The organism is Micromonospora sp. bgisy143 (assembly GCF_057708145.1).
This window is the reverse complement of sequence record NZ_JBYIRN010000011.1, coordinates 57672-170996: the sequence shown is the minus strand read 5'-3', so window position 1 is coordinate 170996 and position 113325 is coordinate 57672. Positions and strand designations below refer to the sequence as shown.

Here is a 113325-nt window from a genome sequence, read left to right as displayed (position 1 = left end):
TCCGCGACGCCATGGACCTCAGCGACTCGGCCCTGTCCAAGCGGATCTCGAACCTGAGCGACGGCGGTTACGTCGAGGTGCGCAAGGGCTACGTGGGCAAGCGTCCCCGGACCTGGATCAACCTCTCCACGACCGGCCGGGCGGCCCTGAGCGGCCACATCGCCGCCCTGCGGGACATCGCCGCCCGCGTCGACGGGCCCTAACGGTTGTCGTTGTCCCGTCGCTGGGTCATGTGGACCTGTTCGAGGTCGAGGCCGTCCTGGACCCGGCGCAGCACCTCGTCGTCGATCTCGCCCGCGTCGCGCATCCGCACGACGGTCTCGTGGCGGTGGCCGATGACCGCGAGGTGCAGGTCGGCGTACTGCTTCTCGTAGTCGGCCGCTGCCTCGTCCGGGCCGGAGGTGGCGTCGCCGTCGCGCAGGACGCGCAGGCGGCGGTCGTACTCGGCGCGCAACTGCTCGTGCACGTCGTCGCTCGTACCCAACTCGGCCGCCATCGTGGGCAGCGACTCCAGCGCCCGGTCCATGGACGTGATCTCGGCCTGCCGGCGTTCCCGCTCGGCCTCGGAGTCCGCGCCCAGCCCGGCCCACCGCGTCACCCGGGGCATCAGCGGCGCCTGCACCAGCAGGGTCACGGCGATCACGACGGCCGTGACGAAGACGATGAGGTCCCGGTCCGGGAACTCCGAACCGGACGGAAGCGTGTGGGGTACGGCCAGCGCCGCCGCCATCGACACCGCGCCCCGGAAACCGGCCGCCGACATGAGCGCCCGGGGTCGCCCGCTGAGCCGCCGTTCCCGCTGTTGCGGTCGGCGGTCGATCGCCCGGATCACGTACGGGCTGGTGAAGAGCCAGCCGAACCGCACCGCGACGATGACCGCGCAGACCACGAGCGCGACCAGCATGCCGTGTGCCAGACCGCTGCTGTCGAGCCCGCGCACGGCCGACTGCGCCTCCAGCCCGACCAGGACGAACAGCGCCGCGTTCGCCAGCATGGTCAGGAACTCCATGACGGTGTGGACGTGTCGGCGGGCGTTACCCGGGAACAGGCGCGGCGAGGCGCGGCCCACCCACAGTCCGCTGACCACGGCCGCGAGGACGCCGGACACCTCGGCCGCCTCGGCGATCAGGTACGCGGTCAGGGGCGTCAGCAGCGCGAGGAGGTTGTGCTGGAACGGGTCGGTCAACCGGCGACGGATCTGCAGGACGAGGAACGTCACGACCGCGCCGGACGCGATGCCACCGAGGTAGGAGAAGGCGAACAGCCCGGCGACCCGACCGACGCTCAGGTGTTCCTCGCCGAGCGTGATGCCGACCGCGAGGGTGTAGATCACCAACGCCGTACCGTCGTTGACCAGGCTCTCCGCGCGCAGGGTGGTCGCGATTCGACGCGGCAGCATCCGACCCAGGACGCCGACCGCCGTGGCGTCGGTCGGCGCGACGGCGGCACCCAGCACCCACGCCGCTCCCCAGCCGAGCCCGAGCGCGTGCCCGGCGACCGCGACACCGGCGGCCGTCGCCACCACGAGCAGGGTGCTCAGCAGCACGATGACCCGCAGGTTCCGGCGCATCTCGCGCAACGAGGAGGAGAACGCCTCCCAGTAGAGCAGCACCGGAAGGAACACCAGGAGGACGGCCTCGGGCGGCAGGTGCACCGCGCGCAGCGCGGGCGCGAAGCCGAGGAGGACACCGGCGACCAGGAGCAGCACCGGTGGGGCGATCCGGAGCCGACGGGCCGCGCCCGCACCGACCAGGATCGCGACACCTACCGCTACGACCAGGACGAGGCTGGACACCGGGCTCCTTCAGTTGTGGTTCTGGGCAACGCTCGGGCCCGACAAGGATGCGACGGCCCAGTGGACAGCTACTTGACGCGCCCGGGGGCCGTGCCGGACCACTGCCGCCCGGCCGGCGGAATCACGACGACGGAGGGCTCGACGGTTTGGCCTTCTGCGGGTAGGGGGTCTCGTGGCGGGCCAGCATGGCGACGAACTCGCCGATCTTCCGCGCCCGGGTCTCGGCCCGCTTGACCGCGTTGACGCGGTGGATGAGGGAGAACCGGTTGGTCTTGGTGAGCACGTCGAACATGGCCTGCGCCGCGGGGACGGCGGCGATGGCGGCGAGCAGGTCGGCCGGCACCTCGGCCTCCGACGGCGGGGCGTACGCGGCCGCCCACCGCCCGTCGGCCTTGGCGGCCTCCACCGCAGCCCTGCCCGCGGGCGTCATCCGCCCCTGCGCCTCCAGCCGCTCCACGTGCGCGACGTTCCGCTGCGACCAGATGCTGCGCGGGCGGCGGGGGGTGTACCGGATCCAGGAGGACTCCTCGTCCCGCTTGCGGGCCTGCCCGTCGATCCAGCCGAAACAGAGCGCCTCGTCGACGGCCTGCTGCCAGGTCAGCGTCGTGACCGTGCCGCCCTTCTTGGTCAGGGCCAGCCAGACGCCCGGCGACGTGGTGTGGTTGGCCGACAGCCACGCGCGCAGCGCGTCGGCGTCCGCAACGATCAACTCCTGGAGTTCGGCGCTCGCCATGACAGCAGGCTATCGCCGCGCCGCCCGGCCGGCCGCCACCAGGTAGGCCGCTGCGGCACCGACCCGACGGCGGACGCACGGGCGGCCGGGAGCGCGGCACGTCGACCGTGCCACACCCCCGGTCGCCCGTCCGATGGTCAGCAGCCGATCCGGCTGGCCCCCACGGCGACGTCGTCGTACCAGAGGGTGTCGGAGCCGTTGCCGTAGCTCTCCCAGCCCAGCTTCAGGTCGGTGAGCTGCGGTCGCCAGGTGCGGTTGTACCACTGCCCGTCGATGTCGTGCGTGGGTACGCCGTCCGCGGTCAACCCCGCGACGGCGGTGCCGTCCAGCCAGGTACGGAGCTGACCGGACGAGCCGTCCACCATGAACTCCAGGCAGGTCCACCGGTTGGTGGGCAGCGGCACGCTCTGTGCCACCCCGGCCGGGCTCTGCTCGGGCAGCGTCGCGTCGTCGGAGGCGCGGTTCCACTGCAGGGCGCCGTTCTGGCCGCCCATCCGCAGGTCCCGGTTGCCGTCGGCGGCGTCGGTCATCGCCATCATCGTGGTGTGGTCGGTGGGCTGGGCCGTGGTGTGCCGGACCCAGATCCGGCCGTACCGGACGCTGCCCACGCTGCCGAGGTTCTTCGTGGACCGGATGAAGACGTGGTTGCAGTACCCCGCCGCGCCGTTGATCCGGACCGCCCGGTTGCCGCTGTGCGTGGTGGTCGTGTCGATGGTGGCGGTTCCGGCGCCGGAACAGTCCGGACTCACCACGGTCCAGTCGCCGGACGGCGTCGAACCGGTCTGGCTCTCGAAGCCGTCACAGAGCACCGCGCCGGCACAGCCCACCGGCGGCGGCGTGGTGGGCGGTGGCGTCGTGGGCGGTGGGGTGGTGGGTGGCGGCGTCGTGGGTGGCGGAGTGGTCGGTGGAGGCGTCGTCGGGGGTGGAGTGGTCGGGGGCGGCGTGGTCGGGGGCGGCGTGGTCGGCGGGGGCGTGGTCGGCGCGACGCCGTTGCACGGCACGCCGTTCAGGCTGAAGCCGGTCGGCGCTGCACCGCTGGTGCTGTACGTGCCCTGCACGCCGAACTCGGTGGCGCCGCCGGCCGGGATGCTCCCGTTGTACGACATGTTGCGGGCGGTCACCGTCGATCCGGACTGACTGACCGTCGCGTTCCAGCCGCTCGTGATGCGCTCGTTCCCGGCGTAGGTCCAGGTGACGGTCCAGCTGGAGACAGCGGTGTCGCCGGGGCTGACCTTGACGCTGGCGGTGAAGCCGCCGGGCCACTGGTTGGGCGTGTAGTCGACCCGGCAGCCCTGGGCGGCCGCCGCCGGGACGACGAGCAGGGCTGTGCCGGTCGCGGTCACGGCGGTGGCCAGCGCGGCGACGACCGCGAGGGTCGGGGCGGGGCGGGCACGGAGAATGGTCATGGGAAGTCCTTCTGCCATCGAGCGGGAGAAACCGGCGCGGCAGCGCGCGTCCGGAGCGGACGTGGCGACCCGCCGGGTACGGCGCGGCGATGCGCCACAGCGAGAGGTCGATGCGTACGACCGACGTGCCCGGCTCGAGGTGAAGCTGTCAGTCACCGTTCCGGACCGTTGCCCGGAACCGGTGACGCCCACCCTCAATCTATTGACCAATCCCTATCTAATCAAGCGCGCGTAAATCGGTGGCCCGCCGCCACCGGCCGTGCCAGCCTGGCCGGAGAAGAGCCTGGCCCGCACGGCCCGGCGCCACCAGCAGACGGGAGCACGGCGATGCGAGGACTCGAAAACCCGCCCATCCGGACGCGAGCTTTCGAGGACCTGATCGCCTGTGCAGACCGTCAACCTTGGCATCGTCGCCCACGTCGACGCCGGTAAGACCAGCCTGACCGAACGCCTGCTGCACGCCACCGGGGTCATCGACCGGCTCGGCAGCGTCGACGCGGGCACCACCCAGACCGACACCGGTGAGATCGAGCGTCGGCGGGGCATCACCATCCGCAGCGCGGTCGTCTCGTTCACCGTGCGCGACCGCCAGGTCAACCTGCTCGACACCCCCGGGCACAGCGACTTCGTGGCCGAGGTCGAACGCGCGCTCGGGGTACTCGACGCGGCCGTGCTGGTGCTGTCGGCCGTCGAGGGCGTCCAGCCGCACAGCCGCCGGATCATGCGGGTCCTGCGATCGCTCGGACTGCCCACCCTGATCTTCGTCAACAAGATCGACCGGGCCGGCGCCCGGGTCGACGAGCTGGTCGCGGACGTGCGCCGGCTCCTCACCCCGACCGTCGTCCCGCTGGGCACGGTCCGCGCGCCCGGCACCCCCGGGGCCAGCTACCGGCCACACCCTCGGGGGTACGACCAGCGGCTCGCCGAGGTCCTCGCCGAGCACGACGACGACGTGCTGGCCGCCCTGGTGGACGACCTGCCCCTGGACGGCGACCGCGTCGACGAGGCACTGCGGGCGCAGGTCGCCGCCGGGCAGGTACACCCGCTGCTGTTCGGCTCGGCGTTGTCCGGCGCCGGAGTGCCGGAGCTGCTGGACGCCGTCGCGGCCCTGCTCCCGCCGTCGCCCCCGGCCGAGTCCGACCCACGGGCGCGGGTGTTCGCCATCGAGCGCGACCCCTCCGGCGAACGGGTGGCCTACCTGCGCGCGTACGGCGGTCAGTTCCGGACGCGGGAGCGGGTCACCGCGTACCGCCGGGAGCCGGACGGCCGGACCACCGCGACGCGCGGGCGGATCACGCGGCTCGACGTGGTCGGCGCGGCCACCGACCGGGCCGCGCTGACCGCCGGCCACATCGCCCGGGTGGTCGGCCTCACCGGGGTACGCCTCGGCGACCAGCTCGGCAGCCCGGCCGGCCTCGACGGGCGGTCCCACTTTCCCGCGCCGACCCTGGAGGCGGTGGTGCGCCCCCGCGAGGCGTCCCGGACGCTGGCGCTGCACGCCGCGCTGCTGGACATCGCGGACACCGACCCGTTCCTGCGGACCCGGGTGGCCCCCGACGGCGGCACGAGCGTGCTCCTCTACGGCGAGGTACAGCGCGAGGTGCTGAGCAGCACGTTGGTCGAGACGTACGGGATCGAGGCGGAGTTCGGGCCGGGACGGCTCATGCACGTCGAGCGGCCGACCGGCACGGGCACCGCCGTGGAGATCATCGGGCACGGCTTCTTCGGGACGGTCGGGTTCCGGGTCGAGCCCGGCGACGGCGTGGACTACCGACGGGAGGTCGAACTCGGCTCGCTGCCGCTGTCGTTCCACACGGCCATCGAGGAGGCCGCCCGTGCCGCCCTCGACCAGGGCTGTCACGGCTGGCCGGTGACCGACATCCGGATCACCCTCACCCACAGCGGTTACTGGTCGCCGATCACGACGGCCGGGCACTTCCGGGACCTCGCGCCGTACGTCCTCATGCAGGCGCTCGCCGAGGCCGGCACCCGGGTCTTCGAGCCGTGCCGCCGGTTCGACGTGGAGGTACCGGCCGACCGGCTCGGCCCGGTCACGTCGTACCTGAGCCGGCTCGGCGCCCGGCTCGACGGCACCGCCGCCGTCCCCGCCGGCTGGCGGATCGCCGGCGTGCTGCCGGCGCGGCTCGAACTCGAGGCGCAGCGGCGGCTGCCCGACCTGTCCAGCGGGGAAGGGCTGTGGTCGTCGACGCCCGGCGGCGACCGACCGGTGTCCGGCGAGCCGCCGCGCCGCGCCCGCACCGACGGCAACCCGTTCGACCGGGTGGCGTACCTGCGCTTCCTCGCCCAGCCGCCGAGCCGGCCCGTCGCCGTCAGGGACGCGGGCCCAGAAAGAGGCCACCGCTCGCCTCGATGACCTGACCGGTGACCCAGCGGGCCGCGTCGGAGGCCAGGAATGCGACCACGTCGGCGACGTCCTCGGGGCTGCCGAGGCGGTCGAGCGCCGTCATCGCGGTGATCAGGTCGACGAGGCCCGGCGCGTCGAAGACGTGCGCGTTCGTCGCGGACCGAGTGGCGCCGGGCGCGACGGCGTTCACCGTGATGCCCCGGGCACCGAGCTGGTTGGCCAGCGTGCGGGTCATCGTCTCGATCGCGCCCTTGGTCATGGCGAACGACGTCTGGGTGGCGTTGGCCATCCGGGTCGCCGCGGACGAGATCATGATGATCCGACCGCCGTCGCTGAGCAGGGGCAGCGTCTGCTCGATGAGAAAGTACGGCGCTCGCACGTTGACCGCGAACAGGTGGTCGAAGGCGGCCCGGGTGGTGACGCCGAGCGCACCGGCGGGTGGCGCCGCCGCGTTGTTCACGAGGATGTCCAATGGCTGCCCCGCCAGACTGGCCCGGACACCGTCGACAAGCGTCTCGACATCTCCGTCCACCCCCAGCTCAGCGCCGACGGCGTACGCCCGTCCGCCCGCCCGGGCTATCTGCTCGACGGTGGCCGTCGCGCCGTCCCGGTCCGTGCCGAAGTGCGCGACGACCGTCGCTCCCCGCGCTGCCAACCGATGCGCGATCGCCTGCCCGATACCCCGCGACGCGCCGGTGACCAGCGCTGCCCGCCCGATCAGATCCTGCATTGTTAGCTACTCCCAAAGTGGTAGTGACTATCACTGAGGTAGTGTCTAACACATGGCCGAGCGACACTCAACGCTGCGCGAACAACGGCGGCTCGCGACGCAGCGCACGCTGCAGACAGTCGCCGTGCGGTTGTTCGTCGACCGTGGGTACGACCGCACGGCCGTGACCGACGTCGCGGCGGCGGCAGGCGTGTCGCCGATGACGGTGTACCGGCACTTCCCGACCAAAGAGGACCTGGTGCTGGTCGACCAGAACGGCCCGCTGGTCGCCGAACGCATCGCCGCGACGGCGGCGGGGCAGCCCCTCGTACACCGCATCGGCAGCGCGCTGATCGACTCCGCGCGGACGTTGACCGCCGGCGACGACCGACTCCTGCTGGCCCGCCTACGGCTGATGATCTCGACGCCGGCACTGCGCGCCCGCCATCTGGACAGCCAGTACGTGCTTCAGCAGGCCATCGTGGAAGCCCTCGGCGCCGACGCCGCCGACCCGGACACGGCCTTCGAGGCCGCCGCCGCGGCCAGCGCCTGCCTGGCCGCCATGCACACCGCGCTGGTGCGGTGGGCACAGGACGACGGGCGCAGCGACCTACCCGACCTCATCGCGAAGGCGCTCGCGGCGGCCTTCGGCGCCGACGCGCCCGGCACGGGGTGACACGGTCACCGGGCGCGGAGCAGCCCTCGGCCGGCCATGAAGGCGCGCAGGGTCTCGGCGTCCTCGGCGGACATCAGCCACCGGGGGATCACGGTCGCCGGCATCCGGCCGACGTACACGATCCAGAACTCCGGGTCGTCCTGCACCCGGGCAACTCCGTCCCAGGCGATACCGCCGGACTCCGAGCCGCTGCGCATCATGATGTTGTCGTCGGTGATCTCGTAGCCGCCCTCGACGGCGTAGTCACCCGAGCGGCGGCGGGCCCGCGCCCGCACCCACGGCAGGTACAGCATCGACAGCACGCCGGCCACCACCAACGTCAGCCACAGCGGGGACACCCGCTCGCCCCAGCCCAGGCCGCGCGAGAGGACCAGGCCGACCGCTCCGACCGCCACCAGCACGGCGCCGATGTAGCTGAACCGCCGCAGCCGGACACCGGCGAGGGTGGCCGCCACGCGGGCGGGGTAGGCGGGATCGGCGGGTACGTCGAAACGGATGCGCACCCCCGCACGATAGTGCCTCGTCGTTCAGGGTCGCGGCGGATGCGGGAGCGCGGACGTTTCGCCGGCGGTGGCACGCGGGTAGCGCAGGGCGTATGAACCGCGATCTCCTGAAGGCTCTCCAGGTGGCGTGGGGGCTGCCGGAGTTCCGCGACGGGCTGCGACACCTCATCGACCTCGACGAGGTGTCGGTGCTGCTGGCCACGCTGACCGTGCCGGACCACGACGGTGAGGTCGACCGCAGCCTGGTGGCCCTGCTGCGCTCCGGCCTGGAGACGGTCGAGATCCGGGAGGCGGTGTTGCTGCTGCTGGAACGGGACGAGGTACGCCGGCCCCTGGTGGCGGCGGCGGTGGAACCGCTCGCGCACCGACCGGGCCTGGCCGCCGCCGTCACCTCGGCCGCCGAAGACCCAGGGGTACGGCGTGAGGTGCGGTCGGCGCTGGACAGCGCTCCGGTGCGCGAGCTGATCTGGCAGGCGCTGGAGAACCAGGTCAGCGACAACCGGTTCGGCCTGGTCCGTCGGGCGGCGGCGCTGTTCGTACGGCATCCGAGCGTCCGACGTCTGGTGTGGGCCGTGCGCCGGCACGGTGTGCTGCGCGAACTGCGACGCCGACCGCCCGTCGACTAGCGTGGCCGGGTGGCAGCCCGCTCGGAGCTGAGCCGCCCGCTGACGTTCCTGTTCGCGGTGGCGGCCGGCGCGGCCATCGCCAATCTGTACTGGGCACAGCCGCTGCTCGGCACCATCGCCGACGACCTGGACGCGCCGACCGCGACGGCCGGCTGGCTCGTCACCGCGACACAGATCGGGTACGCCGTCGGGGTCCTGCTGCTCGTACCGCTCGGCGACATCCTGGACCGCCGCCGCTTCGTCCCGGTGTTGTTCCTGGCCTCGGCCGCCGCGCTTCTGCTGTGCGCGCTCGCGCCGTCGATCGGCGTGCTTCTCGTCGCGCTCGGCGTGCTCGGTGTCACGACCGTCTCCGGGCAGATCCTCACCCCGCTCGCCGGGGACCTGGCCGGTGACGCCCACCGTGGACGGATCGTCGGTGTCGTCGGGTCGGGAACCCTCACCGGCATCCTGGCCGCCCGCACGATCAGCGGATTCGTCGCCGGCGCCGCCACGTGGCGTGCCACCTTCGCCCTCGCCGCCGTCATCGCCGTGCTGCTCGCGGTCCTGCTCCGCCGCGCGACACCACCGCTGCCACCACGGACGCGCATCGCGTACCCGAGGCTCCTGCTCTCGGTCGCGGCGGTGGTCCGGCGGGAGCGGGCGGCCCGGTGGACGCTGGCCCTTGCCGCCACCGGATTCGCCGCCTTCTCGCTCTTCTGGACGGCGCTCACGTTCCTGCTCAGCGGTCCACCGTTCCGCTACCCGGCGGCGGTGATCGGGATGTTCGGGCTGGTCGGGCTCGCCGGCGTGCTCTCCGGGCTGCGCGGCGGGCGTCTGCACGACCGCGGCTGGTCGCTCCCGGCCACCGGGTTGGCCTGGGCGTTGGCCCTGGGGGCGTTCGTCGTCGTGACGATCGGCGGCCGCTCCCTTGTCCTCCTGATCAGCGTGACCGTCGTGCTCGACGTCGCCCTACAGACCCAGGCCCTGCTCAACCGAGCGCGGTTGTTCGCCCTCACCCACGAGGCCCGCAGCCGGCTCAACACGGCGCTGGCGACCAGCAACTTCGTCGGCGCCGCGGCCGGCTCCGCCGCCGCGAGCACCCTCTGGTCCGTGGGTGGCTGGTCAGCGGTCTCGATCGCGGGCGCGGGTCTGAGCTGTCTGGCGCTCACCGTATGGGCGCTGGGACGCCGTGGCCCTCTCGTCGTCGGCCGTGCCGAACCAGGTCCCCTTACCTGAGGACGAGCGGGTCACCGCGCGTCCGCTCGGTCGACGATCGGGAAGGCCCCCCGTACGGCCGCCAGGAACTCGTTCCGCCGGGAGGCGTAGGTGCTGACCGCCGCCCACAGCGCCTCCAGCGCAGCCTGCAACGGATCCGACTCCCCGGCGGCCACGAGGGCCGGCAGGGCCATCGCGACCGGGTCCACCGGACTGTCGAGCGCCGCGCGCAGCAGGTCGGCCGGCGCGGCATTCCTGCGCAGCCCGGCGACGGCGAACATGACGGTCGGCGTCGGCCCACCCTGGATGCGCGTCCTGACCGCCGTCATGTCGGTGAATTCGGCGGGCAGCGGCTCACCCCGGTCGAGCGCCGTCCACGCGGATGTCATCCAGTCCAGATCCGCGATACCCGCGAGGGCGCACGCCTGCCGCGCCGCCCAGACCGCGATCTCCCGCTGGACGGTGGCGTCGGCGTCGGCCACCGCGTCGACCAGATCCCGGTCCAGCAGCAGCATGCCGTGGATGTTGCCCTGTACCCGGCGGAGTCGCTCGCTCGGCAGACGCCCGCCCCAGCGCCGCAGCTCCGCACGCTGCCGGTACTCCTCGTTGCGGCGTTCCTCCTCCGCCCGCCTGCGCAGCTCGGCCTCGACCCGCTCCCAGAGCGTGGGCGGGGCCGGCAAGCCACGAGCCCAACCATGCCAGTACGCGGCGCTACCGCTGCTCTGGCGCAGCACCGCGTCGGCGCGGACGGCTCCGTCGCTCGCCTCGCCGTCAGCGCGTACGGCCCCGTCGCTCGCCTCGCCGTCGGCGTCGTCCTGCGGCCAGAAGCAGAGCAGATAGCGGTCCGGTCGTCGGTCCAGGTAGCTGACGTCGTGCTCGTCGAGCTCGTCGGGGTCGAGCCCGCCGAACGGATCGCTCCCCTCGTCCATGCCCGCCGCGCAGTACCGCACGCGGTAGACCGGCAACCGACCGCCGTCGCGCCCATCGGGAGTCAACGGCATCCGGGCCAGGGATCCCTCGCCCCACGGCACCAGATCGACCACCGCGGCCCTGGGCACGAACGACACCTCCACCACCTCCTCCCACTCGGGGGGCGCGGCCGGCGGCTCGGCGTCGTGCACCTCGATCCGGAACCGGACCCGCCCGTAGCGGGTACCGGTCATCAGGAAGAGCGCACCCGGGTGGCCGCCACCGCACAGGCCGTTCACCTGACCGGCGAACGCCCCGCTCATGTCCGGCAACTCGCGGCTCGTCACGTAGATCTGTCCGTAGTCGACCGGCGCGGGGCCGTCGAAGAGAACGCGCACCGAGCGATCCTGTCATCGACCGACGACCGTCCGCTGCCCCGAGCGGACCGCACCTCGACCCGCGTGCGCGTACGCACCGTGTGTGGTCGGCCGGTGACGCTCGTCCGGGTCCGGCCGACCTGCCACGCACAGCCGTCTCATCAGCGAGCGCCATCGATGCCTTGACACTCCACATGCGATCGCTAACACTTGGCTGCAACACGCGCTTAACAAGCAGAAAACACGCCGTCCGCCCCGGCGTGGGGTGCCCAGATCTGCCTGCGCGGCCAGCCGAACGCGCCGCAGTTCGATCACTCATGCCCGAGCGTCGTGTTAGCGCTAACACGCTCCCCACCGCCTCGGAGGCATCATGATCACTTCACCCGCCGGTCGGGCACCCGGATCGGCCCGCAATCCGCGTCTGTTACGACGGGCGCTGGTCGCTCTGGTGGCCGCGACGACGGCGCTGATCGGCGGCGTCGCGGTGCTGCCCGGGCCGGCCGCCGCCGCCACCAGCCAGTTCCGGGGCATGAACTGGGCGGTGCTGGGTGACAACTTCAGCACCGCTCCCCTCGTGGTGCAGGGCCTGAGCATGTCCGACAGCAACGCGACCGTGCGGGCCAAGGCGAACGCCCTCTACGACGACATGGCGTCCACCCTGGGCGTGAACACCGTCCGGCTGCCCATCAACACGCACACGGTCGGGACGGCCTGGTGGGAGGCGTACCGCGGGGCCATCGACGCGGCCACCGCCCGCGGCTTCAAGGTGATCCTGGCCTACTGGGAGGACGGCGCCGCCTCCGGCGGCAGGATCACGAACCTCGCCGCGTGGAACGCCATGTGGTCCACGGTGACCAACACCTACGGCTCGAACCCCAACGTCTACTTCGAGCCGATGAACGAGCCGCACGGCTACAGCTCGACCGAGTGGCGCAACGTCGCGGCCAACTGGCTCAGCTACCACTACTCGGCCCCGCCCGGCCGGGTGCTCATCGGTGGCACCGGCTTCAGCCAGGACCTGCGCGACATCTGCAACGACAGCCGCTTCAACGCGACGCTGCTCTCCTTTCACTACTACGCCTTCTTCTACGGCGCGATGACCTACGACGCCTTCCGCAGCCACATCCAGGCCCGCCTGGGCAACTGCGCCTCCCGGGCGGTCGCCACCGAGTTCGGCGCGCCCATGAACGACGGCCGCAACTACGCCGATGCGAACAGCACCGACAACTTCGTGCGCTACATCCGGGCAATGGCCCAGGTCATGCGGGACAACCAGATGGGTGGCACCTACTGGCCCGCCCTCGGCGGCAAGCCCGGCAGCATCGGCTACGACTGGTACTCGATGTACTCGCTCAGCGGCGGCGGCACCGACCTCAACCTCACCGTGCGCAACAACTCCGGGGCGGACCGGATCCGCTACGGCTGGGGCGACACCATCGGCGGCGGCGACCCCACGACGCCTCCCCCGAGCACCGCAAACTTCTACCGGATCGACGTGCGGCACAGTGGCAAGGCGATGGACGTCCAGTCACCGAACACGAGCAACGGCGCCCGCGTCGGCCAGTACACGTACGGCGGCAACGCCTGGCAGCAGTGGCAGTTCCAGGACGCCGGCAGCGGCTACTGGCGGATCATCAGCCGCAACAGCGGGAAGTGCCTGGACGTGACGAGCGCCTCCACCGCCGACGGCGCCGAACTCATCCAGTACACCTGCGGCAGCGGCACCAACCAGCAGTTCCAGATGGTCACCAACGGCAGTTACTTCCAGCTCCGGGCCCGACACAGCGGCAAGTGCGTCGACGTGCCGGCCTCGTCGACCGCGGACGGCGTGGTCCTCAAGCAGTACACGTGCAACAGCGGCGCCAACCAGCAGTGGTCCCGTACGCCCGTCTGAGGGTTCGCCCGACAGCGCCCCCGCTCATCGCCGCGACGACGATGGGCGGGGGCGCGTCCCGCAAGGTCAGGGCGTCCAGCGTACGTTCGGGTTCACCCGCCCGAACCAGTCGAAGACAGCCATGTTGTCCCACTGGTTTCCGGTGCCGTTGATGTTGGCCGGGTCCCAGCCGTTGCCGTTGACGGCGTACCAGGTCGGTTCCCAGTAGAAGACACCGATGGCCCCGGCGTTACGGGCGGTGTTCTGCACCCAGTCGAACTCCTGGGCCTGCCCGGACCAGGTCGCGCCGATGCCGTCGCAGGTCGCGTCGCCGATCGCGTTCGGCTCGCTGTCCGCGTTGCTGCGGGTGAACGGGTACGCCGTCTCCGCGATGACCACCGGCTTCCCGTAGCGGTTCCGCAGGTCGACGATGTTGTTGTAGAGGTTCGCCAGGCTGCCGTGCCACATGCAGTAGTAGGACAGGGCCGTGATGTCCCACTGCACGCCCTGCGCGCGGATGCCGTCGTAGAACCACCTGGCGTTGGCGTTGCTGTCGGCGTTAGCGGTATGGATCATCACCGGGATGCCGCCGCCGCACGCCTTGGTCGCGTTGTAGCCCTGCTTCAGCAGGCCGGCCAGCGGGCCGAAGTCGTTGTTGACGACCCTGCCCTCGTTCCACAGCATCCCGACGTTGATCTCGTTGCCGATCTGGACGCTGTCCGGCAGGGTGCCCTGCCCCCGTAGGCTGGCGCAGACGTCGTAGGTGAACGCGTACACGTCGGCGCCCAACTGGGCCAGGCTGTGCCCGGCCCAGGCGGCCGGCTTGTACTGCTTGCCGGGGTCGGCCCAGGTGTCGGAGTAGTGGAAGTCGACGAGCACCTTGAGGCCCTTCGCCTTGGCCGCCCGGGCCTGGACCAACACCTTGCTCTTGTTGTTGTAGCCGCTGACCGGGTTGTTCCAGACGCGCAATCGGACGTAGTTCACGCCGACGGACTTCAAAATGTCCAGGGGGTCACGGGCGACTCCGCCGGCGTCGTAGTACCGGGCGCCCAGATCGAGACTGCGCTGCAACGAGGAGACGTCGGCGCCCCGCATGCTGAGCGTGTTCGCGGCGGAGACGGGCGCGGTCGGGCCGCTGAGGGTGGTGGCGACGAGGACGCCGGCCAGGGCAGCCCCGGCCAGGGTCCGGCGGCGGTGGGTGGTGTTCACGAGACTCCTTGGCAGAGGGACGCGCTCAGCCCGTGGTGCACGCGGCGCCGTTCAGCGCGAAGGCGGTCGGTGGTGCGTCACTGGCGCTCCACCGCCCCTGGATGCCGAAGGTCGCGGTGCCGTTCGGTGCCAGGACGCGGTTCCAGTCGACGTTTCGGGCGGTCACGGCGGTGCCGGTCTGGCCGACCGTGGCGTTCCACGCGGAGGCCACCGCCTGGTCACCCGGGAACGCGAAGGTGACGATCCAGCCGTCGACCGGCGCGGAACCGAGATTCTGCACCGTCACCGTCGCCACGAACCCGCCCGCCCACTCGGACTGGTTGCGGTAGGTCACCCGGCAGGTCGAGGGCGGCGGGGGCGACGGCGTGGACGTCGTGGGCAGGGTGACCGTGTTGGACGCGATCGACACGTTGCCCGCCGCGTCCCGGGCCCGTACGTAGTAGAGGGTCCGCAGCGGCGTGGTCGCGGGCAACGACGTCGTGTACGTCGTCCCCGGCACAGTGGCGACCAGCGTCGAGCTGAACCAGCCGTCGAACCGGTAGACGTTGTACCCGAGGACGCCGACGTTGTCGGTCGACGGCGACCAGGACAGCGTCCCCGTGGAGGCGGTCACCTCCCCCACGGTCAGATTCTGCGGGGCGCTCGGCGGGCTGGTGTCCGGGCCGGTGTCGGTCACCGGCGTGACCACGGTCAGCGTGTCGGTGGAGGCCGACAGGTGCCCGAGGGTGTCCCGGGCCGCCACCCGGAAGAAATACTGCCGGCCCGGCCCGATGTACGAGGTGATCGTGGTGCTGGTGACCGCGCCCACGCTGGCGCTGTAGATGACGTCGTCGAACGCCTGGTAGTACGTGATGTCGTACCCGACGATGGCGCAGCAGCCGGGTTTGGCGGCCGTCCAGGTGAGGGTGACCGACCCGGTCCGTACCTCGCTCGCGATCAGGTTCGTGGGCGGGGTCGGCGGGAAGGGCGAGGTGCCCGGCGTGCCGGGCGGAGGAGTCGGTGGCGGCGGGGTGTCGGTCGGATCGGCGGCGGGCGGCGCGGCCCGGCCCGGCGCCGGGGCGACCCCGGGATACCCGGCGGGGGCGACAGTGCCGGCGTCTGCCGCCGGCGCGGTGCCCGGAGCCGTCGCGACCACCGCCGTCGAGAGCATGGCGGCGACCAGCAGACCCGGCCCCAGCCGGCGGAACAGCGAGGACGACGAGACGCCTGTCATACCTCGACGATGCGGCCAGCATATCGATGATCGCCAACGCGTCTCATTACTCGGTCGCCACCCGTTCGGCGCGCCACCCGACGAGCGCCCTGGTGCAGAGACGATTCACTGGGAGCGATACCGGCCGGGGCGGAATTCCGCCCGTCCGATCGCTACACTCGCCGCAACGCCGGCACCGTCCACAGTCCTCAGCCTGCGCTGATTCGCATCGAATGGAGACGCCTGTGACCCGCGACAAGGCGGCACCCCCGGGCATCGACCCCCGCGTTCCCAGCGTGGCCCGGGTCTATGACTTCTTCCTGGGCGGCAAGGACAACTTCGAGGCGGATCGGCAGGTCGCCCAGCACGCCCTGCGGATCACCCCGGACGGGCCGGCGGCCGGTCAGGCGAACCGGGCGTTCCTGCGCCGGGTGATCCGCTTCCTCGTCTCCGAGGCCGGCATCGACCAGTTCCTCGACATCGGGTCCGGACTGCCCACCCAGGGCAACGTGCACGAGGTCGCCACCGAGCAGAACCCGAAGGCTCAGGTGGTCTACGTCGACAACGACCCGATCGTCCTGACGCACGGCCGGGCACTGCTCGCCGCGGACGGCACCGCGACGGTCATCCAGGCGGACGTCCGGACGCCGCAGGAGATCCTGCACCACCCGGACGTACAACGGTTCCTCGACTTCGACCGACCGGTCGGGCTGCTCCTCTTCGCGATCCTGCACCACCTCGGCGACGACGAGGATCCGCGCGCGGTGGCGGCGGAGCTGATCGACGCGCTGCCCTCGGGCAGCTACGTGGCGATCTCGCACTTCCGGGACCCGGGTGAGCGGGACCCGGAGGGCTCCCGCAAGGCACGCGAGGTGGAGCGGGTCTTCAACGAGTCACTGGGCACCGGTCGCTGGCGGACGGACGAAGAGATCCTCTCGTTCGTCGACGGGCTGGAGGTGCTGGAGCCGGGGCTGGTGCCGCTGGCCGAGTGGCGCCCGGAGCCGGGCGCGTCCGCGCCGCAGCAGACCGACACCTATCACACCTTCGTCGGGCTGCTCGCCCGCAAGCCGTAGCTCCACCCGCACGGCGCGTCCGTCGGCGAGAACGTTCGCCGACGGGCGCGCCTTGCTGGGGCAGGCCCGGCGCTTCCGGCCCCGGAGACGACTCACCCCTAGTCATTGACGACGCAAATTTCCACCGGTAGCTTAAAAATCTATTGATAGTCGTCTATCAAAGGGGTCAGCCGTGCACTGGAAATCCGTCGCCGTTGCCGCGTCCGTCGCAGGCGTCCTGGCCACCGTCCCCGCCGCTCCCGCCGCGGCCTCCGGCGTCTGGGGGCCCGGGAACTGCCCGCAGGGCGCGTTCTGCGCGTGGCCCAACTGGGACCACCCGGCCGAGGGCCCGACGGCGCCTCCGTCCCTGGTGACCACCACCGAGTGGTCGGGCAGCGTCCCGGTCTTCAACTATTACAACCACACCTCCCGGAACGCCGAGATCACCTGGTCCTACACGTACCTCGGCCAGATCTACACCGGCACCGAGTGCGCGCGCCCCGGCGACGGGAACTTCTACGTACCGCTGTACGTGACCAAGGTGACCTGGCAGCCGCGCACCTGCTGACCTGCCACCGGTGCGGCGGATGCCCCGGCATCCGCCCCGGCGGCCTGCCGCCGCGCATCGATCCCGGCAGGGACAGCGGCGAACGGACGCCCCTGCCAGGATCGTGCGGTGGGAATCCTCTGTGACTACTTCCCGGCCGCCTCCGATGACGCCGCCGCCGCCGTGATCGACGTCCTCGGCGGCCCGCGCGCCGTCACCGACCCCGAACTCGACGTGCTCGAGTTGAAGGGTCTTGAGCCCTCCGTGCTGATCGGAAAGCTGGAGGGCCTGCTGCGCGGCCTCGACTACGACACGGTGACGGAGAACCCGAGGTGGAGTCACATCGTCGCCGGTCGCGACGACGGCGGCCAGCTCGTGATCGCGTTGACCGACGAGGTGCAGGCGGCGCTGGCCGACTCCTCCGAGGCCGACCTGCGTCGGGTGGCGGTGCCCTGGTCGCAGGTCGAGGAGATCCGGGGGCAGTGCGAGCCTTCCGACATAGCGGAGATCCTGATCGAGCTGGCGACGCTGGCGCGCTCCGCGACAGCGCGCCGCGAACGCGTGTACTGCTGGGTCTCCGTCTGACACCGAGGCTTCGACCACCTCCCCGCGCGGTCGAAGGCTCGGCGTTTGCGCCGTCGCCGCGACCAGCATGGGGAAGAGTGTCGGGGTGAGCCAGTTCCGTGCGGCGACGATGCCGCGTTCCGGCAGGAGACCCCGATGACCGATGGGCCCCAGGGCGCGCCCGCCCGCAATGTCGTTCTGGTGCACGGCGCGTACGCCGACGGCTCATCCTGGTCCGACGTCATCCCACTCCTGCAACGGGCCGGCCTGACCGTCACCGCCGTGCAGAATCCACTGACCTCCCTGTCCGACGACGTCGCCGCCACCCGTCGGGCCCTGGACCGCCAGGACGGGCCGACGGTGCTCGTCGGCCACTCCTGGGCCGGCACGGTCATCACCGAGGCCGGGGGCCATCCGTCGGTCACCGCCCTGGTGTACGTGGCCGCCCGCGCGCCCGACGCCGGCGAGGACTTCACCGCGCTGGCGGCGAAATTCCCCACGCCGCCGGCGAACGCGGGTCTGGTCCACAACGACGGGTACGCGCAGCTCAGCGAGCGCGCCTTCCTCGACGACTTCGCCGGCGGCGTCGACGAGGCCCGGGCGCGCGCCCTCTACGCCGTCCAGGGACCGATCGCCGGCGATCTCTTCGCTTCCCGGACGACGACGGCGGCTTGGCGGGACAAACCCTGCTACTACTCGATCTCGCGGCAGGACCGTACGACCGCACCCGAGCTCGAGCAGTTCCTGGCCAGCCGGATGAACGCGACGACGATCGAGGTCGACTCGTCGCACCTCGCCATGGTCACCCACCCGGAGGCGATCGCCGACCTGATCATCATGGCCACCCGCGGCACCCGGAGTCCGGCTCCGACCAGCAGCACCGGGTGACGCACCCGGCGTCCCGCAGGTTATCTGTAAACAACCCTTGATATTAAACGTCACGAACGTCAATATGTGGAGGTCGCGGGTCGTCGAAGCCTGGGGAGTGAGCCATGAGAAGCCGTCGCATCGTCGCAGTGCTGGCCGGGGCGGCGATGTCCGTCACGGCCGCCGTCGCCTTCGTCCCCAGCAGCATGGCCGCCGTGCCCTCGACCAACGCCGTCGCGCTGGTCGCCTGCACCGCACCCGCCTGGGCCGAGGGCACCACCTACCAGGTGGGCACCCAGGTCACCTACGGCGGCCGGCTCTACCAGGCGCTGGTCACCCACACCGCGTACCCGGGCGCCGGCTGGAACCCCGCCTCGACCCCGTCGCTCTGGCGTGACCTGGGGGCCTGCTCCGGCAGCACTCCCCCGCCCACCACGGCACCGCCGACGACCGCGCCGCCCACCACAGCACCACCGACCACCGCGCCCCCGACCACCGCTCCCCCCACCACGCCACCGCCGACCGGCGGGACCTGCGCGGTGAAGTCGCGGCCGACCGGCAAGGTGTTGCAGGGCTACTGGGAGAACTGGGACGGCGCGTCCAACGGCGTGCACCCCGGGCTCGGCTGGATCCCGATCACGGACAGCCGGCTCCCCCAACACGGCTACAACGTGATCAACGCGGCCTTCCCGGTGATCCGCGCGGACGGCACGGTGCTCTGGGAGAACGGCATGGACGCCGGCGTGAAGGTCCCGACCCCGACCGAGATGTGCCAGGCCAAGGCTGCCGGCGCCACCATCCTGATGTCGATCGGCGGTGCCGCCGCCGGCATCGACCTGAGCTCCACGGCGGTCGCCGACCGGTTCGTCGCGACGATCGTGCCGATCCTGACGGCCTACCACTTCGACGGCATCGACATCGACATCGAGACCGGCCTCACCGGCAGCGGCAACATCAACACCCTGTCGACGTCACAGGCGAACCTGATCCGGATCATCGACGGCGTGCTGGCCCGGATGCCGGCCAACTTCGGCCTCACCATGGCGCCGGAGACGGCGTACGTCACCGGCGGCAGCGTCACCTACGGCTCGATCTGGGGCTCGTACCTGCCGATCATCAAGAAGTACGTCGACAACGGCCGGCTCTGGTGGCTCAACATGCAGTACTACAACGGCAGCATGTACGGCTGCTCCGGCGACTCCTACCCGGCCGGCACGGTGCAGGGCTTCACCGTGCAGACGCAGTGCCTGAACAACGGCCTCACCATCCAGGGCACCACCATCCGGGTGCCGTACGACAAGCAGGTCCCCGGCCTTCCCGCGCAGGTCGGGGCGGGCGGTGGCTACCTGTCGACGTCGCTGGTCACGCAGGCCTGGAACTCCGTGCCCGGCCTCAAGGGCCTGATGACCTGGTCGGCGAACTGGGACGGGTCGAAGGGGTGGACCTTCGGCGACAACGTGAAGCGCCTCCAGGGCCGCTGAGGCCCGCCGCGGACGCTCACCGTGCCTGCAACTTGGCGCGGACGGCCTCGGCGTCCGGGTGGTCCAGGGCGGTGAAGATGTCCACCGCCCGCTGCCAGTCGGCGCGGGCGGCGACGGCGTCGCCGAGTGCGAGGCGGGTGTCGCCCAGCCGGCTGAGGGTGTCCGCCTCGCCCCAGCGGTCGCCGAGCTCCCGGGTCAGGTCGAGCGTGCGTTCGTAACACTCCACCGCGCGACCGAACTGCCCGAGGTGGTGGTGTGCGTAACCGAGGCTGTCCCAGGTGGCGGCCTCCCCCGCCCGGTCGTCGAGTTGCTGGAGCAGGTCGAGTGCCTGCTCGCAGTAGGTCAGCGCGGCGAGATGTTCGCCGAGCTGGGCGTGGCACCAGCCGACGGCGTTGAGGGCGTCGGCCTGGGCCCTGCGGTGGCCGGCGGCCCGGGCCAGGGTGAGGGTCCGCTGCGAGTGCGCCAGGGCCTTGCGGGGCTCGCCCTGCCGGTCCCACAGCGAGGCGAGATTCTGGTGCGTACGCGCCTCGCCCTCGGTGTCACCGCCGGCGACGTACAGGTCGAGGGCGCGTTCGAGGTGGCCGTGGGCGTCGGCGTACTGGTTGACCACGGTGTGGGCACCGGCGAGGAAGCGGTGCGCGACCGCCTGGGCGACCGGGTCGCCGAGCCGTTCGGCGGCGAGCAGGGCCGCCCGGCAGGTCTCGACGCGGTCGTGCCAGTGCCCCTGCCGGTCCAGGAACGTGTCCAGGGCCCGCCCCAGCCGCCAGGTGTGTGCGTCGAGGCCGGTGCTCGCGGCCAGGCGTTGGGCGGCGAGCAGGACCGGGTGTTCGGCGGTCAACCACTGCAGCGCCTCCGCGTGCGAGGTGGGCCGCTCCGGGCGTACGCCGGCCGCCGCCGGGGCCATCAGGTGGTCGACCGGGTCACTGTGCGGGCGCAACAGGGCGTCGGCGGCGTGGGTGGTGTGGGTGTAGTGGTCGAGGAGCCGGATCGTGGCGGCCCTGCGGTCGGACACGGGATCGGTGCCGTCGCTGAGTTCGGCAGCGTACGCACGCAGGAGGTCGTGCGCGGTGAACCGGCCGGGCCGGTACTCGGCCAGCAGGTTCGCGCGGGTCAGTTCGATCAGCAGCCGGAGGGTGTCGTCCACCGGCCGACCGGACAGGCTGGCCGCGGCGGCCACCGTGATGTCCGGGCCGGGGTGCAGGCCCACCAGCCGGAACAGCCGGGCGGTCGGCGCGTCGAGCGAGGTGTACGACCAGGAGAACACCGCCCGCACCTCACCGACCGCGTCACCCGCGTCCAGTACGCCGAACCGTCGACCGGCCGTGCCCAGCTCGGCCGCGAGGGTGGCCAGCCCGAAGCCGGACTGCTGGACCCGGGCGGCGGCGATGCTCAACGCCAGCGGCAGCCGGGCGCACGCGGTGATGATCGCCTCGGCGGCCTCCGGCTCGGCGGCCACCCGTTCCACACCGAGCCGATTGGTGAGCAGGTGAGCGGCCGCGTCGCGGCTGAGCAGACCGAGCGGGAGCGGGTACGCGCCGTCCAGGCTGACCAGCGAGGTGAGCTGGCTGCGGCTGGTCACCAGGACCATGGTGGTGGGCGTGCCGGGCAGCAGCGGGCGGACCTGTTCGGCGTCCCGGGCGTTGTCCAGCACGACGAGGATCCGCTTGCCGGCCAGCGCGCTGCGGTACAGGGCGGCCTGGGCGTCGAGGTCGGCGGGCACCCGGGTGGCCGGAACGCCGAGCGCGTCCAGGAAGCCGTGCAGCGCCTTCGCCGGGCTCACCGCCTGCCCGCGCGGGTCGAAGCCGCGCAGGTTGACGTAGAGCTGGCCGTCGTCGAAGCGATCGGCGACACGATGTGCCCAGTGCACGGCCAGCGCCGTCTTGCCGACCCCGGCGGTGCCCGAGATGGCGGCCACCACGACGGAGGTGGGCGCGGCGGCCAGCTTGTCGAGGATGGCCACCTCGTCGTCGCGGCCGGCGAGGCTGGCCACGTCGGCGGGTAGTTGCCGGGGTACCAGCCGACCCGGCGTGCGCGGCGCCCGGCGGCGGCTCTCCTCGATGCGGTCCCGGGCGGTGGCCAACGCGCCCTGCTCGGCCGGCGTGGCACCGAGGAGCCGGACCAGGGCGTCGAGTCGGTCGGTGGGTGGCAGCGTCTTTCCGGTCAGGTACTCCGCGATGGCGGTGTGCGACCATCCGGTGCGGGCGGCCAGCTCCCGATAGGTCAGCTCGCCGTCGCCCCGTTGGCGTGCGTGCCTGCGTCGCAACGCCCGCAACAGGCCGGCGAGGTCGTCAGACGTCTGCGCCCCCGCGGCATCCAGTGCCCAGCCCCCCACCGTCGACAATAGACGTTCGTCAGTGTACGGCGGTGTACGGAATCCCGGCCAGAGTCCGATCCGATCCGCGATCCTGCTCCTGCGCAGAGCGCACCGATCCGATCGATGGAGGTCATGTGTCCGTACATCTCAAGCCTCTGGTCCTGGCCCTGACCGTGCTCGCGGCGACGCTCGCGGTTCCGGCGGCGGCCGCGTCGGCGGCGACGCCCGGCCCGGCCGTCTGCACGACGAAGAAGGCCTGCGTCGACGGCGGTCTCGCCGTGGCGTCGACGCACCGGGCGGCCCGCGCCATCGGCGGCGTCGGGACCAACGTGATTCAGGTTCCCCCGCCGCCCGCCTTCCCGCCGGGCACCCCCTGCTACCGGGAGGAGGTCTCCGAGCAGGTCTACGAGACCGCCACCTACACCACCATCTACGAGCTGTACTTCCAGGCAAGCGTCTGCGTGTTCCCCAACGAGATCGTGCTGTACGGCCTGGACACGTCCCTGTCCTTCCCCAACGACGTGCAGGACCCCCGACTGACCTCGATGCAGTTCGTGACGCGGGACGAGGTGTACGCCCACAGCCCGACCGAGAAGGACGGGTACTCCGAGCTGTGGGTGACCTTCTGCACCAACCCCGCGCAGCCGAACACCTGCCAGCGGTACCTGCACCGACTGGGGCTGATCTTCACCCAGGCCTGGGTCTACCCGTTCTCGGTGTTCGAGCGCCTGAGCTGACCGTTCCGCACTGACCCGATCGGGGCGCCGTCCGGGTGGAGTCACGACCCGGGGCGCCCTGACCGGCGGGTGGCGGCACCGGTTGCCAGTGGATTTCCGCGCCGTTACGGTGGGGTGCCATCGACGTTTGTCTACAAACGGGGGGCCGTATGTCCACGCCTGTCACTCGCCGTACCGTGCTGGCCGGTGGTGCCGGGGCCGCTCTCGGTCTCACCCTGCCGGGCGTCGCCGCCCAGGCCGACGACCGTCACCACGAGACCGGCGTGGGCTTCACCCTCGACGCGCGGACGCTCGACGGCGGTGAGCAGGTCACCTCGGTCACCCTCGACACCCGTCGGTTGGGCCCGATCGATCCCGCCGGGCTCACCCCCGGCACGTTCACCGTGCACGCCAAGGCCACCAGCCCGATCCCGATCGCCCCCGGCGACCTGATCTTCAGCGAGTACGACCTGGACCGCACGGTGACCGCGGCCCGACTCGACCGACACGGGAACATCGTGCTGGAGCTGAGCCACGCCGAGGGTCAACCCGGCGGCGGCACCCTCGGCTACATCCTGAGCAGGGGCCGCAACGTCCGGCTGGACCTCGTCTACACCATCACGCAGAACACCCCGCTCGTCCGCCGCCACGGCGCACCGCTCACCATCACGCGCTTCGTACAGGGGCGACTGTCGAACCCGGAGGTGGACGCCTTCACCCACCACGTCTCGGCGTCGGGGATGAAGTACCGGCTGTACTCCCCGGAGCGTCCGCCCCGGCACGGCCGGCGGCCGCTGATCCTCTGGCTGCACGGCGCCGGCGAGGGCGCCTCACTGCCCGACGACTACTACGACAACGAGACCACGCTGCGCGCCAACCGTGGCGCGCTGGGTTTCGCCACCCCGGAGGCGCAGCGCGTCTTCTCCGGCGCGTACGTCGTGGCGCCGCAGAGCACCTCATACTGGATGGAGGACGGGCCCCGGTTCGCCCCGCTGATCCGCGAGATCGTCCAGGACCTCGTCCGGCGCGAGCGCGTCGACCCCGATCGGATCCACGTCGTCGGTTGCAGCAACGGCGGCTACATGTCGCTGAAGATGACCGTCGCGTATCCCGACCTGTTCGCCGCGTCGGTGCCGATCTGCGGCGTCGTCGAGCCGCTCGGCGGGGAGGGCCCGCCGCTGATCACCGACGCGGAGCTGGCGGCGATCCGGACGCCCACCTGGCTGGTCACCTCGCTCGACGACGACACCGTGCCGCCCGAGAGCAACACGGTCCACGCCCACGACCTCATCCGCGGCTCACTGGTCACCCTGTACGACCACGTCGTCTGGAACGGCTACCAGTTCCCCGGTCACTGGTCCTGGATCTACGTGGCCCGCAACGACCCCAGCCACCACGGCACGCACCTCTGGCAGTGGATGGCCCGCCGGCACCGGTGACCCGCCCCTGACGTCAGACCACCCGAACACCTGCGCGGTACACGGCGAGCGGCTGGCGCAGCACCCGGATGTCGCTCGTCGGATCACCGTCGACGACCAACAGGTCGGCCGCGAATCCGGGCCGGACGCGGCCCTTCACGCCGCCCACGCCACACACCTCGGCGCCGACCACGGTGGCCGCGATGAGGGCGGCGGTGGCGGAAATGCCGCAGGTCACGTACTCGACGAGGGTCTCCGGCAGGATCCCGTGCGGTTTCGCGGGGCCGAGGCCCGCGTCCGAACCGGCCACCAGACGGACCCCGGCCCGGTACAGGGTGGCAGCGCCGGCCCGCAGCGCGGCGGCGCTGAGCCCGGCGCGCTCCGCCATCGCCACCACCTCCGGCGGCGTGACCACGGCCGGATCGCTGCCGAGCGTGGCGCAGACCGCCGGTCCGGACGCGGCCAGCCGGTCCGCGAGTTCGTCGGGTACGCGGGCCCCGGCCGGGGTCACACAGGTGCAGTGCTCGATGCCGTCCACACCGACGCGCAGCGCCTGCTCGACCGCACTCAGGGCGTGCGCGTGCGCGGTCAGCGGCAGGTCCAGCTCGTGCGCCTGCTCGACGGCGGCGGTCATCTCCTGATCGGTGAACTGCACCCCGCTGGTGTCCGTGCCAGGGGTGAAGACCCCACCGCTGGCCATTATCTTGATCAGGTCCGCGCCGGCCGCCGCCCGCAGCCGCACGGCCTCCCGCACACCGTCGACACCGCTCGCCTCGCCCCCCAGCGCCCAGCAGTGTCCGCCGACGCTGGTGATGGGCGTGCCCGATCCCACCACCGTCGGCAGGTCGTCGCGCACTCCCCGAGCCCGCCATCGGAGCACCGCGTCACGTCGATCGCCCAGGTCCCGTACGGTGGTGACACCGGCCGTCAGGTGCGCGCGCAGTGACGCCTCGATGACCGCGTCGAGCTCCGCCTCGGCGCGCTCGGCGAGTCGACCGAGCGCGTCGGGGCCGGCGTCGGCGCAGAGGTGCACGTGTGCGTCGACCAGGCCGGGCAGCAGGGTGCCGTCCGGCGCCTCCCGCACCGGCCAGCCCTCCGGCGCGTCGGTCCAACCCCGCCGCACGTCCGCGATCCGCCCGTCCTCGATGAGGACCAGCACCCCACCATCGGTGAGCCGCTCGCCGTCGAACATCCGGGCCGCCCGGACAACCTGCTTTGTCATCGTCACCCCACCACCCACACCCGCGACGCCTCGTCTGTCCCGGCACACCGCCGGCCGTGACCCGACCATCGCACCGGTCGCGGGTGTCCGGCTTCCCTCCGCGGGGTGATTCGGCATCCCTCCGCCGGGGCGGTCACGGATCAGCGCAGCTGGTCGTCCACACAGGACCTGCGACGCCGCCTCCCGAATCACCACGCCGCTTCCCAGGGCGCTCAAATTCTGCGGACCGCTGCTCCCAGTAACGGCGAGATCACCTGTAAGGTCATCGAGTCCCGTCCCTGACCTATCGCCTAGAACCTGGGGAGGTTCAGTTATGGTCACGCCTTCGGTGACCCCCCTGACGGTGTCCGCCGAGCGGGGACTGGCACGCAAAACTCTGCGAACGAGTTCGTTGGTGACATTCGGGGCGACCGCATCGTCGCCGATGGCGGTTCTCGTCGGCGGTATCGTCGCCACCTATGCGGCGACCGGCAATACCGCTGTGGCCTCCAGTTTCCTGCTGTTGACGGCCGTCATGCTGCTGTGGGCGCCGGGGTACATCGCCATTGCCCGTTACGTGCAGCCCAGTGGAATCTTCTACACCGCCCTCGCCGCCGGCCTGTCCCGACTCGTCGGAGTCGCGGGCGCGCCGGTCGTCCTATTGGCCTACAACACCATTCAGATATCGCTGTACGGACTACTCGGTTCGGTGGTCAGCGGCCTGGTCGGCGGACCATGGTGGCTCGGCGCGCTCCTCGCCTGGGCCATCGTCGCGGCGTTCGGTCTGCAACGCACCGGTGTCAGCACCGCCATGTTCGGGACCATCCTGATCGTCGAGGTCACGCTGCTGCTGGTGTTCGTGCTGGTCGGGCTGGCCCACCCGGCGGGCGGTCAACTGACGCTCGCGGCGCTCAACCCGACGCAACTGTTCGACGCCGGGGTGGTGGCCGGCCTCGCGGTGCTTCCGCTCGGCTTCGCCGCGTTCTTCGGCACCGAGACCATCGCCGCGTACGGCGCGGAGGCGCGCTCGGCACGGGCGGTGTCGCGCAGCATCATCTACGTGATTCTGGGTCTGGGCCTGCTCTACGCCCTCTGCGCCTGGGCGATGGTGGCGACGGTCGGCGCCGACCGGGTCGTCGACCTGGCCCGCGATCCGGCGGCGCCGCTGCCGTTCGAGGTCTTCTCGGGTTCCCGCGCCGGTAGCGCCGGTGTGCTGCTGGTGGCGCTCGGCGGCCTGCTGCTGGTCAGCAGCGTCCTCGCGGCGATGATCAGCTTCCACAACAGCGTGGCGCGATACCTGTTCGCTCTCGGCAAGGACCGGTTGCTGCCCGCTCGGCTGGCCACGATCCGCGAGGGTGGGTCGGGGGCGCCGCTGGGCGGCTCGATCACCCAGTCGATCACCGCCCTGATCGTCATCCTGCTGTTCGTGGTGAGCGGCGCCGAGGCGTTGACCATGTTCACCTGGCTGAGCAACATCGCCGCGGTCAGTCTGATGCTGTTGATGGCGGTGAGCTCACTCGCCACCGTCCGCTACTTCGCCCGTGGCGGCGGCCGCAGCGAATCGCTGTGGGCGCGGGCGATCGCCCCCACGCTCGGCGGTATCGCGATCGCGGTGATCCTGCTGGTCACGCTGGTCAACATCAGCGCGGCGCTCGGCACGCCACCCGGCTCCCACCGCGCCTGGTTGGTGCCCGGGACGGTCGGCCTCTTCGTGCTCGTCGGCGTGCTCTGGGCGATCAGCGTCCGGGCCCGACGGCCCGACCTGCTCAGCGGCATCGGCGAGCGCGAGACCAACCCGACGCGGCAGGTCGACGAGGACCTGGGTCACCTCACGCTCTGAGTCGCGGATCGAGGCAGGCGGCGCCGCGTACGGGGTGCCGCCTGCCCGTCGTTCCCGCTAGGAGCCGGCGCCCCTGGCCGAGGTGATCCGCTGCGCACCGAGGTGCACCAGCGTCGCCAACTGGGCGATCCCCGTCCAGATGGGAGCGTCGCCCGAGTAGCTCTGCAACGGTCGCCACGCCTCGTGGAGCGGCGTCGTGGACTGGATCAGCGGCCTCTCCCACGGATCCGTGGGCCGGTCGACGACGATCCGCGTCTCCTCGGGATCCATCAGCTGGATGTAGAAGCGGCCGGGGATGCGGTCCTCACCCTCCACCCGGCGCATCGTCTGCTCCCAGGTGCCGAGCGGGCCGTCGAGCGAGCTGACCGCGAGCCCGATGAAGGTCGACTCGGCGGTGATCCGCTCGTCGACACGGTTGCACATCTGCGGGGGCTGACGCGGGTCCAGTCCCCCGTTGTCGAGGTAGTGCCGTGCCGTCTGCGCGAGGTCGTACAGCAACCTGGGCAGGTACGACACGTCCTCACCGGCCTTGTCGAGACGCGTCGCCGCGCCCACCTCGAAGACCGGACGATCCGATGTGGAGCCCACGACGGGCATCGCGTAGAGGAAGGCGAATCCGTAGGGGCACAGCGGGTTGCGTCGCCGCTGCGCCCACGCGTGCCGGCCGTGCATCGTGTTCATCAGCCCGACCCGGCTCAACGCCGAGGACCGCAACGACGCCCAGATCCGCCGCGTCTCCGGATCGCTGATCGGGGGCGCGGGCGGCGACTCACGAGCGGCCGGCGACGGATCCACCGGTGGCGGCGCGTACGCCGAGGGCGCGGACTGCCAGGGAATCGGTGGCTGCTGCTCGACCGGCGGAGACGGCATCGCGTTCGGGGGCGCCACCCAACCATGGCGGCCGACCGTCGCCGACGGCTCCGGAGGGAGGGACGATTGGCTGCTCGGCTGCTGGTCCCAGGGGACCGCCGTCGTCCTTCCGGCACTCGCCGCCGCTCTCCAATCCTCGGCGTTCCCCGCAAAAGGACCCGAGCGAGTTCCTGGCCTGTCGTACGCCACGGTGTTTAGTCCCTCCAAAGACGTCACCACAGCCTCTCATCGCACACACACCGCGATCAACCATGCACCGCGAGTCGGCTTGATCGCGATTCGGAGACGGTTGCCTGGACGTCGACGTCATGGTCCACTCATCGCTGAGTCGCCTATCAACGGAGAGCCCGTGACCTCCCCCACCAGCGTTCCCGACGACCTTTCCCTCAACGCTGAAATCGAGCATCTACGCGCCGCTCTGTCAGCACGCAGGTCGATCGGCTTCCCGGCCGCAGTGGATATCGACTATGGACCCGTGACCTCGCTGTTCGGATTGTTGATCAACAATGTCGGTGATCCGGAAACCGACCCCGACACCGGTCACACCAAGGCTTACGAACGGGAGGTCATCGACTGGCACGCGAACCTCTTCCGCGCCCCCTCCGACGATCGGTGGGGATATCTGACCAGTGGTGGCACGGAGGCCAACCAGGCGGCCATTCTGCTCGCCCGGGACCGGTTCGCGGGTGCGAACCCGGTGCTCTACTACAGCCAGGCGACCCACGACTGGATCCGCAAGACCGCCAGCATGCTCAACCTCCCCGAGGTGGTCATCCGCACCGACGTGACCGGCGAGATCGACTACGACGATCTGCGGGGCGAGTTGGCCCGGCGTCGGGACCGACCGGCCATCGTGGTGGCGAACGCCGGCACCACGGTGACCGAGGCGGTGGACGACCCGGCCCGGGTGCGTCGCGCCCTGTCCGAACTGGCGATCCGCAACGCCCACCTGCACGTCGACGGTGCGCTCGCCGGCGTGCCGTTGGCCCTGCTGCCGGACCGGCCGGTGGCCATCGATCTCGGCGGCGTGGTCGACTCCGTGGCCATCTCCAGCCACAAGTTCTACGGCACCACCGTGCCCGGCGGGCTGGTGGTGACCCGCCGATCGCTGCAACGGGCAGCACGCCGGATCTCCTACACCGCCACGACCGACAGCACCATCAGCGGCTCCCGCTGCGGCCAACTGGCGGTCCAGATGTGGTACGCGCTGCGACTGCTCGGCGAGGACGGGCACCGCGAACGCGCCGAGCGGGCCCGCGAGACGGCCCGGTTCGCCCACTCCCTGCTGGCCAGCGTCGGCTGGCCCGCCTGGCGCAACGTCCACGCGTTCACGGTGTACTTCACCACGCCCCCACCGCCGATCTCCCGCCGCTACGGCCTCTCCAACGCCGACGGCGGCATCAGCCACCTGATCTGCATGCCGGGTGTCACCCGCCAGCAGATCGAGGCGCTCGCGGCCGACATCGCGACCGTACGGGGCACCGAGCAGCCCAGCCCGAGCCGCGGCGTCCGCCGACTCGTGCCGGTCGCACAACTGCCCCTGGCCGCCGATCGCACCTGAACCGGCGACCACACCGACCGGTGACACGCGCCCCGGGGCGACGGCCTACTCCTGCGCTGGGCCGTCGCCCGCCGTGGCGGCGCGCATCTCCTTGAGGACGAACGTGGCGGCCTTCTCCACCACCTTGATGCCCGCCTCCTGGCTGACGTGATGGTCGGAGAGCACGGCGATCAACCAGTCATGACGGTCCTCGACGATCCGCCCGATGCTGTTGACGATCCAGCGGCCGCCGTCGACGTCCGCGGTGTCCCAGCCGTTCTTGACGTACACGGAGGTGTTGCCCGGCTCCCGCGCGACGGTGACGCCCCAGCGCTGCTCGGGGATCACCTTCTTCATCAGGCCCATCACGAAGGAACGGTCCTGCGGTGTCAGCGGTCCCTTCGCGGACGTCAACGCCGTCAGCAGACGGAGCTGGTCGGCGGCCGTGGTCGTGGTCATTCCCCAGTGCTGGTTCGGCTTGGTCTCGCGCAGACCGAGTGTGCGGTTCGCGGCGGTGAGGCCGCGCGAGCGGTCGATCTTCTGCCACAGGGCCACCGCCGCGTCGTTGTCACTGGACACGATCATGGCTTCGGCCAACCGTCTGGTCTCCGACCCCAGGGCCTTGCCGGGCGGCGTCTGGCGCAGCAGAAGCGCGGCGAGAATATTGACCTTGACGATGCTGGCGGTCTGGAAGCGCGTGTCGCCGGCCGTCACCGTGGCCGTGCCCTGGCGATCCAGCGCCGCCACCGCGAGGTGGCCGTCGTACCGGTCGACGAACGCCTCGATCCGCGCCCGCACCGGCTTCATCAGGTCGACGGCCGGCGTGGTGGGGACCGGACCGGACGGCGAACGGCCGGGTGACGCGTCAGCTCCGCCACCCTCGTGGACGCGCGTGGCGCCGAACGCGGCCGTCGCGATGCCGGCGAGCGACACGGTGGCGGCGCCGACGATCCAACGGCGCGGCAGCTTACGACCTCCCCGCTCAGCCAAGACGGGCCACCGCCTTCGCCGCGATCGAATCCACCGCAGCCTGGTTGCCCAGATCGGGCAGGCTGATCGTCGAGACCGTCTCGTCCCGTTTCACCATGACGAAGTACCTAGCGGTAGTAGTGGGGGTGGCGGTGTGGGCGATGCGGCCCCGGACGAGCAGACCGGCATCGCCCAGATAGTGCGGGTCGATGATCTCGAACGAGACCCGCGATCCGTGCACCAGGTAGCTGGCGCATCGCCGCAGGACCTGACGGACGTCGTCGACGTTCCGCTCGGCCCAGCCGGGCTCGTACGTCTCCACGATGTGGTGGGCCGGCGACGAGCCGTCCGGCAGCCGGTAGTAGCGCTCCACGGCAGCGCGCCGGTGGGACTTCGCGGGGTAGTCGGCGCTCCGGTAGTCGGGGCAGTCGTCCTGCTCCCACGGCCAGGGTGGCAGCCCGGGGCGCGCGTCGTCGGCATGCCAGCCGGTACCGAGGTCACCCGCTCCCAGCAGCATGCTCAGACCGCTGGGCTCGACGCGCACGACGGGTGACCCCTCGGGCCGGTCGCCCGGATCCCCCCGCTGACACCCCGCGACCAGCAGTACCAACGTCGACAGGGCCAGCGGCACGACCACGGCCGGGACTCGGCCCCGACCGCGAACCGGGCCTCGACCCGTCCTGCTGCTCGATACGGACACCGAACCTCCCACACACAGATGACTGCCCCCGCGTGCCGCGTCGTCGCGGACGATGCGTGTTGGCATCCGCCCCGCCTGCACGGGACAGGCGCGGCCGGTCAATGGCGCTCCTCGGCGAACAACTCGGAACGGCTCTCGCCGAGCAGCTCGCGCAGCCGGCTGAGCGAGCGCATGCTCTGACTCTTGACGACGGCGGTGGAGACGCCCACGACCTCGGCGGTCGTCTCCACGCTCAGGTCGTCCCAGTAGCGCAGCACGACGATCGCCCGATCGCGCAACGGCAGGGTGGCGACCGCGTCGAGCAACGTCATGCGCAGCTCAGCCGGGTGTTCCTCGCCCCGGTCCGGTGGGGTCGACATGGCCAACTCGCTGCTGGAGCGACGCCGCTGCTGATCAATCACACAGCGCAGCAGCACCTTGCGGGCGTACGCGTAGGGGTCGTCCGCCCGACGCACCCGCCCCCAGTTGGCGTACACCTTGGCCAGCGCGGTCTGGGTGAGGTCCTGGGCGAGATGCCAGTCGCGGCACATCAGGAACGCGGCGTCGCGCAGGCGACCCACGGCCGCCTGCGCGAATTCCACGAAGTCCTCGTCAGCCATCCGACCTGGCCAGATCCGAGAACTTCTTGGCGCCCATGGCGACGATCTCGACCGGCAGTCTCGTCCCCCAGGTCGGGTTGGCGGCGATCGCGATCGCCTCGTCCACCGAGAGGACCGCCGGCGCGGGCGAGTTCCCCTTGCCCGCCCAGGCCAAGCAGGTGGAGATCAGCACGTCAACCTGGAGGCCGTCGCGGTGGTAGACCGTGATCATCTTGTCCTGGATGCAGTTGCCGGGCACCTCGGTCAGCTCCACCGTCCCCGGTGCCGGATCACCACCGAGGCGGTCCTGGTAGATGGAGAGCCGCACCATGCCCGGTCCGTCGCCCCGATCCAGGTAGATCTGGACGAACGGCATGCCGGGGCCCGCCCCGCCGCTGCCCAAGCTCGCCGCACCGCTCGTCGTCCCCTTGGGCAGGAGCCGCGTCAACAGTTCCAGGGCGGCCTGCGGTGTGGTCGTCTGCAACTCACCGTCCGGCCCGGCCCCGATCCGCACCGTGTCGATCACCGTCGTCGTGGGGGTCGGCGACGTGCCCACCCCCGGCGCCTGGGGTTCGTCCGGCTCGAAGCCGCCTCCCGGGGTGCTGTCGAGGGTCTGCGCCGGGGACGGCGTGGGGCTCTCGACCGCCCCACCCGGCGCACCGATGTCCCACGTTCCGGGCTGACCGACCTGGGCGTCACCGCCGAGGCGGGGCCCGATCACCAGGCCGATCAGGAGCAGCACCACCAACGCCGATCCGCCCGCGCCGAACTGCGCCAGTCGACGCCGGCGGCGCAGCCGTCGACCCTGCACCATCGACTGCTGGACCAGATCACCCAGTGGCGGGGCGACGTGTCGGGCCAGTTCGTCCCGCATACGCCCACGCACGTCCCCCACGTCCCTTACCCCTCCTTGGCCGCCCGCCGGCCGTGACCATCCGTCACCTAAGAGACGTGCGAGGGGGCCATTTTGGTCGCAGTTATCCGGCACGAATTTCGGTCGCCCGCCGCGCCTGCGAACCACGGTTTCAGCTTGTGATCGGCCACTTCCGGAGCGTTACGTCAGATGCCGGGATAATGCAGATTGACGGCAAGCCCGACCTCACGAAGCCGCGAGATTATTACCGGGAGTAATCCTTTCGCCGTCGGATCGTCGACACCATCAGCACGCGGCCAGGGTTGACATTGCTGCAGGCTATGTCTCATGGTGTTGAGACAATGGTTGCGACGTATGAGGGAGGGCGGCATGCGCGAGGCGGATCACACGGAAGCCGGACGGTGGCTCACCCGGCACGGTCTGACCGATGCCGAGCCCACGCCTCTGCTCGCGGCGCGACTGGCGGTACGGCGGCGCGCGAAGCTCGTCGACAGCGTCCTGCTCGCCACGTTCCTGATCGTTGCCGCACTGACGCACGCGCTGGGACGACTCGACCACGACGAGTTCTCCTGGCCGCCGCTGCTGGTGCTCTCGGCACTGGTGCTCGGACTGCTGATCGGGCAGTGGCTGCTCGGCGGGTGGGTACGTCGCGTCGACCGGGCGGCCGGCGCGCGACTGTCCCGGCGGGTCGCCCATCCGGTCGCGCTCGGCTGGCCGGTGGTGCTCGGTCGGCCGCACGCCGCCTTCGCGGTCGCCACGCTCACCGGTGCGGTGCTGCTGGCGGTGAGCGTGCTGCCCGTTCCGGACCCCGGCCTGCGGTACGGAGCGGCAGTCGTCCTGATCGGCCTGACCGGCGTCGCGGTCGGCATCGTCATGCAACTCCGCCAGATCCTGACGACCCCCGCGGTGGCCGAGGACGAGGCGTCGCTCACCGCCGACGTCATCATGCGGGTCGAGGACGCCCGCCACCTCGTCACACCGAGCCTCGTGTGGTCGCTGCCGGCCATCTTCCTGTACGGCGACTCGCTCGGCTGGTGGAACGCCGTCGCACTGGCGCTCGTGCTGGCGGGCGTCTGCGCGTTGGGCCTGATCGAGGGGCGGACCACGGACGTCGGGACGACTGCGCGGCGCGCCATGGCGGTCCGATGATCGTCATCGACGCGGCCGCACCGACGCCGCCGTACGAGCAGCTCCGGGCCCAACTCGCCAGGCAGATCCAGGACCGAACGCTCGCCGTCGGCACGCGACTGCCGACGATCCGCCGGCTCGCGGCCGACCTCGGTCTCGCCGTGAACACCGTCGGACGGGCGTACCGCGAGCTGGAGGAGGCCGGGCTCGTCGAGACGCACGGCCGGGCGGGCTCGTTCGTCTCGGCCGGCGGTGAGCACTCCCTCGAACAGGCCCGCCGCGCCGCCCGCGACTACGCGGCGGTCATCGCCCGCGTCGGCATCGACGCCACCGAGGCGATCCGGATCGTCAAGGCGGCCCTGGGCCAGGCCTCGACGCCATGACCGTCCCGACGCCGACCTGAGGGGAGGCCGCGTCGAGGGGAACCGGGCGCGTTCAGCCCTCGGCGGCGGGTCGGCGGTGCACCACCAGCTCGCCGATCTCCAACCGGCCGACGCGCAACTCCCGCACCACCGCCCGGCGGATCGCCAGCCGCCCGATCACCAGCGCCCCGACGGCCACCGCTCCGACCGCCAGCGCCCCCAGGGCCAGCGCACCGAGCGACGCCGCCCCCGCCGCCCGCGCGCCGGTGGCCACCGCGCCCGTCGCCACCGCGCCGTCCACGCGCGCCCCGGTCAACCGTCCCAGCCGAACCTGTCGTCTCATCGCTCCATTGTCCGCACACCATCGACCGAACACCGCCCCCACTACCCGGGTGTCACCCACGGCAGTGGTCGTCCGCCGCCAGGGTCGGCGACTTCCGGAACCCGCGCCGCACCCTCGACGACGTGCGCCAGGACCTCGCCGCCATCGGTTACCCGAGCCGTGCCGCGTAGGGGCCGGCGAAGGATCCGCCGACCCCTACCGGGTGGGTCACCGTCCGTACAGCTCGAATTCGTAGAGCGAGAATCCGTACGAGGTGGCCCGCTTGACGCCGTACACCCGCACGTAGCGGGCCGTGACCGGGGCGAAGGTGACGTTGTCGACGCCGCCGTTGCCGCCGGTGGTGGTGAACACCGGGGTCCAGGAGCTGCCGTCGCCGGAGACCTCGATCCGGTACGAGGTGCCGTAGGCGGACTCCCAGCGCAGCACCGCCCGGCTGACGCTGCGGGCCGCGCCGAGGTCGACGCGGAGCCACTGGTTGTCGTTGTAACTGCTGGCCCACCGGCTGCTCAGGCTGCCGTCGACCGCCTTGTCCGGCGTGTAGCTGGTCAGGAACTGGGTGCTCGACGCGGTCGCAGGGCGCCCCTGGGCCAGGTTGGTGACGTCGTCGCCCCGGCGGGCCGGGAACGAGACGACCTGCTGGTAGGTGGGACGGTTCTGCCAGGCGATCACCGGGTGGGTGATGCCGCCGAGCCCGGACTGGGCGATCGAGTCGGCGCACCACTGGTCACCGGCGCCGCAGGACTTGTCGCCGGGATAGACCGTGCCGGCCGGCACCGCGGCGGCCTGACCGAGGGCGTCCAGGAGAGACTGTCGGCAGGCGCCGAGGTTGCCGTTGCCGCAGTAAGCGCGGCCCAGTCCGCCGGCCACCGGGTCGCCGAGGACGGTGCGCACGTCCTTGTCGACGTAGCCCCACCAGCCGTACTGGAACGACGAGCCCTTGTGCGCCTGGCCCTGCAACGCCCAGTTGGCTGCGCCGTCCCGCCCGCCGTTCTGTCCGCCCGACGGCGCCTCGTTGACCTCGATGGCGTCCACCAGCGCGGCGTAGAGGTCCGGCCCGAGGCCGGGCCGGAACTCGGCCGACGCCAGCAGCGGCCACCACGCGTCGAAGATCCGGATGGCGTCGGCGTGCTGGTAGACCTTCGAACCCGGGGACGTCTCCACCCGGCGGGCACCCGCCTGCTGCCAGGCACGCAGCTTGCCCACCGCGTCGGCCAGCGCCGGGTCGGTGACCGGCGCGCTGTCCAGCACGCGCAGCAGGTCCCCGAGGACCTGCTGGCCGCGCAGGTCGGTCACCGCCGCGTCCGCCATGATCTTGACGACGTCCGCGCGGCCGAGCTTGCGCTGGGCGATCGCCGCCCGCACCGGGCCGTCGAGAAGCTGACCCCGGTGTACGGAGCCGAAGCTGAAGTTGCCGTCCGCCGCCCCGAAGTCCCGCGCCTGCTTGTTGTTCCAGCTCACGTAGTAGTCCTGGTTGACCGACTGGGGGTGGGCCGACGTCGGGGCGTACGTGGCGTCATTGGTGTCCGGGTTCCAGCCGGCCCACTCGTACGCCGGCTCGGCCTTGGCCGGCAGGTTCGGGTCGGTCACCGACGACCGGACCGGGTTCGAGCCGGAGTTGTAGTACGCCGCCTCGGTCGAGTTGACGTAGAACCAGTTGAACGCGTACCCGACGCTGGCGGCGGACGCCTGGAAGGCCGCCGCGCTGCCCATCGCCGTCGGGTCGTTGAACGCCTGGAAGCCGATCGCCGAGTCGGCCTCGTGCCGGTAGGTGGAGCGCAGCTTGGTGAACGCGGTCGGCTGCCCGTTCACCAGTCCCCGGTAGGAGACCAGCCCGTACTTGGTGCGCAGCGCGCGCAGCGTGTACGAGCCGGCGGGGGTGGAGTCGGCCAGCGTGGGCGACCAGGAGTTGCGCTGTTCCAACGCCTCCATGGCGAGGCACTGCCCGTGGTAGAGGTAGCGGTTGGACCGCAGCGTCGGCGCGGTGCCGTCGGTGGTGCACAGCGGCACCGCGTACGTGTCGGTGAGGTCCTGCGAGGCGGAGGTGGCGCTCCACGCGTAGTCCTGGCCCCGGCCGAGCAGCACGTAGAGGTTGAGCCCGGCGAACGCCGCGCCGCGTGCGCTGATGCCCGGGCCCTGCAACTCCTGGAGCATGAGCAGTTGCGGCGCGAAGTAGCCGGTCTGCGGGCCGAACACGGCGACCGGGTTACCGGTGGTGGTGTGCCGCCCGGAGACCACGACCGCGTTGGACATGCCGTGCGCGCGCAGGTTGGCCAGGCCGCCGATCAGCTCCTTGGTGGCGGTGCTGGCGCCGGTGCGGGAGGCGGCCCCGCCGCTGGCGTCGTAGGCGAGCGGTTCGGCGACCACCGTCCCGGCGTCGGGCAGCACCGCGCTGGTCGCGCCGGGCGGCGTCGCCCCGTACGGGAAGCTCTGCCCGTCGTGCAGGGTGAGCACGGTCTCCGGGTCGTTCTGCGACCGGAACGCCGCCCACACCCGGTCGCCCTCGGTGACGCCGTACTTGGCTCGGGCGGCCACCCGGACCAGAGCGGACTGGATCTCGCTGCCGCCGCCCCCACCGAACAGGCCGCCGATCACACCGGCGGTGGCGATCAGGTCGGTCATGGTGAAGTGCTTCGGCTTGCCGGCACCGGCGAGCACGTACTCCCCCGGGTAGTTGTCGTCGGCGATCGACTTGTCGATGTAGGCGTTGATGCCGGCGATGTAGTCGGCGACGTCGGTGTAGAGCTGCTGACCCCGGGCGCCCTTGGTGCGCAGCGCCTCCACCTGGGCCTGGAGGTCCGCCTCGGTGTAGGGCGAGTTGGCCCAGACGCTCTGCTCCAGCTCACGGTTGCCGGGCGCGCCGCCGGCGAACGAACTGACGTTGCCGCGCCCGACGTGCCGCAGCAGGTCCATCACCCAGAGCCGGTCCTGCGCCCCGGCGTAGCCGGCGCCGAACATGGTGCCGCCGCGGGTGGTGCCGGTGACGTGCGGGACGCCGGTGGCCTTGTCCCGCACGATGGTCACGTCCGCGCGCGGCGAGACGGTGCTCTCGACCTGCGCGGCCGGTACGCCGAACGAGGCGTCGTTGTAGAAGTGCGCGATCTGCTCGTCGGTGAGTCCGGCGTAGTTGTAGACCAGGTTCGCGTACTCGTCGAGCTGGTCGCTGGAGTGCGCGGGGCGGGTGCCGAGCGCCTGGTGCGCCAGGATGGCGACCAGCGTGGCGTTGCCGTTCTGTCCCGGGGGCAGGATGTCGGAGCACTGACCCAGGCAGTAGTCGTTGGCGGTGAAGGTGGTGGCGGCGAGCGCCGGTGACGGCGGGATCACCGTCAGGACGCTCGCGGTCAGGGTGGCGGCGGCGAGCGCCGCGAGGCGGGCACGAAGATCGGTACGGGGCATGGCGATCCTCCGGGGACGCGGAGTCGGGCCGTTCGGTACGCCCGGCTTCCGGTGCCGACGTCTCGCCCTCCGTGCCGGGCGATCCACCCGGAGGTGAGAATGACTCACATCGATCTCCGGGCAATGATCGGCGCTGAACCGTCGTTAGGGATACCCGTCGTTCACCACGCGCCAATGTCGACGTTTCGCCATCTTCCGGTGTTTCCCCCACCGGCAGGGCAGGCGTTCGTGACGTACACCTAGTCGGGCCATCCGGCACGGCGACATGATCGGGCCCGTGGCCACTGCCCACGTTCCGGCGGGGGTGCGATAGTGCCCGCATGACCGATCAGCGGGCGGACGGGACCACCGAGCCGATGTCCGCCATCGGACCGCGACTCGTGGTCACCGTCCTGAGCTCGGCCGTCGCCGGCCCGGTGCTGCTGGCGTACGGGATGGCACTCCTCTGGTTCAGCCCCGAGATCACCAGCCCCGGCGGATGCCGCCAGGAGACCGGGGGGTTCGGCCCCGACAGCGGGACGTTCCTCTGGGGACTGGCGTGCGCGGCCGGCGTCGCCGGCGTGCTGTGCTTCGGCGTGGCGCTGGCGCGGTTGCACACGAACCGGCGCTGGTGGCCCTGGCTGGTCGCCGCGGCGGCGATCCTGGTCGCCGGATCGCCAGCGGTGGCGGGCCTGGCCGACGCGGCCTGGTGCCCACCCGTGCCCTAGACCTTCCGGGCGCGACACCCGCCTTCTTCTCAAGGACCGACAGGCGGGAGCCATCGGAGCGGGTCCGGACGGCGGGATTGCGGCACACCCGCACTCAGTCGTGCACCTGCCGTGCGACGAGCGCTTCGATACCGTCCAGGAGCAGGCCGAGCCCGAAGATGAAGTCGGCGTCGTCGATCCACTCCTCGGCGACACCCAGCGCGTCCCCGCCGACGGCCCTGGTCAGCTCCGGGTAGCGGTCAGCGTCGAGCACCTGCCCGAGGATCTCGCCGTACTCGGTCAGCCCGGCGATCGAGTCGTCGGTGGCGGCCGGACCGGCGCTCAGCGCGTGGGCCAGAGCTGCCTGCTGGGTGGCGTAACCGCTCAGAACGGTGGCGATGTTGATCCGTGCGCCATGGGCGAGCCCGGTACCGGCCAGCGCGGCGAGCGCGCGATCCAGCCAGCGCAGCAACCGGGGCCCGGTGGGCGGGGTGCGCTGATCGAGCGCCAGCAGCCACGGTCGGGCGAGCAGGAAGTCCCGGTTGGCTCGCGTCCAGTCGGCCAGGTAGTCGCGCCAGGCACGCCCGTCGAGCGCGGGCGGCTCGGGCGCTGCCGCGTCGGCCATCATCACCAGCAGTTCGTCCTTGCTGCCGACGTAGCGGTACAGGGACATCGCCGCCACCCCGAGCTGACTCGCGACGCTGCTCATCGTCACCCCCACCAGACCCTCACGGTCGGCGATCCGGATCGCGGCGTCGACGATGCTGCCCAGTTCGAGGCTGGGCCGGGGGCCGTGCCGGGAGCTGGTCTCACGACCCCACATCCGGGCCACCACTGCCGGAAGCCTCCGTTCCGCCACGTCCGAATCTCCTCGCTCTCCACCCGGGGGTCTTGCCTGCACTCTAGATCTCAGGGACTCTGTATTCCGTACGCTGTAGCTCATACGGAGATGGAGATCGTGATGACCACGCGGGTACCGGGCGGACGTCTCCACGACGTCGACGCGATTCGAGGCTTCGCCCTCCTCGGCATATTCGTTGTCAACGTCACCTTCATGGCCTCCGGCTATCCGGGAAACCTGGTGACGGACCCCGACTTCGCGTCGGGCCTCGACGACGCCGTCCGTACCTTCTCCTCGGTCTTCGTCGACATGAAGTTCTACGTGCTCTTCTCCTTCCTCTTCGGATACAGCTTCACCCTCCAGATGACCGCGGCGAGCAGGGCCGGCGCGGTGTTCCCGGCGCGCATGCTCCGCCGGATCGGTGGCCTCTTCGTCCTCGGCGCCCTGCACACCGTGTTCCTGTACGGCGGCGACGTCCTCACCACGTACGCGGTGGCGTGCCTCGCGTTGCTCCTGCTGCGCAGGGTGGCCGACCGTACGGCGCTCCGGATCGCGGCGGCGCTCTACACGCTCGTGCTGATCAGCCTGGTCGCCAGCGCGCTTCTCGTGGACCGCTCGGCGTTCCTGCCCGGCGAGGCCGAGGCGCTGGCGAACGGCGAGGAGGCGACCCGGGCACTGCTCGGCGGCTGGACGGCGAACATCGGCGAGCACCTCGCCGGCCTGCCCCTGCTGGTGCTCCAGGCGGTCACCCTACAGGGCCCGACCGCCCTGGCCCTGTTCCTGCTCGGCATGGTCGCCGGACGCCGGCAGTGGCTGAGCCGGGCCTGGGGCAACGAGCCGGTGCTGCGCCGCATCCAGTGGATCGGGTTTCCGGTCGGCCTGCTCGGGGCGGCCGTCTACGCGGCCGGCGGCGGCAACGGCAACACTCTCGGCGTCGCGGCCAGCGTCTCGACGGCGCCGCTCCTGGCCGCCGCCTACGTGGCGACACTGCTGCGGATCATGCACAACCCGCGGACGTCGGTGGTCCGGTCGGCGCTCGCCCCGGCCGGCCGGATGGCCCTCACCAACTACCTCGCCCAGTCGGCGGTCGGCCTGATCGTCTTCACTGGCATCGGCTTCGGTCTCGCCGGAACGTTCTCCCCGCTGGCGCTCTTCGCCTTCGTCCTGGCGGTGTTCGCGGCCCAGTTGGCGGCGAGCGCGCTCTGGCTACGGCGGTTCCGCTACGGACCGGTCGAGTGGGCACTGCGCTGGCTCACCAACGCGCGCCGTCCGGCCTTCGTCGCCCGCACCGATCAGGCGCACGCCGCCGAGGACGGTGTACGACGGCGGGACCACGCGTCCTCGACGTAGCGGGCGTGGTCAGGGTGTACGGACGGCGTACCGGTGCAGGGTGACGCCCTCGGCGAAGGAGTCCTGTTCGAGCAGGTCCAGCTGCACCGATCGCTGAAGGTCGTCGAAGAGCGGCCGGCCGGGACCGAGGATGACGGGGTGCGTGAAGAGCAGCAGCTCGTCCAGCAGTCCCGCGCGGAGCAGCTGGGTGGCCACCGTCGCGCCACCGACACCAATGTCGCCGTCCTGCTCCTGGCGGTACCGGGCGAGCAGTTCGACGGCGTCGCCGTCCGAGCCGATGGTCCGGGTGTGGTAACCGGCCTCGGTGCGGGTACGGGACACCAGCACCTTCGGCTTCGTCGTCCAGATCTCGCCGTACTCGCGCATGTAGTCGGGCAACTCCTCGTCGTCCCGCGCGGCCGGCCAGAACCCCTCCATCGTCTCGTAGATCATGCGTCCCTGGACCATCGACGTCAGGGCCCGGGCCCGCGCGTTGAACTCGCGGTGCAGCGGCTCGCCGATGCGCAGCCAGGTCCCGGCACCCTCCTCACCCGGGGCATGCTCGATCCGGAGATCGAGAGAGACGTTCATCCAGTACACGAAACGGCCCGACACGTAACCTCCCGGTGAATGGGTCTGCCCCTAGCTGGCCCGAGGCTACGGTCACCCGCGGACATTCTCGGCTCGAACGAGGCGGGAACCGTCTGGTCACAGGGGTGACGGGTCATCGCGCAACCGGCTGTAGAGCCACCCGTCCCGCCAGGCGCCGGCCCGGAACTCGCAGGCCCGTAGGACACCCTCCAACTGGAAGCCGGCCTTCTCCAGCGACCGCTGCTCGGCGACGTTCTCGGGATGGGTGCCGGCCTGGATGCGCTGCGCCGGGGTGTGGCTGAACAGGTAGTCGCAGAGCAGCGCCTGTGCCCGCCAGCCGATGCCCTGGCCGCGCCACTCGGGCAACAGCACGATCCCGATCTCCCAGTAGGGTGCCCGACCTCCGGACTGGCGCTGGAGGTAGCTGAGGAAACCGGCCCGCGAGTCGGCCGCCGGCTCCACCTGCACGATCAGGCCACCGACCCGCTCACCGAGATAGCCGTCCTCGGCGAAGCGTCGGGCCGGCGCGGCGGCGTCCCGGAAGCCGGCCCAGTCGAGCCCGATCAGCCCGGGCTCGACGGCAAATCGGCGCAGCATCTCCAGGTCGTCCTCGGCCACCGGGCGCAGCCGCACGGTCGAGCCGGACGCCTCGTGCACGACGCCGACCACCGGCGGATGAGAACTGTTCATCCTGGCGACCGTAGCGACGGGTCCGGCGGCCCGCTGTCCCGGTAGGGCAGGGCTGCCCACTTTCAGCCGTCAGTTCGCCAGGTGACCGGTTGCCGTCAGCAGCGCCCGGGTGAAACGGTTGAGTTGGACGCTGGGCACCTGCGTCGGGGTGAACCAGTCCAGCTCGGCGATCTCCTCCTGGTCCGGGGCCGGTGTCCCGTCGACGATCACTGCCTGGTAGGCGGCGGTGACGTACGCGACCCGGTCGCCGTTGGAGTAGGTCACCTCGTAGTCCGTACCGCCCAGCACGTCCAGCAGCCGTAGCCCGTCGATCTGGACGCCGATCTCCTCGCGGACCTCGCGCACAGCCGCCTCGGCCGGCGATTCGCCGATCTCGACCGCACCACCCGGCAGACCCCACCTGTCCGGACTTCCGGTGTGGCGTACCAGCAGAAGCCGCTCGTGTTCGTCGACGAGGACGACCGACACCGACGGCAACTGGATCAGCTCGGGGCCGATCACGGCCCGCAGTCGGGCCAGGTGCGCGGACATGCCCATCAGCGCGCCCCCGGGTGACCCGGGCACGAGTGCGCGCTCGCGGCCGGCAGAGCGACACGGATGCGGAGACGGGTGCCCATGTCACAAGTGAAGCAGCTTGGGCCACCAGCCCGCCCCCGGCTCGCGGTCACCGCGCGAACGGGTCTGCCGGCAGGTCGGGTAACGGCGGGGCGTCGCTCGTCCCGTCGAGGACGGCGATCTGCCAGTCGACGAGTGTGGGTGCCGCCAGCCGGCTGGGGTGCCAGGCGACGACACCGACGGCAATGACGAGCGACACCGCCGCGGCAACGAGCAGCAGCTGCCGCAGTGACAACCGTTCGTCGGCGCGCGGCGGCTGCGGGTCTTTCAGAAAGGGTGCCCACATCGGAGGCCCGTTCAAAGCCACGACAGCACCTCCTGGGCGACGGTGGCGGCCGACTCGACCACCAACGGGTCGGCGACACCGGTCGCCTCGTAGTCGACGAGCACGCCGTAGGTGCCGAGGCACACCGAGAAGTGGATACGCCGGCCGGTCTCGCGGTCACCCGAGAGGTAGTAGAGGGCGCGGTCACCGAGCGCGAAAGGGTAATTCCTGTTGTTCAAGACCGGCCGCAGTCCATCACGGTCCAGGCAACGCGGACCGCGACCCTCGTGCCGGCCGTAACGTCCGAGTGACACCCACAGGGAGGCGCGTCGCGCTTCCGTCCCGGACATGCTCTCGACGCGGCAGTAGTTCGAGCGCAGGCCCGGCCCGTTCTGCTCGGCAACCCGTGGGGAACCGTGCCCGGGAACGAGTCGGTCGAAAACCTCCGACCGGATGAGTGGGCAGACCGCAGGAGGCGCAGGCGGATCCACCGTCGCACTCCGCCAGCCCTGCCGAGCGCCGACGGCCACCGAGAGCAGGACGCAGAGGGCCACCACCAGGACGCTCACCCCACGCACCTGTCGCATACCGGCAGTGTGACCGGACGCGGCAAACGGCCCATCGATACGAGGTGCGTCCGGTGCACCTTCTTCAGGTCCTGACCCCGTGACCACAGCGGGGTCGACGCCCGTGGCGCCGCCCCCGCGAAACCGGTCAGGGATTGATCAGTCTCCACTCGCCTTCGGAGATGACGTCGACGGTGCCATCGACCACCCTGATGGCGGTGTTGTCGTCGATGGCGTAGGTCGGGACCGGGATTCCGGCCGCCCACTTCTCGATGTTCGACAGCGTGGCGTCCGCCATCTCCGGATGATCGAGGTGGGGGTACACCGTGAAGTCCACCAGGCCCAGCGCGCGGTCGGCGTCCTGCGCCATGTCGCTGCCGTCGGGGACGAATCCCAGGTCGAACTCGGCGTCGCAGTTGTACGGCGTGACCGCGATGCTCCCGGCGCTGACCCCCACGTAGACCGTGTCACTCAGCGACGGCAGGAGGTCGGCCAGGCCCGACCGGCGCAGCCAGTGGGTCAGGTACAGCACGTCGCCGCCCCAGACGAGCAGGGCATCGGCCGACCGGACCGCCGGGACCCAGTTCTCTTCTCGAACGGTCGGCAGCGCGGTGAGTTCCAGCAACCCCACGGACTTCCAACCCAGCTGGGTCAGCGGGATCGAAGCATGGCCCTGGACCGCCTTCCAGGCCCGCTCGGCACCGCCGGGGAAGGGATGGACAGCGGTGGGGATGAACAGGGCCGTGGACTCGGCGATCGGCTTGCCCAGCAGGTCGACGAGCGCGTCGGAGATGCTCGGGTTGCTGATGCCCCCCCGACGTGAGAAGGAACTTCATGACATCCGCCCTCCCGCGCTTCACCTGACGACGATCATATTGCCCACGAGGCCCGGCGACCGGGGCCGCCGCCGGCGACCCCGGTCGGAGAGTCAGCTCCCGCAGATGCCGTACCCGTTGAGGCTCCACGAGCCGGCGAACCCGTCGGCGTCCTCGTCGGCCCGTACCCGAACGGTGTTCCCCCCGGTGATGTTGATCGCGGACAGCAGCACCTGGCCGTTGCCGGCGTTGATGTCCGCGCCCGCGCTGTAGAGGTCCTTGCCGGCCGGGCACGACTTGATGGCGTGGTCCGACGAATTGCTCGCGCTCGTCCCGGTCAACGCGACCCGCTCCAGCCCGGCGGGCCCGTTGGCGCAGACCGCGATCGAGGTGGCGCTCCAACCGGCCGGCGCGGTGCCCTGCACGGCGACCGCCCGGACGGTCACCGACGTCAGGTCGAACGACGGCACCACCTGGTCGAGCATGACGTCGCCCAGGCCACTGTTGATCCGCCCGCCCATGCCGATGACCTTCTTCGTCCCGCAGCTCGCCGTGACGTACTCCGTCCCGACCGCCCCGGTGGTGGCCACGACCTGGTACCCGGCCGGTATGGTGGCGCACTGGGCGACGGCCTGCAACCCCCAGTCGCCGGCGAAGTTGACCGGGCCGGCCTCCCGCATGGTCACGAAGAACCCGGTGCCGTTCGCCAGCGGCTCCAACCGGTCCAGCCCGACCCGCCCGGCGGCCGACGAGCTGGCGGTGAGGAACCCTCCGCCCCCGGTGACCACCTTGCCCACCGGGCAGGACGCGAACGCCGACTTGTCCGCGCTGCTCTCGGCCGCCGACTGGGTGACCGTCTCCAACCCCGGTACCGCCCAGGCCGGTGCCGCCCAGCCCAGGCCCGCCACCACGGCAGCCGTCGACACGACAGCCGTCAGCACGCCCCGTCCCCTGGTTACCCGCATGTCGCTCTCCCTGTCCACAGTGGCCGGCGTCGAGCCGGCCCGCCTTCCCCCGGACCTGCGGATCCGGCGGCTGAGAAGAGCCTGGGCGGGGCCGCTTGGCGTCCGCTATCCGACCGCTTGGCGTGGGCCGGGCCAGCCGCGCCGTCCATAGACTGTGGTCGTCCCATTACGACTGACGAGGGAAAGCCATGCGGTGGTCCCTCCTCGGCCCCGTCCAGGTGACCGCCGGAGGGCGGGTCCTTCCCATCGACCGCCCTCAGCAACGCGCGGTGCTCGCACTCCTGCTCCTCAACGCCGACCGGCTGGTGCCTCTCGGGCAGCTCGTGTCGGCGCTCTGGGCCGACGACCCGCCGGCCAGTGCCCGGACCCAGGTTCAGGTCTGCGTCTCCCGGATCCGGGCGGCCCTGCGCGGGGCGGGTGCGGACGACCTGCTGACCACGCAGAGCGGCGGCTACCGGCTCACCGTCCGCGGGACCGAGCTGGACCTCACCGAGTTCACCTCGGCGGTCGAGCGGGCCCGCGCCGAGGAGGCGGCCGGCCGCCCGGCGGAGGCGGCGCGACTGCTGCGGGACGGCCTGGCGCTGTGGCGCGGGCCGGCGCTGGCCGGCGCGGCCGGCGCGTTCGTCGACGCCGCCGCCGCCGGCCTGGACGAGCAGCGGTTGCTCGCGTACGAACGGCTCGCCGCCGTGGAGCTGCACCTCGGCCGGTTCGCCGTCACCGCGCGTACGCTGCGTCCGCTGGTGGCGGAGCATCCGCTGCGGGAGCCGCTGGTGGCCGGGTACCTGCTCGCGTTGGCCGGCTGCGGACAGCAGGCCGCCGCGTTGCGGCTCTACGCCCAGACCCGCCGCCGTCTGGTCGACGAGTTGGGGGTGGAGCCCGGGCCCGAGCTGAGCGCGGCCCACCTGCGGGTGCTGCGCGGGCGCACCCCGGTCGCGCCCGAGCCCGTGCCTGCCGGACCCGCCGGTCCGCCTCCGGCGCAGCTTCCCGGCGACCCCGCCTGGTTCACCGGTCGCTCGGTCGCGCTGCGGCAACTCGACGCGCTGCTGCCCACCGACCTCGGGGGCGCCGCCCGGGCCGGCGAGGCGGGCGGGTCGGGTCGGGCGGTGGTCATCTCCGCCATCGCCGGCACCGCCGGGGTCGGCAAGACCACTCTCGCCGTGCACTGGGCCCACCGGGTGGCGCACCGGTACCCGGACGGGCAGCTCTACGTCAACCTGCGCGGGTTCGACCTGGACGGCCGGGCCGTGTCGCCGGGCGAGGCGCTGCGCGGCTTCCTGGAAGCACTGCACGTACCGCCCCAGCGGATACCCACCGACCTGCCCGGGCAGGCTGCCCTGTTCCGGACGCTGCTCGCCCACCGCCGGGTCCTGGTGCTGCTCGACAACGCCCGCGACGACGAGCAGGTGCGGCCGCTGCTGCCGGGCTCCCCGGGCACGCTGGTCGTGGTGACCAGCCGTAACCGGCTCACCGGCCTGGTGGTCAACGCCGGGGCCCACCCGGTGACGTTGGACCTGCTCGCCGCGGCGGAGGCCCGGGAGCTGCTGACCGCCCGGCTCGGTCGGGGGCGGGCCAGGCGCGAAGCGTCGGCGTTGGACGAGATCGTCCGATGCTGCGCCGGCCTGCCGTTGGCGCTGGCCGTCGTCGCGGCCCGCGCCGTCGGGCAGCCCGACGCTCCGTTGACGGTGCTCGCCGGCGAACTGCGGGACAGCGACCCGGACCGGCTCAGCCCTTTGGCCACCGGCGACCCGATGACCGACGTGCGGGCGGTCTTCTCCTGGTCGTACCGGGCGCTGGACGCCGACTCGGCCCGGTTGTTCCGGCTGCTCGGGCTGCACCCCGGTCCCGACGCCGGTCGGACGGCGGTGGCCAGCCTCGCCGGCCTGCCGCCGGCCCGGGTCGGCCCGCTGATCGCCGACCTCACCCGGGCGAACCTGCTCACCGAACGCAGCGTCGGCCGGTACGCGATGCACGACCTGCTGCGCGCGTACGCCTCGGAGCTGTGCCACGACACCGACCCCGAGGCCGAGCGGGAGGCCGCCCGACGCCGCCTGTTCGACCACTACCTGCACGCCTCGCACGCGGCGGACCACCTGCTCGACCCGTACCGGTTGGCGCGACCGGCCGCGCTGACGCCGCCCGCGCCGGGAGTGACGGTGGGCGACCGCCCGGAGCACGGGTGGGCGACCGGGTGGTTCGCCGCCGAACACCACGTCCTGCTGGCATGTGTGGAACGGGCGGCGGCCACCGGCCTGGACCGGCACGCGTGGACGTTGGCGGCGGCTCTCACCACGTACCTCGATCGCAGCGGGCACTGGCCGGAGCTCGCCGCCGCGCAACGGACCGCGCTGGCGGCGGCGCGGCGTCGGGGTGACCGGGCCGGTCAGGCGCTGGCGCACCGCGGCCTCGCCATCGCCTGCACCTGGTCGGGCGAGCACGAGGCGGCGCACCGGCACTACCGACGCGACCTGGAGCTGTACCGCGAGCTGGGCGACGACACCGGACGGGCGCACACGCACCTCGGGGTGAGCTGGGTGCTCGCCCGGCAGGGCCGGCTGCGGGCGGCTCTGGACGAGACCCGGTTGGCCCTGGACCTGTATCGGGCCGCCGACTACCGGGTCGGGCAGGCCAAGGCGCTCAACAATCTGGGCTGGATGCACGCCCGGCTCGGCGAGCCGGGACCGGCGCTGCACTGCTGCCAGTCCGCGCTGCGGCTGCACGAGGAGACCGGCGACCGGCACGGCGCGGCGCTGACCTGGGACAGCCTCGGGTACGTCCGGCACGGCCTCGGCGACCACGACGAGGCGGCGGACTGCTACCGGCGGGCGCTGGCGCTGCACCGGGAACTGGGCGACCGGTACGACGAGGCGGAGGTGCTGGACAACCTGGGCGACAGCCTCCGGGCCGCCGGTGACCTCGACGCAGCGCGCCGGGCGTGGCGGGAGGCGCTGGCCATCTTCGACGAGCTGCGCCATCCGGACGCCGACCGGCCCCGGTCCAAACTGGCCGCCCCCGTCCCGATGGCGTCCACGGGCGGTGGCGAGCTCTGACCACACCGCCGCGACCGGTGCGTTCGTGTCGGTCGGCCGTGGCACACTCCCGCGCCATGGACGTTGACGAGTTCTGGGCGCTGGTGGAGTCGGCCGGGACGGAGGCCGGCAGTCGGACCGACGACGACGGCGAGGCCGTCGCCGCCGCGCTGGTGCGGCGATTGGCGGCCACCTCACCGGAGAACATCCTCACGTTCGAGGAGCTGTTCGACCACCTCCAGGACGCGCTCTACCGGTGGGACGTCTGGGCGGCCGCGTACCTGATCGGCGGGGGATGCTCGGACGACAGCTTCATGGATTTCCGGGCGGGAGTCATCGCCCAGGGGCGCGGGTGGTACGAGCGGGTCCTGGCCTCCCCCGACGGCCTGGCCGATCATCCCCTGGTACGGCGAGCGGCAGCCGGGGACGACGAGGGCGCTCTGTTCGCCGAGTCGGTGAACTACGTGGCCAGCGAGGCCTACGAGCAGGTCACGGGTGACGACGACGCCTTCGACGCGGCGATGAACGCCCGTCAGCAGGGTGCCGACAGTGTCGACGCGGCCCGCGAGGCCGACATGGGCGAGGACTTCGACTTCGACGACGATGACGAGATGCGGCGTCGACTGCCCCGGCTGGCCGCGCTGTTCCTCGACGCCGACGACTGAGCACGCCGCCTGAGCACGCCGCCGCGAACCGACGGCAACTCGACGCGCATCAACCCCTCCTGACCAGGCATTCTTGGCACATGGACCATTCCACGAACCTGGCTCTGGAGGTACGGACATGTTCACCACGAAGTTCTGGAAGGCCACCGCCGAGCGGGCGGTGAAGAGCGCGGCGCAGGGTCTGCTCCTCTACTGGGGCGCGGACGTGGTGTTCAACGCGTGGCAGGCGGACTGGGCGGCAGCGGGCGGCATCGCGTCCGGTGCCGCCGTGCTGTCGGTGCTCACCTCGTTGGTGAGCGCACAGGTGTCGGGCGAGGGTGACTCGCCCAGCCTTGTCGGCGGCGAGCAGTAGCCGCAGCCCACTGCGGACGGTCGCGCCCTCGCCGACTCCGGCCAGCGGGGGCGCTGCCGCGCCCGGACGAGGTGGCCGTACGGCGTTGACTCGGGGCCGCGAAGACGCGACGCTGTGGCAGCGCTCCCATCGACGGGCTCCTATTCGGAAGGAATGCTCGTGCGTCCCCACACAGCTGTACTCCCGGTCGTGCTCGCCACGGCCCTCGGCGGTCTGGCGCTGCCGGCGCCGGCCCTGGCCGCGACCGGCCCGGCGTTGACCGTGGACACCACCGCCGCCCGGCACCAGATCAGCCCGTACATCTACGGCATGAACTTCGCGGACGAGGCCCTCGCCCGCGACCTGCGACTGCCGCTGCACCGTTACGGCGGCAACGCCACCACCCGCTACAACTTCCGTGCCGACACCACCAACCGCGCCGGAGACTGGTACTTCGAGAACATCCCCAACGACAACGCGAACCCCGAGAACCTCCCGAAGGGCTCGGAGAGCGATCGGTTCGTGCAGCAGAACAAGGCCACCGGCGCCGCCACGGTCATGACGATGCCGATGCTCGGTTGGATCGCCAAGGACCGGTCGAGGGCCTGTGGCTTCAGCGTCACGAAGTACGGTCCCCAGGAGTCCACCGACCCCTGGGCACCGGACTGCGGCAACGGCAAGAAGCCGGACGGATCGCTGGTCACCGGCAACGATCCGGAGGACACCAGTGTCGCCGTCGGTCCGGAGTACGCCACCGACTTCGTCAACCACCTCAAGGGCCAGTTCGGCGCCGCCGCCGACGGCGGGGTCCAGTTCTACAACCTGGACAACGAGCCGGACCTGTGGCACGCCACCCACCGCGACGTCCGGCCGGCCGGGCTGGGCTACGACGAGCTGCGCGACCGCACCTACGCGTACGCCGCCGCGATCAAGGCCGCCGACCCCGGCGCGAAGACGCTCGGTCCGGTCGGCTGGGGCCTGAACTCGATCATCTTCTCGGGCCTGGACCAGGACACCTGCTCGCGCACCGGCTGCTGGTCGAACCCGCCGGACAAGGCCGCGCACGGCGGCCAGGACCTCGGCCCGTGGTACCTGGACCGGATGCGCGAGTACGAGCAGCAGCACGGCACCCGGATCCTCGACTACTTCGACGTCCACCTCTACCCGCAGCAGTCCGGCGTGTTCGGGGACGCGGCCGGCGACGCCACCACCCAGGCGTTGCGACTGCGCTCGACCCGCCAACTCTGGGACCCGACCTACGTGGACGAGAGCTGGATCAACAGCCCGGTCCGGTTCATCCCGCGCATGCGCGAGCTGGTCGACCAGCACTACCCGGGCACGAAGATCGCGATGACCGAGTACAACTGGGGCGCCCACGGCTCGCTCAACGGCGCGCTCGCCCAGGCGGACGTACTCGGCATCTTCGGGCGCGAGGGGCTCGACATGGCCGCTCTCTGGACCGCGCCCGCAGCCGACCAGCCGGTGGCGAACGCCTTCCGCATCTACCGCAACTACGACGGCGCCGGCGGCGCGTTCGGCGAGACCTCCGTCCAGGCGACCAGCGCCGACCAGGGCAAACTGGCCGTGTACGCCGCCGAGCGCAGCGCCGACAAGGCGCTCACCGTGGTCGTGGTCAACAAGACCGGCGACGACCTGACCAGCCCGGTCAGCCTCGTCGGCGGCTCCGCGAGCACCGCCCAGGTCTACCGGTACAGCGGGGCGAACCTGGCCGGCGTCGTCCGGGAGGCCGACCAGCCGGTGACCGCGGGTGGCCTCACGACCACCTTCCCGGCCAACTCGATCACCCACCTGGTGCTGCCGCGCGCCACCACGCCCGGCGACACCACGCCGCCGACCGCCCCGGGCAAGCCGACCGCCGGCACGATCACCAGCGACAGCGTCGCGCTGTCCTGGACGCCGTCCACCGACGACACCGCCGTCACCGGCTACGACGTGCACCGGGTCGACACCGCCGGCACCGTGAAGGTCGGCAGCGCCACCGGCACCGCGTACACCGTGACCGGGCTGACGCCGGACACTCCGTACACCTTCGTGGTGACCGCCCGCGACGCGGCGGGCAACGTCTCGACGGCCTCGCCCGGCCTGACCGTGCGGACCGCGCCCACCGCGCCCACCGCTCGCTGCACGGTCGGCTACACGGCGAACAGTTGGCCGGGTGGCTTCACCGCGACGGTGACGATCACGAACACCGGCGCCACCGCGATCGACGGCTGGAAACTCGGCTTCGACTTCCCCACCACCGGCCAGAAGGTCAGCCAGGGCTGGTCGGCCACCTGGAAGCAGAGCGGGACGACCGTCACCGCGGAGAGCATGAGCTGGAACGGCAAACTCGGTCCCGGCGCGTCCACCGGCATCGGCTTCAACGGGACGTGGAGCGGCACCAACCCGGCCCCGACCGCGTTCACCCTCAACGGGCAACGCTGCGGTTGACCTGAGTGACCGTGCCGCCGCCGTGGACATCGCGGGGCGGCACGGTTCCCGGGTTGTCCGGCAGGGTGGACGCGCCGGCAGATCAGGCCGCTGCCCGCTGGTCCTCGGGCGTCACCACGATCATCCGGCGACGGCGGGCAGCGAGGATCAACACGCCTCCGGCGGCCAGCGCGGCGATGCCGATCCCGCCGAGCAACCCGGCCTCCGGTCCGGTGACCGGCAACCCCCCGTCGCTGCCACCGCCGCCGCCGTTGCCGTTACCGCCGTTGCCGTTGTCGCCCCCGCCGTTGCCGCCACCGCTGCTCTTCGCGGCCAGCACCACGGCGAACCCGTCCTGATTGTCGCCCGGGTCGACGTCGCCCACCCGTACCGCGACGGCATTCGTGGGCAGCTCGGTGCGCGGTGGTCCGGAGCGGCTGTCCGTCGACTGCTCGGCAAGGCCCTCCACCCGCACGCTTCCGCCCCGCAAGGTCGCCGGCGCGGCGGCGGATGCGGGAGTCGTCACCAGGTGGTACAGCTCGACCGCCGAGTAGGTCGCGTCGTTCGGGTCGGTGTCCTCGACGACCGGAACCAGGGTGAGGTTCGGGTAGGTGCAGACCGCCGACCGCCCCCGATCACCCAGCACGCACGGGGCCGGCTGCCTGGTGAACGTCACCCCGGTGGGCAGCCGCAGCGTGACCCGTACTCCACGCACCGCCGTGCGGCCCTGGTTGGCGACGGTGTACCACACCGCGCCTGTCTCACCCGGGTGCAGCGTTCCGGTGGGCACGGGCCTGCCGTTGGCACCTACCCGTACGGACTGCTTCACGTCGCGGGCCACCAGTGAGAGGTCCGCCGTGGGCTCGTCGACCAGCATGAGCGGGAACGACCTGGTGTTGTCGGACGGATTGGCGTCCTCGTCCGGCCGGATGCTGACCGAGACTTCGAATTCGCCCTCGTAGGGGGCCCGCCCATAGACGATCGCGTCGATCGGAACGTCGACGGTCTCGCCCGGGCCGGGGATCAGCTCCGGCGACAGTCGGCAGTAGAACCCACCGAAGTCGCCGTCGCACTCGCCCACTCCACCGCCGGCGTGCCACAGCAGCGCGACCGGCATGGGATCGGGGCCCTCCGGAGGCTGACGGACGTTGACGACGATGTCGCTCGGTGTCGCGTCGCCCAGGTTGCTGATCTTCAGATGGACGACTTTCCTCTCCACCCCCAGCGCGATCCGCGTGCCGGACGCGTCAACCGCGAGGTCCGGGCCCTTCTTCGCCGCCTGGGCCGGCACCACAGGAACGGCCACCCCACCCAGGAGGACCAGCGCGACCGCGACACAGCGCGACATCCGCCGACTAGTTCTGGCCATGGCGCAACCCTCCGGGACGCACGGACAGTGCCGGTGAGCAGACTATCGGCAATCGACTGCCATCGGTGTCCGTCGCCACCGCTCGCGCGGGTCGACGACGGAGGCCGCTGCGGCCACTACCATGCGGGCGTGGCTCACGTTGCCTCGGCCCGCAGGCCGATTCGGCTGCTCATCGCGGCGGTGGTCCTGCTGGCGACCGGTGCGGCCACGGCCTGGGGCGTCGGCGACACGCTGGGGCTGAGCCACTCTCCCGCCGCCGTGCCGCACGAGGAGGCCGTCGCCGCGCCGGCGCGGACGCCCGCTCCTGCCCCGCCGTTGTCGTCCCTCGTCGTACCCGACAATCCTCGCCTCACCAAGGCCGCGGCCGCCGTCGCAGACGCGGTCGTCTCCCGCGGCCTGCCCCGGCCGGCGCTCGCTCCGGCCGGGTCCGCGACGACCGCGGCGGGTACCGGGACGACGCGCGTCGCGGCCCCGGACATGTCGGCCGTGCGCACGGTACGGGCGGACGTCCTGGCAGCCCTCGGCGGCACGCCCGAGTCGTACCGGCTCGACGTGCGCGGCGCCGAACTGAGGGTCCACGGTGGTGACATCGGCGGTGTGGCAGCCGGGCTGTACCGGCTGGCCGACCGGATCCGCTCCGGTGCCGTGGTGCTTCCGTCGGCGGACGTGGGTCGGGTGGTCGTCCCCCGGCTCGGCCTGCGGCTGACCGACCTGGGCTCGGTGGGGCGCGAGCCCGACCCGGCCGCCTTCGCCGCCGGTGACGACTACGGCCTGAACACCGACGTGGTCGCATCGGCGGTGCTGCCGGACGCGCCGTGGGTGGACGCGGGCGCGGTGGCCCGCATCGACGCGCAGTTCCGGCAGTTCGTCGACCACTCGGTGGCGCAGGGCTTCAACGGGGTCGTCGTACCCGGCTTCCTGGAGTACGTCACCTTCGCCAAGGTCGGCGACGGGCGCGCGGTCTATCCTCCCGGCGACCCGCACGTCGACCGGGCCCGGGCGATGGTCGCGGCGTTCGGCCCGGTCTTCCGGTACGCCGAGGACATGGGGATGAAGGTCTTCCTGCTGACCGACATGCTCGCGGTGTCGCCCCCGCTGGAGGCGTACCTGACCCGGACCGTGGGCGGACTCGACGTGGCCGACCCTCGGCTGTGGTCCGTCTACCAGGCCGGTCTGGCCGAACTGTTCGAGAGCATGCCGTTCGTCGACGGCCTGATGGTCCGCATCGGCGAGGGCGGCGAGGTGTACGCCGGCACCGGTTGGGACTACTCGTCACGGCTGGCGGTCACCACGCAGACGTCCGTGCGCGCGATGCTGCGGGCACTGCTGGACACGGCAGGCCCGGCCGGCAAGGAGATCATTTTCCGGACCTGGACGGTGGGCGTGGGCGCCGTCGGCGACCTGCACACCAATCCGCAGTCGTACGCGCAGGTCCTCGACGGGCTCGACGACCCGCACCTGATCGTGTCCACCAAGTACACCCTGGGCGACTTCTACAGCCACCTGCCGCTGAACACCACCCTGTTGGGCGGCGCGCACCGCCGCATCGTGGAGTTCCAGGCCCGGCGCGAGTTCGAGGCGTTCGGCTCGCTGCCCAACGACCTCGGCCCGCTGCACCGCGAGGCACTACGCGCGTTCCTCGCCGCCAATCCCCACGTCGAGGGGGTCTGGAACTGGACGCAGGACGGCGGGCCGCTGCGCGCCGGACCCATGTCGCTGTACCTGCGCGCCGGGTTTTGGCAGCTCTACGACCTCAACACGTACGCCGTCGGCCGCCTGGCTTGGGATCCGCAGGCCGACCCGGGGCAGGTCACCGCGGACTGGGCGTACCGCACGTTCTCCCGCGACCCGGCCACCGTCGCGGCGATCGGGCAGGCCATGGCCCTGTCCCGGCAGGCGGTCACCAAGGGCCTCTACATCGGTCCGTACGCCGATGAGTCGGTGCGGGCGCTCGGGCTGGAACCGCCGCCCATGATGTGGATCTTCGAGTGGGACATCCCGACCGGCGACTCCGCCGCGCTGGACAGCATCTACGCGGTGACCGGCGGCCGCGTCGACGAGGCGATCGAGGAGGGCGCCGAGGCCGTCGTGCTGGCTCGGCGCATGCGCGACCTGGTCACCGCGACCGACCCGGCGACGTGGCGGGACGCCGAGCTGCGGGACCGCTTCACCGCGACCCTCGACTACCAGGTCGACCTGTTCGAGACGCTTGGCGCGTACCGGGCCATGGTGTTGCGGCACGCGCAGTGGCTCGACACGGGTGATTCGACCGTCCGTCATGCCTGGCGGCAGGCCACGGCGGCATACCACCACGCCCGCGACGCGCACCGCCAGCGCTACGGCGCCGACCTGGACCTGCCGGCGTACAACTTCACCGCCGCCGACCTGGGGGCGCGGCGCGCCGACCGGGATCCGGCGATCGCCTGGGCCGCCCGGGCGATGCTCGGGTCGATCCTGCTGGTGCTGCTGCTCGGTCTGCGCGGGCGCGGGTTCGGCGCGGCCGCCGCGCGCGGGTTGCTGCTCGGCGCGTTCCGGCCGTGGCGGGTCGCCGCGCTGCCGACGCCCCGGACGCGGACGGACCGAGTGCTGGTGTGGCTCATCCCGACCGTGGTGCTGGTGACCAGCCGACTCGTGTTGACCTGGTTCGCCGCACCGGCGCACCTGCTGGTCACCCTCGGCGGGTGGGCGCTGTTCGCCCTCGTCGTACGCCTCGTCGTCGGCCGCCGGGACCCGTTCCACCTGTGGGCCGCGCTCGGCGGCGTCGCGCTGCTGCGCAGCGTGCTGCTGCTCGCGGCGCTCGCCGTACGCGGGCCCGGCGGCTACTGGTTCGCCTTCTGGACCGCGCCGGGCCTGCGCGCGGCGTACGTCACCGTCGCGTTCGCGGCGTTCTGCTGGCTGTTCGTGGTCGTCGCCGTGGTCCTGCGGGACCGGTACGGCCTGCGTCGCCGAAGCGCCGCCGGGTTCACCCTCACCGCCGCCGGTGTGCCCCTCGGCGTGCTGTCCGCCCTGGTCTCGGTGGTGGGCCTGGAACGCGCGCTGACCGTGTGGAACGACCAGCTCGCGCTGCTGCCCTGGGGCCTGTCCCGCATCCTCGGCATCACCGTCTACCTCGGCATCCCCACCCGGCTTCCGGCGTACACGGCCGCCGCCGGACTCGCCCTGACGGCCGCCGGACTGCTCCTGGCACTCGGTCGCCACCGACGATCCGCCCGATCGCCGGCACCGCACGGCGGATGAGTCAGCCGCCGGAGCCCTCTTCCGCGCCGTCACCGTTGCCACCGTCCAGCTCGACATGCTGATGGCCCTGGCCGGCATCGATGTTCACCTGGTCGAGCTGGGTTGCCGCGACGGACCAGGCCGCCGTCGCCTGGGCTGCCTGTCGCTTCGCCAGGGCCGTCAACGCGGCCCGCTGCGCGGGCGGCCCGGTGATCGCGAGGAGGTACGTCTCGACAGCCAGGGATGCCTGCTCGACGGCCCCGCGCAGCCCGCCGCGCGCCACGTTCGTCGCGGTGGTGCCGGACGGGGGGTCGGCGAACGGAGCCGCGGCGCGCTGCATGGTCTGTTGCCACTGGCGGGCCTGCTCGAGGCCGGGCTGCCCGCCGGTCGGCGCCTCCGCCCGCAGCGCGCTGAGAACGGGAGCGACCTCCACCCGAAGCCGGCGGGCCGTCTCCGTCAGCTCGATGATCTGCTGAGTGTCGCGCTGCGCTTCGGCCTCACGGATGTCGGCGGCTGCCGACTCGACGCGGTCCGGGCCGTTGGCGGCGTAGCCGGCGGCACCGCCCACGAGGAGCGCCGCGAGCCCCACGGCCACGATGACGACGGCGAGCCGAGCGCCACCCGTCTTCGGAGTCGGCAGCTGATACGAGGGCTTACCGGTACGGCGCGACACGACATCTCCCTGCGTCGATCGAAGCTCGGTGGCAGCCTAGCTTTCCCGTCCGATGTCGGTCGATACCTCGCGCGGATCAGCCGTGCCACCCGTTGATGGCACAAACCCAGTCGTCGGGGTCGTCGTGTCCGATGGGCGAGACAGTTGGGTCACCGCAGGGCGGCCGTGACGTCCGCGGCGACGGCGAGCGGATCCGTGAGCGGTCGCTCCAGCAGGCGTACGAGGTCAGGACCGGTGTCGTCAAGGAATCCGTGGCGGACACCGGTGGCGATCGAGGTGAGCATCGGCGGCTGGAACGGCAGCAGGTCGGCGTCGCCGAGTAGGCGGGCACGGTACTCGCCGAGTTCGACGGTGCGGTGTGCGACGCCGAGACGGTCGGCGATGTCGCCAGCGGTGATCGGAGTTCCGACCAGGTCGTAGACCTTTCCGGCGTGTGCGGCGGGCGCGCTTGCGACGACGGCCGCGGCAGCGGCCAGGTCGGCCCGCGCCACCGCGGCGAGCGCGCCGTTCCCGAACGCCGATTCGAGGCCGTCAGGGGTCCACGCGAGCAGGGCGCCGAAGAGTTCGGCGTACAGCCCGTTCCGCAGGACCGTCCACGCGAGCCCACTGGTCGTGATCATCTGCTCGGTGACCCGGTGGGCGAGCGCGAACCCGAGATGATCCCCGGCGCTGGTCAGGCTGGTGTACGTCACGTGGGTGACGCCGTCACGACGAGCGGCGTCGAGGACGGCCCGGTGACGCGCGATGACCCTGTCGTCCTCGGCATATCCGGCCGAGACCAGGACCAGGGTCGTAACGCCCGTGAGGTCGAGCGTTGCGGGATCGTCGAAGTCGAGGTGACGCTGCGCGCCGGTGGGCGTGCGGCTCCCGCCCAGGGCGGGCGTCCCCCTTTCGGCGAGTTCTGCGAGGGTGAGCGAAGCGAGCTGCCCCGTGGCGCCGGTCACCATGATCATTGCGGATCGCTCTCCTGCCGTGGTTCTCTTCGGTAACTACCGGGAAGCCTGGGCCCAGGCCCGGCGGCCCACAAGGAGGCAGTCTCGTGTCACCAACGCACACCGAAGTAACCGCGGAGGCCGCCGAGCTCGAGCCGTGCGGACAGCCCGATCACCCGGACTGCGGCATCCGAGACGTTCTTGACCGGGTCGGCGACAAGTGGTCCGTTCTCGTGATCGTCGAACTCGCCGCCGGGCCGCGCCGCTTCCGCCAACTCCAGCGCGCCATCCACGGGATCTCCCAGCGCATGCTGACCCTCACGGTGCGCCGCCTGGAACGAGACGGTCTCGTCCTGCGGACCGTGTACCCGAGCGTGCCCGCCCAGGTCGACTACCGCCTCACCGAGACCGGCGCCAGCCTCACCCACCTCGTCAAGGCACTCACCGACTGGTCGCTGGCACACCGCGAAGCCATCGCCGCAGCCCGTCTGGCCTACGACAGCGACCACCCCGACAACGACATCCGGTGACGCGCGGCGCGTCTTCGACGTGCTGACCCACGCCACCTAGGACGGCGCCGGCATCGGCACTGCCGATGGCCCTCACCGCCCGGCGTCGTAGGCACGCCGCGCTCGTTCCACCTCTGGAAGGCTGGCATCGGCCCACGTGGCCAGGTGGGCGAAGAGCGGACCGAGACTGGCACCCAACTCGGTGATCTGGTACTCGACCCGAGGCGGCACCTCGGCGTGGTAGGTGCGCGTTACGAGTCCGTCGCGTTCGAGTTGGCGGAGCCGCTGCGTGAGCACCTTGGGCGTGATGTTGGTCAGTCGGCGCTCCAACTCCACGAAGCGCTGCCGGCCGTATTCGTGCAGAGCCCACAGGATGGGCGTGGTCCACCGGCTGAACACGATGTCGACGACCGGCGCTACCGGACAGGCCAGCTCGGGATCTGTCGAACGCTGCACGTGCCCTCCGTCACATATCCATTACTATCCTCTAGGTACCTACTATATCGACGCTACTAGCGTTTCCGGCAGCCGCGCGAACGACGCGGTCGAACTGGAGACACAGACATGTTCGTCGTGGTTGGAGCCACCGGAAACGTCGGCAGTACGCTCACGTCGATCCTCGCGGCCTCGGCCGGTGCGGTGACGGCGGTATCCCGGGGACGACGCCCGATCGCCCTGCCAGACGGGGTCCGCCACTACCGCGCGGACCTCGAACGGCCGGAGAGCCTGAGCGGGGCGCTCGCCGGCGCCGACGCGCTGTACCTCCTCGTCGAGGGCGCCGGAGCTCATCTCGACATGCGCGAAATCCTGCGGGTCGCCGCAGCCGGTGGCGTGAAGCGCATCGTGCTGCAGTCCTCGCAGGCGGTCGTCACACGTCCCGACTCGCCGTCACACGCGCCCCTGCACGCCATCGAGGACCTCGTCCGCCGATCCGACCTCGGTTGGACGATACTGCGCCCCGGCGGCTTCGCCTCCAACGCATTCGGCTGGGCGGAACCGGTGCGGAGCACCCGGATGGTGGCCGCGCCGTTCGGCGACGTCGGTCTGCCCGTGGTCGACCCGGCCGACATCGCCGAGGTGGCGGCCGCGGCCCTGCTCGACAGCTCGCACGTCGGCCGCACCTACGAGCTGACCGGCCCGGCCCTGAGTACGCCTCGCGAACGGGTCGCCGACCTCGCCGCCGCGCTCGGCGAGCCGATCGGCTTCGTGGACCAGACGCCCGACGAGGCCCGTGAGCAGATGCTGCGATTCATGCCGCCACCGGTGGTGGAGGGCACGTTGGCGATCCTCGGCACTCCCACCGGTGCCGAACAGCGGATCAGCCCGGACATCGCCGAGGTGCTGGGCCGATCACCACGCCCCTTCATCGCCTGGGCGAAGCGCAACGTCGACGCCTTCCGCTGACGCCTCGGCCCTCTGGACTGATGCGCATCCGTCCTCACGGTGCGCCATCGGTCGGCAGTATCGCTGCCAGCCCGTGGTCGGTGACGTAGAGCAGGTACGGCCGCAAGTCCGGGGCGTGTTCCAGTTTGCGGCGCAGCGCGTACAGGTGGGCTGACCTCGCCGCCAGGAACGGTTGGGCGGCGAGCAGACCCCGGAGATCCTCGAACCGCCAGTCCACATCCAGCAGCTTCCTTGCTCGTACCAGCAGCTCAATCCTGTCGACCGGGACATTGCCCACATAGACGTCGGCGGTTGGCGGCAGGTTCGGTTCCGGGTCGGCGGGCGGGGCGAAGCCGGACCGCAGCCACACCTCGAACGCGGGGGCCACGACGTCGAGGTCGGCTTCGCCCAGACCGCCCAGGTCAGCCCGGAACACCGAGCCGCCGCCGTCGCACCGGAGGAAGAATCCCCTGTCGCCCTCCTGGCCGATCATGAGGAAGCCGGTGAGCCACTCGCCGATGCCGTAGGTCGTGTTGCGCTCCAGCAGGGATTCCCGGCAGTACATGAGTACGTGATCGGTGACGACGTCGTCGGTGACGGACGCCAACCATCGCTGGTAGGCGGCATCCGTACGGGAGACGAGTTGCTCGACCTTCTCCACCGCCGGCTCCTCGCTGTTCAACCGAACCACCTAACCACTTCTCCCCGACCCCGCAGCTATCTCTCCGGGCGTTGTCCAAGGTTCGAGACCAGTGCTCGCTGCAACACCGCAGTGGTGGCCAGCACCGTTCCCGCCGGCCCGTCGACGGTGTCCGCCACGAGGTAACTGCGCTCGCCAAGGTATTCGTACGTCTGCTCGTCGAAGATCCACTCATCGCGACGGCTCCGCTCGGTGTACGCGACAGCCACCCCCCGCCGCCCGGCCGCGTCGGTCACGCCGCGGACCACCTCGACCCCCGGAATCCTCGCCGCCGCGTGGTAGAGCGCGGCAGTGGTCCGCGGCGGCACCAGCGACTCGCGCAGGATGTCGCCGATCGCGGTGAACGCCGCGCCGTCCCGGCTGTTGCCCCTGCCGCGCCCGTCGCGGTCCCGGTAGAGCTTCGTCAGCAGGGCGTCCGGGTCGGTGGGCAGATCGACGAGTTCCGCGTTCGGCGTCACGTCGGTCAGGGTCTCCTGCTCCGGGATCGCACCGATGATCGGTACGTTGAAGAACGGCTGGCGGAGCAGGCCGTCGCCGCGCTCGTTACGCGGGATCCAGATCTCCCGTTCGTGCACCGGCTTCAGCCGCGCCGGGCCGTCGCCCACCTCGGCGAAAGCGCCCCGGCTCCGGACGTAGACGTACTCCCCCTCGCCAGACGAAGGGTCCGGCCCGGCGGCGGCCTCCGTGGCCATCCGGCCGAGCAACAACGTCGCGCCACCGGGATCGCCCTGCGCGACCGTCACGATCAGTGGCGCGCCGTCCGACGCCCACGGCCGGGCGACCGCCCCGACCGCAACCGCGACCGCCAGCACGCCGGCCACGGGCGCGAGCACCAGCATCCGCCGTGGCCGACGAACCGGCCGCTCGATCTCGTTCATCAGGTGACGCCGCAGCGCCTGCCGGCGCGGCGCCGGCAGGGCCGGCACCTGGAAGGCGGTGGGCTCGCTCATCGGTACTCTCCCTGCTCGACGGGGATCATTCGGGTACGCGTCATCTCCTGCTGGGCCAGCGCCCGCAGCCGGCTCCGGGCCCGGGACAGCCGCGAACGTACGGTTCCGACGGGTACGCCCAGCGCCTCGGCCGCCGCCGCGTAGTCCAGTTGCGACCACACGCAGAGCAGGAACACCTCCCGGTCCGCCCGGCGCAGCGCCCGCAGTCCCGCCATGACGGCAGCCACCTGGTCGGCGTCGTGCATCCGGGCGACCACCTCGTCGGCGAAGTCCGGGACGGTGTCGCGTACGGGCATCCGCCGCAGCGCCTCCCGGTGCCGGCGCGCCGCCCGCCTGCGATTACGCAGCACATTGGTGGCGATCCCGAGCAGCCACGGCCGCAGGCTGCCGCCGTCCGGATGCAGGGATTCGCGGATTCGCCACGCCTCGAGGAAGGTCAGCGACACCACGTCCTCGGCCTGGGCCGGATCGCCGCAGGTCCACACCGCGTGCCGATGGACCGCATCGGCGTGCTCGTCGAAGAGCTCACCGAGCGCATCGGTGTCTCCGGCCCGGATCCGGACCCGCATCTCAGCTGTCACACCTGTACCTGTCCGCAGCCGCCCCCGAGTTCCACCACCCGCGGATCTTCGTCGTCTGGTCGTGGCACCAGCACGGACGACGAACAGCACCGGTCCACTGCTTGGGTGGCGGGATGGGCGGATGAGCGGACGGCGTGCTCAGCTCAGCTCGACCGTACCCACGATTCGGGTGGGGGCGACGGAGCCGCCCACGGGTTCGTTGGAGACGCCGAACGATCCCGCCTCGGCAACCGGGCCGATGAGCGTGGTCGACGCCCTGACGCCCTCGGCCAGTCGTCCCACCTTTCGGGGCTCGCTGCCATGGATGAGCCACAGCTCGTAGATCCGCCCGGGGCCGGGCTCGGGCAGGTCGCGCAGCAGCACCACCCCACGGTCCCGGTCGCGGGAGACCACCACGGTCGCGGCGCCGCCGGGTGGCAACGACCGCTCGAACACCCGGGTGTCCGGGGCGTCCAGGACGGCGGCGATCTGCCGAGCCTGCTCGCTGCTGGCCTGCTCGTCGCTGACCCGATCGTTGGTCACGGCCCAGGTCGCCGCGCTCGCGCCGCCGGCCACGAGAACGGCCGCCGCGGCGGCCACGGTGAGGCGTCGCCACCTGCCTGCCTGCCGTTTGGCGTTGTCCCCGGCGGCAGCGGAACGCACCTGCGGGGTACGCGCCGCCTGGACGAGGGTGCGCTCACGCAGACCCGTGGGCATGGCCTCGACGACGGTGTCGTCGGCGAGCCGTGCGACCGTCTCCCGTAGCTCGGTCACCTCCAGCCGGCACGACTCGCAGTCGGCCAGGTGCCGCTCGAACGCCGCCCTCTCGAGGTCGTCGACCGCGTTCAGGGCGTACGCGCCGGCGAGGGTGTGGATGTCGGCGCTCATGCCCGTCCTTCCATCTCGATGCCCAGGCAGTCGCGCATCCGGATCAGGCCGTCGCGCATCCGCGTCTTCACCGTCGGCAGTGGGGTCTTCAGCTTCTCGGCGACCTCACGGTAGGTGTGGCCCCCGTAGTAGGCCAGGGTCACCGCCTCCCGCTGGACCGGCGTCAGTCGGCCCAGACAGCGACGAACCTGTTCGCGCTCCAACCGCGCGGTGACGTCCTCGACGACCTCGTCGTACGGGACGTGTGTCTCGGTCGCGGCGACCCGCTGGGCGCGGTCGGTGTGGGCCTGCTCGGAGCGCACGCGATCCACCGCCCGGCGGTGCGCCATGGTGAGAACCCAGGCGGAGGCCGAGCCACGACCGGCCTCGAAGCGGGCTGCGGTACGCCACACCTCGACCATCACCTCCTGCGTCACCTCCTCCGCCTGTGCCGGGTCGCGCACAACGCGGCGGGCCAGCCCGAGGACCCGGCCGGCCATGGCGTCGTACAGCGCCGCGAACGCCGCCTCATCACCACGCGCCACCCGGGACAGCAACTCGTCGGGGCTGGGCGGCGTCACGGTGTCCGGCCGCACCGAACGTAACCGCCGCGCGTGTTCCGGGTCACCGCTCATCCTCGGTACGTCCTCTCCTGTGCTGGCGGCCGTGCGGTCCGTCGCCACGCACTCGATTGCTAGCCGGCATGCGCGTGAGCGAGGCGCGCGTGGACGATGACATTGTCTCGACAGCGCCCTCCACAGCTGCGTTTCCGGCCTGAATTCGGCGTCGACACCCTCGTCGGGTCATGAGGGATTCGTGGCGTGGCGGTCGCTGGACTGGTGCCGGACCGGATTCTTTTCGACCATGTCGCTGACGGCCACCGCCCGACCGCAAACACCAGGTCAGGTGATCGTGACGGTGGTGCTGTGCCAGCCGGTCGCGCCGTCGGGGAAGGGCGCGGCCCGTGCGTCGGTCTGGGTCGCACCGGTGGCGTCGGTGGCCCGTACCCGCAGCGTGTGACTGCCCGGGGTGGCGTCCCAGCGGTAGGTCCACTGCCGCCACAGGTCCGGCGACGGACCCTCGGCAAGGCGTGCCTGCTGCCACGGCCCGTCATCGACCTGCACCTCGACGGCGGCGATCCCGCGCCGCTGCGCCCAGGCGACCCCGGCGATCATGACGGGCCCGGCACGACGCTGGGCGAAAGGTTTCGGGGTGTCGATGCGCGATGCGGTCTTGACGGGCGCGTCGGCAGCCCATCCGCGCTGGACCCAGTACGGGTCGAACGCGTCGAAGGTGGTCACCTTCATCGACGTCAACCACTTGCAGGCGCCCACGTAGCCGTAGAGGCCGGGCACGAGCATCCGGACGGGGAAGCCGTGTTCCAGGGGCAGGGGTTCACCGTTCATGGCCACGGCCAGCAGCGCGTCACGTCCGTCGAGGATCGCCTCGAGCGGAGTGCCGATGGTCATGCCCTCGACCGAACGGCTGACGAGCTGGTTCTGCCCGGCGCGGATGCCCGCCTCGCGCAGCAGCGGCGCGAGGGGAACGCCGGTCCAGCGGGCGGTGCCGATGTACGGACCACCGACCTCGTTCGAGACGCAGTTGAGGGTGATGTCACGCTCCACGAGGCCACGGGCGACAAGATCCTCGAATCTCCAGGTACGAGGACTGTCGACCGCCCCGTCGAGGGTCAGTCGCCAGGTCTCCAGGTCGACCTGCGGGACGGTGAGAGCCGTGTCGACCCGGTAGAAGTCCCGGTTGCGGGTGAGGAACGCCGAGACCCCGTCCACGTCGACGGAGACACCAGCGGGCAGCGGCGGCGCCTGTCGCACCGGTGGGGGAAGACGAACGGCGGCTCGGGAACGGGCACCGACCGTACTGCCGCGACCGACAGCCTGGCCGACGGCGGCCGCGGCACCTCCGGTCAGCGCTGCCCCCGCGGCCGTGACCAGGAACTGACGGCGGTCGAGCAGCCGCGGCCGGCCCGGCGCGCCGACCCGGTCCGTTCGAGCGGCACGCGCCAACATCAGCATCACGGCCGACCCGACACCCGCACCTGCCAGCACCGGCAGGACGTCCGAGGGCGTCGCCCCCGGGCGGGACAGGACGGCGGCCACACCGACGGCGGCGAACACGGCGAGGCCAGCCAGACCGTAGCGTCGTCGTCGAACCGCCGCCGCGCCGAGCAGAACCGCTGCCAGGGCCAGCAGCGCATAGACGCCGACGAGGAGAGCGATCTTGTCGTCGGCACCGAAGGTGCGGATGGCGAACGCTTTGAGGCGCTGCGGGGCCAGGTCGATGGCGACGCCGCCGACTGCCAGCACCGGATCGGAGACGGGGGCGACCAGTGCCGCGAGGAGACGCGCCACGGCGAGGGTCACCCCGGCGGTCAGGACGCCGACGACGGGCCCACGGAGGGCGGTCATGCTGGGGTACGGCCCCGGCCGGCGGGTCGCCGGCCGGGGCTCGATGTCGGTCGACGCCATCAGCTCTTGGGCATCAGAACGGTGTCGACGATGTACACGGTGGCGTTGGCGGTCGAGACATTCCCGCAGACGACCATCGAGGTGCCGTTGACGGTGAACGACGAGCCACCGCCGGTCACCTCGAGGTCGTCGCCCTGCATCGTCTTGTGGGTACCCGCCAGGGTGTCCGGCGACAACTGGGTCGGCACCACGTGGTAGGTCAGGACCTTCTTGAGCATGGCGTCGTCGGCCAGGACCTTGTCCAGGTCCGCCTTCGGGATCTTGGCGAACGCGTCGTTGGTCGGTGCGAACACCGTGACGCCCTGCGCGCCGTTGAGCGAGTCGACCAGGTTGGCCTTCTTCACGGCCGTCACCAGCGTCGACAGCAGCGGGTTGCCGGACGCGGCGGTGGCCACCGGCACCTTCGCCATCGCCTCGAAACTACCCGGGTTGGACGCATCGGTCGGCACGGCAGCGCATCCCGAGCCGAACTGGCCCGACATCATCATCGACGGCGAAGCCGATGCCATCGGCGCGCTGGCCGACATGCTCGGCGCGCCGCCGGCACTGTCCCCGCTGTCGGTACCGCCGCAGGCGGACAGGGCCAGCACAGCGATCACGCCAACCGAGGCAAACAGGCGCCGCTTCATATGAACTCCTCAGATGCTTGTACTTCACTGCTGTTGTCATGAGGCATTCGAGGCCGACCTCGATGCGGATGGCCGCTACGTGGAGCGAATTCGGCGCGGCACGGTGCAGCGGCGGAGCACTCGGGCAGGCCATAAGATCCACCGGCATGGTCCGCACCACGCCTCCGCGTCCTCTGGACATCGCCGCAGTCTTTCCCGAACTGCGGGACCATTCCGCCACGGCCACCCGCCTGCATCCCCGACCCGGCGCTCCGACCGTCCGGGACAGCTCGGTCGGTGGGCCGCTGCTGTGGCCGGCCGACGAGGTATGGCCGGTCTGCGACGACGTCGGGGCGCACGAGCCGTGGAACCTCACGACCCCGGCCGCCCTGCGCCGCAGGTGGGAGATCCTCGCGACCGCAGAAACCCGGGAGCCGTTACCGGGTGGGGACTTCTTGACCGTGCAGGAGCGGGCGGAACTCGACGCGGCCGACGCTCTCGACCTGGACGACCTGATCGAGGAACCCATCCCGTTGGTCCCGGTGGCGCAGTTGTACCGACGAGACATCCCGGACTACGCCGGTCCGGGCGGCACCGACCTGCTACAGGTGCTGTGGTGCCCCGTGGACCACTCGGACCGGCACTACAGCCCGCGCGTCTTTCTCCACTGGCGCGACAGTTCAACCGTCGGCCCACTGCTCGACGCGCCTCCCGAGCCACCGGTGATCAGCGACATGTACCTGCCGATTCCGTGCCTGGTGCACCCCGAGCAGGTCCGCGAGTACCAGTACGCCGATCTGCTCCCCGATGACCTACGCGACCGGCTCGACGAGTGGGATGACGACGAGGACGAGAGCCGTCCCCACTATCAGAGCGACCTGTCGCTGGCGCCGGGATGGAAGGTCGGCGGGTACGCGAACTGGTCACTGACCGATCCGTACCCGATGGACTGTGCCGCCTGCGGCGCCACGATGAGGTTGATCTTCACCGTGGATTCGGGTGACTGGAACGGCATGCATTGCAGCTGGCGCCCGTCCGAGGAGGACCCGACGGCGTCCCCCGACGTCGTCGGCGTGCAGATCGGGCGCGGCTACTCGCTGTACACCTTCCGCTGCCCCGAGTCATTCGACCATCCCCCGGCCACCGCGATGCAGTGACCCCGGTTGACGTCCGCCGGTCAGGCTGGCGGATCATCTCGAAAGAGGTGCTCTTTCACACCAGTCCTCCAGCGGGTCGCAACGAGTTCAGGCCGAGGGCGGGTCGGCGGAGGAACCCAGCCGTGTTGTCTGGAGTCGGGCGCAGGGCTGTCCCAGTCGGCGGTCAGCGGGAACGGATCAGCGTCGCGGCCCGGCTCATCGGCACATGACTCCCGGACAACCATTGCCGGGTAGAAGCGGGTCTCCTGAGCCACCCTGCAGTCGTCCGTCCGCGAGGCGACCAGGGCACCGCAGTCCTCGCACGCCACCGAGGGGGTCCACCCCACCATCGACCAGCAGCCCGTGCTGACAAGGTCATGGACGATCCGCGTCCCACGTACGTCACCGGGTGAGAGGACGAAGGTACCGACAACCTGATCACGGCCATACGCGGCTTCGTCGACCGCATAGGTACCGGGCTCCAGCAGCGGCGGATTGACGTGATGACAATCCAGGAGCGACCAGTGCGGTCCCGCCGGCAGCTCCACCATCCGGACCGGGACGCTCAGCGTGTTCCCGCAGCCCGCACACCGAAAGCCCTCCACCGCCACAGTCTGACATTCCGTCTCTGCTCCACCTGGTCGTCACCGGCCTCCCGCCCCGAGTGCCGCCCGCCACCTACGCGATTGAGCAGGTCACGGGCTGGGTAGTGCCCGTCCTCGCAGAAGATCGATCGGCGGCCGTCCCCGGTCAGCTGGGCGGAAGGGGTACCAACGGTGCGGACGTGGGGACGCGACGCCGTCGCACGCTTGCGCGGCGACGGAATGACCGTGTTCGAGCTGACCGCCGCCGCGGTGGTCGCCTGGATCGTGGCGGCGGTGGTGATCCGTCACCCGGACCCGTTCTACGCTCCGACCGCCGCGCTCGTCGTACTCGGTGAGTCGCGCGGGCGACGGCTGCGGCAGACCGTCGAGATCCTGCTCGCCGTGGCCGCCGCCGTGCTCGTCGCGGAACTACTGGTGTACGCGCTGGGCCCGGGCACCGGCACGGTCCTGCTGGTGCTGCTGCTCACCACCACGACGCTGGTGGTGATCGGGGCGCGCCGTGCCCTGGTCGTACAGGCCACCGTCTCGGCCATGTACCTGGTCGTGGTCGCCGCGCCGCACGGCACGCTGATGCCGTTCCGCTTCGTCGACGCGCTCATCGGCGGCGCGGTGGCGTTGGCCGCCAGCCAGCTGATGGCCGCCCGCGACCCGCTGGCACCGCTCGTGGCGCAGGCCCGGCGCAGCTACACCGACCTGGCCGACCTGCTCGACGAGGTCAGCGCGGCGTTGCAGGGCTGCGACGAGGACGCCGCCCGCACCGCACTGGACCAGGCCCGGCAGGTGGACGACTGTGTCGCCCAGCTACAGACGGCCGTGCTCGCCACCGGTGAAACGTTGCGGCTGGGACTGCGCCGCCGGCATCTGGGCAAGCTCGCCGACGTGGAAGCGACGGTGCGGCAGCTCGACTACGCCGCCCGCAACATCCGGGTGCTGGCCCGGGCCGGGGTGACCCTGACCCGCCGGCACACCGCCACCCCGTCGGAGCTGGCCGCCGCGATCGGCGCGCTGACCGCCGCCGTACGGTCGGCCGGGGAGGCGCTGGCCAGCGACCTGAGCGGTGCCGACGCCGAGCGGCACGCGCAGCGGGCCGACGCGGCGGCCCTGGAGGCGGTCCGGATCGCCGCCGGCCTGCTGCGGTCCGATCCGCCGCTGCCGGTCACCATGATCGTCGGGCAGATCCGGGCGACCGCCATCGACCTGCTGCGCGGCGTCGGCCACGACGACGTGACGGTGCTGGACCGGGTGGACGAGGCGCTCGGTCTGAGCCGGGCGTGACGGCCGGTCAGTCGACGGTGCCGACGAGGCGCGAGGCGTCCGGCCAGCTCATCCGGTACGTGCCGGGAACTCCGTTGAGGAGGGAGGGGTTGCCGCGAGGAGCGGCGGCGAAGCCCGTCTCCACCCGGACGCCGCCGCGGGCCCGGTAGAACGTCTGTGCGCGGGTGTTCTGTTGGAGCACCCACAGGTACAGCGCGGAAGAGCCGGCATTGGCGAGGACCGCTCGGGCGGCGTAGGCCATCAGTTCGGTGCCGATGCCCGAGCGGTGTGCCGAGTGGTCGACGTGGAGGTTGTCGATGAGGCTTCCCCAACGCGGGTCCGGGTCGAAGACCACGTGCACGAAGCCCGCCAGGCGACCGCCACGCTCCGCGATGATCGTGGCGGTGCCGCTGGGCGAGGCAAGCCGCGCCGACCACACTGCGGTGCGCTCGCTGAGCAGGTCGCCGTCGAGATAGATGTCGGCGTAGGCGCCCCGATAGTGTCGCCGCCAACTGTCGGCGTGCAGCGCGGCGATGCGGCTGGCGTCGCCGCGTCCGGCAGGGCTGAAGATGACGGGGTCGGCAGGAGCGACGGACTGGGACGCGGAGGAATCGAGCACAGCGACAGGCTCCTCAACTGGCGGTCTGCCTGCTGGCCTCGGCGGCGACGAGCAGGTAGTCCAATCGAATGGACAGCTCTTCCGCCGCGCAGGTGGCGTGTTTGTGGACGAGTGCGTGGATGTCACCGAGGAGGGCGCTCCACCGGTTCTCGGCGTGGAGCCGGGGACGTTCGGCGACGAGATGACCGGCCGTGTTCACCAGGAAGGTGGCTGCGGTCCCCGCATCCGGGAAACGGAGTCGTAGCTGTCGGGGCTCTGCTGTCACCAGGCTCAGTTCGGCGGAGGCGAGCAGACCGGCGACGGCATCGGCATCTCCCCATCGGCTCGGTGCGTGCCCGCCGGCCGGCGGCGGCGGGAGGTACGCGGCGGTGGCCTGTCCCAGGGCGGGCATGAAGCTGCCGGGCATCCAGGCGGTGAGCACCACTCGGCCTCCTGGCGCGCACACTCTGGCCAACTCGGTGGCCGCCGCGGCCTGGTCGCCGGCGTACATCACACCGAAGACCGACAGCACCACGTCGGCGGATCCGTCGGCCACCGGCAGGCGGGTCGCCTCGCCCAGCAACCACTCGACCTCCACCGAACTCTCGCTCGCCTGGGACCGGGCCAGATCCAGCAGCGCGGGTTCGAAGTCCACGCCCGTCACCCGGGCGCCACACAGCGCGGCGAGCAGCGCCGCGTTGCCCGTACCGGTCGCCACATCGAGCACCTGGTCACCGGCCCGGATGTTCGCGCCCGCGACCGCCGCCACGGCCGCCGGCAGCAGCCGTCGCGCCATGGCCGGGTAGTCACCCTCGGCCCACGTCGTCATCGTCGTCCCTGCCTTCCGGCGTCGGCGTACGGTCCGGCTCGTGGCGCTGCGCCACGTCGCTCTCGCTGCTCATCAGAGCCCGCGAACCCAGGCGTGGACCACGTTTCGCAGCCTAGTTCGAACGTGCTCGATACCCGTACGGATTAACCGGCCCGCGTACCGGTCCATGACCGCTCACCTCGCCCGGTCAGTCCAACGCCGACGGCACCGACTTCACCGGGCCACCCACGCCCTTCCAACACCGTTCGACAATCGAGTTGATCGCAGTCGTATCCGACTTGGCGAGACATCGTCGATGCAGGATGATTCCCTTTCGACCCGGTGACCCGAAGAAGTAGGCAACCGGCGTGACACGTACCTCCGTCATGTCCGCCCAGCCAATTCGGCGCCGTGTCGCCACAGTCTCGATCTCGACACCCTGGTCAGAGACCCGGAAGGTGACCGGCTTGTACGCCCAATCGGGGAACCGCCGAACTATCAGTTCGATACGCCACCAGTGATAGGTCAAGGCGGCCACGACGCCGAGCAGGATGATGGTTGCCACGACCAACTGCTCGGTGCAGAGGGCGATCCCGCCAACGAGCGCCGCGACCATTCCCCCCATGCCGACCCAGCGGATCTCGCGACCATAGACCGCGCGCGTCGTACCGCGAAGGTCCCGTCGGGTACGGAGAATCGTCACCTCGACGGCGTCCTGCTCGGGGTCCTGCACGCGGAGAGCATGGCAAGAATCGCGACGGAGCGTCAAGATCCTTTGACCGTGCTGGCCACCTTGCTGAGGACCACGCCGACGTCGCCGGACCGGATCATCTCCCCCAGGGCGGCCACCATCGCCTCGACGCCGGCTCTGGGAATGATGACCAGGTCGGAGCACCAGAAGTAGCTTCCGCCGCCGGCCTCCCCGGTCTCCGCCCATCTGTGCAGGACCCGGCCGATCTCGGCCGCCGTCATGAAGGTCGCGTAGTGCCGGCTGCCGTCAGCCAGGGAGACGTGAGCATCGATGTTGTCGGCGGTGGCAGGATCGTCGTTCTCGCCAGGCATGAAGCGGACATGAGCGCCCTCGACCGTGCGGTCCCAATCCACCGTCTGACTCACGGCGAGCATCATCGCAGCATCGGACCAACTGCGGACGAGTGCTGCGCCGCGCGGCGACTCAGCTGGGTCGCTGACGTACCGCAGCGATCTCGGCGTGGTGGTCGACCGCCCAGGCGGCCAACGCGGAGAGCGGCTCCAGAAAGCTGACGCCGAGCGGCGTCAGCCGGTACTCGACGCTCGGCGGCAACGTCGGAAACACTTCTCGTTCAACGAGGCCGTCGCTCTCCAGCGAACGCAACGTTCGGGTGAGCATGCGCGGGCTGATGCCCTCCACGGCCCGATGCAACTCGTTGAAGCGGTACGGCTGCCGGCCGAGCAGGGTGACCAGCAACAGCGTCCATTTGTCGCTCACCCGGCGCAGCACATCGGTGACCGGACAACGCTCGTACTCGCCGACCGGAATGGGCGTCGGTAAGCGATGGTCAGGCAGTGCGGCGCTCACACCGATGTTACTAACGGACATGAAAATGCCTTCTTTCGCCTCCGTCGGCTGGCCGCTCAGGATGAGCACGTCGATGAACAACGATAGTGGGGGACGATATGGGCGTCGTGATCGTCAGTGGCGGGACGAACGGAATGGGTCGCGCGTTCAGTCTGGAGCGGGCCGAACGCGGCGACCACGTCCTGGTGCTCGGCCGCAACCGTGAGCGCGGCGAAGCCCTGGCCGGGGGCCTGATCACCTTCCGCCGTGTCGATCTGTCCAGCATGGCCGAGACGCGGCACGTCATCGAGCACATCCTTGCCGAGTACGAGGTCGTCGACGCGCTGGCGCTGTTCGCCAATGCGGTGGCGCCGCGACGCGTCGTGACAGCTGAAGGTTTGGAGCGCACGTTCGCGCTGTACTACCTCAGTCGATATCTGCTCAGCTTTGGCCTGCGTCCGGCCCTGGACCGGGCTACCGCACCGGTGATCGTGAACGTCGCCGGTGTCGGCGTCACCAAAGGTCGGGTGCACTGGGCCGACCCGCAGCTGGCGTCGGGCTATTCAGCCATCACCGCGCAACTGCAGGCCGGTCGCGCCAACGATCTGCTCGGCGTGGGCTTCGGCCAACGGTCCGGCAGCCGCGCCCGATACGTGCTCTACCACCCCGGCTTCACCAAGAGCGGCGATCGAAGCTCACTCCCTCTGGTGGTCCGCGGGCTGCTCGCGGTGGCGGCGGTGGCGGCCCGACCTGTCGCAGACGCGGTGGCCCCGATTCACCAGTTCCTGGAAACGCCGCCGGCCGCGCCGGTGACCGCGGTGGACCGGGACAAGCGACTTCCGGCCGACTTCCCGACCCTCGATCCCCGCGACGCCGAGCGGTTGATGGACCTCACGGAGAAGCTTCTGAACTGAGGCTTCTCCTCTCTGATCGTCAGGGCGAAACATACAAGATCAGCAAGATGCGCGGGGGGCCGCTCGATCCTGCCCGAGCCCCCAACCCCGACCTCTTCGGCTGGCGTAACGGCCGGAGACCTCCAAAAGCGGGTCGAACGATCGCCGCTTCGCGCTCGGGCGACAATCGCCACATGCTCACCTACGTCCGCTGGTACTGGTCGGACGGCGCCCGCTGGAACTATGCGGAACTGGACGCCGATGGGTGGGCGCTACGCCACGTTGAGGTGCGCGCATCAGACGGGGTCTTCGTCGCGGCGGCGTCGCTCGCAGAGGTGCTCATCGCTCGCGACTCAGGGACCGTGGGCGCGGTAGGCGCGTACGAACAGCGGTACGGGGTGGTACCGGAGGCCCCGTTCCCGCTACCCGTCGCCACCGCGGTGGAACCCGGGTTGGAAAACATCTCCCCCGGAGAGTTCGAGCGCCTGTGGCGGAATGCTCGTCGGCAACTGGAACGGCAGACCGGCGCCTGACTCGGCTTCGGTCAGCCACTCCGCACCCGCTGCTCCGCGTCGCGCAGCACCCGATGCGAGGAGCCCGTCGGGGTCGTACCCCTACTTCGACCCGAAAGCGGTGGCGGTCATGAGGAGGTAACCGACGCCAGACATCGGAACCGCGTACGCCAGGGCGAGTGCCCGGTCCGGCCAGGTCCGCGCCACGGCCAGGGGACTCAGGACAGCCAGGACAACCAGGACAACCAGGACGAGTACGTACTGGACGAGGTCTGCGGTGTCGTAGCTTGGCTGGCCGATCCTCGCCACCTGCAGGATCGCTTCGGCGAGCAGGACCGCCGCCGCCAACCCGAGGGCCGGTCGCCGGAATCGCCCGGGTCGGCGAGCCACCACACCCCCGAATCCGAACGCGATTCCAGCGACCGCTCCCAACACCATCCACTGCCCCGCGTTGACGTCCCAGGCGTTGGACCAGTCGTCGTGCTGGATCAGCGCTGCGGCGATGTAGTAGCTGGGCACGGCGATGAGCAGCATGACGACCGCCGCGGCGATGGCCCGGCCCGCCGGCCCTCGGAGGAAGAACGCGAGCAGGTACGCCGCCACCGCCCAGACCGCGATCGAATTGCCGAGGCCGCCGAAGGGCGCCGGCACGAATTTGATCCAGACGAAGTCGAGGAATCCGAGTAGCAGACCCGCGACCGGTGCGATGACGGAGGCCCGTCGGGTGATCGACATAATGAGGAAGCGTAGGAAGCCCGCAGGGACCTGCCATCGGGCTCGGGACAGAGCCGTGGGCGCGCCAACCGGCCAAAAGGCGTAGGCCGATCTGGCGGACCGGCACACGGGCGTTCCGGGGCGCACGGTCCGCCGCCACGCTGCGGAGGTCCCGGCCGCATGTGTCTACCGGCCGGCTCGCAGCTCGCCAAGGATCCGTACGACCTCGGCGCGGACCTGTGCTGGGCAGCCCCAGTAGTCGTAGATGCCACCGCGGTCGCCGTTGTGACCACAGATGACGAACACCCCGGTACCGACGCGGCGCTTCAACTCGCTGGCGAGCCACCCGACGAACCCGCTGTTGTCCAGTCCGGGCGGGAAGTGGAACGAGAACACCGTGAAGCGCTCACCGTCGGTCGCGCCGCCCGGCGCGAGCCAGGACCACCGATCCTCATCGCGCACGACGGCCAGCAGGTCAACCGTCAGGGCCGGTGGCTGAGTGAGCGGGGCCTCGTGGAACGACCACTCACCGTCGAGGACGACCAGTTCCGCGGCCGCGATGACGTGTCGCAGCCGCTGCGCGGTCTCGTCACGGGACTCCTGGCTGATGCTGACCACGCAACGATCTTGCCCCATGACCACAGCCAACGCAGTCGCCCTCGACACACCGCTGCTGGCCGGGCGTGAATCAGGGTTGGGCCGTGCCCTCGACGGTGCTGCTTGTCTGCGGACGGAGTGCGGTCAACAGGCGGTCGAGTTGACCCCATGCCCGCGCGCTGGCGACGTGGTCGATGTAGTCCCGGGACTCGATGATGAGCCCATTGCGGATACGCATCACGAAGACGCATGGCACGGTGAAGGCCTCACCTGTCTCGGCGACCACCCCCTGATAGGCGAACTCGGCGACGATCACCTCCGGGTCCGCGGTCTCATGAATCCTCACGTCGACCGGCTTACGGTTCAACGTTCGGCCGACCGGCGGCGCCGCGGTGAAGTGCGCGTGCAGTTCACTGCGGCTGTGCAGCGGTGGAGGGCTGAGCGGGTGAAACGGATGCGTGACATGAGTTTGTTCGCCGTACAGGTCGGCCAAGTCTTCGTACGGACCGTCACAGACACCGTTCACCAGTCGGAGGAAAGTTTCGCGTGGACTACTCATGCCGAGCTTCCTTCGAATCGGTAGATGTCACGTGTGCCATGCCGAGGGCTACATTCGGGGACGACCCGTACCCCAGCGACGGCACCCTACCGACCTCAGCCCCGATGCGATTGCCCCGAAGCCCGCCCGGTCCGGCCCGGAAGCCGCCGCCGGCCGTCAGGCCCAGGCCGGTGCGGACCGCCCGGACCGCCGTAATCAGGCCCGGTCGCCGCAGGCGATGGACGCGGAGGCACGTCCTCGTCGACGGTCTGCCCGTTGAGTGCGGCGGCTCACCGACGTCTAGAGCGTCGCGCTCGACGCCAGACGGAGCTATGCCGGCTCGCGCACGCCGCCGGCGTTGCCACCATCGTCCGGCGACGGTTCGATCGGGGCTTCCGGCAATTCGTCCGGCGTGTCAGGCAGAAGGACGCCCGGGTCGTCGGGCACCGGCTCACCCGGGTCGATGGGCGGGTACTCTTCGGGGTCGAGATCCGGTCCAGTCATCAGGCGAGTATCCGTCGTCTTTCGCACTGCCGCTCGTCGGGCGCTAGCCAGTGATCGCCTCGCGCTGGATCTGCGCGAATTCAGCGGCCATCGCGGCGGCCAGGGCCTGCGCGGCAGACAGCGGACGAACCATGACCGTGAACTCATCGATCAAGCCGCTGGCGTTCAGATGCAGGAAGTCACAGCCCTCGACAGTGACGTCACCTATTCGCGCCTGGAACACCAGCGCGTGATCGCGACCGCCCTCGCCGCTCAACTCGCGGACGTACCGGAAGTCCTCGAACACCCGCAACACACCCCGCAGGATCGCCGCCGTGATCGCCTTGCCCACATAGGGCTTGAACGCCACCGGGCTGCGGAACACCACGTCGTCGGCGAGGGTCGCCGCAACGGCATCGAGGTCGCCCGCTTCAACCGCCGCCCGAAAGTCGATCACCGCCCAAGCGTACGGGCAGCCCGGCACTCGAACCGTTGCAGGTGGAAGACGCTGCTGGCGATGTCCGGCATGCTGTGGGCATGACCGAGGAACCGGAAGATCGTTCCGCCCCAGCCAGCGACAGGGTGGTCGCTGCATCGCCAGTGATCTCTGTGATGGTGATCGTCCCCGACGCGGACGCCGCAGTCGCCTGGTACCGGACGGCACTTGGCGCGACGGAGCTGTGGAACCTTGGTGGCGTGGCCGGCCTCGAGATCGGCGGCGCTCCCTTCCTCCTCCACCAGGTCAATCCCGAGAACCCTACCGAGACCAGCCCCGACCGAGTAGGAATCACGAGCACCCGCATCGAGGTGTTCATCGATGACCCCGACACCTTCATCGAGCGCGCCGTCGCGGCTGGCGCAGTCGCCGGAGCGGCGATGGAGGATCACCGCGTGCCCTGGGGGACGCACCGCCAAGGTGGGTTCGTGGACCCGTTCGGTCACAACTGGTCCGTGGGCGACACGTCACCTCTCGGCCCGTTCCCACGTTGATCGGGTGCTCTACAACGGGCACACCCCTCGCACCTGCGTCACCCTGGGGCCCCGGCCACTACCGGTGGCCTTCCCACGGCGAACCGTGGTGGGCAAGGATTGACTCCATGGCGACATCGGAGCCGTCTTCCGCTCCAGACGAGACGACGCACCCCAGCGATGTTTCTCCATCGATCAGCCGGGTCGCGTCAAGTGTCGGCCTGGCACCCGGGCGCACATTGACCGGGAGTTGGAGGCGGATCTGGCGACGTCAGCCGAACATGAGCTACGCGCCGGTCGACCTGAATTACGCGTTTGGTCTCGGCTTGGCGTGTCTCATCGCCGGGGCGATTATCGGTACGCTCCTGGTACTGCTGGAGCCTTCGAACCCGCCGGTCATCGTGCTCCTGTTGACTGTGTCGCCCTACCTCCACGTGCACGTCGAGGGAGTACGGCATCGATGGTGGGCTCTCGGCGCCGGCGCAATCGCAGGGGTGCTGGCCGGATTCGGGATCGACACGCTGCTCCGGTCTGGTGTCGGGGCGGACTGGGGGGCCGTGATCGGCCTTCTCGCCGGAGGCTGGCTCGGCGTCATGACACACGCGGCGGTAACCCATCTGCCAACCCGACGGACGCAACGACCCCTGCCATAACAGCAGACCCGTCGACCGGGAAGAAAGGGCCCACGAGGCGTGGCTGGAGGTGGCCGCATGAGCCGAGACCTCACCCCGCGCTGCCACTCCCCCGCCGCGGTCGCCGTCCTGCTCAACTTCGGGATTTCCAAGGTCAAGATGAAGATCGCCATCGGCGAGCCGCGCTCCACCAAGGACGGCAAGCACCGCCGCAGTCGCCTTGCGCGAAGGCACGCCCGCTTCGCCGTGACGATGGAGATCTAGACGCAGGTATTCAACGAGGCGACCAGAGCCGCACCCCACGCCTCGGTGACTCTCTCGGCCAGTGACGAAACTGCGGTACTCAGCTGCTCTACGACAGCGGAAAGGCCACCTCCCGAATCCGGGAAGCGGCCTTTGACCTGCGCAACTGAGAGTGGGCGATGCTGGTATCGAACCAGCGACCTCTTCGGTGTGAACGAAGCGCTCTCCCACTGAGCTAATCGCCCTCAGCGCCGTTGACTCTACCCGATCGTGGAACCAGACCAAAAATCCGGGGTCAGCGCGCCGCGAGGTACTGCCTCGCCTCGGCCACCACGTCGATGCCGAGGCTGAGCTTGAGGGAGAGCCAGACCACCGCGCCGACGAAGACCAGGCCGACGGCGCCGAGGACGAAGCGCAGCGGCAGTGACTGTTGTCTCACCCAGCGTGTCCAGCCGTGGACGTGCCGGCGGGTGAAACCGAGCAGTCGGCGGGCCCAGTGGAATTCGACGGCCCAGATGCCGAGGCCGGCGATGACGAGCAGCCAGCCGGGCCCGGGCAGCGGGATGAGGGCGATGCCGATGGTGACCACCAGCGCACCGGCGATCGCGATGAAGATCTTGAGGGCGATCCGGCCGGTGGGGTTGGCGCGGATCAGGTCGAGGGTGGTCGAGATCCGCTGCCGCCAGTGCGGACGACGCGGTGGTTCGCCGACGACGAGAACGCCACCGTGCCGGTCCGGCTCGGGCGTCGACCGTCCGGGTCGCTCGGGTTGCTCCATCGGCACGTCGTACCCCCGCTTTTCGGCTGCTCGGACCGCGACGTTCGGCGGGCCGGGCGCGGTCACCGGATCCACTGAGGATCGGTTCGTGACCATTTCACCCCCCAGTGTCGCTCGGGCCCGTCACTGCAACGGCCGACTGGACGTTACCGGAGTAAGTCGACGACTGAGCCACCCGACACCGGGCGGAATCACGCACTGGGCAGAACCGGAAATCCTACATGAATGTTCACATTCACGAGGCGCTTCCGTCCCCCTTCCCACCACTGGGTGAAGTCAGCGTATGGCGGAGCGTAGCCAGGAGTAGCACCTGAGTATGGGAAAAGCGGGACACGCGCGTTCCGCAGCGGTGCCGGGGGGAGAACGTCCATGAGTGTCATCCGACCGACGACCGTAGAGGTCGAGACGTCGCTAAGGCTCGTCGCGCCTGACGCCACCGCCTTGCCGGTGCGTGCCAGTCTGCGTTACGACCCTGCTGACCCGTATGCGGTCCATGTCCTGTTCCATGCCGAATCAGCCGGCGGTGAAGCGGTGAGCTGGTCGTTCGCCCGCGAACTGCTGGTCACCGGCCTGGACGAACCGGCCGGCATCGGGGATGTGCGGGTCTGGCCCTGGGCCACCCCGCGCGGCGACTTCGTCGCGCTGGCCCTCTCGTCACCGGACGGCAACGCCCTCTTCGAGGTGCCGCGCAGCGTCCTGGTGCGATTCCTTCGACGGACGTACGTCGTCGTCCCGCGCGGCCGCGAGGCCGAGCACCTGGACGTCGACACGGCGGTGAACCGGCTGCTCGCCGGCCGCTGAGCAACGAGCAACCCGGGGCCGCGCGGATCTGCCGAGTCCGCGCGGCCCCGGCACACCCAGGGGGTACGACCACAGCCCGACCCGGGTTGGCCGGTGCTCAGCCGTGCGTGGTGATGCCGCCGTCGACGGGGATGACCGCGCCGGTCAGATACGCGCCGGCCCGCGACGACAGGTAGATGGCGGTGCCGGCCATGTCCTCGGGGCGGCCGATGCGGCCCAGCGGCACCTGCTGCTCGATGGCGGCGCGGCTGGCCGGGTCGTCGAGGGCGAACGCCATCATCTTGCTCTCGAACGGGCCGGGCGCGATCGCGTTGACGGTGATCTGCTCACCGGCGAGCTGGTGGGCGAGGCTGCGGGTGAGCATGTGCACGGCGGCCTTGGTGGCCGAGTACGCGTACACCTCCATGAACGGCACCCGGATGCCGTCGATGGACCCGATGTTGATCACGCGGGCCGGGTCGTCGGCGCTGGCGGCGGCGCGCAGCGCCGGCAGCAGCGCGGTGGTGAGCCGGAAGACGGCCTTGACGTTGACGCCCCAGAGCTTGTCGAACGCGGCCTCCGGGTAGCTCTCCAGGGGCGCGCCCCAGGTGGCGCCGGCGTTGTTGACCAGCACGTCGAGGTGGTCGACGCGCTCGCGCACGGCGGCGGCGAGGGCCTGCGCGCCGTCGTCGGCGCTCAGGTCGGCGGGGATGGCCTCGCACCGACCCTCGGTGGAGAGTTCCGCGGCGACCTTCTCGCAGACGTCCGCCTTGCGGGACGAGATGATCACGCGGGCGCCGGCCCGGACGAAGCCCTGGGCGATCATCAGTCCGATCCCCCGCGACCCGCCGGTGACCAGGACCGTCTTGCCTTCGACCGAGAACAGCTCCGTCATTGGAATCCCATCGCGAGTTGGCGTGGTCCGCCGGTCCGGGGGACGGCCGACGGGGTGCCGGGCGGACCGGGGGCCGGCCGGCGCTACCGCCGGGTAACGTAGCCCGGTCGTGCGGACCGCGACAAGCCTCGGCGTCATCGCGTAGCCAGGTCGGGATGCGGTGACCTGCGGTTCGGGCTACCGTCGCAGGCGATGGTCTCCACCGATCCCTCCCCCGCGCCATCGATCGGAACGGCATCACCCGTACCCGACGAGATCTCCACGTTCGCGCTGGCCGACCTGGCCGGTGACCCCGGCTGGCGGCGGCCGGTGCTCGTCGAACGGGAGCTGTTGATCCTCACCAGCCGCGGCCACGGCGACGCCGAGCTGGACTTCCACCTGCTGCCGTGCCGGCCCGGCACGCTGCTGCGGGTGCGCGCCGGTCAGGTGCTGCGCTGCGCCGGCCCCCGGTTCGACGCCACGGTGGTCGGCTGGACCACCGACGCCCTGGACGGCCTGGCCGTCGATGAGGACGCGGCGCCGACCTGGCGGCAGTTGGCCGGCGAGGACGAGGACGCGGTGATCAACGAGGTGAGCCAGCTGGCCGTCGACTGCCAACGACACGGCGACGGTCCGGCCGGCCGCGCGCTGCTGCGGCACCAGCTCGCCGTGCTGCTGCTGCGGTTGGCGCTGCCCGACGCGAACCGGCCCGGGCAGCGGAACGAGGCCGAGACGTTCCAGCGGTTCTGCCGGGAGGTGGAGCACGGCTACCAGGTGTCCCGGCGGGTCGAGGACTACGCCGCCGCGCTCGGGTGCTCGGTGCGTACCCTGACCCGGGCCTGCCTGGCCGTCACCGGTCGCAGCGCCAAGCAGGTCATCGACGAGCGGGTGGCGTTGCAGGCCGCCCGGCTGCTCGCGGCGAGCGACGAGCCGATCGCGCAGATCGGCCGGGGGCTCGGCTTCTCCGAGCCGACCAACTTCGGCCGGTTCTTCACCCGGGAGACCGGGGTCAGCCCGGGCGCGTTCCGGGCCACCCGCGACCAGCCGGCCGCCGGTCGGGTGGTCCGGCCCCGACCACCGGTCGAGCCGACCGGCGCCAACGGCGGACGGTTCCGCGCCGCCGCTGAACCCGGTGGCCCGGGCGGCCCCAGCGGACGGGCATGATGACGGGGTGCAGATCTCCGCGCGCGGCGACTACGCGGTACGGGCGGCGCTGAGCCTCGCGACCGCGTACCCCTCGCTGCTGTCCACCCAGGCCATCGCCGCGGAGCAGGACATGCCCCGCAAATTCCTGGAGGCGGTCCTGGCGGATCTGCGCCGAGCCGGGATCGTCCGCGCCCAGCGGGGCGCCGAGGGCGGTTACACCCTGGCCCGGCCGCCGCGCGAGGTGACCGTCGGCGCGGTGCTGCGCGCGGTGGAGGGCCCGCTCGCGGGCGTACGCGGCCTGCGCCCGGAGGAGACCCGCTACGAGGGCTCGGCGGAGAACCTGCCCGGCCTGTGGGTGGCGGTGCGGGCCGCGGTGCGGCGGGTGGTCGACGAGGTGAGCCTCGCCGAGATCGTCAGCGGTCGGCTGCCCGCGCACGTCCGCAAGCTCACCGCGCTGCCGGACGCGTGGGAGCCGCGCTGACGCCTCACAGGGTGCGCACCACCTCCTCGGTGCGGAGCCGGGGCAGCCGGTCGCGCCAGGCGTCCGGACCGGGGCGGCCGACGTTCAGCAACAACAGCGCCTCGTGCCGACCGTCCGGAAAGAACTCCCGGGTCACCCCGGCGGCGTCGAACCCCGCCATCGGGCCGGCCGCCAGCCCCGCCGCGCGTACCCCCAGCAGCAGGTAGCCGATCTGGAGGATAGCGCTGAACCGGGCCTGCTCCGCGCGGGCCGTCCGGTCGGACAGCCACTCCCGGGCCTGCGGCCGGTGCGGGTACAGCTCGGGGAGCCGTTGGTGAAAGTCCAGGTCGGCGGCGAGCACCGCCACCAGCGGCGCGGTGGCCGTCTTCGCCCGGTTACCCGACGACACGTACGGCAGCAGCCGGGCCCGGGCCTGCGACGAGCGCAGCAGCAGCACCCGCAGCGGCTGGCCGTTGTACGCGGTCGGCCCGTACCGGATGAGGTCGTGGATCGCGGCCACCTGGGCGTCGGTGACCGGCTCGTCGGTGAACGTGTCGGCGGTACGGGCCGCCCGGAACAGCAGGTCCTGGGCGGCCCGGTCCAACGCGAGCAGGTCGGCCGCGACGGGCGCGCTCACGTCCGGGCCGGGGTGGTGTAGCCGCCCCGGTGGTGCACCAGCGGCGGCCCGTCGTCGCCGTCGCCCAGGGCGAGCGGTTCGGCGATCACCAGGGTGTGGTCGCCGGCCGGGATGCGGTGCACCACCCGACAGAGCAGCCGGCCCAGCACCCCGGTCAACAGTGGCACCCCGAACGGCCCGGCCGTCCAGTCCGGGTAGGCGGCGAACCGGTCGATGCCGCTGGTCGCGAAGACCGTGGCCGCCTCCCGCTGCCCTGCGGCCAGCAGGTGGACCGCGACGTGTTCGGCGCGGGCCAGCACCGGCCAGCTCGACGACGCCGTGCCGAGGCAGAACGAGACGAGCGGCGGATCGAGGGAGACGGAGGTGAACGAGGTGGCGGTGAAACCGGCTCGGATCGGTTGGCCGACCGCGCCCGGGCGGGCCCGGCCGGTGGTCCGGGCCACCGCGGTCACCACCGTGACGCTGGCGGCCTGCCGGCGCAGCAACGCGCGGAACAGGTCCCGGTCCACGGGTCGCAGCGCGGTCGCGTCCGTCGCCGGGCGCTCCACGGTGGTCATGCCGGCACCAGGGCCGGCGCGGCGTGAGCGATGAGGAGGTTCTCGTCCCGCGGCAACATGAACCCATGCTGCCGACGGCACGAGCGGCCGGTCAACGGTCTTCCAGAAGATGAGACTTGCATCGCCGACGATGTTACGGATCAGCTCTAGCTGCATTTATCGCAGCGCAACACCTACCTGATGGATAGGGGTTTGCGCGTCGTGGCGGCACACCGTCCAACCGGGACGACGAGGGGGTTTCGGAATTCGCCCGTTCGGGAATGTTCGATCCCGACACGGCAGGGAACGGTGACGAGGGGAGAGCTCCGATGGGCCTCATGTTTCGCAAGCGCAAGAAGTACGGTCCGATCATCCTGAACTTCACCGAGAACGGCTTCTCCTCGTGGAGCATCAAGATCGGACGCTGGTCCTGGAACTCGAAGGCCCGCGCACACCGCGTCGACCTGCCGGGGCCACTGTCCTGGAAGCAGGACAAGGCCCGGTCGTAACGACCCGGGAGTCGAGCGGGGCGCCGGTGATGCACCGGCCCCCCGCTCGGCGTCTGCCCCCATACCGCGTCGATCTTGCACTTTCGGTTGCCGTTACGCGCTGAAATGCCCCTTGTGTCGCCACAGAAAGTGCAAGATCGCGGGGGTGTCAGGGGGTGGGGGTGATGAGCTCGTCGCCGGCCAGGCGGCCGGACTCGCGTTGGCGGGTTGCTTTGCCCTCGTGCAGCAGGGTCGCCAGGGCCTGGTTGGCGTCGGTGGCGCGGTAGACGGTGGCGGTGAGGGTGTGCCGGCGCAGCTCGGTGACCGGGCACGGCCCACCTCGGCGCAGTTCGGCCAGCAACTCGCGGGCCAGCGGCTCGCGGTCCGGCTCGTCGGCCACGTCGACGGGTGCGCCCGTCGGGTCGGCGGGGTCGCGGTAACCCACCCCGAGATCCGCGCCGACCGCCCAGAGGGCGTCCCGGACCGCCTCCAGACTCCGGTCCGACCGGCTCCCGAACGCGACCACGCCGACCACTCCCCCGTCCGCCGGCAGCACCGGCGTCACCTCGGCGACCAGCGGGAAGCCGGCCAGGCCGAGGGCCGGGCGGGCGCTGGTGGCGGCGCGCAGCAGCACCTCGCCGTGGCGACCGTTGGCGCAGGCCCGGAGCACCTCGGCGTGCGCCGGGCCGGACAGCTCGAGGAAACAGAACGACGGCGCCCCGGCCGCCGAGGCCGCCTTCAGCGCGACCGGCAGCCGGGCCGGACCGCCGGGCAGCAGATGCACGGTCACCTCGGGAGGCAACTCCGCCTCGACCGGCCCCAGCCGGGCGGGCAGGTCGGCGGCCTCGTCCGCCAGCACGAGGATGGTCACCTGCCGACCACGTACCTGTGCCGCGTGACCGGCGACCGCCCGCAGCGCCGCCTCCGCGCCACCCCCGTCCGCGCCGGCCCAGGCCAGCGCGACGGTCACCCGCCGGGAGCGGTGCAGGGCGGCGGGCAGCCAGGTCGCCAGGTGGCGGACCAGCAGCTCGCGGAGGAAGTCGGCGGTCCGGTCGGTTGGCACCGGTCCGTTCTACCCTATGGCCGTTCAGGCCGGGACGGAGATCCCCACACCGCCGCGCGTCTGCCCGCCGTAGCGCTGCCGCTCGGCGTTCAGGTCGAGCCGCGAGATCTGCTTGCGGGCCGCCAGCGCGGTGTCGTCGAGCAGGTCGGCCGGGACCAGCCACACCACCTCGAACTCCAGACCGTCCGGGTCCCTGCCGTAGAGGCTCTTGGTGGTGCCGTGGTCGGACGTGCCGACCAGGGCGTCGGCGGCGGCGAGCCGCTGGGCCGTGGCCGCCAGTTCGTCGAGCGTGTCGACCTCCCACGCCAGGTGGTAGAGCCCGACGGTGGTCCGGCCGGCGGTCGAGCGCCCGGCGGCCGCGCCGACCTCGAACAGGCCGAGGTCGTGGTCGTTGGTGGAGTCGGGGGCCTGGAGGAAGGTCGCGCCCCGGAAGCCGTCCGGGGTCATCTCGACCGGGGTGAAGCCCAGCACGTCGCGGTAGAAGGCGACGCTGCGGGTGAGGTCACTGACGTAGAGAACCGCGTGGTTGAGCCGATGAATACCCATGACCCCACCGTAGCGTCAATTTGTTGAGCGTTCAACCATCAGGAGTATGATGGTCGTCATGACCCGCTGGTTGAACCCCGACGAGCAGCGCACCTGGCGCGCGTTCCTCGCCTCCTCCCGGGCGCTGATGGACACGCTCGACCGCGAGCTGCAACGCGATGCCGGCATGCCGCACGCCTACTACGAGATCCTGGTCCGGCTCTCCGAGGCACCGGGCCGGCAACTGCGGATGAGCGAACTGGCCGACGCCGCAGGGTCGTCGCGCAGCCGGCTCTCGCACGCGGTGGCCCGCCTCGAGCAGGCCGGCTGGGTGCGCCGCGAGGACTGCCCCACCGACCGGCGCGGGCAGATCGCGGTGCTCACCGACGACGGTTTCGCCACCCTCGCCGCCGCCGCGCCCGGCCACGTCGAAGGGGTACGCCGGCACCTGTTCGACGCGTTGAGCCCTGCCCAGGTCGACCAGTTACGCCGGATCAGCGAGACGTTGGCCGAGCACCTGAGCAGATCCTGACCGATCGACACCGGCGCGGGTCTTGTACTTACCGTCGTCGGATGAGCACGATGGGGCGTGTCCTCCGGCTTCGACGAGTTGACTGACCAGGCGCACCACCTCGTGTCCGCTGGCGACATGGCGGGTGCGCAACGGCTGCTCTCCGACGCGCTCACCGACGCCGACCCCCGACCGGCCAACGCCACGCCGGAGTTGGCCGAGGCGGCCAGCCTGCAGGCGCGGGTGCTCGTGGCCCTCGGCGAGCCGCACTCCGCCCGCGGCTGGGCCGCCTTTGCGTACGCGGCCACCACCCGGTTGCACGGTCGCTCCGACCCCCGCACGGTGGCCGCCGCCGCGACCCTGGCCGCCGTGCTGCACCGGGTGGGCAGCCACTCCCGGGCCGCCCGGCTCTACCAGGACGTGATCATCGAGCTGACCGCGCAGGACGGCCCGGAGTCGCTGCGGGTGCTGGCCGCCCACGCCGACCTGGCCACCGTCGAGTACGCCCGCGGCCAGTGCACGGTGGCCCGCGACCGCCTCCAGGACGCCTGGGAGCTGCACCGCGAGGTGTACGGCGACGGCCACCCCAGCGGCATCAAGATGCTGGCCCGGCTCGGCTCCATGCAACGCGACTGCGGGCAGTTCGCCGAGGCGCACGACAACCTCGCGCTGGCCCGTGAACTGTGCCGGCAGCATCTGAGCGCCGACGACCCCCTCGCCCTCCAGGTGGCGGCGCTGGCCCGGGCGGCGGCCAACCCCGACCACGTCTGCGCCGACGACGACGCGTCCGCCGGCCGGGACGCCCCGGTGGTGCCGGCCGCGCGCACCCCACCGCAGCCCGACCCGCCACTCAAGGCCGCCTACCACCCGCCGGCCCCGGCGGACCCGGAGCCGGCTGGTCCCGCCGAGGGCCTGGCCGGCACCGGGGTCGCCAGCGGCGGTGCGGTGCCGAATCCACGGGTACCGGCCGACGAGCCGGACGGCTCCCCGGACTTCCGCTGGCCGCCGACCGACGACGCGGAGGGGTCGGCGGACGTCCGCTGGCCGCCCGCCGACGAACCGGACTTCCGCTGGCCGCCGGACCGGACGGACGAACCCGTCCCGCACCCCACCACCGCGCCGGTGCCCCCGTCGGTGGCCGGGTTCACCGGCGGCACCGAGGAGTCGTCCGGTGTGTACCGGCTGTACCGCCCCGGCGCGGCGTCCGAACCGGATCGACCGTCCGCGCCGCTGACGCCGTACACGCCGTCGCGGCTGCTGCCGGTGCCCGTGCACCGGGCGCCGACGCCGGCCCGCAACAAGCTGGTGCCGGTGCTGGTGGCCGGCGTGGTGGTGGTGCTGCTGGGCACGGCGGCGGTGATCGCCGGCGTGGCACGCGTCGGCGACGGCGACGACCCGAAGTCCGGACCGGCACCGAGCGCCGGCCCGAGCGGCACGACCGCGCCGCCGACCGCCGGCACCCCGGCCGCCGGCACGGCCCCGCCGGCAGCCGCGCCGGGCACCCCGCCCGGCACCGTGTCGCTGCGCGACAACCGCGACAACATCGCCCTGCGCTGGACGTACCCGGCCGGCGGCGAGGGACCGGTGGTCGTCTCCGCCGGCCGCGCCGGGCAGGAGAAGACCGCCATCGCCACGCTGCCCGCCGGCACCGACAGCTACATCGTGTACGCGCTGAACCGCACCAACGACTACTGCTTCACCGTCGCCGTCGTCTGGTCCACCGACACCGTGGCGAGCGCCGACCAGGTCTGCACCCGCCGCCGCTGACGTCGGCCGTGCTCACCCTCGGGCAACCGCCGGCGGTGGCTCGGGTCCGGTCGGCGTCGCCGGGAGCAGCAGGCGTACCCGCAGGCCGGATGGGCCGTCGGCGTCGGCGAGGGTGATGGTGCCGCCCGCCCGGCGGACCAGCTCCCGGACGATGGCGAGGCCGAGGCCGGCGCCGCCGTCCTCGCGGCCCCGACCGTCGTCCAGCCTGGTGAACCGGCCGAAGACACGACCCCGGTCGGCCGTCGGGATCCCCGGGCCGTCGTCGGTCACCGTCACCAGGTGGTACGCGGCGTCGTGCGGCTCGGCCGCGAGGACGACGCTGCCCCGCGCGTGCCGGACCGCGTTGTCGACGAGGTTGGCCAGCACCCGCCGTAGCTCGGCCTCGTTACCGGCCGTCCACAGCGGCCCGGGCGACGACACCACCCGCACCGGTGGTGCCGGGTACCGGGCGGCGACCTCGGTCACCAGCACCGCCAGGTCGACCGGGCCGGTCCCCCGCGCCGCCGGCATCTCGTCCAGGCGGGCCAGCAGCAGCAGGTCGTCGACCAGCCGGCTCAACCGCTCGGTGTCGGCGAGCAGGTTGGCGGTCACCGCCGTCCAGTCCGTCCGGTCCGCGAGCCGCTGGGCCACCTCCAACTCGGTACGGATGTTGGCCAGCGGGCTGCGCAGCTCGTGCGCGGCGTCCGAGACGAAGGCCCGCTGCCGGGCCCGGGCCGACTCCAACCGGTCCAGCATCCCGTTGAGGGTCACCGCCAGCCGGTGGATCTCGTCGGCGGAGGCGGGCACCGGAAGTCGACCGGCGCCGGCCCGACCGGTGATCTCCTCGGCACCCCGGCGCAGTGCCTCCACGGGGCGCAACGTCGCGCCGACCACCCGCCACGCCACCCCGGCCAGGACCACCACCAGCAGCGGGAACGCCACCAGCAGGATGGTCCGCACCACGTGCGTGCTCTGCCGCACGTCGGCCATCGAACGGGCGACCAGCACGGTGAGCGGATCGGCCGCCGTGCCGGCGGGTACGGCGACCACCCGGACCGGCCCGCGGAGCCCGACCCGCTCGGCGGGGACGTCCAGACGTTGCCGCCGGCCGGTGTCCAACCACTCGGGGCGGGCCATCGGGACGAGCCGGTCCGCGTCGATCGAGGCGGCCCGGACCCGTCCCTGCGCGTCGATCACCTGGACCCGGACCTGCCCGCCGGCCACCGGCAGCGGGTCGGGCAGCGCGTCCTCGGCGGCGAGCAGGGCGACCGCGTCGGCGGTCCGGAACGCCTCGGTGTCCACGTTGCGCTGGAGCACGAAGCGGAGCGCGCCGAGCAGCACCACCCCGCCGAGGGCGAGACCGACGGTGAGCCCGAACACGCCGAGCGCCAGGAGGCGACCCCGTAGGCCCAGTCCGTGCAGGCCCCGGCGGGGCGACCAGCCGCGCGGCGGGTCGGTCGACGTCACGTCGCCAGCCGGTAGCCGGCGCCCCGGATGGTCTCCAGCCGATCCCGGCCGAGCTTGCGACGCAGGTAGCCGACGTACACCTCGACCACGTTGGGCGCGGTCTCCAGGCTGGCGTCCCAGACGTGGTCCAGCAGCTCGATCTTGGAGATCACCTGGCCGGGTCGGCGCATCAGATAGTCCAGCAGGGCGTACTCGCGTGCGGTCAACGTCACCTCGGCGTCGGCCCGGGTCACCCGCCGGCGGGCCGGATCGAGCCGCAGGTCGCCGACCGCCAGCACGGTGGGGCGCTCCGGCGCTCCCCGGCGCAGCAGCGCCCGCAGGCGGGCCAGCAGCACCACGTACGAGAAGGGCTTGGTCAGGTAGTCGTCGGCACCGCAGTCCAGACCGTCGGCCTGGTCGTACTCGCCGTCCTTGGCCGACAGCATCAGCACCGGCAACCAGTGCTGCTCGGCCCGCAGCCGGCGCACCACCTCGTAGCCGGAGAGCCCGGGCAGCATGACGTCGAGAATCATCGCGTCGTACCCGCCGTGGCGTGCCGCGTCCAGGCCGGCGGGACCGGTCGGGGCCACGTCGACCACGAACCCCTCCGCCTGTAGGCCGCGTTGCAGGGCCGCCGCGAGCCGGGCCTCGTCCTCCACCACCAACAACCGCACGGCTCAAGGGTGCCACCTGGGTCAATGCCGCAGCTTCGGCGTCCTCAGCGCCCTCACAGCGCCGAGGAGGCAGGATGTCGGGCAGGAGGTGTGCACCATGTCGATCCTGAGAAGCCGTCCCGTCCTGCGCTGGCTGGTCCCGGTGGCCGCGGGCGTCGCCGTCATCGGCGGCGGCGCCGCCGTCGGCACGTTCGCCGCCGAGGCCGAGCCGAGCCTGCCACCGCGTACCGCCGCCCAACTTCTGGTGGACCTGCAGACCTCCTCGCTCCAGGGCATGTCCGGGACGGTCGTGCAACGTGCCGACCTCGGCCTGCCGCCGCTCGTCGGGCTGGTGCCCGGCAACGACCTGACGGCCCTGCTGAGCGGCACGCACACCCTGCGGGTCTGGTACTCCGGCCCGGACCGGCAGCGGGTCGCGCTGGTGGACACCCTCGGCCAGCGGGACATCATTCGCAACGGTCGGGACGTGTGGACCTGGGAGAGCCGCGGCAACACCGCCCGGCACCGCACCCTGGGCGAGGCGACGGGCACCGCGAAGCCCGCGCCCGAGGCGATGCCGAGCCTGCCGGCCACCCCCCGGGAGGCCGCCGACCTGGCGCTGGACGCGATCGATCCGAGCACCGAGGTCAGCGTCGGCCGCTCGGCCACCGTCGCCGGTCGGGACGCCTACGAACTGGTGCTCGCGCCGCGTGATCGTGGCTCGCTGGTGCACCAACTCCGGATCGCCATCGACGCCAAGAAGCACGTGCCGCTGCGCTTCGAGGTCCTCGCCTCCGGCAGTGACCAGCCGGCCTTCGAGATGGCCTTCACCCAGGTCGACTACCGCCGTCCCGACGCCGACCAGTTCGCCTTCAACCCGCCCCCGGGCGGGACCGTCACCGAGGAGACCACCGAACGGCCGCACCCGGGCCGGCCGGCGTCCGCCGTACCGGGCCGGGACCCGCAGGTACGGACGGTCGGCGAGGGCTGGACCACCGTGCTGGTCGCCCGCCTCGACGCGGCCCCGGGCGCAAAGCCGGCCGCCGGGACGGCGGATGCCGACGTATCGACGTTGCTCGGTGGCCTGCCGGCGGTCAGCGGCGACTGGGGCAGCGGACGGCTGCTCACCGGCAAGCTGTTCAACGTGCTGCTCACCGACGACGGACGGGTGCTCGCCGGGGCGGTCACTCCCGAGCGGCTGTACCAGGCGGCACGCGGCTGATCTTCGAACACGAGTACGCCGGGTCGACCACATGGTCGGCCCGGCGTACTCGTGTGACATGCGTCGGCCCGGTCGGCTTGGTGACAGCGGACGCGACGCGCTATCTTCGACAATTCGAGGGCACAAAAAAGAACGGCATTAAATGCCGTTCTAGCATTGGATACTAACGTTTAGGGAGACGGCTTGTCAAGGCACTCCGGCGGTACCGGTGAATTGCCGGTCGACGACGAGATCGGCCGCGAGCAGGAGTACGTCTCGATGCTCTACGACCGGCTGGACGGGCTGCGTGAGCAGGCCGCCCACCGGCTCACCGCCGAGCTGCGCAACACCGGCGGCACCCTGCAGGACCGCTCCCAGCGGGACAGCTCCGTGGCCATGTACGCCGACCAGGTCGAGCAGTTCTCCGCCGTGGAGAATGGCCTCTGTTTCGGGCGGCTCGACGGCGACGACGACTCCCGCCGCTACATCGGCCGGATCGGGATCTTCGACACCAGTGGCGACTACGACCCGCTGCTGATGGACTGGCGTGCCCCGGCCGCCCGGCCGTTCTACCTCGCCACCGCCGCCAACCCGCAGGGCGTACGCCGCCGACGGCACCTACGGACCCGCCAGCGCAAGGTGACCGGGCTCAACGACGAGGTGCTGGACATCGACAGCGCCTCCCCCGGCGGGCACGAGGAACTGACCGGTGAGGCGTCGCTGCTGGCCGCCCTCAACGCCGGTCGTACCGGCCGGATGCGCGACATCGTGGAGACCATCCAGGCCGAGCAGGACCGGATCATCCGCGCCGACCTGCCCGGCGTGCTGGTGGTCCAGGGTGGCCCCGGCACCGGCAAGACGGCCGTCGCGCTGCACCGGGCGGCGTACCTGCTCTACACGCACCGGCGGGAGCTGTCGAGCCGGGGCGTGCTGCTGGTCGGGCCGAACGCGACGTTCCTGCGCTACATCTCCCAGGTGCTGCCCACCCTGGCCGAGACGGGCGTGCTGCTGCGTACCCAGGGTGATCTGTTCCCCGGGGTGAGCGCCCAGCGCGCGGAGCCGGCCGAGGCCGCGGCGCTCAAGGGTCGCGCCGTGCTCGCCGAGGTGCTCGCCCTCGCCGTGCGGGACCGGCAGTGGGTGCCGGACGAGCCGCTGGAGATCGAGGTGGAGCGCGAGGCGCTGACCCTCGACCCGGAGACCGTGCGTGCCGCGCGGGACCGGGTACGCCGCACCGACCGGCCGCACAACCTGGCCCGGGCGCTGTTCGACGTGGAGATCGTGCACGCGCTCGCCGACCAGGTGGCCGAGCGGATCGGCGCCGACCCGCTGGGCGGGGACAACCTGCTCGACGAGGCCGACCGCGCCGAGATCCGCCGGGAGCTGCGGGACGAGCCGGAGGTACGGGCCGTACTCGATCGGTTGTGGCCGGTGCTCACCCCGCAGCGCCTGCTCGCGGACCTGTACGCGGACCCGGACCGGATCGCCGCCGCCGCGCCGATGCTCACCGACGACGAGCGGGCGCTGCTGCGCCGCGAGTCGGGCGGCTGGACGCCCGCCGACGTGCCGCTGCTGGACGAGGCGGCCGAACTGCTCGGCGAGGACGAGCGGGCCGCCGCCGCCCGGCGCGAGCGCATCCGCCTGATGGAGCGGGAGTACGCCGAGGGCGTGCTGGAGATCGCCCGCGGTTCCCGCTCGATCGACGTGGAGGACGAGGCCGAGGGCGGCGAGATCCTCGGCGTCACCGACCTCATCGACGCGGACCGCCTGCTGGAACGGCAGGAGGAGGCCGACCGGCTGACCACCGCGCAACGCGCCGCCGCCGACCGTACGTGGGCCTTCGGTCACGTCATCGTGGACGAGGCGCAGGAGTTGTCGCCGATGGCGTGGCGGCTGCTGATGCGCCGCTGCCCGAGCCGGTCGATGACGATCGTCGGGGACGTGGCGCAGACCGGCGCGCTCGCCGGGACGCCCTCCTGGGCCGACGCCCTCGCCCCGTACGTGGCGCAGCGGTGGCGGCTGACCGAGCTGACCGTCAGCTACCGCACGCCGGCCGAGATCATGGCGGTCGCCGCCGAGGTGCTCACCGAGATCGACCCGGCGCTGCGGCCACCCCGCTCGGTGCGGGAGAGCGGTGTGCCCCCGTGGGACCGGGCGGTGCCCGACGAGCAGCTACCCGCCGAACTGGTGGCGGCGGTGACCCGCGAGGCCGCCGGGGTCACCGAGGGCCGGGTCGGCGTCATCGTGCCGGCCAGCCGGGTGGACGCGCTCGGCGCGGCGCTGACCGCCGCGCTGCCGGAGGCCACCGTGGGCGAGAACCCGGAGCTGGAGAGCCGGGTGGTCGTGCTGACGGTGGCCCAGGCCAAGGGGTTGGAGTTCGACTCGGTCCTGGTCGTCGACCCGGACCGGATGGTGGCCGAGTCGCCGCGCGGGCGCAGCGACCTGTACGTGGCGCTCACCCGGGCCACCCAGCGCCTGGGCATCCTGCGCCCCTGCCGCTGACCGGCCCTCCGACGCGCCCCCGCTGACCGACCGGTCGGCGGGGGCGCGGGTGGACTCAGCGCCGGTCGGTCGAACGGTCCCGGATGGACTTTGCCGGTCCGATCGCGGACGTGGACTGGTCGCTGGTGTCGCCGCCCGTCGGGGTGCTCATGCCCCCGGTGGTGGCGTCGCCGGTGGTCGTCGGCGCCACCTTGCCGGGGTGTCGCTCCGGCTGGCGGGCCACCCGACGAACGCTCGCCGGCCCGGCGGTGCCACCGGTGGTCGTCACCGCACCCTGCCCGCCGACCGGGCCGCCGTCGTGCAGCACCCGCGGGTCGACCCGCTCGTGCGCCGGGTCGAGCGGGTCCTCTCGCTGGATCTGACTCTCGATGTCGGTGGGAGGCACCGTCACCTCGTCGAGGGCGCCCTCGCCGTACACGCCGCCGACGATCTGGTTCTCGGCCCGGCGGGCGGCCTCCTGCCGCATGTCGTCCTCACGCACGTCCATCACCTCGCAGAAGCTGGTGGAACCGACTGCGTGCCCGACCACCCGTCGGCCAAACCCGGAGCGCCCGCGCGACGAAACGGAAACGGACACCCGGCCCGTCCGGTCGCGATCCGGGCACGGTCACGCCTCGTCGATCCATTTTCCGAGGTGGGAGTGTTACCTGGTCCCGGGCCTCGGGTAGTCGGGGGGCGTCCCCGCCGTGCAAGCGAACCGTGCCGTGGCCGAAACGCGGTAGCGGGGCGAGGGAAGGCAGGTACGACTCATCGCATCCTGAGGAGGACCAGATGAGCACGCAGGCTGCTTCCACCAGGCCGATGAACCGGCCCATGAATGACCCGCAGAACCCCGCCATGATGCGGGACACGCAGCAGATGCCGGCAATGCGCGACGGGCACCGAGACCCGATGCCGTCGCCGGGTACGGAGACCAAGCAGGCGTTCCTGACGACGGAATTCTGGGTCTACGCCGCCGCCGTCGCGCTCCTCGTGATCGCCGCGTTCTGGAAGGGCACCACCGCCAACGGGTTGAACATCAACAACCCGAGCCAGACGTGGCTGTTCCTGAGCATCCTGACCGGTGGTTACCTGGTCAGCCGGGGCCTGTCGAAGGCCGGCTCCGAGCGCCGGTCCGGCAATGAGCGGAGCATGCGCGGGCGCTGACGCGCAGTACGTGAAACGGTGGCCTCCGGGAGAGTTCTCCCGGAGGCCACCGTCGTGCGTGGAGGTGTTACTCGTCGCCGCCGAAGTCGCCGAAGTCACCCTCGAAGGCGTCCTCGATCATCTCGCCGGCGATCATGCCGCCCGCGACGCCGAGCGCCGCGCCAGCGACCATGCCGCCCACACCCATGCCGCCCCGGCCGTGACCGTGACCCGGCCCGTAGCCGTGACCGTGGCCGTACTGGGACCGCAGGCTGCCGTAGCGGGACGTGGTCTCGCGCAGCCAACCGTCGAGGATCTGCGCCCAGTCGACCCGGTCGACGTCGGCGTGCGACACCTGGTAGCGGCCGAACGCGTCGTGCCCGGCGCTGAGGAAGCCGCCGCGCTTGTCGCACTCCAGGATCACGTCGACGCCGTACTGGTTGGTCACGAAGGTCAGCTCGACCTCGTTGATCGTGCTCGCGTACTGCGGGGACGCGAAGAACTCGATCTCCTGGTAGAACGGCAGCGTCTGCTGCACGCCGCGGATGTGGCCGCGCTCCAGGTCGGCGGTCTTGAACCGGAAGCCGAGCCGCTGGAACGCCTCCAGGATCCGCTCGTGCACCGGCAACGGGTGCACCGCCACGTGGTCCAGGTCGCCCTTGTCGACCGCGCGGGCCACCGACAACTCGGTCCGCAGGCCCATCGTCATGCCGTGCAGACGCTGGCCGTACACATCGGTGATCGGGGTCTCCCACGGCACCGGAAGCTGGAACGGGATCGACAGCTCCTGCTTCGGCGCGAGCTGGAACGCCCCGCTCACCGCCATCCGGTGGAACTCCATGGTGCCGGCGTACTCCGTGTCGTGGCCCTCGACCTCGACGCGGGTGACCAGGCCGATCACCACCTGCTCGATGGCTGCAGGGTTGTCACCGCCGACGATTCTGACCTCACCGTCCAGGGTCAGGCCGGGCCGGGTGTTGGGGTTGGCCAGCACGGTGTCCACGCTGGGACCACCCACACCGAACGCGCTCAACATCTTCTTGAAGACCATCGGAACTCCTGTGCGACAGCCGACCGCTCCACCATGGAGTCGGACGTTGACTCACCGCGCACCCTATCCAGACCCCCTGTGAGATGGCTGTGAGCGCGCCGACCGCGCTCGATCGACCGCCGCTCGCGCTTGATCGACTCGACATCGCCGAAGTTGGGCTATCAACCCGACGCGGACACCCCGTTGTCGGCGATGTGGAGTTGATCAGCGCTCCGCCGCGGCTCGGGCCGGGCCCAGGTCCGCGATCGCCAGCTCGGCCGCGCGCTCGGGATCGTCGCCGGCCCGCCGGAGCAACCCGTCGACACACCAGTACGCCGAGCGGTCGACGCCGTCGGTGATGTCGAGGTTCAGGTCGAGGTCGCACCGCTCGCCCGCGATGGTGACCGCCCAGTCGGGCCGACGCCGGTGCACGGCGAGCAGCAGCCGCCACGCCAGGTCGTTCCGCCGGTCGCGTCGCAGCGGATCGCACTCGCGCATGGCCTCGGCGACGTGGTCCTCGTCGGGATCGAAGCCGGCCAGCAGCGGCAGCAGTGACGGGTCCGCCAGGTACGCGGCGGCCTTGATGGTGAAGTTGTGGACCTCGTCCTGCGCGAGCAGCTCGCGTACCAGGGGAAGCGCCCGGGCGTCCCGCCGCCGGGCCAACCCCCGGGCGCCCTCCGCGCGTACCTCCGGGTCGACGTCGCGGGTACGGTCCCACAGCGCCCGCCGGACGGCGTTACCGTCCGCGGTGCTCACCCAGCCGAGCCCAAACGTGGCCCACTCCCGCACCCTCGGGTCGGGGTCGGTGCAGAGGTCGATCAGCACCGCCTCACCGGCCTCGGCCGGCGGATCGTCGAGGACCGCCGGCACCGCGACGGCGACCTGGAACCGCACGTCGCTGTCGGGACTGGCCGCGAGGGCGGTCAGGGTCGGCAGGGCGCGCGAATCGCCGGTGGCGCCCAACGCACGCGCGATCGACCAGTGCACCTCGGGATCGGTCTCGGTGCCGGCCAACGAGATCAGGGCCGTCGCCGCCTCCGCGCGCAGGTCGTCCCCGTGCACCTCGCTGGCGAAGCCGAGCAGGTCGCACGCCGCCGCACGCACCACAGGGTCCGGATCGCCGAGCCGCCCGACGGCCAGCCGCACGGCGTGCCCACCCGAGCCGCTCCACCCGGTCCCCGCCCGCCCCGCCTCGTCGATCATGGAGTTGTGGTGGGGGACCAAACGCCTGCCAGTGACCGACCCGGGCACCACAAGTCCATGATCGACGACGGCCTGCCGGAGCAGCTCCAATCCGTCGTCGGTGTCGCCGTGTTCGATGGTGCGCCGTAACTGCTCCACCGCACGGTCGAACAGGTCCGCCACCTCGTGCGCTTCCACGGCCACGAGGGTGCCCGCCGGCCGGTGGATGCCGCCACCGAATACTGATCAACTCGACATCGCCGAAGTGGGGGTATCAACCCGACCGGGGCACCCCCACATCGGCGATGTTGAGTCGATCACGGGTCGGTGCGCGCGAATGTGCCGTCCTTGACCCCGTTGACGAACGCGGTCCAGCCGCCGATGCCGTAGACGAGGGTCGCCGCCGCGCGGTCCTTGCTGTCGCGCACCGCCACCCGCCCGGAGCCATCCAAAACGGGCCCCGCCTCCCTAACGGTCCTGCCGTCACCCACCTTCCGCGATCTTGCACTTTCTGTCGCGGCATAGGGTGCAATCCCACCCATCCCGACAACCGAAACTGCAAGATCGGCGAGGCCAGGCGGGGCGGGGGCGTTCAGGTCACGGGTCGACGACGATCAACTCGCCGACCTGTTCGCCGATCGTGGTGCGCGCCTCGGGGGGCATTCCGATGTCGGTGATGAGGACGTCGGCCGCCTCCATCGGGGCGATGGTGGCGATGCCGATCGTCTCCCACTTGGTGTGGTCGGCGAGCACCACCAGTCGGCGGGCGGCCCCGATGAGGCAGCGGTTGACGCCGGCCTCCAGCAGGTTCGGCGTGGTGAAGCCGGTACGCGGGCTCAGGCCGTGCACGCCCAGGAAGAGCAGGTCGACGTTGAGCGCGCTGATCGCCGCCTCGGCCACCGGGCCGGTCAGCGCGTCCGACGGGGTACGGATGCCACCGGTCAGCACGACGGTCTGGTCGGCGCGCGGGTTCTGGTAGAGCGCGTCGGCCACCGGAATCGAGTTGGTCACCACGGTCAGCCCGTGCACGTCGGACAGCAGGGTGGCCAGGGCGGCGGTGGTCGTACCGGCGGACAACGCGATGGCCATCCCCGGCTCCACCATCGTGGCCGCCCGCTCGGCGATGGCCCGCTTCTCGGCCTGCTGGCGGATCGACTTCGCGGCGAAGCCGGGCTCGTCGGCCGAACCGGGCCCGGCCAGCGTCGCGCCGCCGTGGACCTTGTCGACCAGGCCGCGCTCGGCCAGCACCTCCAGGTCGCGCCGGATCGTCATGTCGGACACGCCGAACCGGCTGACGAGGTGGCTCACCCGTACCCCGCCGCGCTGGCGGATCAGGTCGAGGATGGCGCTCTGCCGCTGCTGGGCCAGCATCTGGGGGACCTCCTTCGCACCGTGGCCGTCGCGCACGTCAAGAGCGATCCTCGCGGACCACGGCCACCTCGCCGGCCGGCACTGTCAGCTCACCCGTACACCGCGTCCCGGTCAACAGCTCGGTGCCGCTCGCGGTGACGCGTACCTCGGTGTCGGTGTGGTTGATCGCGAACAGCCAGCTTCGCTCGCCGTCGCGGCGGCGGACCACCTCCACCCCGGTCGGCGCCGACGCCGCCGGACGGACGCCGGCCTCGTCGAGCAGCCGGGCGACCAACCGGTCGGTTGCCGGCTCGTCGAGCCGGGCGCCGACGTACCAGGCGGCGCCCGCGCCGACCGGCCTCCGGGTCAGCGCCGGCACGCCCGGCAAGGGCCCATCGGTGTACGACGCCAGCACCTCGGCGTCGTCGGCGTGCAGCCACTCGGTCCACACGTCGGCGGTGCTGCCGTCGTCGAGCCCGACCCGCTCGCCCTCCCGCAGGGGGAAGAACTCCTCGGTGCGGACGCCGAGCAGGTCCCGGAACGCGCCGGGGTAGCCGCCGAGGCGGATGTGGTCGTTCTCGTCGACGATGCCGCTGAAGTAGGTGACCGCCGCCGTGCCGCCGGCCTCGACGAATCGGCGCAGCGCCTCGACGTCGGCGTCGCGGACGAGGTAGAGGGTGGGCACCAGGACCAGCCGGTAACCGCTGAGGTCGGCCGACGGGTGGACGACGTCGGCGGTCACGCCGGCCCGCCACAGCGCGCCGTACAGGGCGTTGAGGCGGTCGGCGTACGTGACGTCGGCGCTCGGGTGGGAGTCCAGCTCGACCGCCCACCACGCCTCGTAGTCGAACAGGATCGCCACGTCGGCGTCGACCCGGCTGCCGCGTACCTCGGCGAGGGCCTTCAGGTCCGCGCCGAGCTGGCAGACCTCGCGGAACACCTTGGTGTCCGGGCCGGCGTGCGGCACCAGCGCGGAGTGGAACTTCTCGGCGCCGGCCCGGGAGGCCCGCCACTGGAAGAACAGCACGCCGTCGGCGCCCCGGGCGACGTGGGCCAGGCTGTTGCGACGGAGCTGACCGGGGAGCTTCGCCACGTTGCGCGGCTGCCAGTTGACCGCGCTGGTGGAGTGCTCCATCAGCAGCCACGGTTCGCCACCGGCGACGCCCCGGGTGTGGTCGGCGGCCAGCGCCAGCCCGAGGTGAGCCTGCGGGTCGGCGGCGGTCAGGTAGTGGTCGTTGGACACGAGGTTCACGTCGCCGGCCCAGGAGTGGTAGTCCAGGTGCTTCACGTCGAGGCCGATCATGAAGTTGGTGGTGATCGGCTGACGGACCAGCGTCGTCAGCACCTCGCGTTCGGCGCGGAGCTGGGCGCGCTGCTCGTCGGAGGAGAAGCGCAGGAAGTCGAGCTGCTGCGTGGGGTTGGCGAACGTCGGCGCGGTGCGCGGCGGGTTGATTTCCGCCCAGTCGCCGTAACGTTGGCTCCAGAAGGCGGTCCCCCACGCGTCGTTGAGCCGGTCCAGGTCGCCGTATCGCTCGCGCAGCCACCCGCGGAACGCCTCGGCGCTGACATCGCAGTAGCAGTGCACGTTGTGGCAGCCCAGCTCGTTGGAGATGTGCCACATGACGACGGCGGGATGCTCGGCGTACCGGCCGGCGACCGCGCGCACCAACTCCAGGGACCGCTCGCGGAAGACCGGGGAGCTGGGGCAGTACGCCTGCCGCCCGCCCGGCCAGAGGATCGCGCCGTCGGCCCGGCGGGGCAGCGTCTCCGGGTGTGCCCGGGCCAGCCAGGGTGGTGGACTGGCGGTGGCGGTGGCCAGGTCGACCTGGATGCCTCCGTCGTGCAGGAGGTCGAGCACCCGGTCCAGCCAGTCGAACTCGAACCGACCGGGGTGGGGTTCCAGGAGAGCCCAGGAGAAGATGCCGACGGAGACCAGGTTGACCCCGGCCCGGCGCATCAGCTCGACGTCCTCCGACCAGGTCTGTTCGGGCCACTGCTCAGGGTTGTAGTCGCCGCCGAAGTAGATGCCGTCGCCCTGCCATCGCCGCATGACACGTGAGGGTGCACCCGCCGCCGACCGAAGTCAACAGGTTCCAACATCGACTATCTTTCCAACGTTTACCTCGTAACAGCCGTATCACGACTGGGTTATCAGAGGCGAACAGCCCTCTTGACAGCGGCCTATGGACGGGTAGCTTGAGGCCCCAACTGGCCGATCGTGTTCGCCAATGTGGATTCTCGGTGGATCACGATGCGTATGCGTCAGGCTGGACCGCTCCTCACCACAGTTGACCCTTGGGCGTAGCACCTCTTCATCCGCAGGAGGCACAGATGTCCCGTCCCCGATCGCAAGCCGAATACCTGGCTCGGCTCGTACCGCCCTCCGTCGCCGGCATCAACCGACGGTCGCTGCTGGCCGGCGCGGCCGGCACGGGCGCGCTGCTCAGCACCGGTCTGCTCGCCGGCTGCGGCGACGACTCCGGCTCCGGCGAATCCAGTAAGGACGTCACGCTCGGATCGAACCAGTCCGACCCGAAGCCCAAGGACGTCCTCGCCAAGATCACCGACGCGTTCAAGACCTCGTCCGGCGTGCAGGTCGCGACCAACACGGTCGACCACAACACGTTCCAGGAGAACATCAACAACTACCTGCAGGGCAAGCCGGACGACATCTTCACCTGGTTCGCCGGCTACCGGATGCGCTTCTTCGCCCAGAAGGGCCTGGCCAGCGACATCAGCGACGTGTGGGGCAAGCTCTCCGGCTTCTCCGACGCGTTCAAGAAGGCGTCCACCGGCGACGACGGCAAGCAGTACTTCGTCCCGGCGACGTACTACCCGTGGGCGGTCTTCTACCGCAAGTCGGTCTGGAAGCAGTACGGCTACCAGGTGCCCACCACCCTGGACCAGTTCACCACGCTCGGCGCGCAGATGAAGAAGGACGGGCTCACCCCGATCGCCTTCGCCGACAAGGACGGCTGGCCGGCGATGGGGACGTTCGACATCCTCAACCTGCGGATCAACGGCTACCAGTTCCACATCGACCTGATGGCCGGCAAGGAGGCCTGGACCTCCGACAAGGTCAAGAAGGTCTTCGACACCTGGGCCGGCCTGCTTCCCCTGCACCAGCCGGACAGCCTCGGCCGCACCTGGCAGGAGGCCGCGCAGTCGTTGCAGCAGAAGAAGAGCGGCATGTACCTGCTCGGCCTCTTCGTCGGCCAGCAGTTCAGCAACGACGAGCAGGACGACCTCGACTTCTTCACCTTCCCCGAGATCGACCCCGCCATCGGCGCGAAGGCCCTGGACGCCCCGATCGACGGCTACATGATGGCCCGCAAGCCGAAGAACGAGGACAACGCGCGCAAGCTGCTGGAGTACTTCGGTGGCAAGGCCGCCGCGGACATCAACCTCAAGAACGACCCGGCCGTGCTCGTCGCCAACAGTGGCGCGGACGTCGGCGGCTACACCGCGTTGCAGAAGAAGGCCGCCGAACTGGTCGGCTCGGCCACCGAGATCGCCCAGTTCCTCGACCGGGACACCCGGCCGGACTTCGCCTCGACCGTGATGATCCCGGCGATCCAGCAGTTCATCAAGAACCCGAAGGACATCGACGGGCTGACGTCGTCCATCGAGAACCAGAAGAAGTCGATCTTCACTGACTGACGGCGGAAGGGGGAGGACATCGTGTCCGACCTGCCCCTGATCCAAGCGGATCGCGCCGTGCCGCCGCCGGCGACGACCACCTCCACGGGTGGCCGTCGCCGGCGGCTACGGCTCCTGTCCCCCACCGACCGCGTGGTCATCACGCTGATGGTGCTCGTCCCGCTGCTGATCGTCACCGCGTTCGTCTGGCTGCCCGCGCTGGCGACCGTGGTGCTCTCCGGCACCGACTGGGACGGCATCGGTCCCCTCAACGAGATCGACTTCGTGGGCACGCGCAACTACAGCGACGTGGTGAACATCTACCCGCCGTTCGTGCCGGCGATCCAGCACAACCTGCTCTGGCTGGCCGTGCTGTTCGTGGTCGCCACACCGTTCGGCATGTTCCTGGCCGTCCTGCTCGACAAGGAGCTGCGCGGCAGCCGCTTCTACCAGACGGCGCTGTACCTGCCGGTGGTGCTCTCGTTGGCGCTGATCGGCTTCGTCTGGCAACTGCTCTACTCCCGCGACCAGGGCCTGATCAATGCCGTCTTCGGCAGCAGCGTCGACTGGTACGGCGACTCGAACGTCAACATCTGGGCGGTCATGGTCGCCTCCGGTTGGCGCCACGTCGGCTACATCATGCTGCTCTACCTGGCCGGCCTGAAGGGCGTCGACCCGTCGCTGCGCGAGGCCGCGGCGGTCGACGGCGCGTCGGAGAGCCGCACGTTCTTCCGGGTGGTGTTCCCGGTGCTGCGACCGATCAACATCATCGTGCTGGTGGTGACCGTGATCGAGTCACTGCGCGCGTTCGACCTCGTCTGGGTCGTCAACAAGGGACGCAACGGCCTGGAGCTGATCTCCGCGCTGGTCACCCAGAACGTGGTGGGCGAGGCGAGCCGGATCGGCTTCGGCTCGGCGCTGGCGACGATCATGCTGGTCGTCTCGCTGGTCTTCATCACCATCTACCTGGCGACCGTGATGAGGGAGAACCGGGAATGAGCGTCGACAGCCCGATCCGCCGGCGCAGGTTGACCCCGCTGCGGGCGCTGCTGCACGGCTTCCTCATCGTCGTCTCGCTGGCCTGGCTCTTCCCGATCGGCTGGGCGGTGCTGACGTCGTTCCGCTCGTACGAGTACACCGCCTCCAACGGCTACGTCTCGTTCGGCGGCTGGACCATCGACAACTACGTCACCGCCTGGCGTACGGCCGAATTCGGCAAGCACTTCCTCAACTCCGTCTACATCACGGTGCCGGCGGTGCTGCTGACGCTCTTCCTCGCCTCCTGCGTGGCGTTCGTCATCGCCCGGTTCAGCTGGAAGATCAACCTCGTACTGCTCGGGATCTTCACCGCCGCCAACCTGCTACCGCAGCAGGCGCTGCTCATCCCGCTGTTCCGGCTGTTCACCGAGGTGCCGCTGCCGGAGTTCATGAGCGACTCGGAGCTGCTCTACGACAGCTACTGGGGCCTGATCCTGATCAACGTGGCCTTCCAGTGCGGGTTCTGCGTCTTCGTGCTCAGCAACTACATGAAGGCGCTCCCGCACGACCTGTACGAGGCGGCGATGGTCGACGGGGCCAGCGTCTGGCGGCAGTACTGGCAGATCACCATGCCGCTGTGCCGCCCGGCCCTGGCCGCGCTGGCCACCCTGGAGGTGACCTGGATCTACAACGAGTTCTTCTGGGCCACCGTCCTGATGCGGACCGGCGACAAGTTCCCGGTGACCAGTTCGCTCAACAACCTGCGCGGCGAGTTCTTCACCGACAACAACCTGGTCTCGGCGGGCAGCGTGCTCGTCGCGATCCCCACCCTGGTGATTTTCTTTATGCTCCAGCGGCACTTCGTCCGGGGCCTGACCTTGGGAGCCTCCAAAGGATGACGATCCTGCACCTGCGCCGCGCACGGACCCACCTGGTGCTCGACGCGCGCGGCCCGGGGCTGCCCCGGGTGGCGCACTGGGGTGGCGACATCGGCGACCTGGACGACGACGGCCTGCGTCACCTCGTGGACGCCACCGTTCCACCGGTGGTGCCGAGCAGCTTCGACGAGCCACCCGTGCTGTCGCTGCTGCCCGAGGCGAGCGCCGGTTGGAGCGGCCGACCGGGGCTCGCCGGACACCGCGACGGTCGGGACTGGTCCACCGCGTTCCGGCTCGACGGCCTCGACGTCGACGACCCCACCGACGGCCCGGCGCTCGTCACCGTACGGGCCTCGGACCAGGCCGCCGGGCTTTCTCTGACCATCGAGGTCACCCTCGACCCGTACGGCCTGGTGACCATCCGGCACCGGCTGCGCAACGACGGTGCCGGCGGGTACGAGGTACGGGAGCTGACCCCGGTGCTGCCGGTGCCGGCGGTCGCCACCGAACTGCTCGACCTGACCGGCCGCTGGTGCCGCGAACGCTCGCCGCAGCGGCACCCGTGGCAGCACGGCGCGTGGGTCCGCGAGGGGCGGCACGGCCGCACCGGGCACGACGCGACGCTGCTGCTGGTGGCCGGCACCGCCGGGTTCGGCTTCGGCCACGGTGAGGTCTGGGCGGTGCACACCGCGTGGAGCGGCGACCACGTCACCGTCGCCGAACGCCGGCCCACCGGCGAGTCCACCCTCGGTGGTGGCGAACTGCTGGCCCCCGGCGAGGTCCGGCTCGCGGCCGGCGAGACGTACGAGACTCCGCTGCTCTACGCCGCCTGGTCCGACGAAGGGCTGGACGGGCTCAGCGACGTACTCCATTCGCATGTGCGGGCGCGGCCCGGACACCCGCGCTCGCCGCGCCCGGTGACCCTCAACGTCTGGGAGGCGGTCTACTTCGACCACGACCTGGACCGGCTGCGGGCCCTCGCCGACCGCGCCGCACAGCTCGGCGTGGAGCGGTTCGTGCTCGACGACGGCTGGTTCCGGGGCCGCCGTGACGACACGGCCGGGCTGGGCGACTGGTACGTCGACGAGGGCGTTTACCCGCAGGGCCTGCACCCGCTCATCGACCACGTGACCGGTCAGGGCCTTCAGTTCGGCCTGTGGGTGGAGCCGGAGATGGTCAACCCCGACTCGGACCTGTTCCGCGCGCACGCCGACTGGCTGCTGGCCCTGCCGGGGCGGCTTCCCCCCGCATGGCGCCGCCAGCAGGTGCTCGACCTGGGCCGCCCCGAGGCGTACGACTACCTGCTGGAACGCCTCGACGCGCTGCTCACCGAGCATCCCGGCATCAGCTACCTGAAGTGGGACCACAACCGGGACCTCACCGAGGCGGGGCACCACGGCCGGCCGGGAGTGCACGGGCAGACCCTCGCGGTCTACCGCCTCCTCGACGAACTGCGCCGACGCCACCCCGGCGTGGAGATCGAGAGCTGCTCGTCCGGTGGCGCCCGGGTGGACCTGGCCATCCTGGCCCGCACCGACCGGGTCTGGGCCAGCGACTGCAACGACGCCCTGGAACGGCTCGGCATCCAGCGCTGGACCGGACTGCTGCTGCCACCGGAACTCGTCGGCACGCACATCGGTCCGCAGCGCTCGCACACCACCCACCGCGTACACGACCTGGGTTTCCGGGCGGCCACGGCGCTCTTCGGTCACCACGGCATCGAGTGGGACGTCACCTCGATCAGCGCCGCCGAGCAGGCCGAGCTGACCGCCTGGGTGGCGCTGCACAAGCGGCTGCGCCCGCTGCTGCACGCCGGGCGGGTGGTCCGGGTCGACCACCCGGACCCGGCCGTCTGGGCGCACGGCGTGGTCGCGCAGGACAGCACCCGAGCGGTGTACGCCATTGCCCGGCTGGCCACCTCGGTGGCGCAGACGCCCGGCGCGGTACGGCTGCCCGGCCTCGACCCGGCGCGGCGTTACCGGGTACGGCCGGTCGCGGACGTGCCGCCACCGGCGACGATCGACCTGTCCGCGCCGCCCTGGCTGGCATCCGGTGTGACGCTCAGCGGCGCGGCGCTGGCCCGGGTGGGCGTGCAGCTACCCGCGCTGCACCCGGAGCAGAGCCTGATCCTGGAGGTCGACGAGGTCGGCTAACCGGTCCGCACAGCCCCGTTCGCGTCGCCCGGGTGCGCGCTGCCTTTGGAGCTGCATGACGGATGCTGGGCTCAGCCGCGACGGCCTGACCGGACGGCCGACCAGGACCGTGGGCTAGAGACTGAGGGGCCAGGGGCTTATGGCGTACGTGCTGTTGGGGATCGCGATCCTCGCCGAGGTGGTGGCGACCAGCCTGATCAGGAGCACCGCCGGCTTCACCCGCCTCTGGCCGACGGTGGGCTGCCTGGTCGGCTACGCGCTGGCCTTCCTGCTGCTGGCGCAGGCCGTGAAGGAGATACCGGTCGGTGTCGCGTACGCCCTCTGGTCGGGTCTGGGCACCGCGGCCATCGTGGCGATCGGCGCGGTGTTCCTGGGCGAGTCGGTCGGGCCGGTCAAGCTCACCGGCATCGCGCTGATCATCGCGGGCGTGGTCATCGTGAACCTGACCGGCGAGCAGCACTGACCGCGCGCGGGCTCCCGGAGGACGCAATGGCCGGACCCGCTGCGGGCCCGGCCACCTGGCGTTGGTCGCCGTACGTCACTCAGCCGGCGGTGCAGCTCACCTGCGGTGTCGGGTTGGTGCCGCTCCAGCCGCCGAGGAAGCCGAAACTCGCGCTGGTCCCGGCGGCCAGTCGGCCGTTGTAGTCCACGTTCCGCGCGGTCACCGTGGAACCGCTACTGGTGACCGTCGCGTTCCAGGACTGCGTGACGCTCTGCCCGTTGGCGAGTGTCCACCGGACTGTCCACCCCGTGATCGCCGAGCCGCCGGCTGTCACGCGTACCTCAGCCTGGAAGCCGCCCTGCCACTGGTTGGTGACGGTGTAGCTGGCCGTGCAGCCACCGGCGGGCGGCGGGGTGGTGGGAGGTGGCGTGGTCGGCGGCGGGGTCGTCGGCGGCGGGGTGGTGGGAGGTGGCGTGGTCGGCGGCGGGGTCGTCGGCGGCGGGGTGGTGGGAGGTGGCGTGGTGGGCGGCGGGGTCGTCGGTGGCGGGGTGCCGCCAAAGACGGTGGCCTCACGGGCGGTCTGCCGGATGCCGTTGACGCCGTTGAAGACCCGCTGCCCCCAGGTGGTCAGGCTGGCCGGGTTGAACGCGGTGGCCATGTCGAGATACTCGACGCCACCCCCGTTGCCGCTCCACGACCAGCCGAGCCAGCCGATCCCGTTGGCCTGGCTGTACGCGAGGATCGAGTCCTCGTCCGGGTCGCCGTCGGAGTGGTTGAAGCCGAACTCTCCGACCACGATGGGCAGCCCCGCCGAACGGAACCGACCCAGGTAGTCGCTGATCTCGGCGGCGGTGTCGAAGACGCCGTACATGTGGATGGAGAAGAGCGTGTTGCGGGCCGGATCGGCGGCGAAGACCGACGCGGCGTTGTCGCGCATGAGGAACCCCCAGTCCTGGCCCCAGTTCGGCGCGTCCACCATGATGGTGTGGGTCAGGCCGCCGGCCCGCAGCCGCTTGATCGCGTTGGCGCTGTCGGTGGCCCACGAGCCGTAGTTGTAGTTGCCGTACGGCTCGTTGCCGATGTTGACGATGACGTACCGCTCCTGGCCGACCAGCACGTCCTTCAGGCTGAGCCAGTAGTCGACGGCACGGTCCAGGGTGATCGCACCGCTCTGCTCGCCGTAGCCGGTGGTGTCGTGCACCTCCAGCACACAGATCAGCCGGTTGGCCTTGCAGAGCGAGATGACGTTGGCGACGTCGGCGTTGGTGTTCCGGGTCCAGCGGTCACCGCTGGAGAGCACCACCCGCACGGTGTTCGCGCCGAGCGCCTTGACGTTCGCGAACGAGCTGGTCTGCTGCGGATACCAGGTGTGCGCGTGGTTGACGCCACGCATGACGAATTCGGCGCCGTTGGCGTCGTACAGCTTGCCGCCCGCGACGGAGAAGCCGGCCGCGGCGTGCGCCGGTTGACCGAACGCCAGCACGGCGAGCAGCAGCGCCAGCAGGGCGGCGCCGGCGGCGGAGAGTCGACTCTTCATGGCCTTCCTCAGGGAGGACCCCCGATGCCCGACAGGGGTGGGGTGCGACAGGGGAAGGCGGCTGCAGCCCGACAGCCGCCGCCCGGCTCCCGGCGGCGCGCATCAGCCTAGGGCGATGGATCAGTCCTCGCAACCGGTTCAGTAGCACGCTCGCGGGGGCGGGCAGCCGTGACGGCCCGCGCGGACGCGGGCCGTCACGGGGCGGTCATCCCCACCACAGGATGTACGCCACACCGAGGGTCTTAACCGGTTAAGAAAACCGTAGGCGGGTCCGCAGCATCCGTCAAGCGTCGTGCGACCGAACCGGACGGGAGGGTTGACCATGGCTGACCTGGGTATCCCGGGACGAACCGTCGGCGAGAAGGAGATACCGGGATGGTGAGCGTCGGCTACACCCTGATGTGCGAGCAGGCCGGTCCGAAGCAACTGGTGGACCACGCGGTGCGGGCCGAGGCGGCCGGCTTCGACCAACTGGTGATGTCCGACCACTACTACCCGTGGCTGGACTCCCAGGGGCACTCCCCGTACGCCTGGTCGGTGCTCGGCGCGGTCGCGCACGCCACCTCCCGCGCGGAGCTGATGTCGTTCGTGACCTGCCCGATCCGCCGCTACCACCCGGCCGTGGTGGCCCAGAAGGCCAGCACCATCGGCGCGCTGTCGGACGGGCGGTTCACCCTCGGCCTGGGCGCCGGGGAGAACCTGAACGAACACGTTGTCGGCGGCTGGCCGCACGTACAGCAACGCCACGAGATGTTCGAGGAGGCGTTGCAGATCATCCGTCCGCTGCTCAACGGCGAGACGTTGACCTTCTCCGGGAACCACTTCGACGTACCCGACGCGTACGTCTGGGACCGGCCCGAGCGGCCGGTGCCGATGGCGATCGCCGCCTCCGGCCGGCAGTCGGCCACCCTCGCCGCCGAGTACGGCAACGGCCTCGTCGCCACCGAGCCCGACCGGCACATCATCGAGATGTACGACGACGCGGGCGGCGCCGGCCAGCCCCGCTACGGGCAGGTGGCGATCTGCTACGGCCCCGACGAGGCCGAGTGCCGCAAGATCGTGCACGACCAGTTCCGCTGGTTCGGCATGGGCTGGAAGGTCAACGCCGACCTGCCGGGCCCGGAGTCGTTCGCGGCCGCCACCCAGTTCGTCCGGGAGGAGGACGTCGCCGAGGGCATCTCCTGCGGTCCGGACGTGGACGCCCACGTCGAGGCGTTCCGCAAGTTCGTCGACGCCGGCTTCACCCACGTGGCGATCATCCAGGTCGGCGGGGAGACCCAGCCGATGTTCCTGGACTGGGCTCAGGAGCAGCTACTGCCCCGGCTGCGTCAACTGTGAGGTTGACGCCGCCCGGCCGGTTCGGGTTGGCCGAGCTGCGGCTCGCGCTCGCCGCTCCCCGACGGGCCGCCGGTCTCACCAGCGACTGGCGGCTCGTCGACGGACTGCGCACCCACACCCGGCGAAGCGCCGACGCGGGCACCGGGGCCACGCCCGTGGTGCTGGTGCACGGGCTGGCCGTCTCGCACCGGTATCTCACCCCGCTGGCCGTCGCGCTCGCCGGCACCAACCCGGTGTACGTGCCGGACCTGCCCGGCTTCGGTCTGAGCGACCACCCCCGGGGCGCGTACGACGTCGCGCAGCACGCCGACCACCTGGCCGCCTGGCTGGCCGCGTACCGACTGCCGCCGGTCTGCCTGGTGGGGCACTCGTTCGGCGCGGAGGTCGCCGCCGCGCTCGCCGCGAACCATCCGGACGCCGTACGCGCGCTGGTGCTGGCCGGGCCGACAAGTGCCCCGGTGGCCCGGTCCCGGCGGGCCCTGTTCGGCCGATGGCTGGTTGACACCGCGCGCGAGGCGCCGATGCAGGCGCCCGTCCTGGTCCGGGACATCTGGGACGCCCGGCCCTGGCGGGTCTTCGCCACGCTGTCGCACTCGGTGCGCAACGCGATCGAGGCCGACCTCGTGCGGATCACCGTGCCGACCCTCGTGCTGACCGGCGGTCGTGATCCGGTGGTCCCGGCGCGGTGGCGTGCGCAGGTGACCCGGCTCGTGCCGGACGCCGGCCTGACCGTCGTACCGGGTGCCGCGCACAACGTGGTCACCACCGCCCCGACGGCGGTCGCGGACGCGATCCGCCATCTGCTCAGCCCGCAGCCCGCACTCACGGACAGGTGAACCTCATGCGCTTCGGAAACACGGAGATCCGCCCGCTCGGTGGTGGCCTCGGCTGCCTCCTGATGATCCTCTTCTCGATCCTGGCTTCGGTGGTGCTGACCGTGCTGCTCAATCTGGTGCTCTGAGGCGTCGTCAGCGGCGCAGGCCCAGTGCGCTGAGCACCTCCCGGGAGGCCACCCGGGCCGGGTCGAGCACCGCGCGTCGGGTCCACCGGGCGGCCGGCGGGACGGTGGCCCGCCACACCGCACGCAGACCGCGCGCCACCGGCACGACCGTCACCGACCAGACCCACCGGACGCCCGACAGCAGCGGACGTACGGTGTGCCGCCACAGCCAGCGCAGCCCCAGCCCGACCGGGCGCAGCAGCAGTCGGTAGCCCCACCGCAGCAGCCAGCCGGCGATCCGCCACGCCCCCACCAGCGCGGCGACGACCAGCCGGCCGAACCCGACGACGAGCCACCAGATGCCGCGCGCCAGGCCGACCACGACCCACCGGACTCCCTGCGCCAGCGCGACGAGCGCGGCGGCCACCGCCCCGGCGAGCAGGGCGACACCGCGCCACAGCAGCCGTCCGGCGGGGGCGAGCGTCGCGCCCAGCCAGCGCAGCGGCCGTACGACGAGATGCTCGGCGAGCCAGGCCAGCACGCGACCGAGAGCCACCAGCGGCGGGCGCAGCCCGCGGCGGGCCAGCCACACCAGCGGTGACCAGAGCACCGTGCGGACCGTCCAGGCGAGGGCGGACGCCAACCACACCAACGGCAGCCACACGAGAGTCCGCGCCGCCCACGCCAGGCCGCGCCCGAGCCACACCAACGGCAGCCAGACCAGCGTCTGAGCTGCCCAGGCCAGGCCACGCCCCAGCCACACCAGCGGCAGCCACACGAGCGTGCGAGCCGCCCAGGCCAGGCCACGCCCCAGCCACACCAACGGCACCCACACGAGGTTGCGGGCCACCCAGCGCAGCGGACGCCAGATCAGGTGGTCGGCGCACCAGAGCAGCGGACGCCACAGCAGCCGGTCCAGGGCCCAGACCAGCGGCGCCACCAGCCAGTCGCGCAGGAACCGTCCGACCGGGGTGAGCAGGTACCGGCGCAGCAGCCGGCCGGCAGCCGCGATCAGCTCCCAGAGCAGGCGTACCGGCAGCACGAAGACCAGCGCGACGCCGCGCGCGACGGCCGCGACGAGCGGAAGCGCGTCGGTGGCCGGCTCGGCCGTGTGGACGGTCGACGGCACTCGGCCCGCGAGCGTCACCGTCGGCGCGGCCGGATGATCGGTCGGCGGACCGGGCAGCGGCGGGCGGAGGGTGGGGCGGTCGGTCACGGTGGGCACGGTAGCCCGGCGACGCCATCCGGCGCGGCCCCGTGCGGGTCACAGATCGATGGTGGCCAGCAGTGGATAGTGGTCGGAGGCGGTGTCCGTCGTCGCGTCACGGATCACCCGGCAGTCGCGCACCCGCTCGGCCACCGCGCGGCTGCCCAGCAGGTAGTCCAGCCGCATCCCGGCGAACTCCGCGCCCCCGAACCGGGTGGGGACGGTCCGGCCGGCGGCCTCCGGGGCCCCCGCGTTGGCGGACGGCCACAGGTCGACCAGACCGGCGTCGAGCAGTCGGGCGACCGCGCGGGTGTCCACCGCGCCGCCGCGCCGGCGCAGGTGCCGCCGCCGATACAGGGCGGGCAGACCGGCGAGCCGGGCGGTGTGGTCGACCGTCGGGTCGAGCGAGTTGAGGTCACCGGCGAGCAGGGTCAGCGGCCCGGGGGCGCGGCGCAGGGCGGCGACCAGCCAGTCGACCTCCATCCGTCGACGGCCTCCCGAGTACGGCCAGAGGTGGGTGCCGAGCACGGTGAGCGGCCCGGCCGGGGTGGACACCACGACGCGGGCGGCGGCGTGGTGGAACGGCCGACGCAGCGGCCCCGCGGCGAGCACCCGGTACGGCGGCCGGACCAGCACCGCGACCGGCTGCCCGAAGCAGGACCGGGCCAGGTGGGCCGTCATTCCGACCCGGTCCGCCACGGCGGCCGTCAGCCTGGCCTGGTCGAAGCCGCGCAGCTCCTGCAACGCCAACACGTCCGGCGTCTGCCGGTCGACGACCTGGACCACCCGATCGAGCCGGTCGGTGCTGTCACCGTCCCGACCGCCGGTGCGGATGTTCCAGGTCATCACCCGCAGCATCGTGGTGCTCAGTCGGCCCGGCCGGCGCGCGCCAGCTCGTCGTCGAGGGTGTCCACGTCCTCCGACTCGATGGCCGGCTGGTTGCCCTCCGCCAGGTCGGCGTTGGGGCGGATCACGAGGTAGAGCAGGCCGATCCAGAGCGCGGAGAGCAGGATCGCGCCCATGAAGTCGGTCGGGTGGTGCATCCCCCGGTACATCCGGGAGGTCGCCACCCCGACCGGCATGATCACGGCCAGCGCCACGAAGATCCACCGCCACCAGCGGTCGGTACGCGGGAACACGATCAGCGTGATCGCCAGCCAGACGCAGATCGTGGCCGCGATGTGCCCGGACGGGAACGAGGAGGTGGGCATCTGCCCGTCCAGGTTCTCCACCGGCGGTCGCGGCCGGTCGACCACGTGCGCCGAGGCGAGGAAGAGGGTCAGCTCGCCGACCATCGCCAGCACCACGAACAGCACGGGCCGCCACCGCCGCCACACGGCGAGCACCAGCGGGCAGAACACCAGCGAGATGAGCAGGATCGCGTGGGTGTCCCCGAACTTGCTCCACCACCAGCTCACGTCGGTCAGCAGGTCGGTGTGCCGGTCGGCGAACCAGCGCGGGACCTCGGTGTCCAGGGTGGCGAAGAAGGTGCCCTTGGCGTGGTAGCTGACGTACGTGCCGAAGCCGTACAGCGCGCCGAACACGAGTACCCAACCGACCAGCAGCTCGGCCACCGCCGAGCGGGGATGCGCCAGCACCCGCTCCTCGGCCGGGGCGATGGCGATGTCGTGCCCCGCCTCCGGCTCCAGTCCCTCGGTCAGCGGCGGCACCGGCTTGCCGCGCTCACGCCGCCACAGCCGGAAGGCGTACGCGGTGACGCCCAGCCAGGCGGCCCCGAGCAGCCAGGCGCCCAGCACGTCGGAGACGAAGTGCACGCCCAGTGCGATCCGGGTCAGCCCGATCAGCGCCACCAGCACGCCGACGCCGACGATCGCGGGCTTGCGCCAGCGGGGCGCCATCGCCGGCAGGAACACCAGCAGCAGCGCCCCGTACGCGACGATCGAGCCGAGCGCGTGCCCACTCGGGAAACTGTTGCCGGGAGCGCTGGCGACCGGGACGTCCACCACCGGGCGGAGTCGACCGACGAGGTTCTTGAGCGACGGGTCGAGGATCAGCCCGCCGACCCCCGTGACGATCAGGTAGACGGCCAGCCGGGGCTGCCGCCGGATCAGCAGGCCGATCGCCGGGATCGCGACCAGCCAGATGAGGATCGGTCGGCCACCCAGGTCGGTCACCGCCTGGAGCACGGTGACCAGCGGGTGGTGTGGGGCGACGAGCGAGTTGAACCACTCGGCGAGGGAGTGGTCGGCGTCCTGCAACGGGCTCCACTTGAAGCGGACGAGCAACAGCAACAGTCCGAACGCCGCACCGG

At 71.5% G+C, this 113325-nt stretch carries 114 protein-coding genes and 1 tRNA gene (2 of these 115 running past the window's edge); 49 read left to right on the top strand and 66 right to left on the bottom strand.

All coding sequences use genetic code 11. The features are described from left to right. On the top strand, positions 1-203 hold the 3' portion of the coding sequence (locus AC3EN4_RS15800; RefSeq protein WP_435206576.1) for a winged helix-turn-helix domain-containing protein. It extends 136 nt beyond the left edge of the window; 203 of the gene's 339 nt are visible here — the last part of the coding sequence; its start codon lies beyond the left edge, outside the window; it ends in the stop codon at positions 201-203. Here the strand turns inward: AC3EN4_RS15800 and AC3EN4_RS15795 are convergent. The 3 genes from AC3EN4_RS15795 to AC3EN4_RS15785 all read right to left on the bottom strand — a co-directional run bounded on the left by AC3EN4_RS15795 (position 200) and on the right by AC3EN4_RS15785 (position 3934). Then, entirely contained in the window at positions 200-1795 is a 1596-nt protein-coding gene (locus AC3EN4_RS15795) for a Na+/H+ antiporter (RefSeq protein WP_435206575.1), read from the bottom strand. The two genes, AC3EN4_RS15800 and AC3EN4_RS15795, sit on opposite strands and share 4 nt — an antisense overlap. Before the next feature lie 121 nt (positions 1796-1916). After that, a complete protein-coding gene (locus AC3EN4_RS15790) occupies positions 1917-2528 on the bottom strand; it encodes a YdeI/OmpD-associated family protein (protein ID WP_435206574.1) in 612 nt (203 codons plus the stop codon). Positions 2529-2665: 137 nt separating this feature from the next. Beyond that, positions 2666-3934, bottom strand: coding sequence for a cellulose-binding domain-containing protein (locus AC3EN4_RS15785; RefSeq protein WP_435206573.1), 1269 nt, complete (start codon positions 3932-3934; stop codon positions 2666-2668). A gap of 385 nt (positions 3935-4319) precedes the next feature. Between AC3EN4_RS15785 and AC3EN4_RS15780 the strand changes: the two genes are divergently transcribed. Continuing rightward, positions 4320-6308, top strand: a complete 1989-nt coding sequence (locus tag AC3EN4_RS15780) for a GTP-binding protein (protein WP_435206572.1) — start codon at positions 4320-4322, stop codon at positions 6306-6308. On the opposite strand, the gene AC3EN4_RS15775 is transcribed toward AC3EN4_RS15780, so the two are convergent. After that, positions 6265-7029 (bottom strand): SDR family oxidoreductase, encoded by a 765-nt coding sequence (locus tag AC3EN4_RS15775; protein ID WP_435206571.1) that lies wholly within the window; start codon positions 7027-7029, stop codon positions 6265-6267. The two genes, AC3EN4_RS15780 and AC3EN4_RS15775, sit on opposite strands and share 44 nt — an antisense overlap. A gap of 52 nt (positions 7030-7081) precedes the next feature. On the opposite strand from AC3EN4_RS15775, the gene AC3EN4_RS15770 reads away from it, so the two are divergent. Then, positions 7082-7684: a TetR/AcrR family transcriptional regulator gene (locus AC3EN4_RS15770; protein ID WP_435206570.1), complete on the top strand. Its 603-nt coding sequence runs from the start codon at positions 7082-7084 to the stop codon at positions 7682-7684. A gap of 5 nt (positions 7685-7689) precedes the next feature. Here AC3EN4_RS15770 and AC3EN4_RS15765 read toward each other — a convergent pair whose 3' ends face one another. Then, positions 7690-8187, bottom strand: coding sequence for a YcxB family protein (locus AC3EN4_RS15765; RefSeq protein WP_435206569.1), 498 nt, complete (start codon positions 8185-8187; stop codon positions 7690-7692). Between the two features lie 92 nt (positions 8188-8279). On the opposite strand from AC3EN4_RS15765, the gene AC3EN4_RS15760 reads away from it, so the two are divergent. Together AC3EN4_RS15760 and AC3EN4_RS15755 are read left to right on the top strand one after the other, a co-directional pair. Next, entirely contained in the window at positions 8280-8813 is a 534-nt protein-coding gene (locus AC3EN4_RS15760; protein ID WP_435206568.1) for a hypothetical protein, read from the top strand. Between the two features lie 9 nt (positions 8814-8822). Further along, the gene (locus AC3EN4_RS15755; protein WP_435206567.1) at positions 8823-10028 is read left to right on the top strand and encodes an MFS transporter; all 1206 of its coding nucleotides are present in this window, start codon (positions 8823-8825) and stop codon (positions 10026-10028) included. Between the two features lie 11 nt (positions 10029-10039). Here the strand turns inward: AC3EN4_RS15755 and AC3EN4_RS15750 are convergent, their stop codons facing one another. Further along, positions 10040-11314: a hypothetical protein gene (locus tag AC3EN4_RS15750; protein ID WP_435206566.1), complete on the bottom strand. Its 1275-nt coding sequence runs from the start codon at positions 11312-11314 to the stop codon at positions 10040-10042. Positions 11315-11663: 349 nt separating this feature from the next. Here AC3EN4_RS15750 and AC3EN4_RS15745 point away from each other — a divergent pair, with 349 nt between their 5' ends. Beyond that, positions 11664-13187, top strand: a complete 1524-nt coding sequence (locus AC3EN4_RS15745) for an RICIN domain-containing protein (protein WP_435206565.1) — start codon at positions 11664-11666, stop codon at positions 13185-13187. Between the two features lie 66 nt (positions 13188-13253). Here the strand turns inward: AC3EN4_RS15745 and AC3EN4_RS15740 are convergent, their stop codons facing one another. Together AC3EN4_RS15740 and AC3EN4_RS15735 are read right to left on the bottom strand one after the other, a co-directional pair. Continuing rightward, a complete protein-coding gene (locus AC3EN4_RS15740) occupies positions 13254-14375 on the bottom strand; it encodes a glycoside hydrolase family 53 protein (RefSeq protein WP_435206564.1) in 1122 nt (373 codons plus the stop codon). A 25-nt stretch (positions 14376-14400) separates the two neighbouring features. Then, positions 14401-15588, bottom strand: coding sequence for a cellulose binding domain-containing protein (locus tag AC3EN4_RS15735; protein ID WP_435206563.1), 1188 nt, complete (start codon positions 15586-15588; stop codon positions 14401-14403). 224 nt (positions 15589-15812) lie between these two features. Here AC3EN4_RS15735 and AC3EN4_RS15730 point away from each other — a divergent pair, with 224 nt between their 5' ends. From AC3EN4_RS15730 to AC3EN4_RS15710, 5 genes are all read left to right on the top strand, one after another. Further along, positions 15813-16640, top strand: coding sequence for an SAM-dependent methyltransferase (locus AC3EN4_RS15730; protein WP_422739137.1), 828 nt, complete (start codon positions 15813-15815; stop codon positions 16638-16640). Positions 16641-16812: 172 nt separating this feature from the next. Then, entirely contained in the window at positions 16813-17187 is a 375-nt protein-coding gene (locus AC3EN4_RS15725) for a hypothetical protein (protein WP_435206562.1), read from the top strand. A gap of 108 nt (positions 17188-17295) precedes the next feature. Next, complete coding sequence (locus AC3EN4_RS15720) at positions 17296-17751, top strand: hypothetical protein (RefSeq protein ID WP_435206561.1); 456 nt, start codon at positions 17296-17298, stop codon at positions 17749-17751. A 135-nt stretch (positions 17752-17886) separates the two neighbouring features. Then, positions 17887-18618 carry an alpha/beta fold hydrolase gene (locus tag AC3EN4_RS15715; protein ID WP_435206560.1) on the top strand — a complete coding sequence of 244 codons (732 nt, stop codon included), beginning with the start codon at positions 17887-17889 and terminating at the stop codon, positions 18616-18618. Positions 18619-18722: 104 nt separating this feature from the next. Further along, complete coding sequence (locus tag AC3EN4_RS15710) at positions 18723-20078, top strand: carbohydrate-binding protein (protein ID WP_435206559.1); 1356 nt, start codon at positions 18723-18725, stop codon at positions 20076-20078. A gap of 16 nt (positions 20079-20094) precedes the next feature. Here AC3EN4_RS15710 and AC3EN4_RS15705 read toward each other — a convergent pair whose 3' ends face one another. After that, positions 20095-22410 carry an ATP-binding protein gene (locus AC3EN4_RS15705; protein ID WP_435206558.1) on the bottom strand — a complete coding sequence of 772 codons (2316 nt, stop codon included), beginning with the start codon at positions 22408-22410 and terminating at the stop codon, positions 20095-20097. Between the two features lie 116 nt (positions 22411-22526). Here AC3EN4_RS15705 and AC3EN4_RS15700 point away from each other — a divergent pair, with 116 nt between their 5' ends. After that, a complete protein-coding gene (locus AC3EN4_RS15700) occupies positions 22527-23129 on the top strand; it encodes a hypothetical protein (protein WP_435206557.1) in 603 nt (200 codons plus the stop codon). A 149-nt stretch (positions 23130-23278) separates the two neighbouring features. After that, positions 23279-24547, top strand: coding sequence for a prolyl oligopeptidase family serine peptidase (locus AC3EN4_RS15695; protein WP_435206556.1), 1269 nt, complete (start codon positions 23279-23281; stop codon positions 24545-24547). A gap of 13 nt (positions 24548-24560) precedes the next feature. Here the strand turns inward: AC3EN4_RS15695 and AC3EN4_RS15690 are convergent, their stop codons facing one another. Further along, positions 24561-25748: an amidohydrolase family protein gene (locus AC3EN4_RS15690; protein WP_435206555.1), complete on the bottom strand. Its 1188-nt coding sequence runs from the start codon at positions 25746-25748 to the stop codon at positions 24561-24563. Positions 25749-26061: 313 nt separating this feature from the next. Between AC3EN4_RS15690 and AC3EN4_RS15685 the strand changes: the two genes are divergently transcribed. After that, a complete protein-coding gene (locus AC3EN4_RS15685) occupies positions 26062-27567 on the top strand; it encodes an APC family permease (RefSeq protein ID WP_435206554.1) in 1506 nt (501 codons plus the stop codon). 57 nt (positions 27568-27624) lie between these two features. Here the strand turns inward: AC3EN4_RS15685 and AC3EN4_RS15680 are convergent, their stop codons facing one another. Continuing rightward, positions 27625-28455 carry a hypothetical protein gene (locus AC3EN4_RS15680; RefSeq protein ID WP_435206598.1) on the bottom strand — a complete coding sequence of 277 codons (831 nt, stop codon included), beginning with the start codon at positions 28453-28455 and terminating at the stop codon, positions 27625-27627. 172 nt (positions 28456-28627) lie between these two features. Here AC3EN4_RS15680 and AC3EN4_RS15675 point away from each other — a divergent pair, with 172 nt between their 5' ends. Beyond that, positions 28628-29998, top strand: coding sequence for a histidine decarboxylase (locus tag AC3EN4_RS15675; RefSeq protein WP_435206597.1), 1371 nt, complete (start codon positions 28628-28630; stop codon positions 29996-29998). A gap of 45 nt (positions 29999-30043) precedes the next feature. Here AC3EN4_RS15675 and AC3EN4_RS15670 read toward each other — a convergent pair whose 3' ends face one another. From AC3EN4_RS15670 to AC3EN4_RS15655, 4 genes are all read right to left on the bottom strand, one after another. After that, positions 30044-30967: a serine hydrolase gene (locus tag AC3EN4_RS15670; protein WP_435206553.1), complete on the bottom strand. Its 924-nt coding sequence runs from the start codon at positions 30965-30967 to the stop codon at positions 30044-30046. Beyond that, entirely contained in the window at positions 30960-31490 is a 531-nt protein-coding gene (locus AC3EN4_RS15665) for a hypothetical protein (protein WP_435206552.1), read from the bottom strand. Before AC3EN4_RS15665 ends, AC3EN4_RS15670 begins: the two co-directional genes overlap by 8 nt. 254 nt (positions 31491-31744) lie before the next feature. Beyond that, positions 31745-32245, bottom strand: coding sequence for a SigE family RNA polymerase sigma factor (locus AC3EN4_RS15660; protein WP_435206551.1), 501 nt, complete (start codon positions 32243-32245; stop codon positions 31745-31747). Further along, a complete protein-coding gene (locus tag AC3EN4_RS15655; protein ID WP_435206550.1) occupies positions 32238-33119 on the bottom strand; it encodes a hypothetical protein in 882 nt (293 codons plus the stop codon). Before AC3EN4_RS15655 ends, AC3EN4_RS15660 begins: the two co-directional genes overlap by 8 nt. Positions 33120-33467: 348 nt before the next feature. Between AC3EN4_RS15655 and AC3EN4_RS15650 the strand changes: the two genes are divergently transcribed. Together AC3EN4_RS15650 and AC3EN4_RS15645 are read left to right on the top strand one after the other, a co-directional pair. Further along, on the top strand, positions 33468-34247 hold the full coding sequence (locus tag AC3EN4_RS15650; protein WP_435206549.1) for a hypothetical protein: 780 nt from the start codon (positions 33468-33470) through the stop codon (positions 34245-34247). Beyond that, positions 34244-34609 carry a GntR family transcriptional regulator gene (locus AC3EN4_RS15645; protein ID WP_435206548.1) on the top strand — a complete coding sequence of 122 codons (366 nt, stop codon included), beginning with the start codon at positions 34244-34246 and terminating at the stop codon, positions 34607-34609. The genes AC3EN4_RS15650 and AC3EN4_RS15645 overlap by 4 nt, the downstream gene beginning before the upstream one ends. 52 nt (positions 34610-34661) lie before the next feature. On the opposite strand, the gene AC3EN4_RS15640 is transcribed toward AC3EN4_RS15645, so the two are convergent. Further along, a complete protein-coding gene (locus AC3EN4_RS15640) occupies positions 34662-34931 on the bottom strand; it encodes a hypothetical protein (RefSeq protein ID WP_435206547.1) in 270 nt (89 codons plus the stop codon). Between the two features lie 207 nt (positions 34932-35138). Next, a complete protein-coding gene (locus AC3EN4_RS15635) occupies positions 35139-38324 on the bottom strand; it encodes a penicillin acylase family protein (RefSeq protein ID WP_435206546.1) in 3186 nt (1061 codons plus the stop codon). A gap of 320 nt (positions 38325-38644) precedes the next feature. Between AC3EN4_RS15635 and AC3EN4_RS15630 the strand changes: the two genes are divergently transcribed. Next, positions 38645-39031: a hypothetical protein gene (locus tag AC3EN4_RS15630; protein WP_435206545.1), complete on the top strand. Its 387-nt coding sequence runs from the start codon at positions 38645-38647 to the stop codon at positions 39029-39031. Positions 39032-39125: 94 nt separating this feature from the next. Here AC3EN4_RS15630 and AC3EN4_RS15625 read toward each other — a convergent pair whose 3' ends face one another. Next, entirely contained in the window at positions 39126-39869 is a 744-nt protein-coding gene (locus tag AC3EN4_RS15625) for a TetR/AcrR family transcriptional regulator (protein WP_435206544.1), read from the bottom strand. Positions 39870-39971: 102 nt separating this feature from the next. Between AC3EN4_RS15625 and AC3EN4_RS15620 the strand changes: the two genes are divergently transcribed. Then, positions 39972-41201 (top strand): DUF418 domain-containing protein, encoded by a 1230-nt coding sequence (locus tag AC3EN4_RS15620; protein WP_435206543.1) that lies wholly within the window; start codon positions 39972-39974, stop codon positions 41199-41201. Positions 41202-41210: 9 nt separating this feature from the next. Here the strand turns inward: AC3EN4_RS15620 and AC3EN4_RS15615 are convergent, their stop codons facing one another. The 7 genes from AC3EN4_RS15615 to AC3EN4_RS15585 all read right to left on the bottom strand — a co-directional run bounded on the left by AC3EN4_RS15615 (position 41211) and on the right by AC3EN4_RS15585 (position 45687). Beyond that, complete coding sequence (locus tag AC3EN4_RS15615; protein WP_435206542.1) at positions 41211-41771, bottom strand: dihydrofolate reductase family protein; 561 nt, start codon at positions 41769-41771, stop codon at positions 41211-41213. A 117-nt stretch (positions 41772-41888) separates the two neighbouring features. Further along, positions 41889-42461, bottom strand: a complete 573-nt coding sequence (locus tag AC3EN4_RS15610; RefSeq protein WP_435206541.1) for a GNAT family N-acetyltransferase — start codon at positions 42459-42461, stop codon at positions 41889-41891. Positions 42462-42530: 69 nt separating this feature from the next. After that, the gene (locus AC3EN4_RS15605) at positions 42531-42992 is read right to left on the bottom strand and encodes an NUDIX domain-containing protein (protein ID WP_435206540.1); all 462 of its coding nucleotides are present in this window, start codon (positions 42990-42992) and stop codon (positions 42531-42533) included. 133 nt (positions 42993-43125) lie between these two features. After that, positions 43126-43383, bottom strand: a complete 258-nt coding sequence (locus AC3EN4_RS15600) for a hypothetical protein (protein WP_435206539.1) — start codon at positions 43381-43383, stop codon at positions 43126-43128. Next, positions 43374-43928, bottom strand: coding sequence for a hypothetical protein (locus AC3EN4_RS15595; protein ID WP_435206538.1), 555 nt, complete (start codon positions 43926-43928; stop codon positions 43374-43376). Before AC3EN4_RS15595 ends, AC3EN4_RS15600 begins: the two co-directional genes overlap by 10 nt. Positions 43929-44055: 127 nt before the next feature. Beyond that, complete coding sequence (locus tag AC3EN4_RS15590) at positions 44056-44664, bottom strand: Type 1 glutamine amidotransferase-like domain-containing protein (RefSeq protein WP_435206596.1); 609 nt, start codon at positions 44662-44664, stop codon at positions 44056-44058. Positions 44665-44835: 171 nt separating this feature from the next. After that, entirely contained in the window at positions 44836-45687 is an 852-nt protein-coding gene (locus tag AC3EN4_RS15585) for a hypothetical protein (RefSeq protein ID WP_435206537.1), read from the bottom strand. A 188-nt stretch (positions 45688-45875) separates the two neighbouring features. Here AC3EN4_RS15585 and AC3EN4_RS15580 point away from each other — a divergent pair, with 188 nt between their 5' ends. From AC3EN4_RS15580 to AC3EN4_RS15565, 4 genes are all read left to right on the top strand, one after another. Further along, complete coding sequence (locus AC3EN4_RS15580) at positions 45876-48734, top strand: AfsR/SARP family transcriptional regulator (RefSeq protein WP_435206536.1); 2859 nt, start codon at positions 45876-45878, stop codon at positions 48732-48734. Between the two features lie 56 nt (positions 48735-48790). Continuing rightward, complete coding sequence (locus AC3EN4_RS15575; RefSeq protein WP_435206535.1) at positions 48791-49378, top strand: DUF4240 domain-containing protein; 588 nt, start codon at positions 48791-48793, stop codon at positions 49376-49378. A 118-nt stretch (positions 49379-49496) separates the two neighbouring features. Then, complete coding sequence (locus AC3EN4_RS15570) at positions 49497-49730, top strand: holin (protein WP_435206534.1); 234 nt, start codon at positions 49497-49499, stop codon at positions 49728-49730. Between the two features lie 189 nt (positions 49731-49919). Continuing rightward, on the top strand, positions 49920-52160 hold the full coding sequence (locus AC3EN4_RS15565) for a glycoside hydrolase family 44 protein (protein ID WP_435206533.1): 2241 nt from the start codon (positions 49920-49922) through the stop codon (positions 52158-52160). Positions 52161-52242: 82 nt separating this feature from the next. Here AC3EN4_RS15565 and AC3EN4_RS15560 read toward each other — a convergent pair whose 3' ends face one another. Further along, positions 52243-53508 (bottom strand): COG1361 family protein, encoded by a 1266-nt coding sequence (locus AC3EN4_RS15560; RefSeq protein WP_435206532.1) that lies wholly within the window; start codon positions 53506-53508, stop codon positions 52243-52245. Between the two features lie 129 nt (positions 53509-53637). Between AC3EN4_RS15560 and AC3EN4_RS15555 the strand changes: the two genes are divergently transcribed. Next, complete coding sequence (locus AC3EN4_RS15555) at positions 53638-56745, top strand: hypothetical protein (RefSeq protein WP_435206531.1); 3108 nt, start codon at positions 53638-53640, stop codon at positions 56743-56745. Position 56746: 1 nt separating this feature from the next. Here the strand turns inward: AC3EN4_RS15555 and AC3EN4_RS15550 are convergent, their stop codons facing one another. The 3 genes from AC3EN4_RS15550 to AC3EN4_RS15540 form a co-directional block, all read right to left on the bottom strand. After that, positions 56747-57397, bottom strand: coding sequence for a hypothetical protein (locus AC3EN4_RS15550; protein ID WP_435206530.1), 651 nt, complete (start codon positions 57395-57397; stop codon positions 56747-56749). Positions 57398-57546: 149 nt separating this feature from the next. Further along, positions 57547-58350 (bottom strand): Rossmann-fold NAD(P)-binding domain-containing protein, encoded by an 804-nt coding sequence (locus AC3EN4_RS15545; protein ID WP_435206529.1) that lies wholly within the window; start codon positions 58348-58350, stop codon positions 57547-57549. Between the two features lie 89 nt (positions 58351-58439). Further along, positions 58440-58622, bottom strand: a complete 183-nt coding sequence (locus AC3EN4_RS15540; protein WP_422740910.1) for a hypothetical protein — start codon at positions 58620-58622, stop codon at positions 58440-58442. Between AC3EN4_RS15540 and AC3EN4_RS15535 the strand changes: the two genes are divergently transcribed. Next, positions 58563-58859: a winged helix-turn-helix transcriptional regulator gene (locus AC3EN4_RS15535; protein ID WP_435206595.1), complete on the top strand. Its 297-nt coding sequence runs from the start codon at positions 58563-58565 to the stop codon at positions 58857-58859. The two genes, AC3EN4_RS15540 and AC3EN4_RS15535, sit on opposite strands and share 60 nt — an antisense overlap. A 72-nt stretch (positions 58860-58931) precedes the next feature. Here the strand turns inward: AC3EN4_RS15535 and AC3EN4_RS15530 are convergent, their stop codons facing one another. Beyond that, entirely contained in the window at positions 58932-59294 is a 363-nt protein-coding gene (locus tag AC3EN4_RS15530) for a winged helix-turn-helix transcriptional regulator (protein WP_435206528.1), read from the bottom strand. Positions 59295-59402: 108 nt separating this feature from the next. Here AC3EN4_RS15530 and AC3EN4_RS15525 point away from each other — a divergent pair, with 108 nt between their 5' ends. Continuing rightward, a complete protein-coding gene (locus tag AC3EN4_RS15525; RefSeq protein WP_435206527.1) occupies positions 59403-60242 on the top strand; it encodes an NAD(P)H-binding protein in 840 nt (279 codons plus the stop codon). A gap of 34 nt (positions 60243-60276) precedes the next feature. Here the strand turns inward: AC3EN4_RS15525 and AC3EN4_RS15520 are convergent, their stop codons facing one another. The 7 genes from AC3EN4_RS15520 to AC3EN4_RS15490 all read right to left on the bottom strand — a co-directional run bounded on the left by AC3EN4_RS15520 (position 60277) and on the right by AC3EN4_RS15490 (position 66194). Next, the gene (locus AC3EN4_RS15520) at positions 60277-60903 is read right to left on the bottom strand and encodes a hypothetical protein (protein ID WP_435206526.1); all 627 of its coding nucleotides are present in this window, start codon (positions 60901-60903) and stop codon (positions 60277-60279) included. 35 nt (positions 60904-60938) lie between these two features. After that, on the bottom strand, positions 60939-61871 hold the full coding sequence (locus AC3EN4_RS15515) for a CU044_5270 family protein (protein WP_435206525.1): 933 nt from the start codon (positions 61869-61871) through the stop codon (positions 60939-60941). Beyond that, entirely contained in the window at positions 61868-62452 is a 585-nt protein-coding gene (locus tag AC3EN4_RS15510) for an RNA polymerase sigma factor (RefSeq protein ID WP_435206524.1), read from the bottom strand. The genes AC3EN4_RS15515 and AC3EN4_RS15510 overlap by 4 nt, the downstream gene beginning before the upstream one ends. Before the next feature lie 138 nt (positions 62453-62590). Then, positions 62591-63319: an anti-sigma factor gene (locus tag AC3EN4_RS15505; RefSeq protein ID WP_435206523.1), complete on the bottom strand. Its 729-nt coding sequence runs from the start codon at positions 63317-63319 to the stop codon at positions 62591-62593. After that, on the bottom strand, positions 63316-63933 hold the full coding sequence (gene sigK, locus AC3EN4_RS15500; RefSeq protein ID WP_435206522.1) for an ECF RNA polymerase sigma factor SigK: 618 nt from the start codon (positions 63931-63933) through the stop codon (positions 63316-63318). Before sigK ends, AC3EN4_RS15505 begins: the two co-directional genes overlap by 4 nt. 267 nt (positions 63934-64200) lie before the next feature. Continuing rightward, a complete protein-coding gene (locus AC3EN4_RS15495) occupies positions 64201-65784 on the bottom strand; it encodes a molybdopterin-dependent oxidoreductase (protein WP_435206521.1) in 1584 nt (527 codons plus the stop codon). Continuing rightward, positions 65784-66194 (bottom strand): fasciclin domain-containing protein, encoded by a 411-nt coding sequence (locus AC3EN4_RS15490; protein ID WP_435206520.1) that lies wholly within the window; start codon positions 66192-66194, stop codon positions 65784-65786. Before AC3EN4_RS15490 ends, AC3EN4_RS15495 begins: the two co-directional genes overlap by 1 nt. Between AC3EN4_RS15490 and AC3EN4_RS15485 the strand changes: the two genes are divergently transcribed. The 3 genes from AC3EN4_RS15485 (at position 66172) to AC3EN4_RS15475 (ending at position 69408) form a co-directional block, all read left to right on the top strand. Further along, positions 66172-66417 carry a hypothetical protein gene (locus tag AC3EN4_RS15485; protein WP_435206519.1) on the top strand — a complete coding sequence of 82 codons (246 nt, stop codon included), beginning with the start codon at positions 66172-66174 and terminating at the stop codon, positions 66415-66417. The two genes, AC3EN4_RS15490 and AC3EN4_RS15485, sit on opposite strands and share 23 nt — an antisense overlap. Before the next feature lie 142 nt (positions 66418-66559). After that, a complete protein-coding gene (locus AC3EN4_RS15480) occupies positions 66560-67549 on the top strand; it encodes a hypothetical protein (protein ID WP_435206518.1) in 990 nt (329 codons plus the stop codon). Between the two features lie 803 nt (positions 67550-68352). Further along, a complete protein-coding gene (locus AC3EN4_RS15475; RefSeq protein WP_435206517.1) occupies positions 68353-69408 on the top strand; it encodes an FUSC family protein in 1056 nt (351 codons plus the stop codon). Between the two features lie 7 nt (positions 69409-69415). Here the strand turns inward: AC3EN4_RS15475 and AC3EN4_RS15470 are convergent, their stop codons facing one another. From AC3EN4_RS15470 to AC3EN4_RS15450, 5 genes are all read right to left on the bottom strand, one after another. Further along, entirely contained in the window at positions 69416-70006 is a 591-nt protein-coding gene (locus tag AC3EN4_RS15470; protein ID WP_435206516.1) for a GNAT family N-acetyltransferase, read from the bottom strand. A gap of 13 nt (positions 70007-70019) precedes the next feature. Continuing rightward, positions 70020-70814 (bottom strand): class I SAM-dependent methyltransferase, encoded by a 795-nt coding sequence (locus AC3EN4_RS15465; RefSeq protein ID WP_435206515.1) that lies wholly within the window; start codon positions 70812-70814, stop codon positions 70020-70022. A 187-nt stretch (positions 70815-71001) separates the two neighbouring features. Then, a complete protein-coding gene (locus tag AC3EN4_RS15460) occupies positions 71002-71526 on the bottom strand; it encodes a hypothetical protein (protein ID WP_435206514.1) in 525 nt (174 codons plus the stop codon). A 32-nt stretch (positions 71527-71558) separates the two neighbouring features. Continuing rightward, a complete protein-coding gene (locus AC3EN4_RS15455) occupies positions 71559-71921 on the bottom strand; it encodes a hypothetical protein (RefSeq protein WP_435206513.1) in 363 nt (120 codons plus the stop codon). Positions 71922-71967: 46 nt separating this feature from the next. Further along, positions 71968-72432, bottom strand: a complete 465-nt coding sequence (locus tag AC3EN4_RS15450) for a winged helix-turn-helix transcriptional regulator (protein ID WP_435206512.1) — start codon at positions 72430-72432, stop codon at positions 71968-71970. 17 nt (positions 72433-72449) lie between these two features. Here AC3EN4_RS15450 and AC3EN4_RS15445 point away from each other — a divergent pair, with 17 nt between their 5' ends. Both AC3EN4_RS15445 and AC3EN4_RS15440 read left to right on the top strand, forming a co-directional pair. Then, entirely contained in the window at positions 72450-73244 is a 795-nt protein-coding gene (locus AC3EN4_RS15445) for an SDR family NAD(P)-dependent oxidoreductase (protein ID WP_435206511.1), read from the top strand. A gap of 173 nt (positions 73245-73417) precedes the next feature. Then, the gene (locus tag AC3EN4_RS15440; protein ID WP_435206510.1) at positions 73418-73756 is read left to right on the top strand and encodes a hypothetical protein; all 339 of its coding nucleotides are present in this window, start codon (positions 73418-73420) and stop codon (positions 73754-73756) included. A gap of 81 nt (positions 73757-73837) precedes the next feature. Here AC3EN4_RS15440 and AC3EN4_RS15435 read toward each other — a convergent pair whose 3' ends face one another. The 5 genes from AC3EN4_RS15435 to AC3EN4_RS15415 all read right to left on the bottom strand — a co-directional run bounded on the left by AC3EN4_RS15435 (position 73838) and on the right by AC3EN4_RS15415 (position 76524). Next, positions 73838-74470: a DUF6518 family protein gene (locus AC3EN4_RS15435; RefSeq protein ID WP_435206509.1), complete on the bottom strand. Its 633-nt coding sequence runs from the start codon at positions 74468-74470 to the stop codon at positions 73838-73840. A 165-nt stretch (positions 74471-74635) separates the two neighbouring features. Beyond that, positions 74636-75067 (bottom strand): DUF6196 family protein, encoded by a 432-nt coding sequence (locus AC3EN4_RS15430; protein ID WP_435206508.1) that lies wholly within the window; start codon positions 75065-75067, stop codon positions 74636-74638. Positions 75068-75137: 70 nt separating this feature from the next. Further along, positions 75138-75605 carry a nuclear transport factor 2 family protein gene (locus tag AC3EN4_RS15425; RefSeq protein WP_435206507.1) on the bottom strand — a complete coding sequence of 156 codons (468 nt, stop codon included), beginning with the start codon at positions 75603-75605 and terminating at the stop codon, positions 75138-75140. 309 nt (positions 75606-75914) lie between these two features. Then, on the bottom strand, positions 75915-76088 hold the full coding sequence (locus tag AC3EN4_RS15420) for a hypothetical protein (protein ID WP_422739082.1): 174 nt from the start codon (positions 76086-76088) through the stop codon (positions 75915-75917). Positions 76089-76131: 43 nt separating this feature from the next. Continuing rightward, entirely contained in the window at positions 76132-76524 is a 393-nt protein-coding gene (locus tag AC3EN4_RS15415; RefSeq protein ID WP_435206506.1) for a nuclear transport factor 2 family protein, read from the bottom strand. Between the two features lie 80 nt (positions 76525-76604). Here AC3EN4_RS15415 and AC3EN4_RS15410 point away from each other — a divergent pair, with 80 nt between their 5' ends. Together AC3EN4_RS15410 and AC3EN4_RS15405 are read left to right on the top strand one after the other, a co-directional pair. Further along, positions 76605-77057 (top strand): VOC family protein, encoded by a 453-nt coding sequence (locus tag AC3EN4_RS15410; RefSeq protein WP_435206505.1) that lies wholly within the window; start codon positions 76605-76607, stop codon positions 77055-77057. Positions 77058-77746: 689 nt separating this feature from the next. Then, positions 77747-77932 carry a hypothetical protein gene (locus tag AC3EN4_RS15405; protein WP_422739078.1) on the top strand — a complete coding sequence of 62 codons (186 nt, stop codon included), beginning with the start codon at positions 77747-77749 and terminating at the stop codon, positions 77930-77932. 152 nt (positions 77933-78084) lie between these two features. Here the strand turns inward: AC3EN4_RS15405 and AC3EN4_RS15400 are convergent. Both AC3EN4_RS15400 and AC3EN4_RS15395 read right to left on the bottom strand, forming a co-directional pair. After that, positions 78085-78156, bottom strand: a tRNA-Val gene (locus AC3EN4_RS15400). Positions 78157-78206: 50 nt separating this feature from the next. Continuing rightward, entirely contained in the window at positions 78207-78764 is a 558-nt protein-coding gene (locus AC3EN4_RS15395) for a TIGR02611 family protein (RefSeq protein WP_435206504.1), read from the bottom strand. Between the two features lie 294 nt (positions 78765-79058). Here AC3EN4_RS15395 and AC3EN4_RS15390 point away from each other — a divergent pair, with 294 nt between their 5' ends. Beyond that, positions 79059-79490, top strand: coding sequence for an SsgA family sporulation/cell division regulator (locus AC3EN4_RS15390; protein ID WP_007457244.1), 432 nt, complete (start codon positions 79059-79061; stop codon positions 79488-79490). 97 nt (positions 79491-79587) lie between these two features. Here AC3EN4_RS15390 and AC3EN4_RS15385 read toward each other — a convergent pair whose 3' ends face one another. Continuing rightward, positions 79588-80364 (bottom strand): glucose 1-dehydrogenase, encoded by a 777-nt coding sequence (locus AC3EN4_RS15385; RefSeq protein ID WP_435206503.1) that lies wholly within the window; start codon positions 80362-80364, stop codon positions 79588-79590. A gap of 192 nt (positions 80365-80556) precedes the next feature. Between AC3EN4_RS15385 and AC3EN4_RS15380 the strand changes: the two genes are divergently transcribed. Then, entirely contained in the window at positions 80557-81507 is a 951-nt protein-coding gene (locus AC3EN4_RS15380; RefSeq protein ID WP_435206502.1) for a helix-turn-helix domain-containing protein, read from the top strand. A gap of 7 nt (positions 81508-81514) precedes the next feature. Beyond that, complete coding sequence (locus AC3EN4_RS15375; RefSeq protein WP_030333674.1) at positions 81515-81970, top strand: RrF2 family transcriptional regulator; 456 nt, start codon at positions 81515-81517, stop codon at positions 81968-81970. Between the two features lie 4 nt (positions 81971-81974). Here the strand turns inward: AC3EN4_RS15375 and AC3EN4_RS15370 are convergent, their stop codons facing one another. Continuing rightward, a complete protein-coding gene (locus AC3EN4_RS15370) occupies positions 81975-82586 on the bottom strand; it encodes a malonic semialdehyde reductase (protein WP_435206501.1) in 612 nt (203 codons plus the stop codon). Then, on the bottom strand, positions 82583-83143 hold the full coding sequence (locus tag AC3EN4_RS15365) for a flavin reductase family protein (RefSeq protein ID WP_435206500.1): 561 nt from the start codon (positions 83141-83143) through the stop codon (positions 82583-82585). The genes AC3EN4_RS15370 and AC3EN4_RS15365 overlap by 4 nt, the downstream gene beginning before the upstream one ends. A gap of 308 nt (positions 83144-83451) precedes the next feature. Here AC3EN4_RS15365 and AC3EN4_RS15360 point away from each other — a divergent pair, with 308 nt between their 5' ends. After that, the gene (locus tag AC3EN4_RS15360) at positions 83452-83631 is read left to right on the top strand and encodes a DUF4236 domain-containing protein (RefSeq protein ID WP_088990736.1); all 180 of its coding nucleotides are present in this window, start codon (positions 83452-83454) and stop codon (positions 83629-83631) included. A gap of 148 nt (positions 83632-83779) precedes the next feature. On the opposite strand, the gene AC3EN4_RS15355 is transcribed toward AC3EN4_RS15360, so the two are convergent. Continuing rightward, positions 83780-84673 (bottom strand): hypothetical protein, encoded by an 894-nt coding sequence (locus AC3EN4_RS15355; RefSeq protein ID WP_435206499.1) that lies wholly within the window; start codon positions 84671-84673, stop codon positions 83780-83782. Between the two features lie 24 nt (positions 84674-84697). Next, positions 84698-85219, bottom strand: coding sequence for a VOC family protein (locus AC3EN4_RS15350; protein WP_422739071.1), 522 nt, complete (start codon positions 85217-85219; stop codon positions 84698-84700). A 49-nt stretch (positions 85220-85268) separates the two neighbouring features. Here AC3EN4_RS15350 and AC3EN4_RS15345 point away from each other — a divergent pair, with 49 nt between their 5' ends. Continuing rightward, positions 85269-85730: a MarR family winged helix-turn-helix transcriptional regulator gene (locus AC3EN4_RS15345; RefSeq protein WP_422740629.1), complete on the top strand. Its 462-nt coding sequence runs from the start codon at positions 85269-85271 to the stop codon at positions 85728-85730. 57 nt (positions 85731-85787) lie between these two features. Continuing rightward, on the top strand, positions 85788-87476 hold the full coding sequence (locus AC3EN4_RS15340) for a tetratricopeptide repeat protein (RefSeq protein WP_435206498.1): 1689 nt from the start codon (positions 85788-85790) through the stop codon (positions 87474-87476). A 12-nt stretch (positions 87477-87488) separates the two neighbouring features. On the opposite strand, the gene AC3EN4_RS15335 is transcribed toward AC3EN4_RS15340, so the two are convergent. After that, positions 87489-88847 (bottom strand): sensor histidine kinase, encoded by a 1359-nt coding sequence (locus AC3EN4_RS15335; RefSeq protein WP_435206594.1) that lies wholly within the window; start codon positions 88845-88847, stop codon positions 87489-87491. A 71-nt stretch (positions 88848-88918) separates the two neighbouring features. Continuing rightward, on the bottom strand, positions 88919-89575 hold the full coding sequence (locus tag AC3EN4_RS15330; RefSeq protein WP_422739070.1) for a response regulator transcription factor: 657 nt from the start codon (positions 89573-89575) through the stop codon (positions 88919-88921). Between the two features lie 97 nt (positions 89576-89672). Here AC3EN4_RS15330 and AC3EN4_RS15325 point away from each other — a divergent pair, with 97 nt between their 5' ends. Next, positions 89673-90776, top strand: a complete 1104-nt coding sequence (locus AC3EN4_RS15325) for a LolA family protein (RefSeq protein ID WP_435206497.1) — start codon at positions 89673-89675, stop codon at positions 90774-90776. Between the two features lie 183 nt (positions 90777-90959). Then, complete coding sequence (locus tag AC3EN4_RS15320) at positions 90960-93254, top strand: HelD family protein (protein ID WP_488179830.1); 2295 nt, start codon at positions 90960-90962, stop codon at positions 93252-93254. Positions 93255-93309: 55 nt separating this feature from the next. Here the strand turns inward: AC3EN4_RS15320 and AC3EN4_RS15315 are convergent, their stop codons facing one another. Continuing rightward, positions 93310-93735, bottom strand: a complete 426-nt coding sequence (locus tag AC3EN4_RS15315) for a hypothetical protein (RefSeq protein ID WP_433537781.1) — start codon at positions 93733-93735, stop codon at positions 93310-93312. Between the two features lie 290 nt (positions 93736-94025). On the opposite strand from AC3EN4_RS15315, the gene AC3EN4_RS15310 reads away from it, so the two are divergent. After that, positions 94026-94400, top strand: coding sequence for a hypothetical protein (locus tag AC3EN4_RS15310; protein ID WP_435206496.1), 375 nt, complete (start codon positions 94026-94028; stop codon positions 94398-94400). 67 nt (positions 94401-94467) lie between these two features. Here the strand turns inward: AC3EN4_RS15310 and AC3EN4_RS15305 are convergent, their stop codons facing one another. The 5 genes from AC3EN4_RS15305 to AC3EN4_RS15285 form a co-directional block, all read right to left on the bottom strand. Next, positions 94468-95430 (bottom strand): sporulation protein, encoded by a 963-nt coding sequence (locus AC3EN4_RS15305; protein WP_435206495.1) that lies wholly within the window; start codon positions 95428-95430, stop codon positions 94468-94470. 204 nt (positions 95431-95634) lie between these two features. Beyond that, entirely contained in the window at positions 95635-96789 is a 1155-nt protein-coding gene (locus AC3EN4_RS15300; RefSeq protein WP_435206494.1) for a HEAT repeat domain-containing protein, read from the bottom strand. A 119-nt stretch (positions 96790-96908) separates the two neighbouring features. Continuing rightward, positions 96909-97133 (bottom strand): DUF397 domain-containing protein, encoded by a 225-nt coding sequence (locus AC3EN4_RS15295; protein ID WP_435206493.1) that lies wholly within the window; start codon positions 97131-97133, stop codon positions 96909-96911. 55 nt (positions 97134-97188) lie between these two features. Then, on the bottom strand, positions 97189-97962 hold the full coding sequence (locus tag AC3EN4_RS15290) for a DeoR/GlpR family DNA-binding transcription regulator (protein ID WP_435206492.1): 774 nt from the start codon (positions 97960-97962) through the stop codon (positions 97189-97191). A 37-nt stretch (positions 97963-97999) separates the two neighbouring features. Further along, entirely contained in the window at positions 98000-99991 is a 1992-nt protein-coding gene (locus AC3EN4_RS15285; protein ID WP_435206491.1) for a beta-galactosidase, read from the bottom strand. A 281-nt stretch (positions 99992-100272) separates the two neighbouring features. On the opposite strand from AC3EN4_RS15285, the gene AC3EN4_RS15280 reads away from it, so the two are divergent. The 5 genes from AC3EN4_RS15280 (at position 100273) to AC3EN4_RS15260 (ending at position 106052) form a co-directional block, all read left to right on the top strand. Continuing rightward, positions 100273-101601: an ABC transporter substrate-binding protein gene (locus AC3EN4_RS15280; RefSeq protein WP_435206490.1), complete on the top strand. Its 1329-nt coding sequence runs from the start codon at positions 100273-100275 to the stop codon at positions 101599-101601. Between the two features lie 21 nt (positions 101602-101622). Further along, the gene (locus tag AC3EN4_RS15275; RefSeq protein WP_435206489.1) at positions 101623-102579 is read left to right on the top strand and encodes a carbohydrate ABC transporter permease; all 957 of its coding nucleotides are present in this window, start codon (positions 101623-101625) and stop codon (positions 102577-102579) included. Beyond that, positions 102576-103457, top strand: coding sequence for a carbohydrate ABC transporter permease (locus tag AC3EN4_RS15270; RefSeq protein WP_435206488.1), 882 nt, complete (start codon positions 102576-102578; stop codon positions 103455-103457). Before AC3EN4_RS15275 ends, AC3EN4_RS15270 begins: the two co-directional genes overlap by 4 nt. Next, positions 103454-105589, top strand: a complete 2136-nt coding sequence (locus AC3EN4_RS15265; protein ID WP_435206487.1) for an alpha-galactosidase — start codon at positions 103454-103456, stop codon at positions 105587-105589. The genes AC3EN4_RS15270 and AC3EN4_RS15265 overlap by 4 nt, the downstream gene beginning before the upstream one ends. A 139-nt stretch (positions 105590-105728) precedes the next feature. Next, entirely contained in the window at positions 105729-106052 is a 324-nt protein-coding gene (locus AC3EN4_RS15260; RefSeq protein WP_435206486.1) for a DMT family transporter, read from the top strand. A gap of 79 nt (positions 106053-106131) precedes the next feature. On the opposite strand, the gene AC3EN4_RS15255 is transcribed toward AC3EN4_RS15260, so the two are convergent. Then, complete coding sequence (locus tag AC3EN4_RS15255) at positions 106132-107568, bottom strand: cellulase family glycosylhydrolase (RefSeq protein ID WP_435206485.1); 1437 nt, start codon at positions 107566-107568, stop codon at positions 106132-106134. 375 nt (positions 107569-107943) lie between these two features. On the opposite strand from AC3EN4_RS15255, the gene AC3EN4_RS15250 reads away from it, so the two are divergent. Beyond that, on the top strand, positions 107944-108906 hold the full coding sequence (locus AC3EN4_RS15250) for a TIGR03557 family F420-dependent LLM class oxidoreductase (RefSeq protein WP_435206484.1): 963 nt from the start codon (positions 107944-107946) through the stop codon (positions 108904-108906). Further along, positions 108903-109742, top strand: a complete 840-nt coding sequence (locus AC3EN4_RS15245) for an alpha/beta fold hydrolase (protein ID WP_435206483.1) — start codon at positions 108903-108905, stop codon at positions 109740-109742. Before AC3EN4_RS15250 ends, AC3EN4_RS15245 begins: the two co-directional genes overlap by 4 nt. A gap of 132 nt (positions 109743-109874) precedes the next feature. Here AC3EN4_RS15245 and AC3EN4_RS15240 read toward each other — a convergent pair whose 3' ends face one another. The 3 genes in view from AC3EN4_RS15240 to AC3EN4_RS15230 are tightly spaced (at most 48 nt apart) and all read right to left on the bottom strand, a layout consistent with a single transcriptional unit that may run on beyond the window. Then, positions 109875-111062, bottom strand: coding sequence for a hypothetical protein (locus AC3EN4_RS15240; RefSeq protein ID WP_435206482.1), 1188 nt, complete (start codon positions 111060-111062; stop codon positions 109875-109877). Positions 111063-111110: 48 nt separating this feature from the next. Continuing rightward, positions 111111-111911: an endonuclease/exonuclease/phosphatase family protein gene (locus AC3EN4_RS15235; protein ID WP_435206481.1), complete on the bottom strand. Its 801-nt coding sequence runs from the start codon at positions 111909-111911 to the stop codon at positions 111111-111113. Between the two features lie 8 nt (positions 111912-111919). Beyond that, positions 111920-113325, bottom strand: partial view of a phosphatase PAP2 family protein gene (locus AC3EN4_RS15230; protein WP_435206480.1) — the 3' portion only. 85 nt of this gene lie beyond the right edge of the window; only the last 1406 of its 1491 coding nucleotides appear in the window; the start codon falls outside the window, past its right edge — the gene reads right to left on this strand; the stop codon is at positions 111920-111922.

Coding starts and splice junctions, on each gene's coding strand:
- AC3EN4_RS15560 (WP_435206532.1), bottom strand. CDS start 53,508: ATGGCCAGAACTAGTCGGCGGATGTCGCGCTGTGTCGCGGTCGCGCTG.
- AC3EN4_RS15620 (WP_435206543.1), top strand. CDS start 39,972: ATGACCACGCGGGTACCGGGCGGACGTCTCCACGACGTCGACGCGATT.
- AC3EN4_RS15290 (WP_435206492.1), bottom strand. CDS start 97,962: ATGCTGGCCCAGCAGCGGCAGAGCGCCATCCTCGACCTGATCCGCCAG.
- AC3EN4_RS15270 (WP_435206488.1), top strand. CDS start 102,576: ATGAGCGTCGACAGCCCGATCCGCCGGCGCAGGTTGACCCCGCTGCGG.
- AC3EN4_RS15710 (WP_435206559.1), top strand. CDS start 18,723: ATGAGAAGCCGTCGCATCGTCGCAGTGCTGGCCGGGGCGGCGATGTCC.
- AC3EN4_RS15250 (WP_435206484.1), top strand. CDS start 107,944: ATGGTGAGCGTCGGCTACACCCTGATGTGCGAGCAGGCCGGTCCGAAG.
- sigK (WP_435206522.1), bottom strand. CDS start 63,933: ATGAGCGGTGACCCGGAACACGCGCGGCGGTTACGTTCGGTGCGGCCG.
- AC3EN4_RS15380 (WP_435206502.1), top strand. CDS start 80,557: ATGGTCTCCACCGATCCCTCCCCCGCGCCATCGATCGGAACGGCATCA.
- AC3EN4_RS15295 (WP_435206493.1), bottom strand. CDS start 97,133: ATGGGTGGGATTGCACCCTATGCCGCGACAGAAAGTGCAAGATCGCGG.
- AC3EN4_RS15715 (WP_435206560.1), top strand. CDS start 17,887: ATGACCGATGGGCCCCAGGGCGCGCCCGCCCGCAATGTCGTTCTGGTG.
- AC3EN4_RS15480 (WP_435206518.1), top strand. CDS start 66,560: ATGGTCCGCACCACGCCTCCGCGTCCTCTGGACATCGCCGCAGTCTTT.
- AC3EN4_RS15310 (WP_435206496.1), top strand. CDS start 94,026: ATGAGCACGCAGGCTGCTTCCACCAGGCCGATGAACCGGCCCATGAAT.
- AC3EN4_RS15440 (WP_435206510.1), top strand. CDS start 73,418: ATGCTCACCTACGTCCGCTGGTACTGGTCGGACGGCGCCCGCTGGAAC.
- AC3EN4_RS15635 (WP_435206546.1), bottom strand. CDS start 38,324: ATGCCCCGTACCGATCTTCGTGCCCGCCTCGCGGCGCTCGCCGCCGCC.
- AC3EN4_RS15605 (WP_435206540.1), bottom strand. CDS start 42,992: ATGTCCGCGCACCTGGCCCGACTGCGGGCCGTGATCGGCCCCGAGCTG.
- AC3EN4_RS15425 (WP_435206507.1), bottom strand. CDS start 75,605: ATGAGTAGTCCACGCGAAACTTTCCTCCGACTGGTGAACGGTGTCTGT.
- AC3EN4_RS15515 (WP_435206525.1), bottom strand. CDS start 61,871: ATGAGCGAGCCCACCGCCTTCCAGGTGCCGGCCCTGCCGGCGCCGCGC.
- AC3EN4_RS15405 (WP_422739078.1), top strand. CDS start 77,747: ATGAGCCGAGACCTCACCCCGCGCTGCCACTCCCCCGCCGCGGTCGCC.
- AC3EN4_RS15745 (WP_435206565.1), top strand. CDS start 11,664: ATGATCACTTCACCCGCCGGTCGGGCACCCGGATCGGCCCGCAATCCG.
- AC3EN4_RS15760 (WP_435206568.1), top strand. CDS start 8,280: ATGAACCGCGATCTCCTGAAGGCTCTCCAGGTGGCGTGGGGGCTGCCG.
- AC3EN4_RS15475 (WP_435206517.1), top strand. CDS start 68,353: ATGACCGTGTTCGAGCTGACCGCCGCCGCGGTGGTCGCCTGGATCGTG.
- AC3EN4_RS15465 (WP_435206515.1), bottom strand. CDS start 70,814: ATGACGACGTGGGCCGAGGGTGACTACCCGGCCATGGCGCGACGGCTG.
- AC3EN4_RS15490 (WP_435206520.1), bottom strand. CDS start 66,194: ATGGCGAAGGTGCCGGTGGCCACCGCCGCGTCCGGCAACCCGCTGCTG.
- AC3EN4_RS15285 (WP_435206491.1), bottom strand. CDS start 99,991: ATGCGGCGATGGCAGGGCGACGGCATCTACTTCGGCGGCGACTACAAC.
- AC3EN4_RS15615 (WP_435206542.1), bottom strand. CDS start 41,771: ATGAACGTCTCTCTCGATCTCCGGATCGAGCATGCCCCGGGTGAGGAG.
- AC3EN4_RS15685 (WP_435206554.1), top strand. CDS start 26,062: ATGGTCACGCCTTCGGTGACCCCCCTGACGGTGTCCGCCGAGCGGGGA.
- AC3EN4_RS15255 (WP_435206485.1), bottom strand. CDS start 107,568: ATGAAGAGTCGACTCTCCGCCGCCGGCGCCGCCCTGCTGGCGCTGCTG.
- AC3EN4_RS15420 (WP_422739082.1), bottom strand. CDS start 76,088: ATGACTGGACCGGATCTCGACCCCGAAGAGTACCCGCCCATCGACCCG.
- AC3EN4_RS15360 (WP_088990736.1), top strand. CDS start 83,452: ATGGGCCTCATGTTTCGCAAGCGCAAGAAGTACGGTCCGATCATCCTG.
- AC3EN4_RS15235 (WP_435206481.1), bottom strand. CDS start 111,911: ATGCTGCGGGTGATGACCTGGAACATCCGCACCGGCGGTCGGGACGGT.
- AC3EN4_RS15525 (WP_435206527.1), top strand. CDS start 59,403: ATGTTCGTCGTGGTTGGAGCCACCGGAAACGTCGGCAGTACGCTCACG.
- AC3EN4_RS15640 (WP_435206547.1), bottom strand. CDS start 34,931: ATGAGACGACAGGTTCGGCTGGGACGGTTGACCGGGGCGCGCGTGGAC.
- AC3EN4_RS15280 (WP_435206490.1), top strand. CDS start 100,273: ATGTCCCGTCCCCGATCGCAAGCCGAATACCTGGCTCGGCTCGTACCG.
- AC3EN4_RS15385 (WP_435206503.1), bottom strand. CDS start 80,364: ATGACGGAGCTGTTCTCGGTCGAAGGCAAGACGGTCCTGGTCACCGGC.
- AC3EN4_RS15435 (WP_435206509.1), bottom strand. CDS start 74,470: ATGTCGATCACCCGACGGGCCTCCGTCATCGCACCGGTCGCGGGTCTG.
- AC3EN4_RS15545 (WP_435206529.1), bottom strand. CDS start 58,350: ATGATCATGGTGACCGGCGCCACGGGGCAGCTCGCTTCGCTCACCCTC.
- AC3EN4_RS15505 (WP_435206523.1), bottom strand. CDS start 63,319: ATGAGCGCCGACATCCACACCCTCGCCGGCGCGTACGCCCTGAACGCG.
- AC3EN4_RS15345 (WP_422740629.1), top strand. CDS start 85,269: ATGGTCGTCATGACCCGCTGGTTGAACCCCGACGAGCAGCGCACCTGG.
- AC3EN4_RS15775 (WP_435206571.1), bottom strand. CDS start 7,029: ATGCAGGATCTGATCGGGCGGGCAGCGCTGGTCACCGGCGCGTCGCGG.
- AC3EN4_RS15455 (WP_435206513.1), bottom strand. CDS start 71,921: ATGATGCTCGCCGTGAGTCAGACGGTGGATTGGGACCGCACGGTCGAG.
- AC3EN4_RS15265 (WP_435206487.1), top strand. CDS start 103,454: ATGACGATCCTGCACCTGCGCCGCGCACGGACCCACCTGGTGCTCGAC.
- AC3EN4_RS15595 (WP_435206538.1), bottom strand. CDS start 43,928: ATGCGACAGGTGCGTGGGGTGAGCGTCCTGGTGGTGGCCCTCTGCGTC.
- AC3EN4_RS15660 (WP_435206551.1), bottom strand. CDS start 32,245: ATGGCTGACGAGGACTTCGTGGAATTCGCGCAGGCGGCCGTGGGTCGC.
- AC3EN4_RS15630 (WP_435206545.1), top strand. CDS start 38,645: ATGACCGATCAGCGGGCGGACGGGACCACCGAGCCGATGTCCGCCATC.
- AC3EN4_RS15580 (WP_435206536.1), top strand. CDS start 45,876: ATGCGGTGGTCCCTCCTCGGCCCCGTCCAGGTGACCGCCGGAGGGCGG.
- AC3EN4_RS15390 (WP_007457244.1), top strand. CDS start 79,059: ATGAGTGTCATCCGACCGACGACCGTAGAGGTCGAGACGTCGCTAAGG.
- AC3EN4_RS15260 (WP_435206486.1), top strand. CDS start 105,729: ATGGCGTACGTGCTGTTGGGGATCGCGATCCTCGCCGAGGTGGTGGCG.
- AC3EN4_RS15690 (WP_435206555.1), bottom strand. CDS start 25,748: ATGACAAAGCAGGTTGTCCGGGCGGCCCGGATGTTCGACGGCGAGCGG.
- AC3EN4_RS15445 (WP_435206511.1), top strand. CDS start 72,450: ATGGGCGTCGTGATCGTCAGTGGCGGGACGAACGGAATGGGTCGCGCG.
- AC3EN4_RS15650 (WP_435206549.1), top strand. CDS start 33,468: ATGCGCGAGGCGGATCACACGGAAGCCGGACGGTGGCTCACCCGGCAC.
- AC3EN4_RS15410 (WP_435206505.1), top strand. CDS start 76,605: ATGACCGAGGAACCGGAAGATCGTTCCGCCCCAGCCAGCGACAGGGTG.
- AC3EN4_RS15610 (WP_435206541.1), bottom strand. CDS start 42,461: ATGAACAGTTCTCATCCGCCGGTGGTCGGCGTCGTGCACGAGGCGTCC.
- AC3EN4_RS15495 (WP_435206521.1), bottom strand. CDS start 65,784: ATGGCGTCGACCGACATCGAGCCCCGGCCGGCGACCCGCCGGCCGGGG.
- AC3EN4_RS15785 (WP_435206573.1), bottom strand. CDS start 3,934: ATGACCATTCTCCGTGCCCGCCCCGCCCCGACCCTCGCGGTCGTCGCC.
- AC3EN4_RS15770 (WP_435206570.1), top strand. CDS start 7,082: ATGGCCGAGCGACACTCAACGCTGCGCGAACAACGGCGGCTCGCGACG.
- AC3EN4_RS15735 (WP_435206563.1), bottom strand. CDS start 15,588: ATGACAGGCGTCTCGTCGTCCTCGCTGTTCCGCCGGCTGGGGCCGGGT.
- AC3EN4_RS15695 (WP_435206556.1), top strand. CDS start 23,279: ATGTCCACGCCTGTCACTCGCCGTACCGTGCTGGCCGGTGGTGCCGGG.
- AC3EN4_RS15790 (WP_435206574.1), bottom strand. CDS start 2,528: ATGGCGAGCGCCGAACTCCAGGAGTTGATCGTTGCGGACGCCGACGCG.
- AC3EN4_RS15350 (WP_422739071.1), bottom strand. CDS start 85,219: ATGGGTATTCATCGGCTCAACCACGCGGTTCTCTACGTCAGTGACCTC.
- AC3EN4_RS15305 (WP_435206495.1), bottom strand. CDS start 95,430: ATGGTCTTCAAGAAGATGTTGAGCGCGTTCGGTGTGGGTGGTCCCAGC.
- AC3EN4_RS15570 (WP_435206534.1), top strand. CDS start 49,497: ATGTTCACCACGAAGTTCTGGAAGGCCACCGCCGAGCGGGCGGTGAAG.
- AC3EN4_RS15325 (WP_435206497.1), top strand. CDS start 89,673: ATGTCGATCCTGAGAAGCCGTCCCGTCCTGCGCTGGCTGGTCCCGGTG.
- AC3EN4_RS15575 (WP_435206535.1), top strand. CDS start 48,791: ATGGACGTTGACGAGTTCTGGGCGCTGGTGGAGTCGGCCGGGACGGAG.
- AC3EN4_RS15585 (WP_435206537.1), bottom strand. CDS start 45,687: ATGCGGGTAACCAGGGGACGGGGCGTGCTGACGGCTGTCGTGTCGACG.
- AC3EN4_RS15365 (WP_435206500.1), bottom strand. CDS start 83,143: ATGACCACCGTGGAGCGCCCGGCGACGGACGCGACCGCGCTGCGACCC.
- AC3EN4_RS15645 (WP_435206548.1), top strand. CDS start 34,244: ATGATCGTCATCGACGCGGCCGCACCGACGCCGCCGTACGAGCAGCTC.